The sequence below is a fragment of the Ruegeria sp. CDSA089 genome, assembly GCF_059612205.1.
In genome coordinates, this window is the sequence record NZ_JBXWQD010000001.1 from 1,000,595 (window position 1) to 1,105,523 (window position 104,929).

The 104,929-nt window shown below is 59.5% G+C and carries 103 protein-coding genes and 1 riboswitch (1 of these 104 only partly in view); of the genes, 46 read left to right on the forward strand and 57 right to left on the reverse strand.

Translation table 11 applies throughout. The annotated features are described in order from the left end of the window. From AC2FJ6_RS05105 to AC2FJ6_RS05120, 4 genes are all read right to left on the reverse strand, one after another. Positions 1-264, reverse strand: the 5' portion of a protein-coding gene (locus AC2FJ6_RS05105; RefSeq protein WP_496668551.1) for a nickel/cobalt transporter. Its footprint begins 657 nt before the window's first position; 264 of the gene's 921 nt are visible here — the first part of the coding sequence; the start codon lies at positions 262-264; the stop codon falls past the left edge of the window. Continuing rightward, a complete protein-coding gene (locus tag AC2FJ6_RS05110; RefSeq protein ID WP_170769940.1) occupies positions 249-896 on the reverse strand; it encodes a DUF1007 family protein in 648 nt (215 codons plus the stop codon). Before AC2FJ6_RS05110 ends, AC2FJ6_RS05105 begins: the two co-directional genes overlap by 16 nt. 72 nt (positions 897-968) lie before the next feature. Then, on the reverse strand, positions 969-1,787 hold the full coding sequence (locus AC2FJ6_RS05115; RefSeq protein ID WP_331252080.1) for a thioesterase family protein: 819 nt from the start codon (positions 1,785-1,787) through the stop codon (positions 969-971). After that, positions 1,784-3,019, reverse strand: a complete 1,236-nt coding sequence (locus AC2FJ6_RS05120) for an acyl-CoA dehydrogenase family protein (protein ID WP_170769939.1) — start codon at positions 3,017-3,019, stop codon at positions 1,784-1,786. The genes AC2FJ6_RS05115 and AC2FJ6_RS05120 overlap by 4 nt, the downstream gene beginning before the upstream one ends. A 124-nt stretch (positions 3,020-3,143) precedes the next feature. Between AC2FJ6_RS05120 and AC2FJ6_RS05125 the strand changes: the two genes are divergently transcribed. Further along, on the forward strand, positions 3,144-4,079 hold the full coding sequence (locus tag AC2FJ6_RS05125) for a 2-hydroxyacid dehydrogenase (protein ID WP_170769938.1): 936 nt from the start codon (positions 3,144-3,146) through the stop codon (positions 4,077-4,079). A gap of 7 nt (positions 4,080-4,086) precedes the next feature. Here the strand turns inward: AC2FJ6_RS05125 and AC2FJ6_RS05130 are convergent, their stop codons facing one another. Then, entirely contained in the window at positions 4,087-4,443 is a 357-nt protein-coding gene (locus AC2FJ6_RS05130) for a hypothetical protein (protein WP_237217229.1), read from the reverse strand. A 394-nt stretch (positions 4,444-4,837) separates the two neighbouring features. On the opposite strand from AC2FJ6_RS05130, the gene AC2FJ6_RS05135 reads away from it, so the two are divergent. The 4 genes from AC2FJ6_RS05135 to AC2FJ6_RS05150 all read left to right on the forward strand — a co-directional run bounded on the left by AC2FJ6_RS05135 (position 4,838) and on the right by AC2FJ6_RS05150 (position 12,400). After that, positions 4,838-5,161 carry a hypothetical protein gene (locus AC2FJ6_RS05135; protein WP_170769937.1) on the forward strand — a complete coding sequence of 108 codons (324 nt, stop codon included), beginning with the start codon at positions 4,838-4,840 and terminating at the stop codon, positions 5,159-5,161. Between the two features lie 54 nt (positions 5,162-5,215). Next, positions 5,216-6,202 (forward strand): type I glyceraldehyde-3-phosphate dehydrogenase, encoded by a 987-nt coding sequence (locus AC2FJ6_RS05140; protein WP_170769936.1) that lies wholly within the window; start codon positions 5,216-5,218, stop codon positions 6,200-6,202. Positions 6,203-6,527: 325 nt separating this feature from the next. After that, positions 6,528-8,330, forward strand: coding sequence for an autotransporter assembly complex protein TamA (locus tag AC2FJ6_RS05145; protein ID WP_170769935.1), 1,803 nt, complete (start codon positions 6,528-6,530; stop codon positions 8,328-8,330). Next, positions 8,327-12,400 (forward strand): translocation/assembly module TamB domain-containing protein, encoded by a 4,074-nt coding sequence (locus AC2FJ6_RS05150; RefSeq protein WP_496668554.1) that lies wholly within the window; start codon positions 8,327-8,329, stop codon positions 12,398-12,400. Before AC2FJ6_RS05145 ends, AC2FJ6_RS05150 begins: the two co-directional genes overlap by 4 nt. On the opposite strand, the gene AC2FJ6_RS05155 is transcribed toward AC2FJ6_RS05150, so the two are convergent. The 4 genes from AC2FJ6_RS05155 to AC2FJ6_RS05170 all read right to left on the reverse strand — a co-directional run bounded on the left by AC2FJ6_RS05155 (position 12,394) and on the right by AC2FJ6_RS05170 (position 18,466). Beyond that, positions 12,394-12,903, reverse strand: a complete 510-nt coding sequence (locus tag AC2FJ6_RS05155; RefSeq protein ID WP_237217226.1) for a thioesterase family protein — start codon at positions 12,901-12,903, stop codon at positions 12,394-12,396. The genes AC2FJ6_RS05150 and AC2FJ6_RS05155 overlap by 7 nt on opposite strands. Positions 12,904-12,997: 94 nt before the next feature. After that, positions 12,998-15,781, reverse strand: coding sequence for a formate dehydrogenase subunit alpha (gene fdhF / locus AC2FJ6_RS05160; protein ID WP_170769933.1), 2,784 nt, complete (start codon positions 15,779-15,781; stop codon positions 12,998-13,000). 14 nt (positions 15,782-15,795) lie between these two features. Next, positions 15,796-17,499: an NAD(P)H-dependent oxidoreductase subunit E gene (locus AC2FJ6_RS05165; protein ID WP_170769932.1), complete on the reverse strand. Its 1,704-nt coding sequence runs from the start codon at positions 17,497-17,499 to the stop codon at positions 15,796-15,798. 85 nt (positions 17,500-17,584) lie between these two features. After that, positions 17,585-18,466: a LysR family transcriptional regulator gene (locus AC2FJ6_RS05170; RefSeq protein WP_170769931.1), complete on the reverse strand. Its 882-nt coding sequence runs from the start codon at positions 18,464-18,466 to the stop codon at positions 17,585-17,587. Positions 18,467-18,622: 156 nt separating this feature from the next. On the opposite strand from AC2FJ6_RS05170, the gene AC2FJ6_RS05175 reads away from it, so the two are divergent. Continuing rightward, the gene (locus tag AC2FJ6_RS05175) at positions 18,623-18,979 is read left to right on the forward strand and encodes a YybH family protein (RefSeq protein WP_170769930.1); all 357 of its coding nucleotides are present in this window, start codon (positions 18,623-18,625) and stop codon (positions 18,977-18,979) included. 22 nt (positions 18,980-19,001) lie between these two features. Here the strand turns inward: AC2FJ6_RS05175 and ychF are convergent, their stop codons facing one another. Then, positions 19,002-20,099, reverse strand: a complete 1,098-nt coding sequence (ychF, locus tag AC2FJ6_RS05180; protein WP_170769929.1) for a redox-regulated ATPase YchF — start codon at positions 20,097-20,099, stop codon at positions 19,002-19,004. A 193-nt stretch (positions 20,100-20,292) separates the two neighbouring features. Here ychF and AC2FJ6_RS05185 point away from each other — a divergent pair, with 193 nt between their 5' ends. The 7 genes from AC2FJ6_RS05185 (at position 20,293) to AC2FJ6_RS05215 (ending at position 26,309) form a co-directional block, all read left to right on the forward strand. Beyond that, positions 20,293-20,778: an acyloxyacyl hydrolase gene (locus AC2FJ6_RS05185; RefSeq protein ID WP_170769928.1), complete on the forward strand. Its 486-nt coding sequence runs from the start codon at positions 20,293-20,295 to the stop codon at positions 20,776-20,778. Between the two features lie 78 nt (positions 20,779-20,856). Further along, positions 20,857-21,648 (forward strand): tryptophan synthase subunit alpha, encoded by a 792-nt coding sequence (gene trpA, locus AC2FJ6_RS05190; protein ID WP_170769927.1) that lies wholly within the window; start codon positions 20,857-20,859, stop codon positions 21,646-21,648. A gap of 153 nt (positions 21,649-21,801) precedes the next feature. Beyond that, entirely contained in the window at positions 21,802-22,968 is a 1,167-nt protein-coding gene (locus AC2FJ6_RS05195; RefSeq protein WP_170769926.1) for an alpha-hydroxy acid oxidase, read from the forward strand. A gap of 247 nt (positions 22,969-23,215) precedes the next feature. Beyond that, positions 23,216-23,869 (forward strand): 50S ribosomal protein L25/general stress protein Ctc, encoded by a 654-nt coding sequence (locus AC2FJ6_RS05200; protein ID WP_170769925.1) that lies wholly within the window; start codon positions 23,216-23,218, stop codon positions 23,867-23,869. 126 nt (positions 23,870-23,995) lie between these two features. Next, positions 23,996-24,676 (forward strand): aminoacyl-tRNA hydrolase, encoded by a 681-nt coding sequence (pth, locus tag AC2FJ6_RS05205; RefSeq protein WP_170769924.1) that lies wholly within the window; start codon positions 23,996-23,998, stop codon positions 24,674-24,676. A gap of 82 nt (positions 24,677-24,758) precedes the next feature. Next, positions 24,759-25,922, forward strand: coding sequence for a serine hydrolase domain-containing protein (locus AC2FJ6_RS05210; RefSeq protein ID WP_170769923.1), 1,164 nt, complete (start codon positions 24,759-24,761; stop codon positions 25,920-25,922). Between the two features lie 9 nt (positions 25,923-25,931). Further along, positions 25,932-26,309 (forward strand): DUF2237 family protein, encoded by a 378-nt coding sequence (locus AC2FJ6_RS05215; RefSeq protein WP_170769922.1) that lies wholly within the window; start codon positions 25,932-25,934, stop codon positions 26,307-26,309. Between the two features lie 120 nt (positions 26,310-26,429). On the opposite strand, the gene trpB is transcribed toward AC2FJ6_RS05215, so the two are convergent. From trpB to AC2FJ6_RS05255, 8 genes are all read right to left on the reverse strand, one after another. After that, the gene (trpB, locus tag AC2FJ6_RS05220) at positions 26,430-27,677 is read right to left on the reverse strand and encodes a tryptophan synthase subunit beta (RefSeq protein ID WP_170769921.1); all 1,248 of its coding nucleotides are present in this window, start codon (positions 27,675-27,677) and stop codon (positions 26,430-26,432) included. Positions 27,678-27,744: 67 nt separating this feature from the next. Further along, the gene (locus AC2FJ6_RS05225) at positions 27,745-28,386 is read right to left on the reverse strand and encodes a phosphoribosylanthranilate isomerase (RefSeq protein ID WP_496668556.1); all 642 of its coding nucleotides are present in this window, start codon (positions 28,384-28,386) and stop codon (positions 27,745-27,747) included. Between the two features lie 6 nt (positions 28,387-28,392). Then, positions 28,393-28,743: a LapA family protein gene (locus AC2FJ6_RS05230; RefSeq protein ID WP_170770593.1), complete on the reverse strand. Its 351-nt coding sequence runs from the start codon at positions 28,741-28,743 to the stop codon at positions 28,393-28,395. Positions 28,744-28,749: 6 nt separating this feature from the next. Then, positions 28,750-29,034, reverse strand: a complete 285-nt coding sequence (gene ihfB / locus AC2FJ6_RS05235; protein ID WP_050603110.1) for an integration host factor subunit beta — start codon at positions 29,032-29,034, stop codon at positions 28,750-28,752. A gap of 270 nt (positions 29,035-29,304) precedes the next feature. Beyond that, complete coding sequence (gene rpsA / locus AC2FJ6_RS05240; protein ID WP_170769919.1) at positions 29,305-30,981, reverse strand: 30S ribosomal protein S1; 1,677 nt, start codon at positions 30,979-30,981, stop codon at positions 29,305-29,307. Between the two features lie 225 nt (positions 30,982-31,206). Beyond that, positions 31,207-31,500: a DUF6525 family protein gene (locus AC2FJ6_RS05245; protein WP_269149768.1), complete on the reverse strand. Its 294-nt coding sequence runs from the start codon at positions 31,498-31,500 to the stop codon at positions 31,207-31,209. 141 nt (positions 31,501-31,641) lie between these two features. Beyond that, a complete protein-coding gene (locus AC2FJ6_RS05250; protein WP_170769917.1) occupies positions 31,642-33,321 on the reverse strand; it encodes a tryptophan halogenase family protein in 1,680 nt (559 codons plus the stop codon). A 121-nt stretch (positions 33,322-33,442) separates the two neighbouring features. Then, positions 33,443-33,976, reverse strand: a complete 534-nt coding sequence (locus AC2FJ6_RS05255; protein WP_170790351.1) for a hypothetical protein — start codon at positions 33,974-33,976, stop codon at positions 33,443-33,445. Between the two features lie 218 nt (positions 33,977-34,194). On the opposite strand from AC2FJ6_RS05255, the gene AC2FJ6_RS05260 reads away from it, so the two are divergent. After that, on the forward strand, positions 34,195-34,674 hold the full coding sequence (locus AC2FJ6_RS05260) for a YHS domain-containing (seleno)protein (protein ID WP_170769915.1): 480 nt from the start codon (positions 34,195-34,197) through the stop codon (positions 34,672-34,674). A gap of 31 nt (positions 34,675-34,705) precedes the next feature. Here the strand turns inward: AC2FJ6_RS05260 and AC2FJ6_RS05265 are convergent, their stop codons facing one another. The 10 genes from AC2FJ6_RS05265 to miaB form a co-directional block, all read right to left on the reverse strand. Further along, positions 34,706-35,323, reverse strand: coding sequence for a (d)CMP kinase (locus tag AC2FJ6_RS05265; protein WP_170769914.1), 618 nt, complete (start codon positions 35,321-35,323; stop codon positions 34,706-34,708). Continuing rightward, positions 35,320-36,666, reverse strand: coding sequence for a 3-phosphoshikimate 1-carboxyvinyltransferase (gene aroA / locus AC2FJ6_RS05270; RefSeq protein WP_496668558.1), 1,347 nt, complete (start codon positions 36,664-36,666; stop codon positions 35,320-35,322). The genes AC2FJ6_RS05265 and aroA overlap by 4 nt, the downstream gene beginning before the upstream one ends. Before the next feature lie 69 nt (positions 36,667-36,735). Then, complete coding sequence (trmB, locus tag AC2FJ6_RS05275; protein WP_170769912.1) at positions 36,736-37,446, reverse strand: tRNA (guanine(46)-N(7))-methyltransferase TrmB; 711 nt, start codon at positions 37,444-37,446, stop codon at positions 36,736-36,738. A gap of 127 nt (positions 37,447-37,573) precedes the next feature. Next, positions 37,574-38,755 carry a methionine adenosyltransferase gene (gene metK / locus AC2FJ6_RS05280; protein WP_170769911.1) on the reverse strand — a complete coding sequence of 394 codons (1,182 nt, stop codon included), beginning with the start codon at positions 38,753-38,755 and terminating at the stop codon, positions 37,574-37,576. A gap of 5 nt (positions 38,756-38,760) precedes the next feature. Then, positions 38,761-38,809: riboswitch (SAM-SAH riboswitch) on the reverse strand. Between the two features lie 42 nt (positions 38,810-38,851). Then, a complete protein-coding gene (gene lnt / locus AC2FJ6_RS05285; protein ID WP_170769910.1) occupies positions 38,852-40,348 on the reverse strand; it encodes an apolipoprotein N-acyltransferase in 1,497 nt (498 codons plus the stop codon). Next, positions 40,345-41,232, reverse strand: coding sequence for a hemolysin family protein (locus tag AC2FJ6_RS05290; RefSeq protein ID WP_170769909.1), 888 nt, complete (start codon positions 41,230-41,232; stop codon positions 40,345-40,347). Before AC2FJ6_RS05290 ends, lnt begins: the two co-directional genes overlap by 4 nt. Before the next feature lie 36 nt (positions 41,233-41,268). Beyond that, positions 41,269-41,763: an rRNA maturation RNase YbeY gene (gene ybeY, locus AC2FJ6_RS05295; RefSeq protein ID WP_170769908.1), complete on the reverse strand. Its 495-nt coding sequence runs from the start codon at positions 41,761-41,763 to the stop codon at positions 41,269-41,271. A gap of 38 nt (positions 41,764-41,801) precedes the next feature. After that, entirely contained in the window at positions 41,802-42,824 is a 1,023-nt protein-coding gene (locus AC2FJ6_RS05300) for a PhoH family protein (protein WP_170769907.1), read from the reverse strand. Positions 42,825-42,980: 156 nt separating this feature from the next. Next, positions 42,981-43,745 (reverse strand): outer membrane protein, encoded by a 765-nt coding sequence (locus tag AC2FJ6_RS05305; protein ID WP_336510117.1) that lies wholly within the window; start codon positions 43,743-43,745, stop codon positions 42,981-42,983. Positions 43,746-43,930: 185 nt separating this feature from the next. Further along, a complete protein-coding gene (gene miaB, locus AC2FJ6_RS05310) occupies positions 43,931-45,250 on the reverse strand; it encodes a tRNA (N6-isopentenyl adenosine(37)-C2)-methylthiotransferase MiaB (RefSeq protein ID WP_170769906.1) in 1,320 nt (439 codons plus the stop codon). 60 nt (positions 45,251-45,310) lie between these two features. On the opposite strand from miaB, the gene AC2FJ6_RS05315 reads away from it, so the two are divergent. Beyond that, positions 45,311-46,234, forward strand: a complete 924-nt coding sequence (locus tag AC2FJ6_RS05315) for a glycosyltransferase family protein (RefSeq protein WP_237217223.1) — start codon at positions 45,311-45,313, stop codon at positions 46,232-46,234. 68 nt (positions 46,235-46,302) lie between these two features. Here the strand turns inward: AC2FJ6_RS05315 and AC2FJ6_RS05320 are convergent, their stop codons facing one another. Next, positions 46,303-47,100 carry a phytanoyl-CoA dioxygenase family protein gene (locus tag AC2FJ6_RS05320; protein WP_170769905.1) on the reverse strand — a complete coding sequence of 266 codons (798 nt, stop codon included), beginning with the start codon at positions 47,098-47,100 and terminating at the stop codon, positions 46,303-46,305. Positions 47,101-47,186: 86 nt separating this feature from the next. Here AC2FJ6_RS05320 and AC2FJ6_RS05325 point away from each other — a divergent pair, with 86 nt between their 5' ends. Next, positions 47,187-48,077 carry a LysR family transcriptional regulator gene (locus AC2FJ6_RS05325; protein WP_170769904.1) on the forward strand — a complete coding sequence of 297 codons (891 nt, stop codon included), beginning with the start codon at positions 47,187-47,189 and terminating at the stop codon, positions 48,075-48,077. Positions 48,078-48,079: 2 nt separating this feature from the next. Here AC2FJ6_RS05325 and irrA read toward each other — a convergent pair whose 3' ends face one another. Beyond that, positions 48,080-48,496, reverse strand: coding sequence for an iron response transcriptional regulator IrrA (gene irrA, locus AC2FJ6_RS05330; RefSeq protein WP_170769903.1), 417 nt, complete (start codon positions 48,494-48,496; stop codon positions 48,080-48,082). A gap of 188 nt (positions 48,497-48,684) precedes the next feature. On the opposite strand from irrA, the gene fabA reads away from it, so the two are divergent. From fabA to AC2FJ6_RS05350, 4 genes are read left to right on the forward strand one after another with little or no spacing between them, the layout of a single operon-like run. Next, on the forward strand, positions 48,685-49,194 hold the full coding sequence (gene fabA, locus AC2FJ6_RS05335) for a bifunctional 3-hydroxydecanoyl-ACP dehydratase/trans-2-decenoyl-ACP isomerase (RefSeq protein ID WP_170769902.1): 510 nt from the start codon (positions 48,685-48,687) through the stop codon (positions 49,192-49,194). Positions 49,195-49,225: 31 nt separating this feature from the next. Further along, entirely contained in the window at positions 49,226-50,455 is a 1,230-nt protein-coding gene (gene fabB / locus AC2FJ6_RS05340; protein WP_170753627.1) for a beta-ketoacyl-ACP synthase I, read from the forward strand. Positions 50,456-50,460: 5 nt separating this feature from the next. After that, entirely contained in the window at positions 50,461-51,252 is a 792-nt protein-coding gene (locus AC2FJ6_RS05345; RefSeq protein WP_170769901.1) for an enoyl-ACP reductase FabI, read from the forward strand. A 59-nt stretch (positions 51,253-51,311) separates the two neighbouring features. Continuing rightward, on the forward strand, positions 51,312-51,503 hold the full coding sequence (locus AC2FJ6_RS05350; protein WP_170769900.1) for a hypothetical protein: 192 nt from the start codon (positions 51,312-51,314) through the stop codon (positions 51,501-51,503). Between the two features lie 17 nt (positions 51,504-51,520). Here the strand turns inward: AC2FJ6_RS05350 and AC2FJ6_RS05355 are convergent, their stop codons facing one another. Continuing rightward, complete coding sequence (locus AC2FJ6_RS05355) at positions 51,521-51,949, reverse strand: FKBP-type peptidyl-prolyl cis-trans isomerase (protein WP_170769899.1); 429 nt, start codon at positions 51,947-51,949, stop codon at positions 51,521-51,523. A 108-nt stretch (positions 51,950-52,057) separates the two neighbouring features. On the opposite strand from AC2FJ6_RS05355, the gene AC2FJ6_RS05360 reads away from it, so the two are divergent. From AC2FJ6_RS05360 to AC2FJ6_RS05400, 9 genes are all read left to right on the forward strand, one after another. Continuing rightward, entirely contained in the window at positions 52,058-52,747 is a 690-nt protein-coding gene (locus tag AC2FJ6_RS05360; RefSeq protein WP_170769898.1) for a haloacid dehalogenase type II, read from the forward strand. Next, positions 52,744-53,571, forward strand: coding sequence for an alpha/beta fold hydrolase (locus tag AC2FJ6_RS05365; RefSeq protein WP_170769897.1), 828 nt, complete (start codon positions 52,744-52,746; stop codon positions 53,569-53,571). The genes AC2FJ6_RS05360 and AC2FJ6_RS05365 overlap by 4 nt, the downstream gene beginning before the upstream one ends. Continuing rightward, a complete protein-coding gene (locus AC2FJ6_RS05370) occupies positions 53,568-54,542 on the forward strand; it encodes a threonine ammonia-lyase (RefSeq protein WP_170769896.1) in 975 nt (324 codons plus the stop codon). Before AC2FJ6_RS05365 ends, AC2FJ6_RS05370 begins: the two co-directional genes overlap by 4 nt. 59 nt (positions 54,543-54,601) lie before the next feature. Continuing rightward, complete coding sequence (pcaD, locus tag AC2FJ6_RS05375) at positions 54,602-55,390, forward strand: 3-oxoadipate enol-lactonase (protein WP_170769895.1); 789 nt, start codon at positions 54,602-54,604, stop codon at positions 55,388-55,390. 11 nt (positions 55,391-55,401) lie between these two features. Next, entirely contained in the window at positions 55,402-56,136 is a 735-nt protein-coding gene (locus AC2FJ6_RS05380) for an alpha/beta fold hydrolase (RefSeq protein WP_170769894.1), read from the forward strand. 61 nt (positions 56,137-56,197) lie between these two features. Continuing rightward, positions 56,198-57,397, forward strand: coding sequence for a TCR/Tet family MFS transporter (locus AC2FJ6_RS05385; protein ID WP_496668562.1), 1,200 nt, complete (start codon positions 56,198-56,200; stop codon positions 57,395-57,397). Between the two features lie 81 nt (positions 57,398-57,478). Further along, complete coding sequence (locus tag AC2FJ6_RS05390) at positions 57,479-58,573, forward strand: Zn-dependent alcohol dehydrogenase (RefSeq protein WP_170769892.1); 1,095 nt, start codon at positions 57,479-57,481, stop codon at positions 58,571-58,573. 6 nt (positions 58,574-58,579) lie between these two features. Next, a complete protein-coding gene (locus AC2FJ6_RS05395; RefSeq protein ID WP_170769891.1) occupies positions 58,580-59,812 on the forward strand; it encodes a mandelate racemase/muconate lactonizing enzyme family protein in 1,233 nt (410 codons plus the stop codon). Between the two features lie 109 nt (positions 59,813-59,921). Beyond that, positions 59,922-60,209, forward strand: coding sequence for an ArsR/SmtB family transcription factor (locus AC2FJ6_RS05400; RefSeq protein WP_170770588.1), 288 nt, complete (start codon positions 59,922-59,924; stop codon positions 60,207-60,209). Here AC2FJ6_RS05400 and AC2FJ6_RS05405 read toward each other — a convergent pair. Beyond that, positions 60,206-63,202, reverse strand: coding sequence for a cyclic nucleotide-binding domain-containing protein (locus AC2FJ6_RS05405; RefSeq protein WP_496668603.1), 2,997 nt, complete (start codon positions 63,200-63,202; stop codon positions 60,206-60,208). The two genes, AC2FJ6_RS05400 and AC2FJ6_RS05405, sit on opposite strands and share 4 nt — an antisense overlap. Before the next feature lie 244 nt (positions 63,203-63,446). On the opposite strand from AC2FJ6_RS05405, the gene AC2FJ6_RS05410 reads away from it, so the two are divergent. After that, positions 63,447-63,806: a DUF3307 domain-containing protein gene (locus AC2FJ6_RS05410; RefSeq protein ID WP_170783009.1), complete on the forward strand. Its 360-nt coding sequence runs from the start codon at positions 63,447-63,449 to the stop codon at positions 63,804-63,806. Here the strand turns inward: AC2FJ6_RS05410 and AC2FJ6_RS05415 are convergent. From AC2FJ6_RS05415 to AC2FJ6_RS05445, 7 genes are all read right to left on the reverse strand, one after another. Beyond that, on the reverse strand, positions 63,803-64,534 hold the full coding sequence (locus tag AC2FJ6_RS05415) for a hypothetical protein (RefSeq protein WP_496668564.1): 732 nt from the start codon (positions 64,532-64,534) through the stop codon (positions 63,803-63,805). The two genes, AC2FJ6_RS05410 and AC2FJ6_RS05415, sit on opposite strands and share 4 nt — an antisense overlap. Before the next feature lie 54 nt (positions 64,535-64,588). Further along, positions 64,589-65,893, reverse strand: coding sequence for an NAD(P)/FAD-dependent oxidoreductase (locus AC2FJ6_RS05420; protein WP_170769889.1), 1,305 nt, complete (start codon positions 65,891-65,893; stop codon positions 64,589-64,591). After that, positions 65,890-66,564: a TetR/AcrR family transcriptional regulator gene (locus AC2FJ6_RS05425; protein WP_170769888.1), complete on the reverse strand. Its 675-nt coding sequence runs from the start codon at positions 66,562-66,564 to the stop codon at positions 65,890-65,892. The genes AC2FJ6_RS05420 and AC2FJ6_RS05425 overlap by 4 nt, the downstream gene beginning before the upstream one ends. After that, a complete protein-coding gene (locus tag AC2FJ6_RS05430) occupies positions 66,565-68,115 on the reverse strand; it encodes a trimethylamine methyltransferase family protein (protein ID WP_170769887.1) in 1,551 nt (516 codons plus the stop codon). It lies immediately after the preceding gene. A 2-nt stretch (positions 68,116-68,117) separates the two neighbouring features. Next, positions 68,118-70,520, reverse strand: coding sequence for a GcvT family protein (locus AC2FJ6_RS05435; protein ID WP_496668567.1), 2,403 nt, complete (start codon positions 70,518-70,520; stop codon positions 68,118-68,120). A 111-nt stretch (positions 70,521-70,631) separates the two neighbouring features. Continuing rightward, positions 70,632-71,261 carry a glutathione S-transferase family protein gene (locus tag AC2FJ6_RS05440; protein ID WP_480897558.1) on the reverse strand — a complete coding sequence of 210 codons (630 nt, stop codon included), beginning with the start codon at positions 71,259-71,261 and terminating at the stop codon, positions 70,632-70,634. An 11-nt stretch (positions 71,262-71,272) separates the two neighbouring features. Further along, positions 71,273-71,770 carry a class I SAM-dependent methyltransferase gene (locus AC2FJ6_RS05445; RefSeq protein ID WP_331252079.1) on the reverse strand — a complete coding sequence of 166 codons (498 nt, stop codon included), beginning with the start codon at positions 71,768-71,770 and terminating at the stop codon, positions 71,273-71,275. Positions 71,771-72,003: 233 nt separating this feature from the next. Here AC2FJ6_RS05445 and AC2FJ6_RS05450 point away from each other — a divergent pair, with 233 nt between their 5' ends. The 5 genes from AC2FJ6_RS05450 to AC2FJ6_RS05470 are packed head-to-tail and all read left to right on the forward strand — an operon-like array spanning position 72,004 to position 79,224. Next, positions 72,004-73,776, forward strand: coding sequence for an ABC transporter ATP-binding protein (locus tag AC2FJ6_RS05450; protein ID WP_170769883.1), 1,773 nt, complete (start codon positions 72,004-72,006; stop codon positions 73,774-73,776). Next, the gene (locus tag AC2FJ6_RS05455; protein WP_170769882.1) at positions 73,769-75,679 is read left to right on the forward strand and encodes an ABC transporter substrate-binding protein; all 1,911 of its coding nucleotides are present in this window, start codon (positions 73,769-73,771) and stop codon (positions 75,677-75,679) included. The genes AC2FJ6_RS05450 and AC2FJ6_RS05455 overlap by 8 nt, the downstream gene beginning before the upstream one ends. A gap of 13 nt (positions 75,680-75,692) precedes the next feature. After that, positions 75,693-76,721, forward strand: a complete 1,029-nt coding sequence (locus AC2FJ6_RS05460; protein WP_170769881.1) for an ABC transporter permease — start codon at positions 75,693-75,695, stop codon at positions 76,719-76,721. Then, a complete protein-coding gene (locus AC2FJ6_RS05465) occupies positions 76,718-77,872 on the forward strand; it encodes an ABC transporter permease (RefSeq protein ID WP_170769880.1) in 1,155 nt (384 codons plus the stop codon). Before AC2FJ6_RS05460 ends, AC2FJ6_RS05465 begins: the two co-directional genes overlap by 4 nt. Further along, positions 77,869-79,224 (forward strand): CoA transferase, encoded by a 1,356-nt coding sequence (locus AC2FJ6_RS05470; protein ID WP_170769879.1) that lies wholly within the window; start codon positions 77,869-77,871, stop codon positions 79,222-79,224. The genes AC2FJ6_RS05465 and AC2FJ6_RS05470 overlap by 4 nt, the downstream gene beginning before the upstream one ends. Before the next feature lie 88 nt (positions 79,225-79,312). On the opposite strand, the gene AC2FJ6_RS05475 is transcribed toward AC2FJ6_RS05470, so the two are convergent. Further along, complete coding sequence (locus AC2FJ6_RS05475) at positions 79,313-81,685, reverse strand: mechanosensitive ion channel domain-containing protein (protein ID WP_496668569.1); 2,373 nt, start codon at positions 81,683-81,685, stop codon at positions 79,313-79,315. Positions 81,686-82,052: 367 nt separating this feature from the next. On the opposite strand from AC2FJ6_RS05475, the gene AC2FJ6_RS05480 reads away from it, so the two are divergent. The 7 genes from AC2FJ6_RS05480 to AC2FJ6_RS05510 are packed head-to-tail and all read left to right on the forward strand — an operon-like array spanning position 82,053 to position 88,544. Beyond that, on the forward strand, positions 82,053-83,267 hold the full coding sequence (locus tag AC2FJ6_RS05480) for a glycosyltransferase family protein (RefSeq protein WP_170769877.1): 1,215 nt from the start codon (positions 82,053-82,055) through the stop codon (positions 83,265-83,267). Further along, positions 83,264-84,511 (forward strand): glycosyltransferase, encoded by a 1,248-nt coding sequence (locus AC2FJ6_RS05485; protein ID WP_170769876.1) that lies wholly within the window; start codon positions 83,264-83,266, stop codon positions 84,509-84,511. The genes AC2FJ6_RS05480 and AC2FJ6_RS05485 overlap by 4 nt, the downstream gene beginning before the upstream one ends. After that, entirely contained in the window at positions 84,511-85,587 is a 1,077-nt protein-coding gene (locus AC2FJ6_RS05490; RefSeq protein WP_496668571.1) for a glycosyltransferase family 4 protein, read from the forward strand. The genes AC2FJ6_RS05485 and AC2FJ6_RS05490 overlap by 1 nt, the downstream gene beginning before the upstream one ends. Next, positions 85,584-86,168: a histidine phosphatase family protein gene (locus AC2FJ6_RS05495; RefSeq protein WP_170769874.1), complete on the forward strand. Its 585-nt coding sequence runs from the start codon at positions 85,584-85,586 to the stop codon at positions 86,166-86,168. Before AC2FJ6_RS05490 ends, AC2FJ6_RS05495 begins: the two co-directional genes overlap by 4 nt. Then, the gene (locus tag AC2FJ6_RS05500; RefSeq protein WP_496668573.1) at positions 86,165-87,307 is read left to right on the forward strand and encodes a glycosyltransferase family protein; all 1,143 of its coding nucleotides are present in this window, start codon (positions 86,165-86,167) and stop codon (positions 87,305-87,307) included. Before AC2FJ6_RS05495 ends, AC2FJ6_RS05500 begins: the two co-directional genes overlap by 4 nt. Then, the gene (locus AC2FJ6_RS05505; RefSeq protein WP_480877630.1) at positions 87,304-88,071 is read left to right on the forward strand and encodes a polysaccharide deacetylase family protein; all 768 of its coding nucleotides are present in this window, start codon (positions 87,304-87,306) and stop codon (positions 88,069-88,071) included. The genes AC2FJ6_RS05500 and AC2FJ6_RS05505 overlap by 4 nt, the downstream gene beginning before the upstream one ends. Then, on the forward strand, positions 88,068-88,544 hold the full coding sequence (locus tag AC2FJ6_RS05510; RefSeq protein ID WP_170782954.1) for a class I SAM-dependent methyltransferase: 477 nt from the start codon (positions 88,068-88,070) through the stop codon (positions 88,542-88,544). Before AC2FJ6_RS05505 ends, AC2FJ6_RS05510 begins: the two co-directional genes overlap by 4 nt. Before the next feature lie 22 nt (positions 88,545-88,566). Here AC2FJ6_RS05510 and AC2FJ6_RS05515 read toward each other — a convergent pair whose 3' ends face one another. Continuing rightward, a complete protein-coding gene (locus AC2FJ6_RS05515; RefSeq protein WP_170769870.1) occupies positions 88,567-89,706 on the reverse strand; it encodes an alpha-D-ribose 1-methylphosphonate 5-triphosphate diphosphatase in 1,140 nt (379 codons plus the stop codon). Between the two features lie 52 nt (positions 89,707-89,758). Between AC2FJ6_RS05515 and AC2FJ6_RS05520 the strand changes: the two genes are divergently transcribed. Next, positions 89,759-90,442, forward strand: a complete 684-nt coding sequence (locus AC2FJ6_RS05520) for a DUF1045 domain-containing protein (protein WP_170769869.1) — start codon at positions 89,759-89,761, stop codon at positions 90,440-90,442. Here AC2FJ6_RS05520 and phnN read toward each other — a convergent pair. The 9 genes from phnN to phnG are packed head-to-tail and all read right to left on the reverse strand — an operon-like array spanning position 90,424 to position 96,410. Further along, on the reverse strand, positions 90,424-90,972 hold the full coding sequence (gene phnN / locus AC2FJ6_RS05525) for a phosphonate metabolism protein/1,5-bisphosphokinase (PRPP-forming) PhnN (RefSeq protein ID WP_170769868.1): 549 nt from the start codon (positions 90,970-90,972) through the stop codon (positions 90,424-90,426). The genes AC2FJ6_RS05520 and phnN overlap by 19 nt on opposite strands. Beyond that, complete coding sequence (gene phnL, locus AC2FJ6_RS05530) at positions 90,969-91,652, reverse strand: phosphonate C-P lyase system protein PhnL (RefSeq protein WP_170769867.1); 684 nt, start codon at positions 91,650-91,652, stop codon at positions 90,969-90,971. Before phnL ends, phnN begins: the two co-directional genes overlap by 4 nt. Positions 91,653-91,655: 3 nt before the next feature. Continuing rightward, positions 91,656-92,426 (reverse strand): phosphonate C-P lyase system protein PhnK, encoded by a 771-nt coding sequence (gene phnK, locus AC2FJ6_RS05535; RefSeq protein ID WP_496668575.1) that lies wholly within the window; start codon positions 92,424-92,426, stop codon positions 91,656-91,658. A gap of 4 nt (positions 92,427-92,430) precedes the next feature. After that, positions 92,431-92,835 carry a VOC family protein gene (locus AC2FJ6_RS05540; protein ID WP_214646777.1) on the reverse strand — a complete coding sequence of 135 codons (405 nt, stop codon included), beginning with the start codon at positions 92,833-92,835 and terminating at the stop codon, positions 92,431-92,433. Continuing rightward, positions 92,832-93,692, reverse strand: a complete 861-nt coding sequence (locus AC2FJ6_RS05545; protein ID WP_496668577.1) for an alpha-D-ribose 1-methylphosphonate 5-phosphate C-P-lyase PhnJ — start codon at positions 93,690-93,692, stop codon at positions 92,832-92,834. The genes AC2FJ6_RS05540 and AC2FJ6_RS05545 overlap by 4 nt, the downstream gene beginning before the upstream one ends. Then, positions 93,689-94,285 carry an HAD family hydrolase gene (locus AC2FJ6_RS05550; RefSeq protein WP_170769864.1) on the reverse strand — a complete coding sequence of 199 codons (597 nt, stop codon included), beginning with the start codon at positions 94,283-94,285 and terminating at the stop codon, positions 93,689-93,691. Before AC2FJ6_RS05550 ends, AC2FJ6_RS05545 begins: the two co-directional genes overlap by 4 nt. Further along, a complete protein-coding gene (locus AC2FJ6_RS05555; RefSeq protein ID WP_170769863.1) occupies positions 94,282-95,373 on the reverse strand; it encodes a carbon-phosphorus lyase complex subunit in 1,092 nt (363 codons plus the stop codon). The genes AC2FJ6_RS05550 and AC2FJ6_RS05555 overlap by 4 nt, the downstream gene beginning before the upstream one ends. 3 nt (positions 95,374-95,376) lie before the next feature. After that, complete coding sequence (gene phnH, locus AC2FJ6_RS05560; RefSeq protein ID WP_170769862.1) at positions 95,377-95,952, reverse strand: phosphonate C-P lyase system protein PhnH; 576 nt, start codon at positions 95,950-95,952, stop codon at positions 95,377-95,379. Further along, positions 95,952-96,410, reverse strand: a complete 459-nt coding sequence (gene phnG / locus AC2FJ6_RS05565; RefSeq protein WP_170769861.1) for a phosphonate C-P lyase system protein PhnG — start codon at positions 96,408-96,410, stop codon at positions 95,952-95,954. Before phnG ends, phnH begins: the two co-directional genes overlap by 1 nt. A gap of 103 nt (positions 96,411-96,513) precedes the next feature. Here phnG and phnF point away from each other — a divergent pair, with 103 nt between their 5' ends. Beyond that, positions 96,514-97,224: a phosphonate metabolism transcriptional regulator PhnF gene (phnF, locus tag AC2FJ6_RS05570; protein ID WP_496668579.1), complete on the forward strand. Its 711-nt coding sequence runs from the start codon at positions 96,514-96,516 to the stop codon at positions 97,222-97,224. A 108-nt stretch (positions 97,225-97,332) separates the two neighbouring features. Here phnF and AC2FJ6_RS05575 read toward each other — a convergent pair whose 3' ends face one another. The 5 genes from AC2FJ6_RS05575 to phnC form a co-directional block, all read right to left on the reverse strand. Next, on the reverse strand, positions 97,333-97,947 hold the full coding sequence (locus AC2FJ6_RS05575) for an LbetaH domain-containing protein (protein WP_170769859.1): 615 nt from the start codon (positions 97,945-97,947) through the stop codon (positions 97,333-97,335). Between the two features lie 9 nt (positions 97,948-97,956). After that, complete coding sequence (gene phnE, locus AC2FJ6_RS05580) at positions 97,957-99,315, reverse strand: phosphonate ABC transporter, permease protein PhnE (protein ID WP_170769858.1); 1,359 nt, start codon at positions 99,313-99,315, stop codon at positions 97,957-97,959. Then, positions 99,312-100,193, reverse strand: a complete 882-nt coding sequence (gene phnE / locus AC2FJ6_RS05585) for a phosphonate ABC transporter, permease protein PhnE (RefSeq protein WP_170769857.1) — start codon at positions 100,191-100,193, stop codon at positions 99,312-99,314. Before phnE (AC2FJ6_RS05585) ends, phnE (AC2FJ6_RS05580) begins: the two co-directional genes overlap by 4 nt. A 69-nt stretch (positions 100,194-100,262) precedes the next feature. Then, entirely contained in the window at positions 100,263-101,165 is a 903-nt protein-coding gene (gene phnD / locus AC2FJ6_RS05590) for a phosphonate ABC transporter substrate-binding protein (protein ID WP_170769856.1), read from the reverse strand. Positions 101,166-101,228: 63 nt separating this feature from the next. Then, positions 101,229-102,050, reverse strand: coding sequence for a phosphonate ABC transporter ATP-binding protein (gene phnC / locus AC2FJ6_RS05595; protein ID WP_170769855.1), 822 nt, complete (start codon positions 102,048-102,050; stop codon positions 101,229-101,231). Between the two features lie 163 nt (positions 102,051-102,213). On the opposite strand from phnC, the gene rpe reads away from it, so the two are divergent. Further along, positions 102,214-102,900, forward strand: coding sequence for a ribulose-phosphate 3-epimerase (gene rpe / locus AC2FJ6_RS05600; protein ID WP_170782970.1), 687 nt, complete (start codon positions 102,214-102,216; stop codon positions 102,898-102,900). A gap of 114 nt (positions 102,901-103,014) precedes the next feature. After that, positions 103,015-103,233 carry a hypothetical protein gene (locus tag AC2FJ6_RS05605; protein ID WP_170769853.1) on the forward strand — a complete coding sequence of 73 codons (219 nt, stop codon included), beginning with the start codon at positions 103,015-103,017 and terminating at the stop codon, positions 103,231-103,233. 53 nt (positions 103,234-103,286) lie between these two features. Here AC2FJ6_RS05605 and AC2FJ6_RS05610 read toward each other — a convergent pair whose 3' ends face one another. After that, complete coding sequence (locus AC2FJ6_RS05610; RefSeq protein ID WP_170769852.1) at positions 103,287-104,033, reverse strand: FkbM family methyltransferase; 747 nt, start codon at positions 104,031-104,033, stop codon at positions 103,287-103,289. 170 nt (positions 104,034-104,203) lie between these two features. Beyond that, a partial coding sequence (locus tag AC2FJ6_RS05615) for an EF-Tu C-terminal domain-related protein (RefSeq protein WP_496668581.1) occupies positions 104,204-104,929 on the reverse strand: 726 nt, incomplete at its 5' end.

Here is a 104,929-nt window from a genome sequence, read left to right on the forward strand (position 1 = left end):
CAGCCCATAGCCTCCGATCAGCACCTTGCCGTGACCGGGACCGATGGCGTGAAAAAACCCATAGGCGAAACATACGGTCAACAGAGTGGCTACGGCCTGAGGCTGTTCTGCCCGCGCAGCACGCAGGGATCGGGCGATCTGGTTCTGAAATTCCCGCTGTTCCCCGGCGGCCCAAGCGGCGAGGTTGTCAAACCCTCCGCTGCCCCAGAACCACAGCAGCAGGCCCAAAGCCAAGGCGACAGGGACAATCAGGTACTTGGACATGAAACGCGGATCTCAGTCGCAAAGTCTTCGCCCACCAGCGGGATATCGTTTTCCTCAAGATCGTAGTCGGCATCCAATGTCAGAAGGAACGCCCGCATCTGCGCAAGCTGGCCGTCAATATCCGGCACGATCTTTTCGATATTGCACGATATATTGCCCGTGACCGTCACAGGGCGTGTCACTTCGTAGGCGGTGTAGTAGGTCTCGTCGAACGCTTTGGCAGAAAGCGCAGATGCCGCCACTGGTGCGCCCTCAACCGCCCTCAGGTGGGTCGAGACGATGCGGCCATTTTCGGTGGTGGCCGTGGGCTCTGCCGGACCCGACAAAGGTACGATGCGCCCCTCGGACCAAAGAACCAGATCACCGTTGTAGCCTTCCAGCCATTGGGCGTCGAACCCGGCCAAAAACGCCTGCTCGCTGTCGCTCAGCAGACCATCACCATCTTGATCCAGCTTTCTGTCTTCAAGCTCGAACAGGGAATACAGCTCATCATAGGCCCAAGTGACGCGCACATGGGTCAGGTTGCCCGCGTCATCCACGATAAACTCCAGCCCCGTGTCGATGAAAACATGAGGGTGGGCCAATGCCGGGATCGGCAGGCAACAGGTCAACAAGGAGATCAACAAACGCATGATCGGAAGATAGGGCCTTGTACCCGCCGCGACAATGCACATTCAAGCCAACGCGCAGAAACCGGCCCACCTTCAGGCCCGAGGAAACAGAACCAGTGTTTGCAGGGCCGTGCCCACGGGGCCTTGGGTGTCGAACAAAACCGACTGCGACATGCCGATACCCGATGGCTGCCAATGGCAGACCGACTCTGACGCCAGCCAGTCCGAGACCGGTTCGCGGTGGATTTGAACCGTCAGGTCAGTGTTCATGAAGCCCATCTCGGTTGTCGGCGCGTTCCACGAAATACCGTTGCCGCAATCGGCCAGCGGACAGAGCGCCTGGATAGGAGATTGCACTTCGTCCGCCAACAGCGGCGGCGTCCGCATCCATATGGTTTTGGGCCCCGGGCCCTGATTGCCGCCTTTGGGGTAGAGGATATCGGAGTGATTGGCGAAACCGGGCAGGTTGTGGCGGGTCTCTCCAATCGGAAACGGCCCGGTCACTGCGTCCTCCAGCTGCGGCGGCGGCATGGTCACATTCGCAACGGGGCCAAGGTCACGGCGCACCAGATGCATGGTCGTGGCCGTCGCGCAAAGCGTGTCGTCAAGATCATGCACCGTGACCCGCGTGGTCGCCAGTGTCTTGGTGTGGCGGGTCGTCTCGGCGGCGACACGCAGTCCGGCCAGCGGTAGCGGGCGCAACAAGTCTACTGACAGCCGGGTCAGCATCTTCTCGGGCCCGACCTCGGTTTCGGCTGCACGCACGATCAGTCCGCTGACGGGACCTGCATGGCAATGATCGGCGGACCAAGGTCCCCGAGCCGCGTCATTGCCCACAAATGCGCCATCCGGGCTGATGTGGAAATAGGCGGGTTGGCTCCCGTCGAGCTCTGCCTGCATACCGATGCTCACACCTTTTCCTGCGTGTGTTTCTTCAACTCGGCCCGCGCGACCTGACGGCGGTGCACTGCATCCGGCCCATCGGCCAGACGCAGCGTGCGCACGTGGGTCCAGGCCGTGGCCAACGGCGTATCCTGACTGATCCCTTGCGCACCAAACATCTGGACCGCCTCGTCAATCACCTTCAACGCGACCCGAGGGGCCACGACCTTGATCTGGCTAATCCAAGGCGCCGCCGCCCGCGCATCGCCCTGATCCATGTACCACGCGGCCTTAAGGCACAGCAGGCGGGCCATCTCGATCTCCATCCGGCATTCGGCGATGATATCGAAATTCGCCCCAAGCTGCGCCAGTTTCTTGCCAAATGCCTCGCGCTGAAGCGACCTTTTGCACATCTGTTCCAGCGCGCTTTCTGCCTGACCGATGGCGCGCATGCAGTGGTGGATACGTCCCGGCCCCAGACGGCCCTGCGCGATCTCGAATCCACGCCCTTTGCCCAGCAGGATGTTTTCTGCAGGAACGCGCACATTGGTGAACCGGATATGCATATGCCCATGGGGCGCATCGTCATGGCCATAAACTTCCATCGGGCGCAGAACCTCGATCCCCGGCGTGTCGGCTGGCACGACGATCATCGATTGACGCTGGTGCTTGGGCTGTTCCTCGCCTGCGGTCTTAACCATCACGATATAGACCTTGCAGCGCGGATCGCCCGCCCCCGACGACCACCACTTTTCGCCGTTCAGAACATAGTCGTCCCCGTCCCGCACACAGGACATCGACACATTCGTGGCATCCGACGAGGCCACATCTGGTTCCGTCATCAGATAAGCCGAGCGAATCTGGCCGTCCAGCAGAGGCTTCAGCCACTGCTCTTTCATCTTTTCCGAGCCGTAGCGTTCGAACACCTCCATGTTGCCGGTATCAGGCGCAGAGCAGTTGAACACCTCGGCCCCCAATGGAGTCTTGCCCATCTCTTCAGCGAAAAAGGCATATTCGACCGTGGTCAGCCCAATCCCCTTCTCGCTATCCGTCAGCCAGAAGTTCCACAGCCCCGCCGCCTTGGCCTTGGCTTTCAGACCTTCCAAAATCTCGGCCTGTCTTTTAGTATATTGCCAGCGGTCGCCCTTGGCGATTTCGCCCTGATATTCTGCCTCCAGAGGCATCACCTCGTCACGGATCATCTCGACCACCCGTTGCAGCAGAGCGCGGTTTTCCTCGCGCAGGGTGAATGACATGTTCATGGGCTTCCTCCTTGCACCCGGCAGACGGGCTTTACCTTCGGCCCGAGAATGACTTAGCTGCCGACATGATGTCCAGTTGGGTGACGAAACGTCAACTCAATCAAATTAGTAGGTGGAGACAAATATGGCGCTGTTGATCGAAACCGGGTTAACCGGCTGGATGAGTGATGCGGATATCGCCCGTGACATTCGAGCTGTGGACCCTGATCTGGATGTGCGGACGCCCGATACGATCGGCGATGCGGATCAGATTACCATGGTGGCTGTGGCTGGACTGCGAGACGCGCGCTTAAAAGAATTGCCCAACCTTAAACTGGTGCAAAAGCTTGGTGCAGGGGTTGAAACGATTGTGGGCAACCCAAATCTGCCAGACCACGTCCGCATCGCAAGGTTGAAACCGGATGCGCCCGCGCAAGGCATTGCCGAGTGGTTCGTGGCCTATGTTCTACGCCACCAGCGCCACATGCCTTTTTACGAAGCCGCCCAGACCCGAGCCGAATGGCTGCCAAAAGAGCCCGGCTATTCGCCCGATACCACGGTCGGCGTACTGGGGCTGGGGCATATCGGGTCACGCAGCGCCCTGATGCTGCGCGCAATCGGCTTTCAAGTTTTGGGGTGGAGCCGCTCGCCTAAAGAAATTGGCGGCGTAACCTGCCTTCACGGCGATGATGCTCTACCCGAACTGCTGGGGCAATGTGATCATGTCTGCGCGATCTTGCCCTCGACTCCTGAAACCAAGGGCCTGTTTGATGCCGACATGCTGGGGACTATGAAACCGGGTAGCCAGCTGTTGAATGCTGGACGCGGGGACCTGATCGACGAGGCGGCCCTGATTGACGCGCTGGATGTGGGCCGCCCGGCTCACGCGGTTCTGGACGTGACAAGCACCGAGCCGCTTCCGTCGAACAGCCCGCTCTGGTCCCATTCCGGTGTCACGATCACCCCGCATGTTTCGGGTTGGCATTTGGGCGACGCATTGGCTGATGTGGCCGAGAATTACCGGCGGCTGAATGCAGGATCGCCCCTGCTTCATGAGGTAGACCGCACACGCGGCTATTGATGGCGGTTCAAGGGGTCAAAATCCACTTGCCGTCCGCGCTGCGGCAACGCTGTGTGCCCACCTCACGCGTTTGATCGGTGCCGTCGGGCTGGATAAAGTGTTGCAGTTGCACGCAATTGTCGCGCACGCCTTGCACCCGAATTGTGCCTTTGGACCCACTTTCGGGATTGCTCCAGCTTTGTTCTGCCCCTACTTGCGGCCTGCCGGATTCAAGCATCGCGTCTGCCGTCGCATTGACGACTTTGAAATCGTCAGGGCTCAGCCCCATTTCTGCGATGATCCGCGACAATGGTTTCGCATAGCTCAACGTGCCGGCGGTCAACGCCACCGCCAAAACCGTAGCTGAAATAATCCGGGCCATCATAGCTGCCTCTTCTTTTTCGAAATGAATTTGCAATCAACACTATACAGGCTCTGACCATGCGTCCAAGCCCCCGCCGCGCCCATCAGTCAAACACAGCCGTCCCCGCCCCAAGGCATCGGAACCCTTCGCAATAAGTACGACCCAAGTTCCAAAGCCGCTGCTTGGCTCAGGTCCAGAATTGCGCGCTCATCACCCTCACATTCCCTGCCCGCAAGCCGCACATTCCAGCTTTTCAGGACGTTTTTGATACCCGACCTTCTGGGACAAGTAGCGTCGCATGCCCATAACCCTGTAAAAACAGTGTGTTTCCGAGCGGTTTCTTTGGCGCAGGGCTTCACAGGATGAGTTGAATCTGATGAAATACGCGTAGTTTTTTAGCACTGGAGATTGTTCAATGGTACTGCGTGGATCCCTGTTGGCGCTGGCCGCTGTCATCGGCTTGACGGCTTTTAACGCAACCCCTGTTGTCGCCAAGGAAGAGACCAAGTCCGTCTCGGTCTTCAGCCGTACCTGGGCGATCACGCAAGTCTCGGATGGTCCGATCGTATATCGTGCGACGCGGGACAACAATAACCTCAATCCATTTGGCCCGCCGCCGCGACTGCGCACGCTACAGGCCATTGCGGCGATCCAGCAGGCCACCGGGTGCAAACCCATCGTATCCAGCATGTATCAGAACATCTCGGGCCAGTTCTTTTCCCAAGTTAGCTGTAACTGAACCCGGCACAAAACGGGCATTGAGGTCAACGCAACGCGCTGCCATAGCTTGCGCATGAAACTTGCGATCAACGGATTCGGCCGCATTGGCCGCACGATCCTGCGGCAGCTGCTGGCCATGCCGCAGGACAATGGTATCGACCTGGTGCTGATCAACGATATCGCACCGCTGGAGACCTGTGCCTATCTGTTCAAATATGACAGCACCTTTGGCCCCTATGCGGGACAGGTAGATCAGGACGACGCCCATTTGGTCGTGGACGGGCGCAGGATTCCCGTGACGCACAGCCCCGACCTGTCACGCGTTGATCTGACAGGCGTGGATGTGCTGATGGATTGCACCGGCGTTGCCCGAACTTCGGATGTGGCTGGTCAAGGGTTGGTGGCAGGTGCAGGCAAGGTCTTGATCTCGGGCCCATCACCTGCGACCGAAGTTACGATTGTTCTTGGAGCAAACGAAGATCAGCTTGGGTCTGCGCGCATCGTTTCGAATGCCTCGTGCACGACCAACGGTTTGGCGCCTCTGGTCAAGGTGCTGGACGGGATCGGCGGCGTCGTTTCCGGGCACATGACCACCATTCACTGTTATACCAACAGCCAGCCCATGGTGGACGCGCCCCGCGGTGATCTGACCCGGTCGCGGGCGGGGGCGCTGTCGATGGTTCCGACAACCACCAGCGCCATGCATCTGATCGACGAGGTTTTGCCCCATCTTGCGGGCCGTATCTCGGGCGCGGCGGTACGGGTTCCCACGGCCAGCGTGTCAGCAGTCGATCTGATCGTGACGCTGGAACGCGGTATGCCGGCCGAAATTTTCGAAACAGCGCTGCGAGAGGTCGTGACACAATCGCCGGTTCTGGGCTGGACGGATGAACCTCTGGTCTCATCGGATTTGCGCACGCGCCCCGAGTCTCTGGTGATCGCTGGCCCCGAGACGCGTCAAATCGGAGAACACCAGATCCGCGTATTCGGCTGGTACGACAATGAATGGGGATTTTCCGCCCGGATGCTGGATGTCGCGCAGCTAATGGCTGCAAGCTAAAAATCGCGGACCAGCTACAGCACCCTCCGGGTCGCGGACCAACGTGACGCTGACGAGCACCCGCCCATTGAATTCATATGGCGCTTTTGCGCGACCTGCCGCGATGCGGCCCAATATCACCAATTTAACGCGCCACTACCATTCAATACGGTCCTCTAGCACCAATGCGTAGGGTCTTGGCCACCACACCCGACTGCAATTCCCAGTACATATTCGATAATTTCTTTCCCAACGCAGCGACTGATGATCTAACTGTTCAGAAAGAGCTGTCACCCTTCATTAGGCAGCAATATTGCGTTCGTTTTTGGGCAGTTGGAGCCAACAGATGCAGGGAAGCAGGCTGCGCTTTTCTAAAAACTTGTTACTGGGCATCGTGGCTGCCGCAATGCCGACCGGACTGTCCGCTCTGGAAACCTCGCTGGTCGCGCCAGGCGCTCCGCAAGAGTTGGTTGACCGGATCGAGAAGACATCTTCGGTTACCACCGCAGAATCCCGCGGGTTGGATACTCCTCTGGAAATCCTGTCCGCTGCCCTGTCGGATTACCGGACCATCGTCCAGATCATGTATGATGAGGGATATTTCAGCCCGGAAGTCAGCATCAAGCTGGATGGTCAGGAAGCAGCAGAGCTCAGCTCGCTCAGCGTCCCGGCCAAGATAGACCGCGCGGTGATTACCGTGGCAACGGGCCCCTCCTACCGTTTTGGCGAGGCGACCTTGCGACCGATTGCGCCGGAAACCGTCTTGCCCGAGGATTTTGCGATTGGCAAACCCGCCTCGACTGGGGCCATCCAGCGCGCGGCCTCGGCCGGTGTTCAGGGCTGGCGCAACGTGGGTCATGCCAAGGCCGATGTCGCCGGGCAAAAGGTGATCGCGCGCCACCCACAGGCCCGGCTGGACGCAGAGATCGACGTCGATCCCGGCCCGCGCCTGAGATTTGGCGAGATGTTCATTCTGGGTGATTCTGACGTCAAACACTCTTCGATCGAAAAGATAGCGGGTTTCCCCTCGGGTCAGGTCTATTCGCCCGAAGAAATCCAGAAGGTCGGCACCCGGTTGCGCAGGACCGGAACGTTCAATGTGGTCGCCATCGAAGAGCGTGAAAACCCGAACCCCGACGGCACGTTGGATTTCGACGTCTATTTCGAAGACCTGCCCAAGCGCCGCCTGACGCTGGGTTTCGAAATAGCCTCGCGCGATGGGATCGACCTGACCGCCACCTGGACACACCGCAACGTGTTCAAACGCGCCGAGCGTCTGCGTTTTGAAGCTGCATTGCGCAACATCGGCGGGTCCGAGGACTTGGATGGCCGGATCGGCTTGCGACTGGACCAGCCAGACCGGCTTGGCCCCGATGACAGCACCTTCTGGAATGCCCTGATCGACCGCCGCAATACGGACAACTACAGTGTGTCAATCACCTCGCTGGCATATGGTGCGCGCCGGACCTTCTCGGACCGGCTTTATGCCGAGGCTTCGGCAGGGTTTCAGTTGTCAAACGCGGACGATGCCTTCGGCGACGGACGCAAATTCAGGTATTTCATCCTTCCGTTCCGCGCCGAGTGGGATGAACGCGACAGTAAGGTCAGCGCCACGCGCGGGTTCTATCTGGATGCGCAGGCTATGCCATTTGTTGGACTGTCAGGCACGGAAACAGGTGCCCGCTTCTTCGCGGATGCGCGCAGCTATACCAGCCTTGGAACCGACGGGCGCATCGTTCTGGCGGGTCGGGTGCAAATCGGCTCAGTCATCGGCCCCTCGCTGGACGGTGTGACCCCGGACTTCCTGTTCTATTCTGGCGGTGCAGGCACTGTTCGCGGGCAGCCCTTTGAAAGCCTTGGTATCCCCGTCGGAGATGAGGTTGCAGGCGGCAAGTCGTTTTTGGGGCTTTCGGGCGAAGTTCGTGGTAAAATCACCGATACTATCTCGTTGGTCGGGTTTTATGACTACGGGGCGGTCGATACGACGGCTTTTGTGACCAGCACGGCGAATTCCCATTCGGGGGCTGGTCTGGGGGTCAGGTACGATTTGGGCGGCTTTGGCCCGTTGCGGCTTGATCTGGCTGTGCCGGTTCAGGGTGACACGGGCAATGGTCTGCAATTCTATATCGGGATCGGACAGGCATTTTGATACGACGCACTTCATATACGATTGTCAGTGCCACTCTGATCGCAACCGCACCACCGGTATTCGCGCAGGAAGACGGCGGCGGCAGTATGCTCGAGACCTTCTTGCAGGACACATTGTCGGGCGACAATCAGAACGTAACGGTCAAGGGCCTGCAAGGCGCGCTCAGCGCCCGTGCGACGATTGAGGAAATCACTGTCGCCGATGATGAAGGCGTCTGGCTGACCATCAAGGACGCCCAGCTTGATTGGAACCGACTGGCCCTGATCCGGGGACGGTTTTCGGTCAATGCACTGACAGCACAGGAAATCGACATCGCCCGCGCACCGGGGGCGACGACAACGGAGGAACCCGCCGCTTCGGCTGAGACGCAGCCATTTCAACTCCCTGAATTGCCGGTTTCCATCGAGATCGGCGAGATTCGGGTGGATGAGCTGGCCTTGGGCGAGCCTCTAATCGGTGTGGCGGCCGATCTGTCTGTCACTGGAAATCTGTCTCTGGCCGATGGAACGCTGGACACCAATCTGGACATCACCCGGCTGGATCGCGCCGGGGATGAGATCAAGCTGACCGCTGGATTCCAGAACGACTCGAGCCAGATCACACTGGATTTGCAGGTGATCGAGGCGTCGGGCGGGCTCATATCGACAGCGCTGAAAATCCCCGACAGCCCGCCGATTGGGTTGACGGCCAAGGGATCAGGCCCGCTGACGGATTTTACTGCCGATATCGGGCTGAGCAGCGATAACCAGCAGCGCGTTTCGGGGCAGGTACGCCTGCGCGCGGCTGAAGCCGATCAGGGTATCGCCTTCACCACCGACCTCAGCGGCGACCTGACCCCGTTTCTGACCGCCGAGATTGACCCGTTTTTTGGCACCGAGACCCGCCTGTTCGTCGACGGGCAGACCAAACCCGACGGCGCTCTGGAGGTCTCGGACCTTGAACTGACGACGCAGGCCCTGAGCCTGAAAGGGGAATTGCAACTGGGCGAAGGCAGCGCCTTGCAACTGGCGGCCCTGCAAGGGCGGATCACCCCGCCCGACGGGCAATCCGTGACCCTACCCGTCGCAGGTGGGGATACGTCGATCAAAGCGGCACAGATTTCGGCGCTGTTTGACCGGAAAAACGGCAATCTGTGGGATCTCAGCCTGACGGCCAACGGGCTGAACGCACCGCAAGCCAATCTGCAAAACGCGCGCATTACCGCTCAGGGCGTTCTGGATCAGGACGAGGGCTTTGCGGTCAGCGGCGATCTTCAGGCCAGTGTTTCCGGCATTGACCTGAACGATCCCGCCCTGAACGCCGCTTTGGGGCAGCGGATCATATTGGACGGACAGTTCGACTATGGCAGCGATCAGTCCTTGAACCTGTCCGGGTTCGAGCTGATCGGCTCGGACTATGATCTGGCGCTGGATGCGCTGGTCAACGGCCTGAACAGCGGGCTCAGCATCGATGGCTCGGCCGAGTTGAACGCAACCGACCTGTCGCGCTTTTCCGATCTGGCGCAGATGGAACTGGGCGGTCAGATCACGGCGCGGGTCGAGGGCAAAGGATCCCCGCTTGATGGCAGCTTTAACGGCAAACTGACCGTTGAGGGGGCCGACCTGTCGACTGGGCGCGAGGATATCGACCCGATTATCACCGGCAACACCACCGTCACGCTGGACGGTCAGCGGGGGGCGGACGGCATCACGGTGCGTACCTTCGCTCTGGACAGTTCCGCCGCGCAGGTCGAGGCCAGTGGCAACGTCACGACACCAGATGGAAATCTGACAATTGACGGGCAGGCAAAAGTCAACGCCCCGGATCTGTCGGTCTTTTCCGGGTTGGCCCAACATGATCTGGGCGGCTCTGTCCGGGCCGAGTTCGCGGGCCAGGGCACCGCGCAAACACAGGAATTCGACGGTACGCTCAACATCGTCGCGCGCGATCTACAGACCGGCTTGGCCGATTACGATCCGTTGCTGACCGGGCAAACCACGATTCTGTGGGATGGCGCGCGTTCGCTCGACAAGATTGAAATTCGCAAAGCAACCGTGAACGGCACAGCGCTGCGTGCGCAGGTACAGGCGACGGTCAACAACCCAACGGACGCGCCTTCGGGTGAAGGGACGGTGCAGTTGGTCGTGCCCGACCTGTCGCTTTTCTCGGGCATTGCGGATCGGGAACTGACCGGTGTGGTCAACGCCAATTTGACGGGCAGCGGCGACCTATCGAGCCGCGCTTTTGATGTGCAAGGTGATGTGGATGCCGACAATATCCAGATTGGAATGGACCTTGTGGACCGCCTAATTCAGGGCCGCACGACCCTGTCTGTGGACGCCCAAAACAGCGACGAAGGCTTGGATGTCAGAACCTTTCGCCTGAAGGGCACCGCAATCTCGGCCGATGCGTCGGGCAAGGTGGCGCGTCAGTCGGGCGGGCTGAATTATTCGGTTCAGCTGGATGACCTAGCGCGGATCACGAACATCCTGTCAGGGCCGCTAACATTGACCGGCAATGTCGCACCCACCGCGGATGGCGTCGAGGGTACGACAACCCTGAGTGGTCCCGACAGCTCCTACGCGTCATTGATCGGGTCGGTAGACGCGGACGGTTCGGCGGATTTTGACTTTGACGCCAAGTTCAACCGGATCGAGCGGTTCCTGCCAGAGTTCCCTGGCTCAGTCGCCACAAGCGGCACGGCAAAGCGGCAGAACGGGGTCTGGACCATCGATTCCAACACCGAAGGTCCGGCACAAATTAACAGCACTTTGTCCGGCACGTTTGATGAAACCTCGGGCGAAGCCGATCTAAAGGCCGTGGGCGGTGTCAATATCGGCATCGCGAACCTGTTCATCTCGCCCAACAAGATCGACGGCACGGCCCAGTTTGACGTGGCGCTCAAGGGCAAGCCCGCGCTGGATGCGCTGAGCGGGACAATCACCACCAACGGCACCTCGCTGGCGCTGCCAACCGCAGGACAGACCTTCACCGGGATCGACGGAACGGTAACATTAGCGCAAAGCCGGGCAACCATTGCGATAACCGGCGGCCCGCGCTCGGGTGGCAGTTTCAACGTGTCCGGACCGATTGACCTGACCCCGCCCTTCAACGCCAATGTGACGACGACGCTGAACAATCTGGTGCTGACAGATCAGCTCTTATTCGAAACATCGCTGAACGGTCAGATCGCGCTGACCGGCGCTCTGGCTGCCAACAGTGCCGTTTCAGGCCAGATCAATTTCGGCGAAACCAATATCAATCTTGCTGCGGCGTCCGGCGCCGTAGGTGCCGCGCCGATCCCGAATATCGAACATGTCGGGGAAAGCCCGGCCAGCTACCTGACGCGGGAACGCGCTGGTTTGATCGTGGACGAGGAGGCCACCCAAAGCGACTCGCGCATCGCGCTTGATGTTTCACTGCTGGCTCCGAAGGCTGTGTTCGTTCGCGGTCGCGGCGTAAATGCAGAGCTGGGTGGGCGTTTGTTCATTGGCGGGACAACCAGTTCCGTGGTCCCATCCGGTCAGATCGAGCTGATCCGAGGTAACTTGGACATCCTTGGCCGCCGTCTGGCCCTGACCAAGGGGGCCGTAACCCTGCAAGGCGACCTGACGCCCTATATCGAGTTCGCATCCTCGACCAGCACGTCAGAGGGCACCGCGACGATTGAGATCGCAGGCCCGCTGGATGCGCCCGAGGTCAATGTATTCTCAGACCCAGAGCGCCCTGCAGAAGAGGCGTTGGCGATCCTGCTGTTCGGCAACCGGTTCTCGGAATTGTCGCCCTTTGTCATCGCCCAGATGGCCGCGTCATTGGCGCAGCTCAGCGGGGCGGGCGGGGACGCGACCAAAGGCCTGCGCGACAGCACCGGAGTTGATACAGTTGATATCGGCGCCACCGAGGGCGGCGCTGGACGCCTGGGCGCAGGCGCGTATCTGAGCGACAACCTCTATACCGATTTCACCGTGAACACCGAAGGTGACACCGAGGTGAACCTGAACCTGGACGTGACGGATAACTTCACCGTGCGCGGCACTGTCGACGGACAGGGTGAGACAGGGATCGGCATGTTCTTTCAACGCGACTACTGACGGCGGATACCAATCGGCTGACCGACCTGCGGCGCAGGCGTAAGCCCCGCGTGGTCGCGCACCATTTGGGCCAACCGGGCGGCGGCCCACTCTGGATACGCCTCAGACCGACCGGTGGTGTGGCTGACATTCATGAACAACGCCTCTTGTGTGGCGCAAACTTCTCCCGTGTCTGACAGCATTTCGGCAAAATAATGCCCGCGCTTGTGATCGGCATCCAACATGCGGATACGAAATGTCAGAGGCTGCCCCTCGAGCACCTCTTGCAGGAAGGACATCTGCGATTGCAGCACATAGGGTCCCTGCCCCAGCGCGTTGACCTGCACCTCACCCAAGCCCAGATGATCCACCATTAGCCGCTCGAGCGCCATGTCGAACGCAACGCCGTAGTAGCCCACATTCATATGGCCGTTATAGTCGATCCATTCGGGCAGCACTTCAAAGCCCCGAATCTCGACCGGCGCATCATAGGGGCCGTCATGCCCGCTTAACGGTTCTGTCATCTGCATCATCCTCGCAACAGGGCGGCATGTTTGGACGCACGAACCCTGCTGTCAAGAAAAGTTAAAGGCGGCCATAAGGGCCGCCTTTGTTCGGTTATTCCGCCGCGATAGCGTCTTCGATCTTTTCTACCCTGATGGCCGAGAACTTGAACTCGGGGATTTTGCCATATGGGTCGATAGCCGAGTTGGTCAGGATGTTGGCCGCCGCCTCGACGTAGGCGAAGGGGATGAACACCATATCCTCGGCAATCGCACGGTCGGCGCGCACCATGATGTCGATGCTGCCGCGACGGGTCGTCAGTCGGATTGTCTCGCCCGGCTCGATCCCCATCAACTTAAGCGTTCGGGGGTTCATCGAACAGTTCGCCTCGGGCTCAACCGCGTCCAGAACGTTCGAGCGGCGCGTCATCGACCCGGTGTGCCAGTGTTCCAGCTGACGGCCCGTAGTGGCAATCATCGGGTATTCGTCATCCGGGGCTTCATCCGGCGGGATAACGCTTGCCGGGGTGAACTTGGCCTTGCCGTCCGTTCGCGGGAAGCCATCACCAAACACGATTGACTGACCAGGATCGGTTTCGGACAGAGACGGATAGGTGATCGTCTCGGACTTCAGTCGATCCCAAGTGATGTTATCGAGCGATGCCATTGTCAGCTTCATCTCATCAAACACCTGAGACACGTCCGTGTAGCCCCAGTTCAGCCCGATGCGCTGCGCTAGTTCAACAGTGATCGCCCAGTCCTCGCGCGCCTCACCCGGAGGCGGCACGGCGGGGCGCACCCGCTGCACCTGACGGTTGGTGTTCGACACGGTGCCATTCTTTTCATACAGCGCCGAGGCGGGCAGAATGATGTCGGCATAGTTTGCCGTTTCGGTCAGGAAGATATCCTGCACGATCATCAAGTCCAACTTGGCCAGCGCATCGCGGGCGTGGTTCACATCCGGGTCAGACATGGCCGGGTTTTCACCCATGATGTACATACCCTTGATGTTGCCCTGATAGGCTTGGTCGATGATCTCGGTCACCGTCAGACCCTTCTCGTTCGAGAAATCGTCCGAGTTCCAGACCTCGTTGAACTTGGCGCGAATGCCATCGTCAGTCACGGTCTGATAGTCGGGCAGGAACATCGGGATCAGACCCGCGTCCGAGGCACCTTGCACGTTGTTCTGACCGCGCAGCGGGTGCAGACCTGCGCCCGGTTTACCAACGTTGCCGGTCATCAGGGCCAGCGAGATCAGGCAGCGCGAATTATCCGTGCCGTGGATGTGCTGACTGACGCCCATCCCCCAGAAAATCAGACCGGCCTTGGCCTGCGCAAAAGTGCGCGCGACGCGGCGCAGCTGATCGGCTTCGATACCGCAGATCGGGGCCATTGCTTCGGGCGTAAACTGGCGCAGATGCTCTTTCTCGGCTTCCCAGTTCTCGGTCCAGCGTTGGATATACTGGCTGTCGTAAAGCTCTTCCTCGACGATCACGTTCATGATCGCGTTGAGCATCGAGACATCTGCCCCGGGGCGGAATTGCAGCATTTCATCCGCAAACTTGCGCATGCCGACGCCGCGCGGATCCATTACGATCAGCTTGCCGCCGCGTTTTGCGAATTGTTTGAAATACGTTGCCGCGACGGGATGGTTTTCAATCGGGTTCGACCCGATGATGATCGCCACGTCCGCGTCCTTGATGTCGTTGAACGCAGCTGTCACCGCACCTGATCCGACATTTTCAATCAGCGCTGCCACAGACGACGCGTGGCACAGACGGGTGCAGTGGTCGACATTGTTATGCTTGAACCCCTGACGGATGAACTTCTGGAATAGATAGGCTTCTTCGTTGGTGCATTTGGCCGAGCCGAAACCGGCCACGCTGCGCGGGTCTTCGTCGCGCAGGGCCACCAGTTTGGAGGCGGCCAGATCCATCGCCTCTTCCCATGTCGCTTCGCGGAAATGGGTCGACAGGTTCGCGGGATCGACATTCAGCCCCTTGGCAGGCGCGTCCTCGCGCCGGATCAGCGGCTTGGTCAAACGGTGGGGGTGGTGGATGTAATCAAAGCCAAAACGGCCTTTGACACACAGACGGCCTTCGTTGGCGGGGCCATTGATGCCCTCGACGTATTTGACCTTGCCGTCCTTAACCTTCAGCGAGACCTTACAGCCCACACCACAGAACGGGCAGACGCTTTCGGTTTCGCTGTCATAATCCTTGCTGTCGCCCTTCTGCTGATCGTCCAGAACGGTGGCAGGCATCAGCGCGCCGGTGGGGCAAGCCTGAACGCATTCACCACAGGCTACACAGGTCGAATCGCCCATCGGGTCGTTCTGGTCGAACACCACCTGCGCAGTATGGCCACGACCGGCCATGCCGATCACGTCATTCACCTGAACCTCGCGGCAGGCACGGACGCAGAGATTGCAGTTGATGCAGGCGTCCAGATTGACGCGCATCGCAACGTGGCTGTCATCCAGCAGCGGGATTTTCTCGGCCTCTTTCGCAGGGAAACGGCTGCCCGATACATCGTTCAGCTTGGCCATATCCCAGAAGTGGCTGGAGGTGTCATGCGCCTCTTCCGGCTGATCTGCGACCAGCAGTTCCATGACCATCGCGCGTGATTTCTCGGCGCGGTCACTGTCGGTCTTGACGACCATACCGTCCGCCGCAGGACGGATACACGAGGCGACCAGAGTGCGCTCGCCTTCCACCTCGACCATACAGGCGCGGCAGTTGCCGTCCGGGCGATAGCCGGGCTGCGGCTTGTGGCAAAGGTGCGGAATGGTGAACCCTTGGCCCTTGGCGGCTTCCCAGATGGTCCAGCCTTCGGGCACGGTGACATCTTCGCCGTTCAGGTTGAAGGTGACGGTCTTGTTTGGGCTTGCGTCTAGCATGGCACTGTCTCCCTTCAGATTTCGTCAGCGAAATGTTTGATGACAAGGCGGATCGGGTTCGGAGCCGCCTGCCCCAGACCGCAGATCGAGGCGTCGCCCATCACCTGACACAGATCCTCGAGCAGATCGGTGTCCCATTTGTCGGCCTGCATCAGCTTGACCGCCTTTTCACAGCCTGCGCGGCAGGGCGTACATTGGCCACAGCTTTCATCCTCGAAAAACCGCAGCATGTTCAGCGCAGCATCGCGGGCCGTGTCCTGATCGGACAGAACCACCACGGCAGCCGACCCGATGAACGTGCCCAGCGGCTGCAACGTGTCAAAGTCGAGCGGGACGTCGTCAATATGGGAGGGGAGAAGACCTGACGACGGCCCGCCCGGTTGATACGCCTTGAATACATGGCCGTCCGCCATGCCACCGGCGGCATCAATCACGTCAAGAATGGTCGAACCTGCGGGCAACAAGTAAACACCCGGCTTCGCGACACGGCCCGAGACCGAGTAGCTACGCAGGCCCTTACGGCCATTCTTTTCAACTGAATTCAGAACCTGCGGGCCCTCGCGGCAGATTTTCGACACCCAATACAGCGTCTCGACGTTGTGGACCAAGGTCGGGCGGTTGAACACGCCGACCTGGGCCACGAACGGAGGACGGTGACGCGGCAGGCCCTTTTTGCCCTCGATCGATTCGATCATCGCGGATTCTTCGCCGCAGATATAAGCTCCGCCCCCCCGGCGCAGGTCGATATAGCCGGGCGCGACAATTTCAGCCTGCTCCAGCGCGGCAATCTCACGGCGCAGTATTTCCAGCACCGCCGGGTATTCGTCGCGCATGTAGATAAAGCAGGTCTCGGCCTCGACCGCCCATGCGGCGATCAGCATGCCCTCAAGGAAGACATGCGGCGTGCGCTCAAGGTAGTAACGGTCTTTGAACGTGCCGGGCTCGCCCTCGTCCCCGTTCACGGCCAGATAGCGGGTGCCTTCGTTCATGCGAACAAAGCCCCATTTCTTGCCCGACGGGAAGCCCGCACCACCCAGACCACGCAGGCCCGAGGACAGGATGTCTTCCTGCACTTGTTCCCAATCGCCACCGTCGCGCAGCTCTTTCAGCTTGGCATAGCCGCCATTGGCCTCATAGGCCGCGAAGGCTTCGTAGTCAGGCAGATGCGCGTGGGTGTCATCAGCCGCAATCGCAGCCTGCACCTTTTCGGGGGTCGCGTGGTCGATATGGTTGTGACCGATCTCAAGAACAGGCGCAGTATCGCAGCGGCCCATGCAGGGCGCGCGCACGACGCGGACCTGCGAGGCATCCAGACCGTCCTCCAGCGCCTTTTGCAGCTGCTGGGCACCGGCCATTTCGCAGGACAGGGAATCACAGACACGGATCGTCAGCGCGGGCGGAGGCGTCTCGCCCTCTTTCACCACGTCGAAATGGGCATAAAAGGTAGCGGTCTCATAGACCTCGGCCTGACCGATGCGCATCTCGACTGCCAGAGCGGCGATGTGGTCGGCGCTGATATGGCCGTGTTCGTCCTGAATCAAATGCAGGAATTCGATCAGCAGATCACGGCGGCGCGGGCGATCGCCCAGCAGGCGCGCGATCTCGGCCTGTGCCTCATCCGTGAACTGACGGCCTTTGGGCGTGTGCCGCCCTTTGCCTTTGCCTGACTTCCAGACGCCCTTGGCTGCGCCTGATGGCTTGGTGTCTAATGGTGCCATGATGCCCTCCGATTAAGGCCCCGTGTCTCATCAGACTAGCATATCGTCAAATCTCTTATCGCAATCGCACGATAACGACAGCTTATCACCGCAATGAGGCGACAACGGCGCGCAAAGCCTCGACCGTGGGCAATTCGGGCTCGCGCGTCAGGGTGGCCAGACAAATCGGTTTGCTGACAACAGGATCGACCAGCGGCAGCACCTTGGTGCCCCGCAAATCGCCCAAAGCCCGCACCAGAACGCGCGGAACAACAGTGGCTGCCAGCCCCTCGCGCGCCATGACCATCGAGGCTGTAAAGCCGCTGGTTTCCGCCACCACGTGCGGATGCAGGCCCTGTTCGGCGAATATTCGATCCAGAATGCGGCGGTTCTGCATCTGCGGCTCAAGTAGGCTGATCGGAAATTCGGCCACCTGTGCCCAGGGGATCGGACCCGTCTGTTCGGTCATATGCGAAGGCACAAGCAGCACATAGGTTTCCTCGTACAGAGGCTGCACCTGCCGCAGATCGGTGCCAATGCTGTCGCCATAGGTGATGCCCGCGTCCAGACTTCCCTCATCCAGCCGGTGCTGAATGGCGCTGGCCGACATGGTCTCAATCCGCGACAGGATGCGTGGATGCGCCTGCTGCAAACGCTTGATCAGCCGCCCGGTGAAAGCGATCGCCGTCGGAATGACCCCAAGGATCAACGTGCCCGTAATCTCTCCCCGCGCGGCCAGCACTTGTTGCTCCAGCGCCTTGGAATCATCCAATATCCGCCGTGCCCGACGAACCATCATCTCGCCCTCTTCGGTGAGGCCCTGAAACCGGTTGGCACGACGGACGATCGAGACACCCAACCGGTCCTCAAGATTGCGGATGCGCATCGAGAACGCGGGCTGCGATATCCCGCATTCCTCAGCTGCCTTGGCGAAATGTTGGTGTCGCGCAAGGGCGCTAAGGAGTTGGAGGTCGCGGATTTCGATCATATTCGAGTTTTCCAATAACGGGCCGACGACCACTTTAGCCGTATTAACCTGCGGGAAAAGCACCGTCTGCAGGCGAGCATACCTTTGAACGCATTCTTGTCTTACTCAAGAAACTCGCCTGTAATACACGGCAAGGGCAACACGGAGAGGCTTCGGATGACCGCAGTAGAAGTTTTTCAGAAATTGTATGACAAGTATGTTGATTGCTATCGGTTAAAAGATGCAACTGGTTGTGCGTCATTCTTTATGGATGACGCACAACTATTTTCGCCCTACGGCCCTGCAGCCAAAGGCCGAAAGGCTATAGAAGCTACCCATTCTGAATGGGTTGAGGAAGGTGGCGAGGACAAAATCGTTACGGTTGTTCAGGCCGGCATCGACGGTCAAATCGGCTGGTGCCTTGTCCACTTTAGTGAAGGGACGACCGGTCACGGGACATCCCTTAACGTTTTGTACCGGCAACCTGACGGCGGGTGGCTGATCAGCCATTGCAGCCTGAACGAAAAGCTCTGATACAGACGTTTGCCAGACGGGCTCAGTTGTTAAACAAAAAGTGCATCACATCGCCGTCCTTGACGATGTAGCCCTTGCCCTCGGCGCGCATCTTGCCTGCCTCTTTGGCTCCTTGCTCGCCATTTGCGGCGATGTAGTCGTCATAGGCGATGGTCTCGGCGCGGATGAAGCCTTTTTCAAAATCACCGTGGATAACCCCAGCGGCCTGCGGTGCCGCAGTGCCGGTGCGAATGGTCCAGGCCCGGGCCTCTTTCGGGCCTACGGTGAAATAGGTTTCCAGCTTGAGCAGGTCGTAACCGGCGCGGATCAGACGGTCGAGGCCGGGTTCTTCCAAACCCATCTCGGTCAGGAACATCTCGGCTTCGTCTGCTTCCAGCAGGCTAATCTCTTCTTCGATCTTGGCGCTGATGATGACGTGAGAATTGCCCTGCGCGGCAGCCATTTCAGCGACCTTGGCGGAATATTCATTGCCCTCGGCGGCTTCTTCTTCGGACACGTTGCAGACATACAGAACCGGTTTGGTGGTCAGCAGTTGCAGCATCTTCCACGCCTTGGCGTCCTCGGCCGTAACCTCAACCAGCCGCGCGGGTTTACCGCTTTCCAGCATAGCCTGCGCTTCGGCCAGCAGGCGGTCTTGTTGCTGCGCCTCTTTGTCGTTGCCCTTCAGCTTGCGCACCAGATTGGCGCGGCGCTTTTCGATGCTTTCCAGATCGGCCAGCATCAGTTCGGTCTCGATCGTGTCAGCATCAGCCACCGGGTCGACACGGCCATCCACATGGGTCACATCGCCATCTTCGAAACAGCGCAACACATGGGCGATCGCGTCGGTTTCACGGATATTGGCCAGAAACTGATTGCCCAGCCCCTCGCCCTTTGACGCCCCCTTCACCAGACCAGCGATGTCCACGAAGGTCATACGCGTCGGGATGATTTGCTTCGAGAACGCAATTGCCGCCAGCTTGTCCAAACGCTCGTCCGGCACGGCCACGTCGCCCACATTCGGCTCGATGGTGCAGAACGGGAAATTCGCCGCTTGCGCCGCGGCAGTCTTGGTCAGCGCGTTGAACAAGGTCGACTTGCCCACATTCGGCAGACCCACGATTCCCATTTTAAAGCCCATTGCGGCCTCCTGAAGCGATGTGACGGCGTCTTCTAGGCGGGTTGTGGAAAATGCGCAACCCAAGCGGTGCAACCGGCAGATGGCCACCGCAGCTTCACTAAACCGTTACGGTATTTGTACTTGCGTGAGTTGAACCGCGCGGGTCATGGTCCCCAATTAGGAGTTCACACACAATTAATTGACGAAGAACCCAATGAAAGCGTTACTTACTTCTGTCGCCTTGCTCGTGGCTGCAACCTCGGTACAGGCCCAATCTGTCATCTTTGGCGCGGGTTTTGCGGATTTTTCTAACGGCAACGGCGACGATCAGGGCGTCTTTTCGCTAGAATACCAGCATCGCCCGTTTCACGAAGCAACGCGCTTCAGCGCTGGTCTGGGTGCAGCCCTGACTGTCGACACCGACGGTGACACGCATATCGGCGCAGGTCTGGTGGGCATCTATTCCTTCTCGGATCGCTGGTTCGCTGAGTTAAGTGTGATGCCAGGCTACTTTAACGCCTCTAACGGCGACAATGACTTGGGTGGTGGCTTTCAGATTCGCAGCCTTCTGGGTGTTGGCTATACTTTGGACAGCGGCAACGCCATTTCGCTGGCCGTCACTCACAAGTCGAACGCCAGCACAGAAAGCTTCAACCCCGGCGTCAACGCACTGTTCCTGCGGTATCACTACGGGTTCTAGGCCAATCTGAGCGGTCGGGATTGATTTCCGGCGAAAGTTTCTGCACATCAGGTTCAAACCTGAATGCAAGGACCGCAGATGACCCGTATCGACGCCAAGTTCGCCGCTCTCAAGGCCGAGAGTAAAAAGGCTTTCGTTGCCTATATCATGGCTGGTGATCCCGACTTTGACACCTCGCTTGAGATCGTCAAAGGATTGCCGGGGGCCGGTGTGGACGTGATCGAGCTTGGCCTGCCTTTCACCGATCCTATGGCGGATGGTCCGACCATCCAGGCCGCAGGTCAGCGTGCCCTGGACGGTGGGATGACCTTGCAGCGCACGTTGGACCTGGCCGGTGCATTCCGCGAAACGGATGACACGACGCCGATTGTTCTGATGGGATATTACAACCCGATCTACAGCCGTGGGGTAGATACCTTTCTGGCCGATGCCAAAGCAGCTGGCATCGACGGGCTGATCGTGGTGGACTTGCCACCCGAAGAAGACGACGAACTCTGCCTGCCTGCGCAGGATGCAGGTCTGAACTTCATCCGCCTTGCGACCCCGACGACCGACGACAAGCGCCTACCGCGCGTTTTGCAGAACACGTCCGGCTTTGTGTACTATGTCTCAATCACCGGTATCACCGGCGCGGCCGAGGCCCAGGCCACCAATGTCGGCCCCGAAGTGGCCCGCATCAAATCCGCCACAGACCTGCCCGTCATCGTCGGCTTCGGCATCAACACGCCCGAGAAATCGCAGGCCATTGCAAGCGTTGCTGACGGGGCCGTAGTGGGATCCGCCATTGTCAGCCAAATCGCGGATGGCAAACCGGTGGCCGAGGTTCTGGATTTCGTAAAATCCCTATCTGACGGCGCACACTCCGCCTGACCCTGCCCTGCTCGACATCAAGACCATGAACCGCGCCTGGAGGCCCCAGTCGCGGTTTTGTGTTAGCGCACTAAAATCCTGCTCAAACCTTACATTGCGACGCGGCATAAAGATTGGTAAATAAAGTGAACCAATCCTACGAAAGCCTGCTTCATGCCCGTCATCACCAACATAGAAGACCTCAAACGCATCTATGAGCGGCGTGTCCCGCGTATGTTCTATGACTATGCGGAAAGCGGCAGCTGGACCGAGCAGACCTTCCGCGACAACAGCTCGGATTTCGATGACATCCGCCTACGGCAAAGGGTTGCCGTCGATATGTCAGGGCGTTCAACCGCATCGCAGATGATTGGTCAGGACGTGTCAATGCCGGTCGCCTTGGCCCCGGTCGGTCTGACGGGCATGCAACACGCGGACGGAGAGATGAAGGCCGCCAAAGCCGCCGAGGAGTTCGGAGTGCCCTTCACCCTGTCCACCATGTCGATCAACTCGATCGAAGACGTGGCAGAGCACACGACCAAACCGTTCTGGTTTCAGCTCTATACGATGAAAGATCAGGACTATGTCAGCCGCCTCATTCAACGAGCCAAGGACGCCAAGTGTTCCGCGTTGGTCATTACACTGGATCTACAAATCCTGGGCCAACGGCACAAAGACCTCAAGAACGGCCTGTCTGCACCACCAAAGCTGACGCCCAAAACCATCGCAAACCTCATGACCAAATGGTCCTGGGGGATTGAGATGCTGGGCGCCAAGCGCCGCGAATTCGGCAACATCGTCGGCCATGTCGAAGGGATATCGGATGCTTCGTCCCTTGGCGCGTGGACGGCCGAGCAGTTCGACCCCAGCCTCGACTGGAACAAGGTCGAAAAGCTGATGGAGCAATGGGGCGGCAAGGTGATCCTCAAGGGCATATTGGACGCCGAAGACGCAAAGATGGCCGCTAAGCTGGGGGCGGATGCGATTGTTGTCTCAAACCACGGCGGTCGCCAACTGGACGGCGCGCTCAGTTCAATCCGGGTACTGCCCGAAATCATGGACGCCGTAGGCAGTGATGTTGAAGTCCATCTGGACAGCGGCATACGCTCGGGCCAGGACGTCTTGAAAGCCGTCGCCCTGGGTGCGCAAGGCACCTATATTGGCCGCGCCTTTGTCTATGGTCTGGGAGCGATGGGACAAAAAGGTGTCACCACCGCGCTGGAGGTGATCCACAAGGAACTCGACACAACAATGGCGCTGTGCGGTGAACGCAATCTCGGGGACGTCGGGCCGCACAACCTGTTGGTGCCCGAAGATTTCGGGGGCCGTTGGCAAAAGTGATCACTGGGTCAGGGGGCTCTGCCCCCGCCGCCCGTACCGGGCGCCTCCCCCGGGATATTTTCAGCCAGATGAAGTCTGGATCCGCTCTTTATCTGGCCCCAAATATCCCGGAGCGCGAGGCAGAGCCTCGCAAAAAAACGATGGCTCGAAAAAGCCCTTTCCAAATCCAATGAATCAAGCTAAGGACGCGGCTTCACGCGGGCATACAGCCTTGGAGGATGCCCGCCCTAACATTTGGAGATATATCATGGCTGGTGAGATTCCTGATCTCGTAGCTCTGGAACGGACGGGGACAGGCAAGGGCGCCGCTCGTCAGGCACGCCGCGACGGCATGGTTCCGGGCATTGTTTTTGGTGGCGACAAAGAGCCACTGCCGATCAACATCCCGTTCAACGTTCTGTTCAAGCGCCTGAAAGCAGGCCGATTCAAGTCGACCCTGTGGAACCTGAAGGTTGAAGGCCACGAAGACGTTCGCGTCATCTGCCGCGACGTTCAGCGTGACGTTGTCAAAGACCTGCCGACCCACCTGGACCTGATGCGTCTGCGTCGGACCACCAAGATCGCGCTGTTCATCCCCGTTGAGTTCGTCAACGAAGACGAAGCGCCCGGCATCAAGAAGGGCGGCGTTCTGACGGTTGTCCGTCCCGAGGTTGAGCTGGTCTGCACCGCTGGTGACATTCCTGAGAAGATCACCATTGATCTGACCGGTCTGAACATCAACGACGTTGTCACCATCTCGTCAGTTGACCTGCCCGCAGGCACCAAGCCGACCATTGACCGTGACTTCGTGATCGCCAACATCTCGGCCCCGACCGGCCTGTCGTCCAGCGACGATGAGGAAGGCGAAGAAGTGGCCGCGGATGAGGTTGAAGTCGTCGGCCAGGACGCAGCCGAAGAATAAACCCAGACCCGGTGTTTGGAGTTTGAAGCGGGGCCTGATCCAGGCCCCGTTTTCTTTTGCCCTGTGGGCTGGAAAGCAGGGGGCAAACCGTGGCATCAACCTGTAGCATCAGACAAGGGCGCGCTTATGAAACTGTTTGTCGGATTGGGGAACCCCGGATCGAAATATGCTCGCAACCGGCACAATATCGGCTTTATGGCCGTGGACCGGATTGCCGAAGATCACAATTTCGGCCCCTGGAAATCCAAGTTTCAGGCCGAGATCGCCGAAGGTCGTCTTGGCCGTGAAAAGGTTCTGCTGATCAAGCCGCAAACCTTCATGAACCGCTCAGGCCAGTCCGTGGGCGAGGCGATGCGGTTCTACAAACTGGACTCAACCGAGGTGACCGTTTTCCATGACGAGTTGGACCTTGCCCCTGGCAAAGTGCGCGTCAAGGCAGGCGGCGGGCATGCGGGGCACAATGGACTGCGGTCAATCCACGAACATATCAGCCCGGCCTATGACCGTGTGCGCCTTGGGATCGGGCATCCGGGGCGGAAAGAGATGGTCTCGCCCTATGTTCTGGGCGACTTCGCCAAGGCTGATACCGACTGGTTGGATGATGTGCTACGCGGTGTCTCGGATGGTGCAGGGCATCTGGCCGATGGTGACGGTGGCAAGTTCATGAACGCGGTTGCCATGCGCACCGCGCCGCCGCGATCGTCGAAAACTGCAGACAAAGCGCAAAAACCTGCGCCCCAACCAAAGCCGGAACCACAGGTTGATGACCGCTCGGCGATGCAGAAACTGCTGGATAAGTTCAAATAGCCCCTTAGCTCTTGCCGTAACGTCCTGATTGCAGATGGCTGCCGCACGCGGTCCAATGCGGCACGTCTATGGGAGGAGACATATGAGATCACTGCTGAAGTGGATGTTGCGCGTCGCCTTGATGCTGGCGCTAGCCGCAATCGTTGTCGGGGTCTGGAAGCGCGAAGAAATTCAGCGGCTCATGGCCGTGAACTCTTTGTTTGCAGAAGAAAAGATCGTCCACAATTTCTCTCATATGAATGAGGCGTTTCTAACGGTCGCTTTGCCCCGTGGCAACGGCCCGACCAGCGAATTAACCTATGGCACAGGCTTCGACCTGCCCGAGAGCACCGATCAATGGATCGAGGACCGGGCGGTGACGTCCCTGCTGGTGATGCAGGATGGCGAGATCCGGTTTGAGGAATATTACCTGGGCACCGGTCCCGACGATCACCGGATTTCGTGGTCGGTTGCGAAAAGCTATCTATCGGCCCTGTTCGGCATCCTGCTGGCCGAAGGCGCGATCGGGTCGCTGGACGATCCGGTGGTGCAATATGCGCCCAAGCTGGCGGGAACGGCCTATGATGGCGCAACTGTCCGCAACGTGCTGAACATGGCAAGCGGCGTCACCTTTAACGAAGACTATTTCGACCCGAACTCCGATATCAATCGGATGGGTCGCGTTGTGGCCTTAGGTGGTGAGTTGGACGATTTCGCGGCCTCGTTGCAGGACACTTTCGTAGAACCCGGCGCGCAATGGCAATACGTGTCCATCGACACACATGTCATTGGCATGGTGATCCGAGGGGCGACCGGGCGCAGCGTCTCGGATCTGTTGACCGAAAAGATCGTTCAGCCGCTAGGTCTGGAACAGGATGGTTACTATGTGGCGGACGGTGCCGGAGTGGCCTTTGTGTTGGGCGGGCTGAACTTTACCACCCGTGATTTCGCCCGCTTTGGGCAGATGATCCTACAAAATGGCACCTATGGGGGGCAGCAACTGGTCCCTGCCGACTGGATCGCCGAATCCGTTCTGCCCAGCGCCCCAACACAGGCGGGCAAGATCGGGTATGGCTATCAGTGGTGGATTCCCATCGGCGCGCATGAGGGTGAGTTTCTGGCCCGCGGCGTCTATGGCCAATATATCTATTTCGATCAGCCTCGGGGCGTTCTGATCGTAACAACCGGCGCGGACCGTAAATTCCGCGATGACGGGGTGAATGAGGCCAATGTAGAAATGTTCCGCAGCATCGCGCAAAGCCTGTAAAGTCGGATTATGCAGAAACAGGACAGCATAAATGTACTGGGCGGCGTGCTTGCGCCCTGTTCCCGCGATCCGCTGACCGGGTTCTTTCGCGACGGCGCTTGCAACACCTGCCCCGAGGATCAGGGCAGCCACACCGTCTGCGCTGTGATGACAGCCGAGTTTCTGGCTTTTTCCAAATATGTCGGCAACGACCTGAGCACCCCTCGACCAGAGTTCGACTTTCCCGGCCTCAAACCCGGGGATCGTTGGTGCCTGTGCGCCGGGCGGTTCCTGCAAGCGCATGACGAAGGCTGCGCGCCCATGGTACACCTTGAGGCCACACACCAACGCGCCTTAGAAGTGGTGCCGCTGGATATACTACGCGACCACGCGGCTGCAGGTGATTGAGACCTGGCTGAACCTCTGGTTTGCGACATCAATAGACCGCCGCGCGGGCCCTCTTGTGGGCGCGGTCAAAAAAACCGGCCCTGTTTTGGGGCCGGCTCCAAACGTTTAACGCTATGGCGCTTAGCCCGCCGTACGCCCTTCGGTATCTGACATATCGAAGTTCAGATACTTGGCCACGGTCTGCACATCCTTATCGCCCCGCCCGCACATGTTCATGCAGATCAGGTGATCCTTGGGCAGGTCGGGCGCAATTTTCATCACGTGGGCCAGCGCGTGGCTGGGTTCCAGCGCCGGGATAATTCCTTCGGTAGCGCAGCAGAGCTGGAACGCCTCGAGTGCTTCTTTGTCGGTGATCGAGACATAGTTTGCGCGGCCAATATCGTTCAGCCACGAATGTTCCGGCCCGATACCGGGATAGTCCAGACCGGCCGAAATCGAATAGCCTTCCAGAATCTGACCGTCATCATCCTGCAGCAGATAGGTGCGGTTGCCATGCAGCACGCCAGGACGACCGCCGGTCAGCGAGGCGCAATGCTCCATCTTCTCGTTTACACCTTTGCCACCGGCCTCGACCCCGATGATATTGACCGATTTGTCGTCAAGGAACGGGTAGAACAGGCCCATCGCGTTCGATCCGCCACCGATGGCGGCAATGATCGTGTCGGGCAGACGGCCTTCGGCCTTCAACATCTGTTCCTTGGCTTCCTTGCCGATAATCGACTGGAAATCGCGGACCATTGCAGGGTACGGGTGCGGCCCGGCTACGGTACCGATACAGTAGAACGTGTCACGCACATTGGTCACCCAATCGCGCAGCGCGTCGTTCATCGCATCTTTCAGCGTGCCGCGACCGGACGTGACCGGAATCACCTCGGCCCCCAGCAGGCGCATACGGAACACGTTGGGGGCCTGACGCTGCACGTCATGGGCACCCATATAGACGATGCACTTCAAGCCGAACTTGGCGCAGACCGTGGCGGTGGCCACGCCGTGCTGCCCTGCGCCGGTTTCGGCGATGATCCGGGTCTTGCCCATACGGCGCGCCAGAATGATTTGGCCCAGCACGTTGTTGATCTTGTGCGCGCCGGTGTGGTTCAGCTCGTCGCGCTTGAGGTAGATCTTCGCGCCGCCCAAGTGTTCGGTCAGGCGTTCCGCGTAATACAGCGGCGAGGGACGACCCACATAGTTCGCCCACAGATCATCCATCTCGGCCCAGAAGGTCGAATCGTCTTTGGCCTTCTCATATTCCTCTTCCAGCGACAGGATCAGCGGCATCAGCGTCTCGCTGACAAACCGACCTCCGAAAATGCCGAAACGTCCCTGTTCATCCGGGCCGGACATGAAGGAATTGAAAAGATCGTTGGCCATGGGTGTCTCCCTCGTCATTCCCGTTGTTCATAGGAGGTAGCGGCGGGATTTGCCATGGCAAAACGTATCAACATGCTGCGTCAACAAATGCGCGGATCAGACCGGCATCCTTGACCCCCGGCGCGCTTTCGACACCCGAGGATACATCGACCTGTTGTGCCCCGGTCATGCGGACAGCCTCGGCCACGTTGCCAGGGGTCAGGCCACCCGCCAACATCCACGGACGCCGCCAGTATTTGCGCCCAGCCAGCAGACGCCAGTCAAAGGCCAGACCGTTCCCGCCGGGCAATTCGGCATTACGAGGCGGCTTAGCGTCGATCAGCAACTGGTCGGCCACCTCGGAATAAAGATCAATCGCCGCCAGATCTTCGGGCTCGCCCACACCTATGGCCTTCATCACTGGCAGGCCGTAACGCTGCCGAATCTCGGCCACGCGGTCGGGGCTTTCCTTGCCATGCAATTGCAACATGTCCAGCGGTACATCCGCGACAAGCCTGTCCAGCTCTGCGTCCGTGGCATTGACGGTCAGCGCAACCTTGGCCACGCCAACAGGCACCAGATGGGCCATAGCGGCCGCGGCCTCAATTTCTAGGTGCCGGGGCGATTTTGGAAAAAAGACAAAGCCCACATACCGCGCGCCGGCCTCAGCTGCTGCGCGCACGTGATCCGGGGCGGTCAGGCCGCATATTTTGACCGAAATACCGGACATGGTGCCTTAGCTGGCCTCATCCAGAATGGCGAGGACCTCGTCCTTGCCTTCGTTCTGTTTCTTCTTGAGCTTCTTGACCTCACGCTCAAGCTTGCGGACTTCGCCGGTCTTGGCCGACGCATCCGCGCGGTGCTTGTGCTCGCGCAGCCATTCCCACAGGAAACCGATGACCAGACCGGCCACGATGCTACCCAGAACCACAATGAACAAGGGCAGAGCGATGCTGAAATTAACCCCAACCAGATCGGCAATCGCCTGCGGCATCAAGGTCAGTTCAACGGCTTCGCGGTTGGCCAGCGAAACCGAAATCAGGACGATCCCGAGGGTCGCCAGAAAAGCATATCGAATGTAGCGCATCATGCCTTAGGCTTTACCGTTCAAACGGTCCCTTAGCAACTTGCCTGTCTTGAAAAATGGAACACATTTTTCTTCCACCTGAACAGTCTCACCTGTCCGAGGGTTACGGCCAACCCGCGCGTCGCGCTTTTTGACTGAAAACGCGCCAAATCCGCGCAGTTCCACCCGGTCCCCGCGGGCCATGGCATCCGTCACTTCTTCGAACACAGTATTCACGATCCGCTCGACGTCGCGTTGGTAGAGATGCGGGTTCTCGTCGGCGATTTTCTGAATCAGTTCTGAACGGATCATGTGCGTTACCCTCCCAGGCGACCGGATTACCATGTCTATTATTCTGATCACTATAGAAAAAAACTTGGTTCGGGGGAACGTTGACTCTGTGTGTGCGACCTTGATTCTACGTCAAACTCACGCGAATTTTTGCACTTGTCGGGGAATTGGCCTGCAAATCGTGAACCACAGATGAATAAAGCCTGCAAATCGGAACGTGTTGATTCGCAACAAAAACGGCCCCGCACTCTCATGCGGGGCCGCAAATTCTGCTTGGACTGAGGTCCGGGCTTAGTCGCCCGACTTCAGCGCTGCACCCAGGATGTCGCCCAGCGACGCGCCCGAGTCCGACGAACCGTACTGTTCTACGGCCTCTTTCTCTTCGGCGATTTCGCGCGCCTTGATCGACAAACCCAGACGGCGGGTTTTGCTGTCAACGTTGGTGACGCGGACGTCGACCTTGTCACCGGTCGAGAAACGCTCGGGGCGCTGCTCGGCGCGGTCACGCGACAGGTCCGAACGGCGGATGAAGGATTTCATGCCTTCGTATTCCACCTCGATACCACCATCTTCGATCGCGGTGACCTCAACGGTGATGACCGAGCCACGCTTCACGCCGCCCACGGCTTCGGCGAACTTGTCACCGCCCAGGGCTTTGATCGACAGCGAGATACGCTCTTTTTCGACGTCCACTTCCGAGACAACGGCCGAAACCATGTCGCCTTTGCGGTAGTTCTGGATCGCATCCTCGCCACGCTCGTCCCAGGACAGGTCGGACAGGTGAACCATGCCGTCGATGTCGCCTTCGAGGCCAATGAACAGACCGAATTCGGTGATGTTCTTGACTTCGCCTTCGACCTCGGTGCCCTCGGGGTGCGTTTCTGCAAACACTTCCCATGGGTTGCGCTGAGTCTGCTTCAGGCCCAGAGACACGCGACGCTTGGCGCCGTCGATTTCCAGAACCATGACGTCGACTTCCTGGCTGGTCGAAACGATCTTGCCGGGGTGGACGTTTTTCTTGGTCCAGGACATCTCGGACACGTGCACCAGACCTTCGACACCGGCTTCCAACTCGACGAACGCGCCGTAGTCTGTGATGTTGGTGACACGACCCTGATGGACCGAGCCCAGCGGGTATTTCGCAGCAACCAGATCCCACGGATCTTCCTGCAGCTGCTTCATGCCCAGGCTGATGCGGTGGGTCTCTTTGTTGATCTTGATGACCTGAACCTTGATGGTTTCGCCGATCGTCAGGATCTCAGACGGATGGTTCACACGGCGCCATGCCATGTCGGTGACGTGCAGCAGGCCGTCAACGCCGCCCAGGTCAACAAATGCACCGTATTCGGTGATGTTCTTGACAACACCCTCGACGGTCTGACCTTCGGACAGGTTGCCGATAACTTCAGCACGCTGTTCGGCACGCGATTCTTCCAGGATTGCGCGGCGCGACACAACGATGTTGCCACGGCGACGGTCCATTTTCAGAATCTGGAACGGCTGTTTCAGACCCATCAGCGGGCCAGCGTCGCGCACGGGGCGAACGTCAACCTGCGAGCCGGGCAGGAACGCAACTGCGCCACCCAGATCGACGGTGAAGCCACCTTTGACGCGACCAAAGATTGCACCTTCGACGCGCTGGTCGTCGGCATATGCTTTTTCCAGACGGTCCCATGCCTCTTCACGGCGGGCCATCTCGCGCGAGATGACAGCTTCGCCACGGGCGTTTTCTGCGGCGCGCAGGTAAACTTCGACCTCGTCGCCTACAGCGATTTCAGGGGCTTCGCCGGGATTTGCGAATTCTTTCAGATCAACGCGGCCTTCCATTTTGTAGCCGACGTCGATGATGGCTTGGCCGGCTTCGATCGCCAGAACCTTGCCTTTGACAACAGAACCCTCTTCGGGCGTGTCCATTTCGAAGCTTTCGTTCAGGAGGGCTTCGAATTCCTCCATGGATGCGTTAGCCATGTGGCGTTGTTTTCCTTTACAGTACGATTTTGCTGGCCGAGCGGTTGTCTCCGCCGGTCTTGTTTCATGGTGTCCTCTGGCGTGACCCGGTGCGCATCCGATTACACAAACACAAAGGGCCGAGGTAACCCGGCCCTGCTCAGATACGTCATCCGGACGTTGACCGCCCTTGTTCAGACAGCGCGCGTATAGGCCGAATTCAGGTAATGTGCAAGAGCAAAGCCCTTAGTTACTGGCTGCTCCGCTATCTTTCATGTGCCAGATGCCTGCGTCCTTCTGCAACATCGACCGTTCGATGGCATCCAGTCGGGACAGCGCCCCGGCAATATCCGTCGATCCGCCAGACCGGTTCCAGATCTTCAGCGCCGAGGCTGGGCTCCACGGCAGGCATGCCGCTGCCAACCAGCCGCGCAATTCAGGCGGCAGGGAATCATAGGTTCGCATCGGAGACACCCCGCACCGCCGCTTTAGACCGCTGCAAAGATTACGACCGCCTCGCCCGGTCTTGTTTCGTCGCATGGCAAACCTCGTCACAAAATTTTTTGTAATGTTATTACATTCCAATGCTGGTTAGACAAGCACTCCAAATGCAAAAAGGGCGGGATCAATTCACCGCCCTTTCCATGCTAAAGACGCGGCGCCGCAAAGCGCCCAGACTTCTCAAAACAGTTGCAGATCCTTTGCACCACTTTGAATCTCGGCAAAGTTCGGCATGTTCTGGACCGCCACTGGGGCCGGTTTCGTGCCAGGCATCGCCACTGTCGGTTTGGCTGGCTTGCCGAAGGCCGGTTTCTCAAGCTCGCCACGAATATCGCGCAGCAGCGTTTTGTGGTCCGGCATGGATTTGAGTATCTGCGCAAGGTCTACCTTCGCACCCTTCCACCACTGGAACCAAATCGGTTTCTTCAGCGGTCGGATACGGTCACGGATACCTGTACCATAGCCCGTGTCGTAGACCTGCTTGCCCAACAGTACCGTCTGGAAAACGCGATGGTCGAACAGGGTGGCGAACTCCACATCATGCTCCATCGGCAGGCGGTGCTGCCAAAGCTCAAGATTCTCAGCCAGACGATCGGGGATTTTCATCTCGGTCCGCGCGTCGATCCAGTATTGGTCATCCGTGCGGTTGCCCAACCGGTAATGCAGACAGATGAATTCCAGCACCTCATTGTAGAGCTTGTCCATCTGCCGGTTATAGCGCGCGCGCAACGACGGCTCGATGTCACGCGTCGGCAGATGTTCCGCGAACCAACGGATGGCGTGGTCGATCATATGGATCGCGGTGCTTTCCAGCGGCTCAATAAAGCCGCCCGATAGGCCGATGGCCACACAGTTCTTGACCCAGGCATTGCGCACTCGCCCAACCCGCATCGGGATCACACGTGGCGTAAGACCCTTGCCGCTGTCACCCAGCCACTCAAGATATTCATCGGCTGCCTGATCATCCGTCCGATGCGCCGAAGAATATACATAGCCCGTGCCTACGCGATTGAACAATGGCACTCGCCACGTCCAACCCGCCCCCAACGCGGTCGAGCGCGTGGCGCTTTCGATCTTCTCCGGATTGGGATGTTCGACCTGCAACGCCATGGCCCGGTCATTGGGCAGATAGTCCGAATAATCCATGAACGGCTCACCCAGAGCCTGATTGATGATCAACCCCCGGAATCCGGTGCAATCCACGACCATCTCGATGTCATGACGGCCTTTGCGTTCAAGCATCAGGTGGCTGACATTGCCCTGTTCGTCCAGTTCAACCGCCTGAACCTCATCCTGAATGTGCTCGACGCCACGTTTGGTGCAAACCTTCGTCAGCATCCCGGCGAATTTCACCGCGTCCAGATGGTAGGCATAGCCGAACCGTTGTTCGAACTCCGGCGCGCCCAAAGGACGCGCACCTTTGCACAGCCGCGCAAGATCATCATGCGGGGCAATGGATTGAGTGAAATCCCGATCCCCGTTGCCGAAGCGCAGGAAATATTCCGAGGCCTCCAACCCTTCCAGCAACTGGCCATGCGCGAATGGGTTCATATAGTCGATACGATTGCCCTTGGCGTCCTTGTTCCAGTTGCAGAACTTCACACCCAATTTGAACGACGCGTTGGTTTCGCGGAAGAAATCGCGCTCGGATATGCCTGCCTGACGCAGTGTGACCGGCATACGCGGCACGGTTGCTTCGCCCACACCCACGGTCGAGATATTTGGGCTTTCGATCAGGCAGATGCGGGGGCGGTCCTTGGGGGCGGATGTGCGGGAAAACACCATCTCGAGGATCAACGCGGTCATCCACCCCGCTGTGCCACCACCCACGATGGTAATCTTGCTCAAACGCTTGCTCATTAGGCTCTGCTCCCCCTTGTTTTGGGGGACTATAACAGCTTTCCCTAACCTAGCCAGAGCCTATGACCGGTGCTTTGGAAATGTTGCCAGATAGCAGAAGTCTGCACCGCGACATCGGCGTTCAGATTTCCTCGCCCTTCTTCAAAAGCTCTTCGATGAGGGCGCGCTGCAAACCCTGACTGTCACCGCCCCCAAACTCGGCCGCACCTCCGGAATAGAGCGTGCCATATGTCTTGGCTATATTCACTGTCTGCGCCAGACCCGAGATCAGCTGATCCTTCTCAAGTGCCGACAACGGATGGATATAGGCCGCCCACAATGTACCATTGGCTATGGCATAGCGTGCATCCAAAGTACTGTCGAAATTCGCTTGCATCACGCGCTGCAGATCCGCTGGCGACAGATCGTCCGCACTGACAATCGCCACCATGGCCCGCATCCGGTCGGCGTTGATATCAGTAACAACAAAAACCGGGACGTCGCCCAATGTTAGTTGAAAACCCGGACCTTGCGGCAGTGCCTCGGGATCCAATGCAAACAGAATTTTACCCAGCCGTTCATAGGTCATGGGAGGTTCCAGTACCGGGGTCTCTTGCGCCTCTTGAGCAGCCAGACCTGTGGCCAGAAATATCATGAAAAAGGCTAGTCGGATCATGGCGAGGCTCCCGCTGGTTTCAGTGTCAGCATAAAAGGCAGCAGGTCACGTGACCAAACAAAGCTTAGTGAAGGCATCACCGAGAAGCGCCGCAATTTTGAACGATCTGCAAAACTGTAAGTCCTTTCTGTCATAGTTCGTTCGGTTGAGCGTTGTTAGATTTGTTTCAGCGACGGATACCCCGACCGCTCTGAGCCCAAAGCACGTAAGGAAACGCAATGAAATCTCTGATCCTGACCACCCTGATCGCCGCCCTGCCATTGGTTGCTGCACCGGCCTTTGCAGCAGACGAAATCAACGTCTCGAACGGCATTTCAGCAGCGGGCGCTCCACTGGCCGCTCATGGTGTCGACCTGGTGGCGCTGGTGACAAATGGCAATCCGGTGGAAGGCTTTGCCAACCACTCGGCGACTTATGATGGCGCATCGTACTATTTCACCTCGGCGGATAACCTCGCCGCGTTCGAGGCCAACCCGGCGGCGTATCTGCCCCAACATGGCGGTTTCTGCTCGTTCGGTGTGTCGGTCGGGAAGAAATTTGATGGCGACCCGGATCAGTACCTTATTGCAGATGGCAAGCTGTACCTGTTCCTGAATGCAGAAACCCGCGCCGCCTTCCTGAAAGACGTCCCCGGCACGGCAAAAACAGCCGATGGTCAGTGGTCGAAAATCAAAAGCATCGCAGTCGGCGAGTTGTAATCCCGACACCTCGCAGCGATCACCCGCGGCGCTACGGCGTCGCGGGCTTGCGTTCTGCGATCAGCGTAATGGCCTGTGCCAGGGCCTCTTCGACGCTGAGGTCCGAAGTATCCAGCAAAACGGCATCCTCAGCCGGTTTCATCGGGGCTGTACTCCGCTCGGCATCGCGGGCATCGCGCTCGCGCACATCAGCAAGGACCTGTTCACGGGTCACATCGTCGCCCTTGGCGCTCAGTTCCAGATACCGCCGTTCAGCACGCACCTCGGCGCTGGCGGTGACGAACAGCTTGGCCTCGGCCTCGGGGCAGATCACGGTTCCGATGTCACGCCCGTCCAGCACTGCGCCGCTATCCCGTCGGGCAAAGGCGCGCTGGAAATCGACCAAAGCCGCGCGAACCTCGGGGATCACCGCCACTTTCGACGCGGCCTGAGCGATCTCGGCCGTGCGCAGATCGCCCTGCTGCAACTCCTCGGCGGTCAGGGCCTCGGCCGCCGCGATGGGCTCCATCCCTTCCAGCGTCCGCCGCCCCACCGCGCGGTACAAAAGCCCGGTGTCCAGATGCGCAAAGCCGAAATGTGCCGCAACCCCTTTCGAGATCGTGCCCTTCCCAGCAGCTGCAGGGCCGTCTATGGCGACCGTAAAGCTCATGTGCGTACGACCTTGGCGCCCAGCGCAGCCATCAGCGGTTCAAAAATCGGGAACGAAGTCGCAATCGGGCCGCCATCATCAACCGAGACCGGCGATTTCGCTCCCATTCCCATCACCATGAACGACATGGCGATGCGGTGATCCAGAAAGCTCTCGCAGGTGCCGCTGCCGGGGACATTGCCGATGCCCAGACCGTCAATCGACCACCAATCCTCGCCCTCATCCACGGTCACGCCATTGGCACGCAACCCCCGGGCCATGGCGTCGATCCGGTCGCTTTCCTTGACGCGCAGCTCTTTCACCCCGCCCATCATCGTGGTGCCCGTGGCATTGGCCGCAACCACAGACAGCACCGGGTATTCGTCAATCATCGAGGCTGCGCGTTCCGGCGGCACGTTGATGCCCTTCATGTTGGGCGAGTATTTCGCGCGCAGGTCAGCGACCGGCTCGCCACCCTCTTCGCGCTCATTCTCATAAGTCAGGTCCGCACCCATCTCGCGCAGCGTGGTAAACAGCCCCGCGCGGGTCGGGTTCAGGCCAATGCCCGGCACCAGCACATCCGATCCCGGCGTGATCAGCGCCGCGCAAACCGGAAAGGCCGCGCTGGACGGGTCACGCGGCACGGCAATAACCTGCGGTTTCAACTCGGGGCGACCGGTCAGAGTGATAACCCGGCCCTCAGCGGTATCCTCAACGGTGATCTCTGCGCCGAACCCGGCCAGCATCCGTTCGGAATGGTCGCGGGTGGCCTCTTTTTCGATCACCACGGTTTTGCCCGGTGCGTTCAGACCGGCCAACAGCACAGCGGATTTCACCTGCGCCGACGGAACGGGAACCTCATAGCGCACCGGCACGGGTTCTGCCGCGCCCACGATGGTCATCGGTAAACGCCCGCCCGAGCGGCCAACCGATTGCGCCCCAAATAGCGCCAGCGGGTCCGTCACCCGCGCCATGGGGCGTTTGTTCAGGCTGGCATCGCCGGTAAACGTGGCTGAGATCGGGCAGGTCGCCATCGCGCCCATGATCAGCCGCACACCCGTGCCCGAATTGCCGCAATCAATCACCTGATCCGGCTCGGCAAAGCCGCCAACGCCCACGCCATGCACGGTCCATTCACCGCCACCATGATCCGTAACCTCAGCCCCAAAGGCGCGCATGGCCTTGGCGGTATCCAGAACATCCTCACCTTCCAGCAGGCCGGAAATCTTCGTCTCACCCACCGCCATCGCGCCCAAAATCAGCGACCGGTGCGAGATCGACTTGTCGCCGGGCACCTCTGCCGTTCCGGTCAGCGGACCGCAGGGATGCGAGGTCATCGGGATGGGCGTGCCGTGTCCGGACATGGGGGCTCCTGTTTTCGCTATCAGTGCCTTAGCCGATTAGCGAATTGGGGCCAGATGGTCCAGCGGCAATCAGCCCTTGCGGCGGAAGGTCAGGTAGTGCGGCGTGCGCCCTTCGCGCAGAGCTTTCTGTTCATAGCGGGTGGAAATCCAGTCGTCCCACGGTTCGCGCCAATCAGAGGGGCGCTCCGCCAGCCATTCGAACCCCGCGCGCGGCACTTCCTCGAGCGTTTGGCGGACATAGTCGGGAATGTCCGTCGCCACACGAAAGATCGAACCCGGTTTCAGCGCCCGCGCCAGCGGCTCCAGGTGCTCCGGGGTCACAAAGCGGCGGCGATGGTGCCGCGTCTTGGGCCACGGATCGGGATAGAGCAGGAACGCGCGGGAAATGCTGGCCTCGGGCAGCACATCGAACAGATCACGCGCATCGCCGGGATGGACGGCGAGGTTCTCAACCCCCGCCTGCCGGATTTTACCCAACAACATGGCGACGCCGTTAATGTAAGGTTCGGCCCCTATGATGCCGATGTCAGGATTGCGCGCAGCCTGATGCACCAGGTGCTCACCACCACCAAAGCCGACCTCAAGCCAGACGTCGCGACCGTCAAACAGCTCCTGCAAGTCCAGCGGCTTGCGTTCAGGGTTGCTCTCCCAATCGACCGCACCCGGGGACAGCGCATCAAGGTCTTCGCTTAGATAGGTCTTCTGGCTTTGCTTCAGGGTTTTGCCTTTGAAGCGGCCATAAAAGTTCCGGCGGGGGCGTTGGGGGGTCTGGGTGCTCATGTCGGTGCCCTCTAATGCGGGTTTCACCATGTGGCAAGAGGCGGAGGTGGGGGCCAAGCCCCACACCCCCGAGGTATTTTTGAACAGAAGAAGAGCGCGCCCGTCAGGGCGCACCTTTGGATCGCGGTCAGACTGCGGCCTTGAGGGCCTCGGCCAGATCAGTGCTTTCCCAGCTGAAGCCGCCATCGGCATCGGGTTCGCGGCCGAAGTGGCCGTAGGCTGCAGTGCGCTGGTAGATCGGCTTGTTCAGTTGCAGATGCTCGCGGATGCCGCGCGGGGTCAGGTCCATTACCTGGCCCACGGCTTTTTCGATCGCCGCATCTGCGATCTGGCCCGTGCCATGCGTATCCGCGTAGATCGATAGAGGCTTGGACACGCCAATCGCATAGCTGAGCTGGATCGTGCAACGCTCAGCCATACCGGCAGCCACTACATTCTTTGCCAGATAGCGTGCGGCATAGGCGGCCGAACGATCCACTTTGGTCGGGTCTTTACCCGAGAACGCGCCTCCACCGTGAGGTGCTGCACCCCCATAGGTGTCCACGATGATCTTGCGACCAGTCAGGCCAGCATCGCCGTCGGGGCCGCCGATCACAAATTTGCCGGTCGGGTTTACGTGCCATTCGGTCTCGGCCGACAGCCAACCTTCGGGAAGAGTCTCGCGGATATAAGGCTCGACTATGGCGCGGATGTCATCCGAGCTCAGCGCCGCGTCCAGATGCTGGGTCGACAGCACGATCGAGCTGACACCGACAGGTTTTCCGTCACGGTAGACAACCGAAAGCTGCGACTTGGCATCGGGGCCCAGCGCAGGCTCGGAGCCGTTTTTGCGCACTTCAGCCAGCCGACGCAGGATCGCGTGGGAATACTGGATCGGAGCCGGCATCAACGCAGGCGTTTCGGTCGTGGCATAGCCGAACATGATCCCCTGATCGCCTGCCCCTTCGTCCTTGTCATCGGCGGCATCGACACCCTGCGCGATATGGGCGGATTGTTCGTGCAGCAGGTTCGTCACTTCGACGGTTTCGTGGTGGAACTTGTCCTGCTCGTAGCCGATATCCTTGATACAGGCGCGCGCGATGTCGTCGATATGCGCCATGTAGTCGTGCAACTTGTCCTGATCCGACAGGCCAACTTCGCCACCGATGACAACCCGGTTGGTGGTGGCAAACGTCTCGCACGCTACGCGTGCTTCGGGTTCTTCGTTCAAAAAGGCATCAAGTACAGCATCGGAAATACGGTCGCAGACCTTATCCGGGTGCCCTTCGGACACGGATTCCGAAGTGAAAGTATAGTTCTGTCGGGACATGAATGTGCTCCATTAAGATTTCCCCATCACGCCAGGAAGCCGTTGTGACGGGCATGCGAGGGGATACGCCCGCACAAAGCCGGGGTCAATCGGTATTTATGCGTCTACCCGCCGGGCGTTGCGCCAAAGCAGCGCGGTCAGGCCGAATAGCACAAAAAAGACCGGATAGTCGCCGATCCGCGCATACAGTGTCCGAGCCAGCGGGGCAGGCAAAAGCGCGTCGATAAACCCCGCCTCTCCAAGTGGCAGTGCCTTGGTGATCCGCCCCAAAGGGTCGATCATCGCCGAGACACCAGTATTGGCGGCGCGCATCATTGGCAGGCCCTGTTCAACCGCGCGCATTTGGGCTTGGGCGAGGTGCTGATACGGCCCAGACCGAGTGCCAAACCAAGCATCATTGGTGATCTGCATCAGAAAATCCGCGCGCCCCGGTGCCGACAAGACATCTTGCGTGAACACCGCCTCATAGCAGATCAACGGCAGGGCCAGCCCCAGCTTTCCCGCCTCGATCAGCTCAGCGCCCGGACCGGCGCTGAAGCCGTTGCCCGTGGTCGTGGCCATGCCGTGAATGCCGAACCGGGCCATCACGTCCCCAAACGGAACGTATTCGCCAAACGGGGCCAGATGGTGCTTGTCATACAGGCCCTGCTGCTGCCCATCTTCATTCAGGTAGATCATCGAGTTGTAGATCCGGGGCCCATCCCCCCGTTGAATGCCCAGAAAAACCGGCGTTCCCTGCGCGGCTTCGGCAATCGCGTCCAGATGAGGCTGCGCGCTACCCAGCCAAGCGGGAACCGAGGTTTCCGGCCACACGATCAGGTCCGGGCGTGGCTGCAGCGCCGAAAATTCAATCTGGCGGGCAAAGAAAAGCGGAGCATAGTCCGGGTCCCATTTCTGGTGCTGCGGCGCGTTCGGCTGGATCAGACGGACGATGTGTTCGGTATTGGTAACTTCCGGGCGCATCACGGCGTATCCCAAGCTCAGACCCGCAAAAGCCACCGACAGGCACAAGGGTAGGAAAATCCCCTGACGTTGCGAAAGCGTCGCGCCCAGCGGCAGAGTTGCCAGCAAGGTCAACGCCCCCAACCCATAGGGCCCGGTCAACGCAAGAACCTGCGCTACGGGTGTGTCCACCCAGACCTGCGCCAACCCGGCCCACGGAAACCCGGTCAGCACATAGCCACGCGCCGCTTCTGCCAGCGCGATGATCAGTGCGAGCAAAACAGTTTGCCCCACCCCCGATGCGCCGGATTTTCGTGCCACCCAAAATGCCAGAGCCCAGAACAGGGCAAGCCCTCCGGCCATAAACACCAGCGCAAAAGGCGCCATCCATCCGTAGCGCGGCGCGTCGACCAGAAATGGCTCAACGATCCAGCTTAGGGCATGGACGAAATAGCCCGTCGCGAAGGCCCAACCGATCCAGGCTGCCTGCCCTCGGCTTTTGCTGGACAGGTAAACCGGGGCCAGCAGCGTCAGCGCGATAACTGTCGCCCACCAATACCCGAACGGAGCAAGGCCAAAGGCGGCCACGCCACCAAGCACTGCGGCAGACAGGAAGATCAGCCAGAATGGCCAGCCCCCCACAGGGGTCATGCAACAAGATCCGGCAACATTACGCGCAGGCGCTTGATACGGCGCGGGTCGGCGTCGATCACCTCAAACTCAGGGCCTTCGGGATGCAAAACAACCTCGCCGCGCGCAGGCACGCGGCCGGACAGCATAAAGACCAACCCGCCCAACGTGTCGATTTCTTCCTCGTCCACATCCTCGTGGCTGGTCAGAGACCTTCCAATCTCGGCCTCGAACTCCTCGACTGGGACGCGGGCTTGAACGACATAGCAGCCTGGCTTTTCCTGCACCCATAGCTGACTTTCGTCAGCGTCATGCTCATCTGCAATCTCACCCACAACCTGCTCAATCAGGTCTTCGATGGTCAGCAACCCGTCAACACCACCATATTCATCAATAACCAAGGCCATATGCCTACGTTCTGTCTGCATCTTGGTCAGCAGAACCCCAATTGGCATCGAGGGCGGAACAAACAGCAAAGTCCGTAACATCGAGACGAGATCGAATTCGGATGATGTTCCGTTGAACCCATGGGTCAGCGCGAAATCCTTAAGGTGCACGAAGCCCAAAGGCGTATCCAGTGTCCCTTCATAAACAGGGATCCGCGACAGGCCGCTTTCGCGAAACACCTGCGCAAGCTCGTCTTTGGAGATGGTCGAAGGAACTGACACGATTTCTGCTGTGGGGATGGCCACATCTTCAACCCGCATCCGCCGCAGGTTGATCATGCCGCGTGGCTGTGTCGCCTCGGTATCATGACCATTCATCGCAGTGGCCTCCCCCTCGGTCGGGGTTGAGAACGCATCTACTATTCGAGAGAAAAACCCTGTCTTCTCTTTGCTATTTTCGCCGCTGTTCTGCGGTTGCGCGCTTTGCGCCGCCATAGAACTGCCGTCTGTTTCGCCCATTATCCTAGTCCAAATGATCGGCCTGACTGGCCTGTATTAAACTATATATGGGTTATCAATACCCATTTTGCCAAGTATCTCGACCTCAAGCCCCTCCATCAAAGTGGCGTCGGGGTCACGAATGTGATCATAGCCCAACAGATGTAACAATCCGTGAACGATCAGATGCGTCACGTGATCGTCCATGGGTTTGCCTGCCTCGGCTGCCTCGCGGGTGCAAGTATCGAAGGAAATGGCGATATCACCAAGGGCGATTTCACCGGTAAAATCGGGCTGCGGATGGTCAGGGATGTCGCCTGCGGCCTCGGGCGACAGATCCTCGGCGGGCCAGCTCAGCACGTTGGTTGGGCTGGGTTTTTCCCGAAACTCGGCGTTCAGCGCGGCAATGTGGGCATCATCGCAGGCCAGAACACTGACTTCACACAGATCTGCGTCCAGATCAAAACGATGGAACACCGCCTGAGCGGCACGGTCTACCAATGCTTCCAGACCGCTCCAACGGGGGTCTTCGACCGTCAGTTCAATAGCCATGTCAATTCGCCCAATACCCGGTATCCGCGGCGCGGGCCTTATCCGGTTTCACGCCCCGCGTCGGCCTCATACGCCTCGATAATGGCGGCGACAAGCGGGTGGCGGACCACATCTTTGGAAGTGAAGTAGTTGAAGCTGATATTCGGGATCGTTTTCAACAAACGTTCCGCATCTGCCAGCCCCGATTGCACCCCGCGCGGCAGATCGACCTGCGAGCGGTCACCGGTGATCACCATCCGGCTACCTTCACCCAGACGGGTCAGGAACATCTTCATCTGCATGGTCGTGGCGTTTTGCGCCTCATCAAGCACCACGAAGGCATTCGCAAGGGTACGCCCCCGCATGAAGGCCAGCGGCGCGATTTCGATACGCTTTTCTTCGATCAGTTTGGCCAGTTGCTTGCCGGGCAAAAAGTCGTTCAACGCGTCATAGAGCGGCTGCATGTAGGGATCGACCTTGTCCTTCATATCGCCGGGCAGGTATCCAAGCTTCTCGCCCGCCTCGACCGCCGGACGGCTGAGGATGATGCGGTCCACATGCCCGCCGATGAACATCGACACACCAACAGCAACGGCAAGATAGGTTTTACCCGTGCCTGCCGGCCCGATTCCAAAGGCCAGTTCATTGTTGAACAGCGACTGCACATAGGCTTTCTGCGCGTCCGTGCGGGGCTCGACCAGTTTCTTGCGAGTCTTGATCTCGACCGTGCCGCCCTTGAACATCTCAAGCTGATCGCCGTCGCGGCTGCCGGTTCCGGTCTCGGACCCGCCCATGCGCAACTCACGATCCACATCTGCGGCTTCAACCTCGCGCCCGCCTTCCAGACGCGTGTAAAGCGCCTGGAGCACCTCAATCGCCTGTTTCTGAGCATCCTCGTCACCCATGACAACAAGCTGATTGCCACGGCGCACGATCTGAACCGATAGCTTGTTTTCAATATCGGTCAGATTGCGGTCATATTCGCCGCAAAGGTCAATCAACAACCGGTTGTCTGGAAATTCAACAAACGCCTCACGCTGGGGCATTTCATCTTGCGGTGGGGTCAGGGCACCGATGGCCAATCCGTTCTCCTGTCTTGGCGTTTCACCCTGAGCGTGACAACAATTGCCGGTAGGTGCAAGCCACAGATTCAAATTTTCCGGATCAGATGATAATTCCGCCGATTGTTTGTGATTTCAGCCAATCATCCCGGTATTCGACAGAGCACCCTCTGCAAATCAGAACGTATAAGTCAGACCAAACCGAAGACTGCGATACTCCGGCGTGGAACGGGTCGAGAATCCGTTGCCAAATTCGATATCCTCACCCTGAAACTGAACATATTCATATTCGCCGGTGATTGACCAATCGTCGTTCAGGTAATGCTCAGCCCCAATACTCAGCGAGAATCCATCCCGGCTGTCACTCTCCTGAAATGACTGTGTCGTTGCGCCGGTGGTAATGCTGTTTGTCGTTTCGATGTCGCCGCGCACATAACCAGCGGACACAAAATAAAGGATGGAGCCGCTTTTGTTTGTCAGGCCATTGCGGAATCGGATGGACAACACGTCCGACACTTCGGACCCGCCGGTGACTGTCGTTCCACTGATCAGCGCGGTTGTTTCATCGTCAATCGAGCCGAACTCATACCCGATTTCAAGGCCGTAAACATAGTCGCGCCCGCCTTTGGCCGGAAGAACACCGCGCCATCCAGCCCGAACGCCACCGAATGACCCGTTCAAGTCCAATTCGCCAATGGGAAACGTGCCGCCTGGTGTGGCCAAACCGAACTGATCCGTTCCGCCACTTGCGTATCCCGCCGTCAATCCCAGATAGAAAGCGCTAACGTCGCGATCAACCCGCTGCGGATCCAATACCGGAGGATCTGACAAGGCGGCATCGGTATTGCCCGCAATCGCTGCCCCTGAGAGCCCCAAAAGCGAAACCATCACCGCCAAAACAAACTGCAAACAAAGCTTTGTTTTATTTCTTTCGACTACCACTCGCACCCTCCAAGGCCCAGACACTTTGCCCGCGTCAGTACACAACCCGAAAATTCAGAGGCTACAAATGTCGTAGGTCCCTAAAAAATCTGGCTTTTCTCGGAGCATAGAACGAAGCGATAAATCAAGCGTTAATTTTCAGTTCAAATTGACCCTTGGCGTTTTCATCACAGATAGCGCGCGTGTCAGACAAGCTCACCCGCCAGCGAATTCGCGCCCGACGAGGTGATGCGTACGTCTCGCAACTCTCCGATGGCCAAATCCGCGTCTGCCACGTGAACCGAATGAAGATACTCGGATTTTCCGACCATCTGCCCCGGTAGACGACCTGGCTTTTCAAACAAAACACGCACGTTTCGGCCCACCATCGCATCCTGAATTTCGCGTTGATGCCGGGTGATCACGGCCTGCAGGCGCTGTAGGCGGTCATCCGCCACCTCAGGATCAACCTGAGACCGCTCGGCCGCCGGCGTTCCCGGACGGGTCGAATATTTGAACGAGTACGCGTATCCGTATCTGACTTGCTCAACCAAATCCAATGTCGCCTGAAAATCCGCATCGGTTTCCTCGGGGAAGCCCACGATGAAGTCGCCTGACATCATGATATCCGGCCGTGCCTCGCGAATACGTTCGATCAGACGCAAATAGCTGTCTGCCGTATGGCTGCGGTTCATCCGCTTCAGAATTCGATCCGAGCCCGACTGAACCGGCAGATGCAAATAGGGCATCAGCTTGTCGCAGGTTCCGTGCGCCTCGATCAGGTCATCGGCCATGTCGTTGGGGTGCGACGTGGTGAACCGGATACGCTCCAGCCCGTCAACCTTGTTCAACTCCCAGATCAGCCCGGCCAGCGTCATGTCACCGTTGGGTCCGGCCCCGTGATAGGCGTTGACGTTCTGACCCAGCAAAGTGATCTCACGCACGCCGCGTTCGACCAGATCCTGCGCCTCACGGATGATGCGATCCGCCGGGCGGCTAACCTCGGCCCCGCGGGTATAGGGCACAACGCAGAAGGCACAGAACTTGTCGCAGCCTTCCTGAACGGTCAAAAACGCCGTCGGGCCACGCTTGGCTTTGGGCCGGTTCTTGAGCTTTTCGAACTTGTCTTCCTCGGGGAAGTCGGTGTCCAGCGCCTTGGCGCCCTCGCGGGTCTTGGCCTCCATCTCGGGCAGACGGTGGTAGCTTTGCGGCCCCACCACCAGATCGACCAGAGGCTGACGACGCATGATCTCTTCACCCTCGGCCTGTGCAACACAACCGGCCACACCGATCTTCAAATCGGGCTTTTCCGCTTTCAGCCCTTTGAAGCGACCCAACTCGGAATAGACCTTCTCAGCCGCCTTTTCGCGGATATGGCAGGTATTCAGCAGAATCATATCCGCGTCATCGGGGCTTTGGGTTTCCACATATCCCTGACCGCCCAGCGTTTCGGCCATACGCTCGCTGTCATAGACGTTCATCTGACAACCATAGGTCTTGATGTACAGCTTTTTGGGTTCCGACATGGGTTAGGCCTTTGCGTTCGCGGGATCGGCGTCGTCTATACCTTACGAACGCCGCTTGCAATGCCCGCGCGATTACCCGATTTTGGCCCGAAACGCCAGCAAGACGAGCGCGAACAGGCCATGCAATACGACTCGGTGAATTCCTTTCTGCGATCTGGTATGCCCACGCTGTCAAAAGGCCCAATTGCTCTGATCTTTGCCGAGGATGAGGTCGAGGTCGAAAGCACGATCCGTCACCACCTGAACCTCGGCTTCGCTGCGCTGGTAGCCTTCATGCCCACCGAATTCACTTTGTCCGACGATCTGGCCGAGCGCATACACCGTGTCACTTTGACCTGCGCCCCGCGCACAGTCGTCTTCGACACGATCAATACTATGATCGCATCGGCCCCGACGCGTTGGATGTATTATTGCTACAACGCCGAATACCTGTTCTTCCCCTTCTGCGAGACCCGCACCATCGGCGAGATGCTGGCCTTTCACACCGAAGAACGCCGTGATGCAATGTTGACCCACGTGGTCGACCTCTATGCTGACGATCTGGCGGCTTTCCCCAACGGGGTTGCTCCGGATCGCGCGATGCTGGACCGAAGCGGGTACCACGCACACACCCGCCACAAGCCCGACGGCCACCCGGTTGAACGGCAGTTGGACATGTCAGGGGGGCTGCGCTGGCGGTTTGAAGATCACATTCCTTATGAACGCCGCCGCATCGACCGGATTGGTCTGTTCAAATCCCGCAAGGGCCTGACGCTCCGGTCAGATCACACGTTCAACACACAGGAATACAACACCTATTCCTGTCCCTGGCATCATAACCTGACGGCTGCGATCTGTTCCTTCCGTGCGGCAAAGGCTCTGAAATCAAACGCAGGATCGACCTTTGAAATCCCAAGTTTTCAATGGCGCAACTCGGTCGCGTTCGAATGGACCTCAAACCAGTTGCTGGACCTGGGCCTGATCGAACCGGGACAATGGTTCTGATCCGCCCTTCATCTGGCCAAAAATATCCCGGGGGAGGTGCGGCCCCGCCGCGCCGGGGGCAGAGCCCCCTATCGCGGCCACACCATCGGAAACCAATCCTCGCGCAGGCGCTGCCCCGGCACCATGTCATGGCCCGGAAACGGGGGTGAGGTGCGGCCGGGTCGCTCCACATAGCGCGCATCATCCCCCACCAACCGCAACGAAAACGCGCGGCGGCGACTGTCTGAGTGATTCCCGCGTGCGCCGTGCAATGTGCGATAGTTGAAAGCTACCGCGTCGCCCGGCTGCATTTCGAATTCGACCACATTCATCCCTTCGGTGTCCGGGTCAGGTACAGGGATGTACTGGCCCTCATCCGCAAAGAACCCCTCCTCAGACACCCAGCGGGTCGGCAATACCTCTTTCTCCCACCGATGCGATCCGGCCACGCAGCGCAAGGTTGCCTGTGTCACCGAGTCCAGCGGGGACCAAAAGCTGATCGTCTGCCGACCCTCGACAAAGTAATACGGCCCATCCTGATGCCAGGGCGTCGCCATCGAGGTCCCCGGCTCTTTCACCAGCACATGATCGTGAAACATTTGCACGGTCTGCGATTGCATAAGATCCGCCGCGACCTCGGCCGCCGGAGAGTTGTGGACTACGTCCTGAAACTGCTCGATTCGCGACCAGTTGCAGTAGTCGTCAAAGAACAGTCCCGTTTCGCCCTGTTTCTTGTTGTCCGAGGCATATGGACCGGGATCCGCCATATTCGCTGCTACTCCGTCGCGCAGGCGATCAACGTAGTCGGCAAACAGCCCCCTGATCAGCACGACGCCGTCACGCTGATAAGTGTCGATCATGTCTTGCGTCACAAGGGAGTGGGTCATGTTCGTCTCCGAGCCGGTTGTGCGATGATCTGCGCATGACATTTCCCTCTGTTCAAGTCATATCTTTTGAAGGTAGATATAAAATAATGTTATATCTTTCTCTACGACAGTACGAATATGTCTGCGCCATCGGTCGACATGGGGGCCTGTCGGCGGCAGCGCAGTACCTGAATGTGTCGCAACCCGCCCTGTCCAACGCCCTGACACGGGTCGAAGAACAAGTGGGCCACCCACTATTCACCCGCAAACGCGGCGCAGCCATGAGCCTGACCCCACAAGGGCGCAGGTTCATCGAACAGGCTGAGGCCCTGCTGGCCCGCGCAGCGCAACTGGAAAATTCATCTGCCGAGGGACCTGCAGCGGCGCGCCTGCGCTTGGGATGTTTCGAAGATCTTGCGCCGTTCTTGCTGGCGCGCGCTTTGCGCCTGTTGCGCAGGGAACTTCCAGATGTCGCTGTGACCTACCGCGTGGCGGACTTTCAGGGCCTAGTCTCGGGCCTGGTTCAGGGGGAAATCGACTTGGCATTCACCTACGGCCTGACTTTGGATGCTGGCTTCTCGACGACGCAGTTGTTTGCAAATTCCCCGAACGCGGTGATGTCTCCGGATCACCCGCTTGCGGGGCGGGAACACGTCTTGTTAAGTGACGTGGCCGCCTATCCCTTGATCCTGTCGGATGAAGGGCTTTCGGCACAACATTTTCTCAATCTCTTCCGCTCAGCCGGACAGACCCCAAAGGTTGCCCACCGGGCAGCATCGCTGGAAATTCAACGCAGCTTTGCGGCGCATGAAGAAGGCGTTGCGATGACTTATGCCAACATCCCAGCCCCGCTCAGCTACGACGGAACGCCGCTGGTCAGCCTGCCCGTCACTGACCAGATCGCGCGCGAGCCGGTTGTGCTGGCGCGGCACGGTACGGGACCGCTGGATGCGCTTACCGAACGGGCGCAACAGGTCCTGGCTGAATTATCGACGTAAGGTTATTTCTTCCGCAGACGGATCACCACGTCGACCGACGCGATTTCGACCCCCTCAGGCGCGTCAGGCAGGCGCTGAATCACCAACTGGTCCGACGGCGCATCGCTCAGGCGGCCTTCGTCTTCCCAGAAGAAATGCGGATGGTCATGGGTGTTGGTGTCGAAATAGCTTTTCGAACCGTCCACGGTGATTTCCTGCAACACCCCGGCCTCGCAGAACGCGCGCAGCGTGTTGTAGACCGTTGCCAAAGACACAGCATCGCCGTTCTTTTTGGCCGATTCAAACAGGCTTTCCGCGGTGACATGACGATGATTTCCGTCACCCACCAAAAGCTCCGCCAGGGCCACGCGCTGACGTGTCGGGCGCAATCCGGCGTGAACCAACCAATTAGTGGCTATGCTCTGGCTTTCTGGTGTCATGAATCCGATACCGATTTGTTGCTTGTGTATATATAAGTGCTGAGGCCTAGGAATTTCAAATGAAATTCATTCGCAAGAACAGACGGAACTGGTCATGATGTATGTCACCGCTCTTGCAGGACCTTGCATACGGGTGCTAGACGAGGCCAGATTAGATAAACGGACCCCTGGCAGGAGAGGCGGCAAGAATGGCCCAATTCCCGAGCAGCTTTGACAAGGATGATCTGCTGAAATGCGCCCGTGGCGAATTATTCGGCCCCGGTAACGCGCAGTTGCCCGCCCCGCCGATGCTGATGATGGACCGGATTACCGATATCTCAGCCGATGGTGGAGCCCATGGCAAAGGTCATGTTTTGGCGGAATTCGACATTACTCCGGACCTGTGGTTCTTTGACTGCCACTTCCCCGGCAACCCGATTATGCCCGGTTGTCTGGGGCTGGATGGCCTGTGGCAGCTGACCGGCTTTAACCTGGGCTGGCGCGGCTGGCAGGGGCGTGGCATGGCTGTTGGCGTGGGCGAGGTCAAGCTGACCGGCATGGTCCGCCCCGACCGCAAGATGCTGACTTACAAAATTGATTTCAAAAAAGCGATCCAGACGCGCCGCCTGACCATGGGTGTGGCGGATGGTATCGTCGAAGCGGACGGTGAAACGATTTACGACGTCAAGGACATGAAAGTCGTCCTGTCCGAAGCCTGAGCCTGATCGGCCCGAAATAAGGAGCACGCATATGCGTCGAGTAGTTGTCACCGGTTTGGGGATTGTCTCCTCCATCGGGAACAATGCCCAAGAGGTTCTGGCCTCACTCAAAGCTGGCAAATCCGGCATTGAGGCCAATGACCAGATGGTCGAACACGGTTTCCGCAGCCAGATTGCCGGCTCACTGAAGATCGACGTGACCGAGCATGTGGACAAGCGCACCTTGCGCTTCATGGGTCCCGGAGCGGCTTATGCCCATATCGCGATGAGTCAGGCGATTGCAGATTCCGGTCTGACCGAAGATCAGGTGGTGAACCCGCGCACAGGTCTGGTGGCCGGCTCGGGTGGCCCCTCGACCAGTGCGATGCTGACTGCGCATCAAACCGTGCTGAAAAACGGCGCAACCAAGCGGATCGGGCCGTTTGCGGTGCCGAAATGCATGTGCTCAACGATTTCGGCCAACCTTGCGACCGCGTTCAAGATCAAGGGCATCAACTATTCAATCACATCGGCCTGCTCGACCTCGCTGCATTGCATCGGCAACGCGGCGGAACAGATCATGCTGGGCAAGCAGGACGTGATGTTCGCAGGTGGCGGCGAAGAGCTGGACTGGACGCTGTCCTGCCTGTTCGACGCGATGGGCGCGATGTCGTCGAAATACAATGACACACCGGACAAAGCCTCGCGCGCGTTCGACCAGAACCGCGACGGCTTCGTGATCTCGGGCGGCGGCGGCATCGTCGTGCTGGAAGACCTTGATCACGCATTGGCGCGCGGCGCCAAGATCTATGCAGAAGTGACCGGCTATGCAGCCACCTCTGACGGGCATGATATGGTGGCCCCTTCGGGTGAAGGCGGCGAACGCGCGATGCGTCTGGCCCTGTCCACCCTGCCCGAAGGTCGTAAGGTCGGGTATATCAACGCCCACGGAACCTCGACCCCGGTCGGCGATGTGGGCGAGGTTGAAGCCGTGCGCCGCATCTTTGGCGAAGGCAACGTGCCGCCGATCTCCTCGACCAAGTCGATGACCGGCCACGCGCAAGGTGCTGCGGGCGCATTGGAGGCGATCTTCTGCCTGCTGATGCTGGACAATGATTTCATTACACCGTCGATCAATGTCGAAACGCTCGCCGAAGGCATCCAGCCCGGTGAAATCGCGACGCAAGTCGTTGAAAATGCGGGACTCGACTCGGTGATGACCAATAGCTTCGGCTTTGGCGGCACCAACGGATCCATGGTTCTTTCAAAGTATAACGGGTGAATGTGATGTCGGATCTTCTTAAAGGCAAACGCGGCCTGATCATGGGCGTGGCGAACGACCGCTCGATCGCGTGGGGTATCGCCAAAGCCATGCACGAGGCCGGTGCCGAACTGGCATTCACCTATCAGGGCGAGGCTTTCGGCAAACGGCTGGAGCCGCTGGCCCAGAGCCTGGGCAGCGACTTCATGGTCGACGCCGATGTCACCGATGACGACTCGCTGGATCGTGCGTTCGGCGAGTTGGGCGAACGCTGGCCGACCATTGATTTCGTGGTCCATGCGATTGCCTATTCGGACAAGTCGGAACTGACCGGCCGCTTCCTGAACACAACGCGGGCGAATTTCAAACACTCGATGGACGTGTCGGCCTATTCCTTCATCGAGGTCGCGCGCCGCGCTTATCCGCTGATGAAAGACAATGGCGGCACTCTGCTGACGCTGACCTATCAGGGCTCGAACCGCGTGGTTCCGAATTACAACGTGATGGGTGTGGCCAAAGCGGCGCTGGAATCGGCGACGCGCTATCTGGCCAATGATCTGGGTCCCGAAGGTATTCGCGTCAACGCCATCTCGCCCGGTCCGATGAAAACGCTGGCCGGTGCAGCCATCGGTGGCGCACGCAAGACCTACAAGTTCTGCGACCAGAACGCGCCCATGCGTTCGAACGCTACGCTTGAGGCCGTAGGCGGCACCGCTGTTTATTTGGCATCCGAGGCCGGGGCATGCACCTCGGGCGAGATCATCAAGGTAGATGGTGGCTTCCACGTTCTGGGCATGCCGCAGCCTGACTTTATGTGACCCCAATTTTCCCTGCCGGTGCCCAGATTTTACCATTTTTCACCGGCAGGGATACGGGTATGAGCAAAGCTGAACATATCGCGGCAAGCACCGCACGCACGTCCCGATCCCGTCGCAAGTCTGGATTTTTGGGTGCGCGAGGGCGCATAGCTCTGCTGGGCCTGACCACAATGCTGATGCTGTTTGTGTATTTTACCCAGCCGCAGGTCAGAACCGCAGTCGCATCCTGGACCAGCCTGCTGACAGGCTGATCCGCATCGGCGCAGGGTCAGTTGATCGACACCACCTCGATATCAAACACGAGGTCCTGACCGGCCAAGGGATGGTTGGCGTCCAGTGTCACTGTTGCCTCATCCGCATCAACCACCGTCACAGGCATGACCTGCCCGTCGGGTGCCTGCATTTGCAGGCGTGAACCGGGCTCCAACGGGATATCGTCGGGGATGCCTTCGCGCGGGATGCTTTGCCGCATCGCCGGGTTGATCGGCCCGTATGCGTCGACGCAAGCAATCTCGACCTTCTTCTTCTCACCCACCGTCAGGCCAGACATGGCGCTGTCGAGCCCCGGAATGATCTGCCCCGATCCCACCACAAATTCCAGCGGATCGCGCCCGTCCGAGCTGTCAAAGACATTCCCGTCCAACAACGTTCCCGTATAGTGAATGCGAACCGTGTCGCCCTGTTTTATAGCGGTCATTCTGGCCTCCGGCCGTTAGAGAGTTGAACGGCGAACCCTAGAGTGTGACACGCCATTGTAAACCCGTTCCTCTTTTGCCAACCTGCGCCCCAGGGATGGAGGGATCAGATGCCGATCAAAACATGTATCTTTGACGCTTATGGCACGCTGTTTGATGTAGCCGCCGCCGCGCGACAGGCCGCAGCCGAGCCGGGGTTTGAAGCACTGGGGCAGAAATGGCCCGAACTGGCTAATTACTGGCGCCTGAAACAGTTGCAATATACTTGGTTGCGCGCAGTCTCGGACGCACATGCGGATTTCTGGGATGTCACGCAGGACGGGTTAGATTGGGCTTTGGAGGCCACCGGTCTGGATGGCGATGCAAAACTGCGGCAACGTCTGCTCGACCTCTATTGGGAATTGCAGGCCTACCCCGAAGTGCCCCAGATGCTGCAAACACTCAAGGCCGGAGGATTGCAGACCGCGATTCTGTCGAACGGCTCGCCGCCGATGTTGGACGGTGCGGTGCAATCTGCGGGGATTGGCGATGTGCTGGACGATGTCCTGTCGGTCGAAAGCGTCGGGGTCTTCAAACCCCATGTACGCGTCTACGATCTGGTGCAGGAACGGTTCGGCGGCGAACGGGGCGAGATTTTGTTCGTGAGTTCAAACGGCTGGGACGCCGCAGGTGCCAGTGGCTATGGTTTTACCACCGCATGGGTCAACCGCGCAAAGGAACCAATGGACCGCTTGCCCTGGAGACCCGCGCATGTATTGTCCGACCTGACGACGATCCCTCAACTTGCTGGGCTGGAATGACATTTTTTACAACAACTGATGGAAAGAACCTGTATTTCGAAGAAAACGGATCAGGTTCGCCCGTCCTTTGCCTTGCAGGGCTGACACGTAATACCCAGGACTTCTCGTTTCTGACACCGCATATGGCAGATCATCGGATGATTGCGATGGACTACCGAGGGCGCGGCCAGTCGGAATATGACACCGACCACGGCAACTATAACGTTCTGCGCGAAGCCCATGACGCGATCGAATTGCTGGACCATCTTGGGCTTGAGCGGGTTTCGGTGATCGGCACTTCGCGCGGCGGGTTGATAGCCATGGCGCTCGCCGCCAGTCACCCCGAGCGTTTGGCCTCGGTCGTGCTGAACGATATCGGGCCGGTTATCGACACTTCAGGGATTGCCAAAATCATGGGCTATGTCGGTAAAAAGCCGGTTTCCAAAACCTATGATGAAGCAGCTCTTGCCCTGCAGCATATGATGGCCGAACAATTCCCCGGAGTTCCGCTGGAGCGATGGCGGCAAATGGCTGAATTCCAGAATCAGGAAACTGAACAGGGCCTAGCTTTGCGCTATGATCTGGGGTTGCGCACCGCCTTGCTGGAACAGGCCGCCGCCGGGGCGATCCCGGATATGTGGCTGTTTTTTGAGGCTTTGCGCGACATTCCAACCGGCGTCATTCGGGGTGCAATTTCCGATGTGCTGGGCAAGGACACTCTGGCCGAGATGCATAGACGTCATCCCGGCCTGGTCTCAGTCGAAGTCCCTGACCGGGGCCACGCGCCCTTTCTGGACGAACCGCAATCCCTGGAGCTGATCCGCAACATATTGGACGCCGTATGAGCACATTGCAAATGATTGAAGCGGCCGCAGAACGGTTGCGGGGCCACGTGCGGGAAACACCGATCCTGACCTCCCCGTTTCTGGACGAGATTGCGGGCCGCCGGGTGCTGGTCAAACCCGAATGCCTGCAACATACCGGCAGCTTCAAGTTTCGCGGAGCTTGGTCGGCGATTTCAGCGCTCAGCGAAGCCGAGCGCAGCCGCGGGGTGATCGCTTTTTCCTCGGGCAATCACGCGCAGGGCGTGGCCCACGCCGCCGCCCGTCACGGTATCGCGTCGGTGATCATCATGCCGTCAGACGCGCCCCAGTTGAAAATCAACAACACCCGCGCTCTGGGCGGTGAGGTGGTTCTGTACGACCGCGCCACGGAAAGCCGCGAAGAGATTGGCGAGGCTTTGGCCGCCGAGCGTGGTCTGACCCTGATCCGCCCCTATGACGAACCGCAGGTGATCGCCGGGCAAGGCACCACTGGACTGGAAATCGCCCGGCAAGCTGCGGATTTGGGCGTGGAACAAGCCGATGTGCTGGTGTGCTGCGGTGGCGGCGGGCTGACCTCGGGCATTGCGCTGGCGCTTGAAGAACACGCTCCCGGCCTGCGTCCCCGCCCCTGCGAGCCCGAGGGGTTTGACGACGTGAAACGCTCTTTAGCGACGGGGCAAATCCAAAGCAACGCGGCAACCAGCGGCAATATCTGCGACGCTATCCTGACTCCGCAACCGGGGGACATCACCTTCCCCATCCTCAACCGCCTGTGCGGCCCCGGCCTGTCTGTGTCCGAAGATGAAGCCATGCACGCCATGGCGCTGGCCTTCTTGCGCCTCAAGATTGTTCTGGAACCGGGCGGAGCCGTATCGCTGGCCTCGGCCCTGTTTCGGCGCGACGAGATCGAGGGTGATGCGGTGATCGTCGTCGCCTCGGGCGGCAACACAGACCCGGATGTCTTTGTCAAAGCGCTGGAGTTCCTGACCTGACAAACCCTACGCGATTTGGGTATTAGTCGGTTCCAGATGGGATGAACGGGGAAACAGTCATGCAAATCGCTGATCTTGGGGATGTCCAGATTCACTATCGGGTCGACGGAGACCCCGATGGGCCGACCGTGGTGTTCGCGAACTCGCTGGGCACCGATATGCGCCTGTGGGACGCCGTGCTGCACCATCTGCCCGCTGGTCTTCGGATCATTCGGTATGACAAACGCGGGCACGGCTTGTCTTCATGCCCGGCCGGTCCCTATTCGATGGGTGCGCTGGTTCGGGATACTGAATCGCTGCTGGATCTTCTGAATGTGCGCGATTGCGTGTTTGTGGGCCTATCAATCGGCGGGCTGATTGCGCAAGGGTTGGCGGTCAAACGCATGGATCAGGTGCGCGCACTGGTGCTGTCGAATACGGCGGCCAAGATCGGCACGCCTGCCATGTGGCAAGACCGGATCGACGCCATCCGCAAGGACGGGATCGAGGCGTTGGCCGACGCCACGATGGAGCGCTGGTTCTCGCGCGCGTTTCGCGCCACGCCTGATATGCTGCTGTGGCGAAACATGATGGAACGCCAGCCTGCCGAAGGATATATTGGGTGTTGTGCGGCCATTTCGGGAACGGATTTTTACACCCCCACAAGCGGCTTGCGCCTACTCACACTGGGCATTGCGGGCAGCGAGGATGGCTCGACCCCGCCCGATCTGGTACGCGAGACCATCGAGCTGATCCCCGGATCGAAGTTCGAGTTGATGCGCAGGGCCGGTCATCTGCCCTGCGTCGAGCAGCCCGAAGAATATGCAAACCTGCTGCACCGTTTCCTGGCCGATATCGGTCATATCTGAAGGAGGGCGACATGGCGGATTTTCTGTTGGTTCACGGCTCCTGCCACGGCGCGTGGTGCTGGCGCGACCTGATCCCGGCGCTTCAGGCTTTGGGCCACACGGCCCGCGCGATTGACATGCCCAGCCATGGCTCGGATCCGACGCCCATTGCGCAAGTCACGCTGGCCGGGTGCCGGGATGCGGTGTTGGCCGCTTCGACCCCCGAAACGATCATCGTCGGACATTCCTGGGGCGGCTACCCGATCAGCGCCGCGGCCGAGGCCGATCCTTCGGCCATGAAGGCGCTGGTCTACCTGTGCGCCTACGTGCCCAAAGATGGCATGTCGATGGTCGAGATGCGCCGCCGATCCCCGCGCCAGACCATCGCTGACGCGGTCGAGAAATCTGCCGACGGCCTGTCCTACATCGTCAAGCCGGATTGCGTGCAAGACCTGTTCTATCACGACTGCCCGCCCGGTGCCGTGCGCTGCGCGCTGGCACGCCTGTGCCCGCAACCCATCGCGCCGCAGGACACGCCCCTGCCTCTCACGGAAAATTGGGAGCAAGTCCCAAAAGCCTATATCCGCACGACCGATGATCGCACGATTCCGCCAGAATATCAGGCGCAGATGAGCCTGTCGGTGCCGCAGGACATGCGTTTCGACATCGACAGCTCGCACTCGCCGTTCTTTTCGCACCCTGACAAACTGGCCGGAATTCTGAACTCTATCGCAGATCAGCCCTTTCCGTCGGGTCGCCTGCGTTGACACTTTCAACCCTGTCACTCTGGGGCTAGGGTCCACCGGACCCCCTTTGTGATTGCTGACCATGCGCCTGCCCTTCCTCTTTGTCCTGCTGACTGTGATGATCGACGCGATGGGCATCGGCCTTGTTCTGCCGATCATGCCCGAGCTTATTGTCGAGGTTCAGGGCGGCACCCTTGCCAGCGCCGCGATCTGGGGCGGCGTGCTCAGCACAACATTCGCGGCCATGCAGTTTGTCTTCGGCCCGATCCTGGGCAACCTCTCGGACGCGTATGGGCGGCGGGTCGTGTTGCTGGTCTCGCTGTTCGTGATGGCGCTGGACTATGTCGTGATGGCACTGGCCGGCAGCATCTGGCTGTTGGTTCTGGGGCGCTTGGTCGGAGGCATCACCGCAGCCACCCATGCCACTGCTGCGGCCTTCATGGCCGATGTCTCGAAACCGAAGGACAAGGCCGCCAATTTCGGCCTGCTGGGCGCGGCTTTTGGCGTCGGTTTTGTCCTTGGCCCTGTTATCGGTGGATTGCTCAGCGAATACGGAACCCGCGCGCCCTTTTGGGCGGCAGCCGGGCTTTCAACCCTCGCCTTCGCCATCGGTGTCTTTGTAATGCCCGAGACTGTCACCGACAAAACCCGCCGCACGTTCAGCCTGCGTCGCGCCAACCCGGTCAACTCTTTGCGCGCCATAGCCAGCCTGCCCGGAATTCGCCCGATGTTGTGGGTTTATTTCCTCTATTCTGTGTCGATCTACGTCTATCCGGCGATCTGGGCCTATTTTACCACTGAACGCTTTGGCTGGTCGCCGCAGATGATTGGCCTGTCGCTGGGCGTCTACGGTATCGGAATGGCTGCGGTTCAGGGCGGGTTGATCCGACCGGCCACGCGGTATTTCGGCGAGCGCAGGACCATCATCTTCGGTATGGGGTTCGAGATCGTCAGCTTTATCATACTGGGGTTTCTGACCAACGGCTTCATCGCCCTGATGCTGATCCCGATCACCGCCATTGGTGCAATCGTCACCCCGGCGTTGCAAGCGATGACTTCCCGCGCCACCCCGGATTCCCAGCAAGGCGAATTACAGGGCGTCCTCACCTCACTGCATGCCTTGTCGATGGTCCTATCGCCTTTGGTGATGACCAGCGTCTTTGCGCAGTTTGCGCGCCCGGATGCCGTGCTCTATCTGCCGGGGGCACCGTTTCTGCTGGCCATGGTTTTGATGATCGTCGGCTTCGCTCTTTTCGTTAGGTCACGTCCGAATATGGCCTGACACCGACCCTTTGATGACGGTTTCCGCCTTGCACTGCGCCCCGGTCCACGGCACCGTGCCTCAAAAGGACGAGGGCAAACCATGCAAACCATCAAAGCCGCCGTATGCCGGGCGTTTAACGAACCTCTGGTCATCGAGGACGTGCAACTGGCACCACCGGGAACGGGCGAGGTCGAAGTGACCCTGGGTGCGGTGGCGATCTGCCACTCGGACATTTCCTACGCCAGTGGCGCGTGGGGCGGGTTCCTGCCTGCGGTCTATGGGCATGAGGCTGCGGGTGTGATCTCCGCCGTGGGCGCTGCAACCGACGGGTTTCAGGTCGGGGATCCAGTCGTTGTCACGCTGATCCGCGCCTGCGGGTCCTGTCCGTCCTGTGCGGGTGGGCAACCGACCATTTGCGAAACGCCCTACGACACAGTGAAAGGTCCACTGCGGACCTCGGACGGCGATCCGCTGGAACAGGCCATGGCCTGCGGTGCCTTTGCCGAAAAGGTCGTCGTCAGCCATAGGCAGATCGTGAAAATCCCCGAAACCATGCCCAAGGACGTTGCCAGCCTGCTGTCCTGCGGTGTGATCACCGGTGTAGGTGCTGCCGTCAACGCCGCTGGTTTGCGGGCCGGTCAGGACGTTGTCGTGATCGGCGCGGGTGGGGTGGGCCTGAACGCAATTCAAGGCGCTCGTATAGCCGGGGCCCGCCGTATCGTGGCTGTCGACATGACCGAAGAGAAGCTTGAGATCGCGAAAGAATTCGGTGCGACCCATGGCGTTCTGGCAACGGCCAAAGCCCCTTGGAAGGAATCCTACAAGGCTTTGGGCGGGCGCGGCGCGGATGCGGTACTGATTACCGTCGGCGCCATCCCGGCCTATGATCAAGCCCCGCGCTATCTGGGACGCGGCGGCAAGGCGATCATGATCGGAATGCCGCATTCCGGGGATATGTCGACCTATGAACCGGTTATGCTGGCCGCTTTGGGCCAAGGCGTGATCGGGTCGAAAATGGGCGATGTGGTCATTCAGCGGGATATCCCATGGATGATCGACCTCTATGAACAAGGGCGGCTGAAACTGGATGAGCTGATTTCGGGCCGCTGGTCGCTGGATCAAATCAACGAGGCCATTGCCGACACCAAGACCGGATCGGCCAAACGCAATGTGATCCTGTTTGACCGAGGCTAGCCACGCATGAAACTGCAAGATCTCGACATCATCGTCACCGCCCCGCCTGCGCCGGGTTGGGGAGGGCGTTATTGGATACTGGTGAAGCTAACGACCGATACCGGGATTACTGGCTGGGGGGAATGCTATGCATCCTCCGTCGGGCCCAAGGCGATGCGCCACGTCATCCGCGACGTGTTCGAGCGGCATATGCTGGGCGAGAACCCCGAGAACATCGAACTCATGTTCCGCCGCGCCTATTCCAGCGGCTTCACGCAGCGCCCCGACCTGACGGTGATGGGCGCGTTTTCGGGGCTCGAGATCGCTTGCTGGGACATTCTGGGCAAAGACCGCGACCGCCCGGTCTATGCCTTGTTGGGTGGGCTGATGAATGACCGCATTCGCGCCTATACGTACCTCTATCCCCTACCCCAGCATAACCTGACCGACTTCTGGACTTCGCCCGAACAGGCCGGGGAATGCGCGGCCGAGATGGTGCGGCGCGGCTTTACAGCCGTCAAATTCGACCCCGCCGGGCCTTACACGATCCGGGGCGGGCACATGCCCGCGATGTCCGATATCTCAATGTCCGTGGCCTTCTGCAAAGCGATCCGCGAGGCGGTTGGCGACAAAGCCGACCTGTTGTTCGGAACCCACGGCCAGTTCAACACCGCAGGCGCGATCCGTCTGGGACAAGCGCTGGAACCATATTCTCCGCTATGGTTCGAAGAACCGACGCCGCCCGACATGGTCGAGGACATGGCCCGCGTCGCCCGAAATGTCCGCATCCCGGTGGCAACCGGTGAACGAATGACGACCAAGGCCGAATTCGGCGCGGTCCTGCGCGCGGGTGCGGCTGAGATCCTGCAGCCCGCATTGGGACGTGCTGGCGGGATATGGGAGATGAAAAAGGTCGCCGCCATGGCCGAGGTTTTCAACGCCCAGATGGCACCGCATCTTTATGCCGGGCCGATCGAGTGGGCCGCGAATATCCATCTGGCGGCCTCAATCCCGAACCTACTTCTGCTTGAGACGATCGAAACCCCGTTCCATGACGCGCTGATCAAGGGCAGCCTTCGGGTTGAGGACGGGTTTGTCACCGCGCCCACCGCGCCGGGGTTGGGAATTGAAGTAGACGAGGAATTGGCCCGCGCGCATCCCTTTGACGGAACGGGTCTGCATTTACAGATGCAGGAAGAACCTTGCGACTATGTCAACGGAAATGCGTTTCAGGGCGGCGCGCCTGCAACCGAGGGGTGACAAACCGCAGGGTTTTGCGGCATATTGCATGAACCCCCTAGTTTCAGACAGGCCACCCATGACACTCATGGAAAACGACACGCAAACGGCAGATGGTGCCGTAACAGATATGAAGGAAAGCGCCGCGCAGGCGGCGGCTTTTCTCAAAGCTCTGGCCCATGAAGGCCGACTGATGATCCTATGCCATTTGGGAACGGGCGAAAAATCGGTGGGTGAGTTGGAAAGGCTGCTGGAAATCCGTCAGGCCGCCGTCAGCCAGATGCTGGCGCGTTTGCGGGCCGAGGGGCTGGTTTCAACCCGTCGCGATGGCAAGACGATCTATTACTCGTTGAAAGACGGCAATACCGAGCAGGTGATCGGCCTGCTTTACGATCTGTTCTGCAAGCCGCAGGATTAGTTCGACACGTAGCCCGCAATCACCTGCATCAGCTTAAACGCCGTCGCGGCGTCATTTTCCACAACGGCCAGGAATTCCTCTTCGCCCACGCGCAGACAGGACAGCTCTGTCTCGGCGATCATGCTCAGCGCGCGCGGTTCTTTGCGGATCAGTCCCAGTTCGCCCACCAACGCCCCTGCGCCTACAGTGGTGATCAACTGATCCGGTCCGTCGGGCTGCGGCAAGTACAGCCCAGCCTCCCCTTCCAGAACTACATAGGCCCCGTCGGTGGGCTGGTCATCTTTGAGGAAAACAATCTCGCCCGGTTTGGCGTCGAACCAGCGGGCACCAAATGCCAGCAGGCGAAGTTGGCGACGGTCGAGGCCAGAAAACAGCGGCGTCTGCTCCAACGCGCGCAGTTTGCGCGCGAGGTCGGCCGATGCAGCACTGTCTTCTTCCACGTCCGTAGGTCCTTCGTCTGAAACCACACGACCTTGCCGTATTTCGACAAACATGTCGAATACGCCGGGGTTGTCGTACTGGTCGTTCAGATAGATGACAGTCGTCTCGGGTAGCAGCGATCGCAGGTTCTTATAGACCGCAACCTGCGTGGACATGTCATAGCTGGCGAGCGCACTATCAAGGATCAGGATATCGGGTTTCTTGATCGTCGCACGGGTAAAGGAAAGCGGTTCGGCAAAAACCGCAGGCAGGTTCTGCCCGCCCAACGCCACCGGCACGTCATATATCAACTCGACCACTAAAGGCCGTGCGCCGTTCTGATCCAGCACATCCACGATCAGCTTGCGCACCTCGTCCGAGCGCGCGCCACCGATCTGGCTGACTTTTCCGAACAGCGCATTCTCCATCACCGTCAAACCCGGTGCAAAAGCATCTGCGTTCAGTGGCACAAACACATCGTGCAGCGTTTCCAGCAGCTTTTGCGAGTGACTGTGGCGCAGTTCCAGAATCCGATCCTTCAGCTCATCGGTGAACGCAGGCCCGATCTGCTCGGCCGAGATCACAACAGGCACGGCCAGAAGCGTGGCAAGCTGTTCATCATCCAGACCTGACACGCCTTCGTCCCGCGTGCGTTCCAAAAGTTCGATGGCCTTTTCATAGGTCTGCGCCTCAAGCCCAAGCTTTCGGAACAAAGGGTGATCGGTTCCGTCCAGACCGAAAATCTGGCGCAGCATTTCGATTACGTCGCGGGTCAGATGCACCAGCGTTTCATCCAGCCCCAATTCCCGAAGCTGGCCAAGGAAAACGGTCTGCTGTGCCAACAGGGCCTGCGTCACCGGAACGCGCGGGGTGGCAAACAGCAGGTTCTCGGCCACCGGCAGGGCCGCGTTGTAGCAGCAGCGATCAAAGACCAGCGCCTGTTGCTCCAGCCCGGCATCACGCACGGCCTGCTGCACCACCGGGCGCAGCTCAATCAGTTTTCCCGCCAGATTTTGGTGCGTGTCCGGATCAAACGCCTGTTCCGCCCCGCGCTGGAACAACGCCCCACCCGAGCCCATCCCGTCAATCAGGTGCAACCACCAGTCGCGTAGCGCCTCGGGGCTGTCCAGATCCGCACGCGACGGGTCCAGCCATTGGGCCTGCAACGGGTCATCGCTGTTGCCCGCCCGTCGAGTTTCGGCAAATCCGGGATCGTCTGTGGACGCGCTTAGCGGTTTGAACCGGATCGGCATCATTACGTTGTCGCCCAGCGTGCCCTGAAACATCACCGGGCGAGACGAAGCATAGCCGATACGCGCCGCGACGACCCCCTGATGCAGGCTCGCAATATCCTGTGTCCCTATCGACACTCGCCCGGCACTGGGCAGCATCTCGCGCGTCAGCAGCTCGGCAATGGCGCGGCGATCTTCCTCGCTGGGTGCCGCGATCCCGATAGTCTTACCCGCCGGAAAGCTGAGGTTCAGATCATCCAGCACCTGATTGCCGTCCATATCCCGGACCGAGACATGATCCAGCACGATATCGCCCCGCAGACGCGGTTGTTTTTCGGGCTCACCCTCAAACAGCTTTTCGTCCAGCATGCCCGGCGGGGCAAATCGCTCGACGACCACCTCCCATCTCAGCGACATGTCCTGAGTCTGGTTGTAGTAGGTCAGCAATTCCTTCCAGGGCGAGCTGAGGTCCTTATACGCCGCCAGCGCCGCCACCAGCGCCCCCAGCGAGACCGAACCCTGAAGTACCAGCAAACCACCGACCAGATAGAACATGAACGGGGTCAGTTGCGAGATGAAGTTGTTGATGAACTTCATAAAGAACTTTTTCTGGTAGATCTCGAACCGGATACCGAACAGACGCCCCAACTGATCCGAGACCATCGCCCGCCGATACCGCCATCCGCCATTGGTGCGCAGGGTCGAGGCACCAGCCGCGTTTTCACCGATCTGGGCGGCCAGAACGCGGACTTCCTGAATACGCTTCTTGTTCAGCAGGTTGATCTGGCGTTGAAGCTTGGGGATCAGCCACGCCTGCACCGGGATCAACGCAACAGCGGCCAGGCCGAACCAGACGCTTTGCAAAAACAGGAAGGACAGGATGGTAATCATCTGTCCTGCCTGCAACACCGGCTGACTGATCGCATCGCCCATCAGCCCGCCCATCGGCTCGCTTTCGGCGGTGATCATCGACACCATCTCACCCTGACTGACCCGTTCAAAATAGGGTTGAGGGAACCGAAGGGCACGGCTGATTAACTGATAACGAAAGCGGCGCAGCATCCGCTCGCTCAGCACACCTTTCATCGTGTTGATCCGCATTTTCATCAGGCCATGAGCCAAAACTGCGGCAAGGAAAGCAAAACACAGGATGATCAGAAATGTGGTTTGCGGCAGTTGGTAGCCAAGCACATTCACCACCGAGCTTCCGGCCCCGATGGCGTCATTGATGATCCGCTTAGGCAACTCCAGCGTGAGATACAGCAAGGGAAACAGCGTCGAAGTCACAGCCAGCAGGATTAACTGGTCGCGCTTCGAATATTTCCAAATAAAGCGGAAGATCGTGCGTTCTATGGAACCTGCCCCTGCTACGGTTCATGGACACGGCCTGAACAGCATCGCCGCACAACCGTTGCTTTGAATTTACCGCAATCGAGACCAGCGACGCAAACAGTTTCCAATTTGATCAGATTTTTGCCGAATGTGAACAAGTTCATTTGCGCAACCACAAGTTAGCGCCTAGACTTTGCATCAGGACGATGTCGGGAGGATTCATTTGCATGCCAGTTTAGGCGCAGTGTTTTTGATGCTCTGCTTATTGCAGATCAAACATATGTTTGCGGACTACTACCTCCAAACGCCAAAAATGCTGGCGGGACGCGGAGAATATTTTCACATGGGACGGGCACAACATGCAGCGGTGCATGTAGTGGGCTCTGTCCTTGTGTTTTTGCTGTTCGGCGCGCCCTGGGCCTTTATTCTGATCATCGCCGCGTTGGAATGGATCGTTCATTTCAACATTGATTTCGCCAAGGCCAGTTATTCCGACAAAAAGCAACTGGTACCGACGCAATCGGCCTTCTGGCGTGCTGCCGGTCTAGACCAATGCCTGCACAATCTGACGTATGTCGCTATGGTCTGGGCTTGGGTAAAATTTGCGGTTTAGGCCACGTTAACAAGGCCGGATCGACTGTAGATCGACAGCCACATGTCATCCAGCACATCCAGCTTCTCAACGTCAAAATTGTCTGCATGTTCCCAATACCGACCACTCGGAACATAATATCCCAGATCCCGTTCGCACCGCAAAACGTTGTCCATCCCATCCGTCGATGGCAACTGAGGTGACATCAAAGAGGTCGTGGAAACTGAGGGGTAGACCAACCTGCTGCGCCCTTGCGACAGCCGCACGACCCGGCAACCCTGCGCAGCCCCGAACAAGCCCAGACGCGCGGACTTGGCCTCGAGCGATCTGAGCGTGACATCATCACGCAAGGGATCGGCGGCCCCGCGACCGTAGAAATGCGTCTTGCCTACTTTCGGGTAAATCATGTCGCAGCCAAAGTAGGCTAGAACCGCCGGGCGCAGCGATGCCAAAGCCCAATACCCAGCCGTCAAGGCCATCGTCCCGCCCGCATAGACGAAACCGCCATAAGCATTTTGCAGCGGAACATACTCCGAGGCCTCGACAATGCGCTGACCCGGATCTGACGCGGCAGGTCTGTTATCGACCGGAAAATCCTCGGGATGAATCAACACATCCCAATCCGGTCGGACACGCCAGGCATTATTGATGGCGACTATATGGGTAAAGGGCGCGCGGGGCCACTGTCGGGCGGCCACTGCGCTTGGGGCGCTGCCCAGTATCAGAACTCGGTTCCTCGGTTCGGTCATTCTGGGCTCCGTCCCATTCTGCTCCCGGAATTCTAGAGCGATTCAGCCTGACGGCTAGCCCAGAACCGAAAAACTGCTTTCTTCGTTAATGGGGCGCTTGCGAGAATAGAACCCGACGTCGATCATTCGCTTGATATAGGGCAGTTCGAATTGCAGCGGTTGCGTGTCGTGATCTGCACCGCCCTCGCAATAGTTGATCAGCGCGGCCATCATCTTGCCGGCAATTGGCGCGTTCTTGTACTGGTTCCCGCTGGTCCCGCAGGCCATGTAGAACCCCGGCAGGCTGGATTTGTCGTAGATCGGAATCCAGTCGGTCGACGCATCATACAAGTCCACCACTCCGCGCGTTTTCGAGGGAATGCCGAGGCTGGGCACCCGTTGTGCATAGCGCATCGCCTGAGTGGTCCACTGATCGGTGAAGTCGCGGTTGTAGTGCACGTCATCCTCGCACCACTGATGCGGATCGCATTCGGGATCTTCCGAGCCAACAAGGATGTGGTTGCCATGTTCCGGCCGGCAGTAAAGCGCGATATCGCTGTCCGACACGATGGTGCCGTCATTTTCGAAATCAAACCCTTCGGGCGCGGGGACGTGCACCACCTCTTGCCGCAGGGGGCGGGTTTCGATGGTCATATCATCCAGCACACCTGCCATACCGTTGATGATCGCCGAGCCCGGTCCGGCCACATTCACCACCACCTTGGCACGGATTTCCTCGCCCGAGGCCAGCTTGACCCCGGCCACGCGCCCATCCTCGGTCAGAATCTTGACCACTTCGGCCCCGGTGCGTACTTCGGCCCCGTTCAATTTGGCCGCGTCCATCAGGTTCTGCGCCGACAGTGCCGGGTCGGTAACGTAGCCCGCTTGCGGCCAGAACACCCCGCCCTGCATCTTGCCCCCGTTGGGCTGGCCAAATTCCGGGTCATCCATGCGTTTGGGCGGCGTGAAACTGTCCAGCGAATAGACAGGCAAGCGCTCGGTGATCTTCTCAGGCGACCATTCCTCAAAAGGGCAATCCAGATCAGCACTGTTTTTCATATGCTTGACCAGCATCCCGTTGGCATCGGTCTTCATCACCAGACACCCCGTCTCGCGGAACTGCGCCAGATTGGCATCAGCGGGCAGGCCCAGATAGGCAGCCCAGTCGCGCCAATAGTGATACCCCTCCCACGCGAACGCAGTGCCGTCGAAGGTCGAATAGTGCATTCGAATGATGGCGCAGGACCCGGCCGTGGACCCGTGCCCGACCTGAGCGTTGCGGTCCAGTGACAGGGTTTTCCATCCTGCCTTGGCCATCTCGAATGCGACGGCAGCCCCGATCACTCCGGTGCCGATGATGATTGCGTCAGGTTGGCTCATGACGTGTTCTTCTCCCAGTAAAACCGCGAATAGGCGCTGAACTCCTCGATCTCTTCGTCGAGCGGTTCAACGCCAGTGAAAACAAACAGGTAGTGAGAGACCAACGACAGACGCAGCAACATCGGCTCATTTAGCTGCGCCAAATCGTACCCGATCTGCATGTAGTAGAGCACGCGCGCCCGCGTCTCGGCCTCGGTCTCATCATAGTCATAGCGGATGAACATTGCCCGCAGCGCCGCCAGCCGCCGTGCATCCGACTGATCCAGCATTCGCCGTACCTTGCCCGACCTGCGCGCCCAGTCGCGCACGGCAAAATCCAGCGCGGTATCGAAGAGTTCAGAGTTCACGACACAACGCTGCACATTGCAAACAGCGGCGGTGATCGTTGCGGCAGGGAGTTCGGATTGGGCGATCAGGGCCGCCGTATTGGTCGCCTGCCATTTGGCGAGCAACGCATCCAACAGCTCCTGCCGGGACTTGAAATACCAATAGAAAGACGACCGCGACACGGCCATACGCTCGGCCAGGTTCATCACCTTGACCTGCTCGACCCCGTCCGAGATCAGCACGTCCATCGCAACATTCAGCCAGTCGTCCCGCGTGACCTTGATATTGCCGACCAAAGGTTCGGCATCCGGATCATCACGGTGAAGAATGGGTTTGGTGTTCATTCAACTCTCCGGCGGCGCGCCGCCCTCGGCGGTCCTGCGCGCGATGAAATCCTGCAAGGCACCCAGCTGGTCGCTGTTGCTGCTGGGGGGCTTGAAATCATTAAGGATACCCTTCCAAACTTCGGTGGCGCGGTGATTGGCATCGACCGAGCCACGCTCGGTCCACGTCCCGAAATTGGCGTAGTCATGGACATGGGGCTGATAGAATTCGGTGTTGTACCGTTCCATAGTCTGGGTTGAGGCAAAGAAATGCCCGCTAGGGTCGACCTCGCTCAGCGCGGTGTCAAAACCGATCTCGGCAGCGCCGGCCTGAGCGCCTGCGCAAAGCTCGGCCACCATGTTCAGCACCTCGGCGTCACAGACAAGCTTTTCGAATGAAACGGACAGCCCGCCCTCCAACCATCCTGCCGCGTGTATGATCACGGTGGCCCCGGCCATTAGACAGCCCCACAGGCCAAACTGGTTCTCATTCGCCGCCTGCACATCGTTAATGTTTGAAGCCGATCCCGCAGCGGATCGCCATGGCAAGCCCAAATGCCGCGCGAGTTGCCCTGCAGCCAGTGACGCTTGAAAATGCGAGGGCGTCCCGAAAGCAGGGGCGCCCGATTTCATGTCCACGTTGCTGGTGAACGTGCCATAGCAAACTGGCGCGCCGGGTTTGGTCAGTTGGGTCAGGGTCAATGCCGCCAGAGCCTCGGCATGGGACAGTGTGATCGCGCCCGCCACGGTGATCGGGGCCATTGCTCCCATCAGGGTAAACGGCGTGATAATCGACATCTGCCCATGCCGCGCAAAATCGATCAGCCCCTGTGCCATGGGGATATCCAGCGTGCGCGGGCTGTTGGTATTGATGATCGTATAACAATACGGGTTTGTACGGAATTCGTCATCGTTTAGCCCCCGCGCGGTCGAGAGCATTTCGAAACAATCCATCACCTGCGGCGTTCCGCGCGAGAAGAAGAAGGGGAACTTGTCTGTCAGTTCCATTTGCGCCTGCGTGGTGAAATAGTGCCGCAAATTGGTCGGCACATCCTGCGGCTCTACCTGGGGTGAGATCATCTGGAACACATCGAAATGATGCGTCAGCTTCAGGAAATCAAGATAATCCTGCCCCGTCGCAGGGCGGCGACCCCTTTCCAGATCGGTGGCGTTTGGCGCCCCTGCCCCTGGCTGAAACACCAACGAACCCAGCTCCAGCGTGAAATCGCGAGCACGTGACCCGGCACGGCAGGCAATCGACTTGGGGGCCGAGGCGACGGCGGCCTCAACCATGTCGCGACCGATAAAAACCATTTCACTGCCTTCATCTACGCGCGCTCCAGCAGCGGCATAGATACGACGTGCCTCCGGCAGCAGGACCTTGACCCCAAGTTCTTGCAGGATGCGCAGCGCAGTGTCGTGCATGTCCGCGATCTGATCTGCAGGGAACACTTCCATCTGCGGAAAGGGATTTCTAAGCTGGCGGTAGTTGACGTCGCGACTGGGCGGTGGCGCGGTGTCCCCACCGCGTCCACGCCGTCTTCGGCCCCGTTCAGACGTTTGCGCGTTCATGTTCAGCCCCGCATCGCTTTGCCTTGCGGATCGTAGGGCGAAGCAGAAATGACCCGCGCGGGACGCTCGACGCCAACCACATGCACGGACAACTCGGTCCCCGGCTCGGCCTTGTCGCGGTCAACCAGGGCCATCGCCAAGGATTTGCCGGTGTAGTGCCCGTAGCCGCCCGAGGTCACAAAACCCACCCGCTCATCACTCGACCAGATCGGTTCATACCCGCTGGCATCCGCATCCAGCGCATCGACCTCTAGCGTGACCTGAACCTGCGCTGGTCCGTTGCCGTCGCGTTCGGCCATGGCGGCCTCTTTGCCCACAAAGGATTTGTCCCAGTCGATCCAACGATCCATCCCGGTCATGCCCGGCGTGTACGCCTGAGTAAATTCAGCCGACCAGATCCCAAAGCTTTTCTCAAGTCGCGTAGACAGCATCGCGTTAAAGCCACATTCGCGGATGCCTTCGTCAGCCCCGGCCTCAAGCAAAATTCGGCGCAGTTTGATGTGATCACCATAGCGGCAATTGATCTCATAGCCTTTCTCGCCCGTCACCGACATGCGGGCCACGCGCGCGCGGACCAGACCGATGTCGAAATCCCCACAGCCCATGAAAGGAAGGCTTGCGATATCCTGCTCGGCCAGTTTCTCGACCACCGCCTGCGACTTCGGTCCAACCACGGCGAATCCGCAATATTCCTCACCAAGATCGCGGACCGAGACACCGTCAATCATGTGGTCATCGAACCAGCGCATGTGCCAGGCCCGCAGGTAGTAGCTACCCATGATCCACCACGTTCCGTCGCCCCAGTTAAGGACAGTCAGATCGCCTTTGAGCCGCCCGTTCTCGCCCAGCATCGGGGCAAGCTTGGCACGCCCCGGCGCAGGCAGTTTCGAAGCCATGACCTTGTCCAGCCAAAGCTGCGCATTGGGGCCGCTGACCTCGAAACGCGAAAAGCCGGAAATATCCAAAAGACCCGCACCTTCGCGGATCACCTTGCATTCCTCGGACACAATGTCATGCGCGTTTGACCGTTTGAGCGTCGGCGTTTCCTCGAACCCTTTCGGCGCGAAATAGAGCGGCACCTCAAGATCCCAACTGACGCCCCACTTGCACCCGGCCTCGGTCATCGCGTCGTGCGCGGGGGCCATTTTCAGCGGGCGGCCTGCGGGCAGTTGCTCGTTCGGATAGGTCATCACGAAGCGGCGCGAATAGAACTGCCCCGTGGTTTCGCGGATATACCGCTTGTTCTGCGCAAAATCCCCGAAACGCGCCACATCCATCGGCCACGCATCCGCCTCGGGCTCGCCATGGATCATCCACTCGGCCAGTGTTTTGCCAACGCCGCCGCCCTGCAAGAACCCGGCCATCACCGCACAGGCCGACCAATAGCCGCGCTTGCCGGGCACCGGCCCGACCAGAGGGTTGCCATCCGGCGCAAAGGTAAACGCGCCGTTCACCCAGGTCTTGATGCCCACATTCTGGATCGACGGATACCGCTCAAAGCCCAGCGTCAGCTCATTCTCGATCCGATCCAGCTGTTCCTGAAACAGTTCCTCGCCATAGTTCCACGGCGCGCCATCCATCGCCCAGTGTTCATGCTCAACTTCATAAATACCGACCAGAACGCCTTTCTGGTCCTGCCGCATATAGGTGAACCCTTCTAGGTCCACGGTCATCGGCATCTCGAAATCCGCTTGCGCGACCTCGGGCACCGTATCGGTGATCAGGTAGTGGTGTTTCAGCGGCGAGACCGGCAGTTCGACTCCGGCCATGCGCCCGACCTGTTTGGCCCACAGACCCGCCGCGTTGACCACATGTTCGCAGGTGATCGTGCCTTTGTCGGTCACAACCTCCCACCCATCGGCCGTCTGCGTCAGGCTTTCGACCTTGGTTTCCTCATAGTATTCCGCACCGCGCTTTTTTGCCGCCGTGGCGTAGGCCTGCACAGTACCGGTTGTGTCGATATATCCCTCGCGATCAGCCCACATTGCGCCCAACACGCCCTCGGTCGACATGATCGGACAACGCCTCTGCGCCTCTTCCGGGGTCAGCAACTCGCAATCATCAATGCCGATGGACTGGAAGATGCGGTAATTGGCCTGCAACCACTCCCAACGCTCGGGTGTACCAGCCAAAGTCAGACCACCAGTCATGTGCAGGCCGATATTCTGGCCGGATTCTTTCTCGATCTCGCTCAGCAGGTCGATTGTATAGGCTTGCAACGCCGCCATGTTGGGATCGGCGTTCAACGCATGGATACCGCCCGCCGCATGCCAAGACGACCCCGAGGCCAATCGCCGCCGCTCCAGCATAACAACATCCGACCAGCCAAACTTGGCCAGATGATACAATACAGACGCCCCCACGACGCCGCCCCCAATGACCACTACGCGATACTGAGATTTCATCTTGCCCTCCCCTGCATGGCTCGCGGGGAACGCTAGACGCACTGTTCATATCTGTCTAGACATTTCTGTACAGTTCTGAACTTTAGAACGCGTCTCGGGGTTCAATGGGCCTTAAAGCTGGGCGCTGTGGCGGCCGGCGACCTTATCGAACCACGCAAGCGTCGCCGAATTTTCCTGCGGGATCCGCATCTTGATCACCCGAGCGAAATCCACAAACACAAAGGTCGAGATATCGGCCAGCGTAAACTCTGGCCCAGCCACATTGGCACTGTCTTTCAGCCGATTTTCAAGCATCGCAAAGAACCGTTCCACCCGCTCGACCCCGCGCTGCGCCAGCTCGGGAATTTGGGCATAGTTTGCAGGACCGGGAATCGCTCGTCCTTCGAAAGCTGGATGCGCGTTGCGCAGCGCCTCGGCCACAGGGGCACCGCCTTGCTGTTCGACGATGCTGTTCCACATCAAAACCAACCCTTTTTCATCCGGGGTACGCCCCATCAGCGGCGGTTCTGGGAACTGCGCCTCAAGATAGGCCGCGATTCCGAGGTTTTCGGTCAATACCGTCCCTTCATCTGTCACCAGCACGGGCAGCGTGGCATTGGGGTTGATCGCACGGAAGTCCTCAGCCAGCTGTTCCCCCTTTGCGATCGAGATATCGCGGGTCTCAATCTCCAGCCCTTTTTCAGCAATGAACATCCGCGCGCGGCGTGGGTTCGGGGCAGTCGAGCAATCGTAGAATAGCATTAGAGCCCCCTTCAGCGGCGATAAATGAAACAACGCCCTTCAACTGCTCCGTCTGGCAGGGGCAGTTCAGTCAGCCCATCGAAATACATCCGATCGCTGGAGACCATCAATCCGCCCTCGGCCAGAAGCGGCTCGATCAACGGGGACACGAACCGGGCAAAAGCGTCGTTCTTTTCGCGGTTATGCCCGCCCAGATCGGCATGGATCAAACTGGCCGTAGCGCCGAATCGATCCAGCGATGCGGGCAACGTCTCGCGCACATCGCCCAGAATCACCAGATCTTCCGGCGGGGTCGAATCCGGGTGCGAGGCCACGGCGCGTTCGAACACATATACCGGGCGGTTCCGCACATACTGCACCATGTGGTGATAAGTACGGCCATTACCCAGGCCCAGCTCGAATACCGGCCCGTCCATCCCCTGTGTTTGAGCGATGGCATAGTCCAGACAGGCCCGTTGCGAGACCATGCGGTCAATGAACAGATCGAGGCGGCTTTGGGGATCGGGCACGGGAAAATCTCTCCTTGATAGTTGCCGAAGCTTAATCAGGCATCGACGCCGTCTGTGATGACAAATCCTCAAGGGTTTGTGTAGGCAATTTCGCCTCAGTTTCATATTCCCGCGACATTTCAGCCCAAGAACGGGTTTGACTAATCAGGCCCAACCGCGCGAAACTGCGACAAAAAACACGGGGAGTTGATCAAGCCTATGCCGAGTGACGGCCGAACGGGTGGGAAACCCGCATGACTGCGTTGTTGTCTGTCAGGGACCTCAGCATCGGCTTCGGTGCGGGTGAGGCCGTGGTTCAGGGCGTCAGTTTCGACGTCGAGGCCGGGCAGACTTTGGCGTTGGTGGGCGAGTCCGGGTCTGGAAAAACCATCTCGTGCCGCGCGGCGCTTCGCATCCTGCCGCGCACGGCCCAGATACGCAGCGGCACCATTACTCTGAATGATTCCAAAGGATTGGAAGACCTGACGGCAATCAGTGAGCGCCAGATGCGTGACATTCGCGGCAATCGGGTTTCGATGATTTTTCAGGAACCGATGCGGTCGCTGTCGCCCTTGCACAAGATCGGCAATCAGGTCAGCGAGGTTCTGTGGCTGCATCGCGGCGCGTCCGAGGCGCAGGCCCGCAAAGAAGTTCTGACCCAGTTCGAACGCGTGGGCTTTCCTGACCCCCAGCGCGCCTATGATTCTTACCCGTTCGAGCTGTCCGGCGGCATGCGCCAACGTGCGATGATTGCCATGGCAATGGTTGCCAAGCCGGAACTGCTGATCGCGGATGAGCCAACCACCGCGCTGGATGTCACCACGCAGGCGCAGGTTTTGGGGTTGATCAAAGAGTTGCAGCGCGAGACGGGCATGGCGCTGATCCTTGTGACCCATGACCTGGGCGTCGTTGCCAATATGGCCGAACAAGTGGTCGTTATGCACAAGGGTAGGGTGATGGAATCCGGGGCGGCCGCGCCTATTTTGACCACACCTGCGCATCCCTACACCCAGCAATTGTTCAACGCCGCGCCCCAGATTCCCGACAAGGAAGCTGTTGGCATTCCGATGCCCGGCGAGGACCTAATCCTGCAAATGAACAGTGTCTCCAAAACCTATACCATGCGCTCCAGCAAAGGGTGGCAAGGTGACCGGCTGATCCATGCCTGTCGCGGTGTCGATCTGAATCTGGCACGTGGCAAGACACTGGCCATTGTCGGCGAAAGCGGATCAGGCAAAACCACGGCCGCCCGCATTGCGCTCGGGGCCGAGCCCCCCGATCCGGGCGGAGAGGTTCTGTTTCGCACCGCGCCCGACGCCGACCCGATCACGGTTCACCACATGACCCGCGCCCAGCGCACTGCGTTTCAGCGCAAGGCGCAAATGGTGTTTCAGGACCCCTACAGCTCGCTCAGCCCGCGGATGCGCATTCAGGACGCGATGACCGAGCCGTTGGAGATCCACAAGATCGGCTCGCCCGCTGAACAACGGGACAAAGCGGCCGAGATGCTGCAACGGGTCGGGCTGAACGCCGACATGCTGAAACGCTATCCTCACGCGTTTTCAGGCGGTCAGCGACAGCGCCTTTCTATCGCACGGGCGATGATGTTGGACCCACAGCTGATTGTCTGTGACGAGCCGACCTCGGCTTTGGATGTCTCGGTGCAGGAACAGATCCTGACGCTGCTGGAAAACCTGCAAGACAGCTTGAAACTGTCCTATTTCTTTATCTCGCACGACCTTGCGGTCGTGGCGCGCATCGCAGACGAAGTTGCAGTGATGCGCCGGGGCCTTGTGGTGGAACAAGCCCCGCCCGAGACACTGTTCTACAACCCGCACCACCCCTACACAAAGGCGCTGATCGCCGCACAACCGGAACCCGACATCAACCGGCCCATCGACCTGAATTTGGTTGCTTTGGGCGCCGGTTCGCCCGACAGTTGGGATGACGCCTTCCGATTTACCGACTCCGTGATACCTTCATTGGTGGAAATGGAGCCCGGCCATAAGGTACGATGCCATGTTTAAGACCACTCGCCCCCTGATCCTGGCAGCCGCAATGTCGGCGCTGTGGTTTCTGCCCGCCACTGCAGAGACCCCCACCCCTCAGGAAAGCGCGTTCTGGGAAGACGAAGTGGCCGCCGGAAACATGCCTCCCGTCGCAGAACGCCTACCGGCTGAGCCGCTGGTGGTCGATCTGGCCGCCAAGGGGCGTGAGTTCGGAACGCCGGGCGGCACGTTGCGCACCATGGTGACGCGATCCAAGGACATTCGGCAGATGGTGGTCTATGGCTATGCCCGCCTGGTCGGTTTTGACGAAGATTACGAAATTGTCCCTGATCTGCTGGAATCCTTCACCAATGAAGACAACCGCAAATTCACCCTGAACCTGCGCGAAGGCCACAAATGGTCCGATGGGTCGCCCTTTACGTCCGAAGATTTTCGATACTGGTGGGAGGACGTAGCCAATAACGAATTGCTCAGCCCGTCGGGGCCGCCGGATTTCCTGATTGTCGAAGGCAAGAGCCCGACCGTCACTTTCCCTGATGAAACGACCATCGTGTTCGAATGGGCCGACCCGAACCCTGATTTCCTGCAATCACTGGCACAGGCACGCCCGCCGTTCATCTACCGCCCATCCGCGTTTCTGAAACAATATCACGAGAGCTTCGCTGACGCCGATGAGCTGGCCTTTCAGGTCGAAGACGCCCGCGTCAAAAGCTGGGCGGCGCTACATAACAAGCTGGATAACCTCTATAAGTTCGACAATCACGAGTTGCCGACGCTGCAACCTTGGCTGAATGCCAGCTCGGGCAAAAAGATCCGGCACAACTTTGTCCGCAACCCCTATTACCACCGCATCGACAGCAAAGGTGTGCAACTACCCTATATCGACGTGGTCGAGATGGAGATCGTGGCACCCGGTCTGGTCGCCGCCAAGACCAATGCGGGCGAGACCGATTTGCAAGGGCGTGGGCTGGCGTTCCGGGACGCCTCGATCCTGAAAAAGGGTGAAGCCGGGGGGAATTACAAAACCCTGCTGTGGAAAACCGGTGTTGCCTCGCAGATTGCGATCTATCCCAACCTGAACTTTGCCGATGACGGATGGCGAGAAGTTCTGCGCGACGTGCGCGTGCGTCGCGCGCTGTCGCTGGCCATTGACCGCAAGACGATCAATCAGGCGCTGTACTTCAAACTGGCGCAACCGGGTGCGATGTCGGTTCTGCCTGCCTCGCCCTTCTATGACGAGGAAAACGCCAAGGCCTGGGCGCAATATGACATCGAAACCGCAAACGCTTTGCTGGACGAAGCTGGCCTGAACCAGCGCGACAAGGATGGTATTCGTTTGCTACCCGATGGCCGCCCGATGGAGCTTATCATTGAAACCGCCGGTGAGCGGCAAGAGGTCGAGAACGCCTTGCAGATCGTTACCGACACATGGCGCGAGATAGGCGTCGATCTGGTGATGCGCCCGCTGGACCGGGACATCCTGCGGAACCGGGTGTTTGCGGGTAACACCATGGCCTCGGTCTGGTTTGGCTGGGATGACGGTATCCCGCAGGCCCACACCTCACCCGCCTATCTGGCACCCACCGATCAGGTGTTTCTGGCCTGGCCTAAATGGGGGCAGTATTACCAGACCGGCGGCGATGTCGGCGAAGCGCCCGATATGCCCGAGGCCGAGCGCCTGATGGAACTTGCCCATGACTGGGAAATCGCCACATCAGATGACGAACGCAAGGCCGTCTGGTCCGAGATGCTGAAGATCCACGCCGATCAGCTTTATGCCATCGGCATTCTGAATGGCGCCCCGCAGCCCATCGTTGTGTCCAACCGCCTGCGCAACGTGCCCGAACAGGCCATGTGGGCATGGGAACCCGGCGCGCATTTCGGCATCCATCGCCCTGACGAGTTCTACTTCGCCGACTGACAGGAGCAGCTAAATGGTAATGCTGCGCTACGCGGTGTATCGCTTTTTCACGATGCTGCTGACACTGCTTGTTGTGTCGGTTCTAATCTTCGTGATCATCAACCTGCCGCCTGGCGATTACCTCAGCAACCAAATCGCCGAGCTTCAGGCCTCAGGGCAATCCGCCGGTGTGGCCAAGGCCGAATTCTTGCGGACCGAATACGCGCTGGACCGTCCGATGTGGGAGCAATACCTGATCTGGATGGGCTTCTGGCCCGGCCCCCATGGGTTTGAGGGGCTGATTCAAGGCAATTACGGCTGGTCCTTTGAATTTGACCGCCCGGTGGCCGAGATTGTGGGCGACACACTGTGGCTGACCGTTGTGGTGAACCTTGCCGCAATCCTGTTTGTCTATGCGGTCGCTTTGCCGCTTGGTGTCCTTGCGGCGGCGCGGTCGCGGACGTGGATCGACTATACCTCGGCCTTTGTGGGCTATCTGGGTCTGGCCACGCCGAACTTCCTGCTGGCCCTGATCCTGTTCTACTACGGCCACCAATATTTCAACCTGCCCATCGGCGGGCTCATGGACCCGATTTACGAGGGTGAGCCAATGAGCTGGGACAAGATGAAATCCATCCTTCTCCACCTGATTGTGCCGACCTTTGTAATCGGCACCTCGGGCGCCTCGGCGATGATGCAACGGCTGCGCGCGAATATGTTGGACGAGCTGGGTAAACCCTATGTGGAAACCGCCATCGCAAAAGGCATGGCCCCGTCGCGGATGCTGACCAAATATCCGCTGCGCGTGGCCTTCAACCCCTTTGTCGCCGATATCGGCAACCTGCTGCCCTCAATGGTGTCGGGGTCGGTTCTGGTCTCGGTGGTGCTAGGGCTGCAAACCATCGGCCCGACCTTGCTGACCGCGCTGAAGACGCAGGATCAGTTCCTGTCTGCCTTCATCCTGATGTTCGTCGCACTGCTGACGCTGATCGGGACAATGATTTCGGACATCTTGCTGGTCATGTTGGACCCGCGAATTCGGTATGAGGGGCGTGAAGCATGACCAAACGCTCTGACGGTCGCTATGTCGACGATGCCCCCTTCGATCCAGACGCCGCCCTGCAACAGCTCGAGCGAGCTGATCTGGACGCCCCCAACTGGCTGCTGGTCTGGCGCAAATTCCGCACCCACAAACTGGGCTTGATCTCGGGTATCTTCTTGCTGCTGTGCTACCTGATGCTGCCCTTTGCCGGGTTCATTGCCCCCTATGGTGCGAATGAACGCAATGACGAGCATCTTTATGCCCCACCCCAAAGCGTCAACTGGTTCCACGAAGGCGAATTCGTCGGTCCGTTTGTCTACCCGACGGTGATCGAGGCCGACCTTGAGACCTTCCAGTGGAAAGCCGTGACCGACACCAGCGATCCGCGCCCGCTCCAATTCTTCTGTGAAGGGGCCGAGTACAAGCTGGCGGGGCTGATCAAGTCGGACACGCATTTGTTCTGTGCGCCCGAAGGGGCAACGCTGTTCCTGTGGGGGTCCGACCGTCTGGGTCGGGATGTCTTCAGCCGCATTCTTTATGGCGCGCAACTGTCGCTGACCGTGGGCCTGATCGGCATCTCGGTGTCGTTCTTCCTAGGCATCCTGTTCGGGTCGATGGCGGGTTATTTCGGCGGCAAGATCGACTGGGTCATCAACCGCGTCATCGAGATTCTACGCTCACTGCCCGAACTGCCATTATGGCTGGCCTTGTCTGCAGCGGTGCCCTCGAACTGGAGCCCAGTGGCAGTGTTCTTCATAATCTCGATCATCCTCGGGATACTCGACTGGCCCGGCCTTGCCCGATCTGTGCGCGCCAAGTTCCTGTCGTTGCGCGAGGAAGAATATGTGCGCGCAGCCGAAATGATGGGTGCAAGCTCGGGCCGTGTGATCCGCAAGCACCTGCTGCCGAACTTCATGTCCCACCTTATTGCCTCTGCCACTCTGTCGATCCCGGCGATGATCCTGGGGGAAACGGCGCTGTCTTTCCTAGGCCTCGGCCTGCGGGCTCCAGCGGTTAGTTGGGGCGTGATGCTGAATGACGCGCAGAACCTCGCTTCGATCGAGATCTACCCGTGGACGGCGATCCCGATGCTGCCGATCATCGTGGTTGTGCTGGCTTTCAACTTCCTTGGCGACGGGCTGCGTGACAGTCTCGACCCCTATCAGCAATGACACTGGTTTCGGCGCTTCCTGACTCGGAAAGCTATCGAGTAATCGGAAGCGGAGCGCGGCCCAGCGCCTTTGCCGTATCTGAACTGGCCACCGCCAGCTTTGCCGCGGTGGGGCAAGAGCTGGCGCGCTTGATGGTGTCCCTGAACCTGACGTCCAGCGCGCCCGACGTCACGGTTGATCACCGGCTGGCTTCACTGTGGTACGGGTTTTCCTTCAAGCCCGAAGGGTGGGAGATGCCGAGCCTCTGGGACGCCATCGCCGGGGATTATCAAGCTTCTGACGGGTGGATCAGGCTACATACCAACCTAGCGCGCCACCGACTGGCCGCATTGAAAGTGCTCAAGGTCGATGCGAACCGCGATGCTGTCGCTCAGGCCCTCAAGACATGGGCTGTCGCCGATCTGGAAACCGCCATCGTGGCCGAGGGCGGCGCCACCGCCGCAATGCGCAGCAGGGCCGAATGGCTGGAGCATCCCCAAGGCCGGGCGATGTCGCGTGATCCGTTGATCGGCTGGCACAACCCCCGCCAGATCATGCTGCGCGACCGTCCAGAGGCCACGGCCGAACGGCCGCTTCAGGGCCTGCGCGTTCTGGACCTGACCCGCGTTCTGGCAGGCCCCATTGCCACCCGCACTCTAGCCGGGGTCGGGGCCGAGGTTTTGCGTATTGATCCGCCCGGCTGGGACGAACCCGGCGTGATCCCGGATGTCTCGCTGGGCAAACACTGTGCCTATCTGGATCTAAAGTCGCCCGCCGGAATGGAGACATTACAGGAATTGCTGTCTCAGGCGGATGTGTTCGTGCATGGCTATCGCCCAGGCGCGCTGGATGCGCTGGGGTTGACGCAAGCGAAACGGGACGCGATTGCGCCCAACCGGGTCGAAGTCACGTTGAACGCCTATGGCTGGCAGGGGCCATGGGCGAACCGGCGCGGATTTGACAGCCTTGTGCAGATGAGCGCAGGTATCGCCGATACTGGCCGCATCTGGGCCAAGGCAGACAAGCCGACGCCCCTGCCAGTGCAGGCGCTGGACCACGCAACCGGCTATCTGATGGCCGCCGCCGTGCTGTCTGCTCTGGCCGAGGCCGCCCAAGGTAACTCAATCATGCAGGCCCGCTTGTCCCTTGCCCGAACTGCTGAATTGCTGGCCATTCTCAGCAAGTCCGAAACGTCTGAGGATATCGAAAATGCCAACCCGACCGACTATGCCCGCACGCCCGAGGAATCCGGCTCGGGTGTCGGTCATCGTCTAAAACCGGCCCTGAGGTTGAGCACAACGGACATGCACTGGCCTCTGCCTGCATCGAAACTGGGCACGTCCCAACCCGTCTGGCCAACGCTGAAGCCCTAGCGCATCCGCCGCGCGGTACGCGCGGCCCGGCCCAACGCTTTGGGTGGCGTTTCGTCAGGAACGCGGCCCAAAGGGGCGGGAGCACGTCCTATCTGTCATCCCCTCCGCCGGGGCCGATATCGTCCAGATAATCTTCGTCAATCGCGGCCTGCACCGCACCTGTCACCGCCTCGCGCTGTTTCGGCGTCAGGTCTTCGGGCGCTTTCTCATCGGCCAGACGCACCGTTACCTCGCGGTGCGCAAACCGGATACCTTCGCGGGCGAACAATTCGCGGATTTCCTGATAGACCTTTTTGCGCACCAACCACTGATCACCCGGCTTGGTCATGAACTTGACGCGGATGATCATCGCGGAATCCTGCATCTCGATCACACCCTGCGACTTGAGCGGCTGGATGAAATTGTCGCCGATGACCGGGTCGCTCAGCAATTGCTGCCCCAGCTTCTTGATCAGTTTGCGCACCTTCTCGACATCAGTGTCATAAGTTACGCGCAAGGGTAACTTCATGATCACCCAGTCACGGGAATAATTGGTCAGCACCTTGATCTCACCAAAAGGAATGGTGTTCAGCGCACCCAGATGATGACGCAGCTGGAACGACCGGACCGATATTTTCTCGACAGTGCCTTTCACATCACCAATGTCGATATATTCCCCTTTGCGGAACGCATCATCCATCAGGAAAAACGCCCCCGAGAAAATATCCCGCACCAGCGTCTGCGATCCAAACCCAACGGCCAGACCCACAACACCCGCGCCCGCAAACAGGGGGCTGACATTGATGCCCATTTCCATCAGCGCGATCAGCGCAATGGTTACGACAACCACCGCCAAGATCGCCCCCCGGAACAGCGGCAGCAGAGTGGCTAGACGGCTTTGCCCGCCTTCGCCACCTTCATCGCCCAGCTCGGCCTCGGCCCCGCCATCGTCAATCTCTTCAGCAATCTTGCTGTCAATCCAGATGCGGAAGAAATGGAACAGGACATAGCCAATGAAGATGATCACCATCACGTCCAGGAAACGCTCGATAGGCAGTTCCTCGCTCCAGCTGGCATCCGGGTTCCAGATGACGACCAGCGCGTAAAGCCCAACCACAAAGGCCAGAATACCAGCCACACGGCGCGCTAGATCCTCGTACGTCACGATGGAATGCGCGCGTTTTTCGGCCAGAGGGGTCTCGATTAACTCCTCCTCGGGCGCATCCGCGTCTTCGGCGTTCATCTCCTCCATCTGGCGGTTGCGGTCGAAATACCGCTCAAGCAGATAGTTCATCGCACCGTAAGCGATCACCACCGACATAAAGATGGCATAGCTACTGGCCACGATCGGGATCGAGTTCTGGTTTTCAAGCACCAGATCGACAGCCAGTTTGAACCAGCTGAACACGATATAGACGATCAGCGCAGGTGCCCAAGCCAGCGAGATGAAACGCAGGATCCACGACACTTGTTCCTTGGTACGTCCGCCCCGGATGGCATGGGAAATGGCACGCCCATTGAACGCGATCATCAGCAAATTGCCCAACGCACCCAACATGGTCAGGCCGCCATAGACCATGGCATAAACGTTATAGTTCAGCCCGAAATCCGCGACCCAGGTCGAAAACATCACGACCGAGATGTCATAGGTCGCAATCGCCGAAGCCCAGATATAAAGCCGTTTGGCGTCCCGGTCCGAAAACGGCGGCAGGCGGTACTGGCTAAGATAGGGCGACAGCACCATACGCCACAGATCGGACACCGTGCGCGACAGGAAGAAGGCCGCGAATATCGCCGTGACCGTGAACTGGATCGAGATATCCTTAGCCTCGCCGAAAAACAGGAACCCGACGATCAGGGCCATCAGCATGGCAAAGATTGTACCCCCGATCCCCATAAGGAAACGGAACACCAGAAACGGCATTTTTTCGCGGTAGCCCTGCGGATTTTCCTTGGATCGCGCGACCACGATTCCCTTGGCGATGCGCTTGCCGTAGATCTCGGTCGACAGCCACCGCCCCAGCAGCAGGAACAGGATATTCCAGAACAGCACCTCGACATAGGTCTGTATTCGGCCATCGGGGCTGGTTTGGCGCAGGACGTATTTCACCTCGAAAATCGAATAAGGCAGCGCCTCAAGCCGCGACTGCATCGACTCGCGGAATTTCGAAAACCGCTCCTGCGCTTTCATCAATTGCGACCCATCGGCCATCGGGTCGCCTGCGGCGTCCTGATTGGCCTGTGCCGGTGCACCCGACGATACGATTTTCCCCGCACTGTCGATGACGATAACGCTGGCACCAGCCTCGGTTGCTGAGCGGATCGCAGCAGCCAGACCCCCACCTTCCGAGGCCTCGTCGGTGCTGTCCGCACCCGTTGTGTAGCCGGGAATGAGCGATGTTTGCGCTTCAGCTCCGCCTGCAAAAGTCAACGCGATTGCCCAGGCCAACAGCGCAAAAACGGCAAATAATCTTGTTGTCATCGGGTCTTTCATCCACGTCCGCATTTGCCCCGCAGCCTATAGAAGCACAATCCCGTGTTCAAATGCTCAACTGATGTCGACCCCAGTTCGTCTTTCCACGTGTTCCCACCGCAATAGCGGTGACCGAAGTATTTCCATCGCGATGGAAAGTGAATAAGACCGGGCCGGACAACAATTGAGGTTTTCGACCCGGAACCTGATGTAGAGCAAAGCGACGTTGGGCCATTTCATTGCAACATGTAGCCAAATCGCAATGTTTGTCGGTTTTGACCCGCCGGAACCGCGTTTTTTGCAAGCCGACCGAAAACAAATACGATAGAAGTGCACCCGCGCGGACATGCACCAAGACACGGACACAGGCAAAAGTATGAGCCTTAAAAGAAAACAGAAAATAGCCGGACGTGCGCCCCGTATTCTGTTCTACAGCCACGACACCTTTGGTTTGGGTCATCTGCGCCGCTCGCGTGCTCTGGCCGCTGCAATGACACAGGCGGACCCTTCGGCCTCGGCACTGATCCTGACCGGCTCGCCCGTTGCCGGGCGGTTTACCTTTCCGCGTCGGGTGGATCACGTTCGTCTACCCGGTGTTACCAAACGCGCTGACGGGTCCTATGCCTCACAGACCATGGGCATGGGTATCGAAGAAGTGACCGAACTACGCTCGGGTTTAATCCGAACGTCAGTGCAGCAATTCGACCCGGATGTGCTTATCGTCGACAAGGAACCTACCGGCTTCCGGGGCGAGCTGCTGCCGACCCTTGACTGTCTGATGCAAAGCAGAAGAACCAAAATGGTCCTTGGATTGCGCGACGTTCTGGATGAGCCCGAGGTTCTGGCCGCTGAATGGGATCGTAAAGAGGCGGTCGCTGCAACCGAGGCCTATTATGACGAGATCTGGGTCTATGGGCTACGCTCGATCTACGACCCGACACGTGGCCTACCGCTGAGCCCCGAGGTGCAATCGCGCATCCATTGGACCGGCTATCTTCGCCGTGATCTTGGCCCCGTGGGCGAACCGCCCGAGCAGCCGTATATCCTGATCACCCCCGGAGGGGGCGGCGATGGCAAGGCGATGGTGAACCTTGTTCTGTCGGCATACGAAAAAGACCCCACCCTGTCGCCCCGCGCCGTGCTGGTCTATGGTCCGTTCCTGTCGGGCGAGTTGCGGGACGATTTCGAAACGCGCGTTGCGGCGTTGAACGGTCGCGTGACTGCTGTCGGTTTTGAATCCCAGATTGAAACCCTGTTTGCCGGGGCCGCCGGTGTCGTCTGCATGGGCGGCTACAACACGTTCTGCGAAGTGCTGTCCTTTGACAAACGCGCCGTCATTGTTCCTCGCACGACCCCGCGTCTGGAACAGTGGATTCGCGCCTCGCGCGCAGAAGAGCTGGGGCTGGTGCGGATGCTGGACGAAAGCCGCGATGGCCTGACTCCCGAGGCAATGATTGCAGCCATTCGCGCCCTGCCCGATCAGCCCCTGCCGTCCCAAGCCATTGGCGACGGGCTGTTGGACGGGCTGGACTATGTCACGGACCGCGTTGACGCCCTGCTGAACGGAGAACAGGAACGGGCTATCGGATGACATCTGCGCCTCCTAATCTGGCGGTGCTGGTCAAAGGGTGGCCGCGCCTGTCGGAAACGTTCATCGCTCAGGAACTGGTTGCATTGCAGGATGCGGGCCATCGGTTCGACATCTGGTCACTACGCCATCCCACCGACGTCAAACGCCATCCGCTGCATGACCGGTTCAAGGGTCAGGTGCATTACCTGCCCGAGTATCTGTATCAGGAACCCCAACGCGTCTGGGCCGCGCGCCGTGCCGCGCAGGCCCTGCCCGGTTATGCCGAGGCCTACCGGATCTGGCGTGCAGATCTGCGCCGCGACCCGACTCACAACCGCATTCGCCGCTTTGGTCAGGCTTGCGTGCTTGCCGCTGAATTGCCGCAGGACACGCGGGTCATGTATGCGCATTTCATGCACACGCCGTCCTCGGTCGCGCGCTATGCCGCCATCATGCGCGGCCTGCCGTGGAGCTTCTCCGCCCACGCCAAGGATATCTGGACTTCTCCTGATTGGGAAAAAGCTGAAAAGCTTCAGGCCAGCACCCATGGTGCTGCCTTTGGTGCAACCTGCACAGCCATCGGCGCCGCACATCTGCGCGACCTGGCCGACGATCCCAAGCGGGTCGATCTGATCTATCACGGGCTGGACCTGAGTCGTTTTCCGGACCCGCCCGAGCGCACGCAGCGCGCGCCTGACGCGCCGTTTCACATGATCTCGGTCGGGCGGCTGGTCGAGAAAAAGGGCTTTGACCGCCTGATCGACGCCTTCGCGCTGTTGTCCGAGGCTCTTGACTGGCACTGGACGCATATCGGCGGCGGCACGCTGGCCGAAACGCTGGCCGGGCGTGCCGAAGATGCCGGGCTTGCAGCGCGGATCACCTGGAAAGGGGCCTGCGACCAGCCCGAAGTTATCGAAGCCATGCGCAAGGCCGATCTCTTCGTCCTGCCCAGCCGCATCGCCGCCGACGGCGACCGGGACGGCCTGCCCAATGTACTAATGGAGGCCGCCTCGCAAAAGCTGCCAATCCTATCCACACCGGTTTCGGCCATACCAGAATTTATCGACACCGGAATCCATGGCCTGTTATCCGAAGATGCGCCCGCCGCACTGGCCGCAGCGATCACCCGGATGGCGCAAGACCCTGCTGAGGCGATGCAGATGGCAAGAAACGCCTATGACCGCCTGATCGCCGAATTCCGTATGGATCCCGGCATTGCTTTGCTGTCCAAACGGCTAAGCACATTGGGGGCGGATCGGGGCTGATGGCACGCGTTGCGTTCTACACTCCGATGAAGTCCCCCGACAGTCCGGTGCCGTCCGGCGACCGGGAAATGGCGCGTAACCTTTTGGCAGCGATTGGTGCGCAGGGGGACGCGGTCAATCTGGTCTCGCATCTGCGCGTTTTCGACAAAACGGGCGACGCTCAGGTGCAGGATAAGCTGCGCACCGAGGCTGACGCCGAAGCCCAACGCCTGATCCATACGCTCGCCCCAGATACCGCCCTTTGGGTGACGTATCACAACTATTACAAGGCACCTGACTTGCTGGGCCCGCGAGTCAGCCGGGCGCGGAAAATCCCCTATGTGCAACTGGAAAGCACGCGCGCGACCAGCCGTCTAACCGGCCCCTGGGCCGGGTTCGCCCAAGCCGCCCATGAGGCCTGCGATGCGGCGCAGGTGATCTTCTACCACACGGCCAACGATCTGATCACACTGGAACGTGAAAGATACGGGTCACAGCAGCTGATCGAATTGCCGCCCTTCCTGCCTCGCGCGGACCTTCCGGGTGCGGCGGCTTGTGAAGGCCCCATGCTGGTCGTCGGGATGATGCGGCACGGGGACAAGCTAGCCTCGTACCAGATTCTGGCACAGGCTCTGGCGTTGCTGGACGGCGCGTGGTCTCTGAATATCGCGGGCGATGGCCCGGCGCGGGCCGAGGTTGAGGCTCTGATGGCACCTTTTGGGGCGAAGGTTCGTTTTTTAGGCCAGTTGGACCGCGCCGATGTGCAGGCGCACTATCAAAAGGTGTCGCTGCTCGTCTGGCCCGGCGTAAACGAAGCCTACGGCATGGTTTATCTTGAGGCGCAATCAAGCGGCCTGCCGGTCGTAGCGCAAGACCGTCCGGGCGTGCGCGACGTTCTGGCCCCGTCGGACTACCCAAAGGTCGAGGACGGCCCGGCCGGGTTGGCGCACCGGTTGCAAACCCTGTTGGCCAATCCCTCACTGCGCCGAGATATTGGCGCTGCGGCCCAAGCGCATGTTGCCGCGCGCCATCTTCAACCCGCCGCCACCAAACGCTTCTGGCAAGCGGTGCGACCCCTGATCGGGGGGCAGAAATGACCCGGCTTGCCTTGCTCCGCCATGGTCATACGGCATGGAACCGCGCCGGGCGTATCCAAGGGCGCAGCGATATTCCATTGGATGACGCGGCCCGGTCCGAGCTTGCGACTTACGCATTGCCCGAGCCGTGGGATCAGGCGGCGCTCTGGTCCAGCCCCCTGAAACGCGCGCAGGAAACGGCGCGTCTGGTGGCCGGGCGCGCGCCCCTGACGGCAGAAGCGCTGACCGAGATGAATTGGGGCGATTGGGAAGGGTTGCGCGGTGTTGACTTACTGGCTGAGCCCGACTGTGGCTATCGTCATATCGAGGATTGGGGGTGGGATTTCCGCCCCCCAAACGGAGAAAGTCCGGCCGAAGTTCGCGACCGTCTGCGCCCATGGTTGAGTGGCCTGACAGGCGACACGGTTGCTGTCTGCCATATCGGCATCATGCGGGTCATTCTGGCGCAAGCTTGGTCTTGGGAATTTGATGGACCCGCCCCTTTCAAAATCAAACGGAACCGGCTTTATATCATTGACATGAAGACCATGCGCGCCCAGACCGAACCTCTCCGCCTGATCAAAAGGGATGGCGCGGCATGAAGGTGATGATCGTCGTCACTCATCTGTTGGGCACGGGGCACCTGAGCCGCGCGCTGACATTGGGGCGCGCGTTTGTGCAAGACGGCCATCAGGTTCTGGTGGTAACGGGCGGAATGCCTGCGCCGCAGCTGAATGTGACGGGCATGACCTTGCTGGGTCTGCCGCCGCTGCGCTCGGACGGAACAGATTTCACCCGGCTGCTGACCCAGACCGACGAAGTTGCCGATGTAGCATATCTGGCCGGGCGGCAGGCAGCTCTGGTTGAGGCGGTGCGCAGTTTTGCCCCTGATGTGCTGATAACCGAACTATTTCCGTTTGGCCGACGGTCCCTGAGCGCTGAGTTCATCGCCTTGCTCAAGGCCGCCTCTGCACTGCCCAAACGACCGGTGATTTTGGGCTCGATCCGGGACATCCTTGCGCCGCCCTCAAAACCAAGCAAAGCCACGCGCGCAGAAGAGATCGTGCGGACCACATACGATGGGGTTCTGGTGCATTCTGACCCGCAGATGGTTTCGCTGGACGTAAGCTGGCCAGTGTCAGAGCGGTTGCGCCCAAGGCTGTACTACACCGGGTTTGTCGCCCCGGAGGCGGCCCCTCCACACCCCGACGCGTTGGGGCAAGGTGAGGTTCTGGTCAGCGCGGGCGGAGGCTCGGTCGGGCAGCCGATCTTTCGCGCGGCCATCGAGGCCGCCCAAAAGATGACCAACATGCGCTGGCGCCTGCTGGTTGGGGGGCAGGACGCTCAGGTGCGCATTGCTCAACTGTCGGATTTGGTGGGCATCGCCAATATCACCGTGGAACCTGTGCGACCCGATTTTCGCCAGATGCTGCGCCACGCCGCAGCCTCGGTCAGCATGTGCGGCTACAATACAGCACTTGATATTCTTCAGGCCGCGACACCTGCGGTCTTTGTCCCGTTCGATGACGGCAATGAGGTCGAACAGACCTTGCGCGCCCAAAGCCTATCGGATCAGCCGGGGGTCGCATTGGTTGCCAGCCACGATCTGAGCGGTGCATCCCTTGCACAGGCTGTAGACCGCGTTCTGAACGCACCCGCGCGGCCCGTTCCCGACCACGGATTTGACGGCGCGGCCAAATCTGTCGAGATCGCCAAGGCTCTGCTGGAGCGTCGGGGATGAAGGTCGATTGGCACTCTCTGGAAGCAGAACTGGCACTGTGGCGGCAAGAGGGATTGTCACTGCCGCTTTGGTGGCGGGATGACGATGCGATCACCACAACCCCGCAATTGGAGCGTCTGACTCAGCTGTCCGACGCGCTTGGGCTGCCTGTTCATCTCGCCGTGATCCCACGGAATGCCGATCACGCTTTGGCCGACTATGTACAGGCACATTCAGCGCTGGTCCCAGTCGTCCACGGCTGGGCGCATCAGAACCATGCTCCGGCGGCCGAAAAGAAAGCCGAATTCCGGCTGCACCGACCCTTGCCCGAGATCATGAAAGACGCCAAAGCCGGGCTGGATAGGTTGACCACCCTGTTTGGGCACCGGCTACGGCCGCTATTCGTGCCCCCGTGGAACCGTATCGCGCCCGAAGTAGTGCAGAACTTGCCGACGCTGGGTTTCACAACACTTTCGACCGCGACACCGCGCAAAATCGCGCAAACCGCACCGGGGCTGGATCAGGTGAACACCCATCTAGACCCGATTGACTGGCCCGGCACGCGCGGGCTGATCGCGCCGGATCAGCTTGTCGTCCAGACCGTCGATCTGCTTCGCGACAGGCGTTTGGGACGCGCGGACAACGCCGAACCCTTCGGCTACCTGACCCATCATCTGGTTCATGATGACGACATCTGGACCTTCACCCATGACTTCTTGCGGCGGCTTCTGGATGGGCCCACGACCCTCTGGACTGCCCCCGAGACCTTACGGAGACCTCAATGAGCCGATTGGATTCCATGCTGCGCCGCCTGACTGCCCAGCGCGACGGGCTGAACTGGGCGGTCGCGCAGATAGCGGACCACCCCGGAGACGTTCTGGACATGGGTCTTGGTAATGGCCGGACCTATGACCACCTGCGCGAAATCCTACCCGACCGGCGCATCTGGGTGATGGACCGGGTGCTGCAATGCCACCCCTCCAGCACCCCCCCTGCCGAGGATTTCCTGCAAGGCGAAGCTGAACCCATGCTGGAAAAACTGGCCCAAGGCGGGCCGAAGATCGCCATGGCACACTACGATTTCGGGCGCGGCATCAAGGCCGATGACGTGGCCGAAGCCGCCCGCCTCAGTCCCTTGATCGCGCAGGTCATGTTGCCCGGAGGGCTGCTGATCTCGGGGCAACCACTGGTAGGTTTTGACCAAATCACCGGGCCCGAAACCATCGCGCCAGACCGCTACCTGTTCTATCGCGCCTGATCAGACTGATCTGACGCACCAATCAGGCCACACGCCGTCCCCGCGACCAAACACCGTTCAACGCAGGAGCACCCTCGCGCAGACGGAACCGAATGACATCGGCGCGGGCACCTTCACGCAGCTCACCGCGATCCTGTAGACCCACAGCTTGTGCAGGTGTTTGCGTCACAGTGCGCAGACCACGCGCCATATTGCCCCACATATCGCCCAGGCGGGTTGCCGACAGCAGCAGCGCGGCGGGCACATAGTCTGACGACAAAATATCCAGATGGCCCAGATCAGCCAGTTCCTGCGCCGCGACATTGCCGGAATGAGACCCACCCCGGATCACATTGGGCGCCCCCATCATAACCTTGATTCCGTGATCGTGGCAGGCCCGGGCGGCCTCGACCGTGGTAGGGAATTCGGCCAGCGTGATGCCATGCCCCGCCGAAACGGCCACCTGATCCTGCGTCGTGTCATCGTGGCTGGCCAGCATCGCCCCGAACCGTTTGGCGGCCTTGACCGTCTCGACCTCGTGCTGATCGCCGAACCGATCGCGCAACGCCTTCAGTTGTGCCACGTGCTGCAGGAAGTCATCATCGTTCATGCCATGCTTGCCCTTCATGTAGGCCTCAAGCTGGGTCATATCGCGGAACTGCCTCTGGCCGGGCGTGTGATCCATCAGCGACACCAAACCGACGCGATCCTCGGGGCCGAACTCGTCCAGCTCGGCCACGAGGGTTTCCGAGCAGACCTCGGCCCGCAGGTGTAGAAAATGGCTGATCTTCAGCGCATCCTGTTCGCGCAGATCCCACAGTTCGCGCGACAGCTCGCGGGCGTATTTCTTGTAGCGGTTGCCCGATGGGATCGAACCGATGCGCATGGCGTCGAACACAGTGGTGATCCCGGTGCTGGCCAGTTCCGCATCGTGCGCCAAAATCGCCGCCGCATGGGGCCAATCGACTTTGGGGCGCGGCTGGATGTGGCGTTCCAGATTGTCCGTGTGCAGTTCGACCAGACCGGGGCAGACATAGTCGCCGCCGCAATCCACTGCGCCGGGCGGCACGGTGCTGCCCGTGGCGATCTCGGCGATGGTTTCACCGGTGACGCGGATGCTGCCTGTGACCGTCTCATCGGGCAGAACCAGCGTGGCATTGGCAAGGATCATTTCTTCTGTCATCTGAACTTCACACGGTCTGAGCTATTGGGTAGGACACGGATAGGAGGCCAATGTGACATTCACGCGATACGCGATCTATTTTGCGCCACCCGAGGGGGCCGAGTGGACCCGGTTTGGCACAAGTTGGCTGGGCTGGGACGTTGAGACCGGCGCGACGGTCGCGCACCCCGATATCCCAGATGTTGACGTGGCTGCCGTCACGCAGGTGCCGCGCAAATACGGGCTGCACGCGACGATGAAGCCGCCGTTCCGGCTGCGCGACGGGCAATCCGTTCAAGCGCTGCGCGAGGCTTGCGCGCAGATGGCTGCTGCGCAGGCTCCGGTCACGTTGGAGGGGCTTGAGATCGCACGACTGGGTCGGTTCCTGGCCCTGCGCCCCAAAGGTGACGGGGCCGCGCTGAACGCGCTGGCCGCCGCCTGCGTGCGTGATCTGGACAGCTTCCGCGCGCCCGCATCCGAGGCCGAATTGCAGCGTCGTCGCGGCACCGGGCTGTCGCCCGTGCATGAGGCCAATCTGGTGCAATGGGGATACCCTTACGTAATGGATTCGTTCCGCTTTCACATCACCCTCAGCGGCAAGTTGGACAAACCTACGCTGGCCACCGTTCAGGATGCGCTGGACACGCGGCTTGCACCCCTGCTGCCCACACCGTTCCACATCACGGATCTGGCGCTGATGGGCGAGGCCGAGGACGGGCGGTTTCACCTGATCCATCGCTATGCCCTTTCCGGCTGAAGCTGGGTCAGGATGGCACTGACCGTCTGGTCCAGCGGACCGGAATTGTCGATCTGCACCACCCGGCGCAATCCATCGGGCAGCGTGATCTGCGCGCGTTCAAGCCGACGAGCCTGATCCGTCGCACTTTCGCGCCCACGCGCCGACAGGCGCTGCGCCAGCACCTGCGGGTCGGCAGTCAGCGAGATCACGACCAGATCACCAAACACCTCTTGCGCGCGCAAAAGCACGGATCGGGACAGGTTCACCAAAACTGCATCCGCCTGCCCCCGCAGCTGCTGGATGCTTTGGGGCACCCCATACAGCAACCCATGGGCCGGCCAGTGCAGGGCAAAGGCATCCTCATCCACCATCTGCTGAAATGTGCCTTCGGAGACTCGGTCGAAATCTTCGCCGTCCTCGCCCTCGGGGCGGGTGATCACCCGGCGCATCCGGTGAATACGTGCGGAGCGCGCCTCCAGCGCCTCGATCACGCTGTCCTTGCCAACGCCCGAGGGTCCGACGACCGCAATGACCGGTGCAAGGGTCATGCGGCCATCCCCGGTGTGAATTCCGAGACGTTGATCTCACGGTCGCACACCCGTTCACGCGCGCCGACATCGTGGAAAATGCCGATGATCGCCGCACCGCGCGCCTTCGCTTCTTCGATCAGGCTCAGCACGGTTTCACGGTTCTGCACGTCAAGCGAGGCGGTGGGCTCATCCAGCAGCATCGCCGGATAGTCGTGCGCAAAGCCCCGCGCGATGTTCACGCGCTGCTGCTCACCGCCCGAAAAGGTCGTGGGGCTAAGCGTCCAGAGGCGTTCAGGAATATTCAGCCGGGCCAGTAGCCCTGCCGCCTTGTCGAGCGCCGCCTGACGGTCGCATCCGACGGCCAGCAGAGGCTCGGCCACCACCTCAAGCGTCGGCACGCGCGGCACCACCCGCAGGAACTGGCTGACATAGCCCAGAGTGTCCCGCCGCAGGGCCAGAATCTCGCGCGGTTCAGCCTGCGCCACATCCACGCCGCCCACCATGACTTGCCCCGAGGCGGCCAGATAGTTGCCGTAGATCACCCGCATCAGGGTGGATTTGCCCGCCCCGGACGCTCCGGTCAAAGCCACGCATTCCCCGGGGGCCACGCTGAGTGTCGCGCCCTCCATCACAGGGATCACCGCGCTGCCCTGATTGTGCAGGGTAAAGCTTTTGCTGACGTTGTTCAGTTCAATCATCTCTCACACCTGCAACACGCTTGAGACCAGCAACTGCGTGTACGCATGTTGCGGATCGTCCAGCACCTGATCGGTCAGGCCGGATTCGACCACGTGACCGTCTTTCATCACCATCAGCCGATCCGCCAGCAGGCGCACCACGGCCAGATCATGCGTGACGATGATGGCGCTCAACCCCATCTCGCGCACCAACCCGCGCAGCAAATCCAGCAGACGCGCCTGAACCGAAACATCCAGCCCGCCCGTCGGTTCATCCATGAAAACCAGCCGAGGCCCGGTCACCAGATTGCGCGCGATCTGCAACCGCTGCTGCATCCCACCGGAAAAGGCGGTGGGGCGGTCATCGACGCGGTTCGCTTCGATCTCGACCCGGCCCAGCCAGTCGATGGCCTTGTCGCGGATGTCACCATAGTGACGGTCGCCCACGGCCATCAGACGCTCACCAATATTGCCGCCCGCGCTTACCGACATGCGCAACCCGTCGCGGGCGTGCTGGTGGACAAAGGCCCAATCGGTGCGGCCCAGCATCCGGCGCTCGGGTTCCGACATCGTCACCGTATCCACCGGCCCGTCGGTTCGTGTATCGAAAACAACCCGCCCCTCGTCCGGTTCCAGATGACCGGCCAGACAATTCAGCAACGTCGACTTGCCCGAGCCGCTTTCGCCCACAATTCCCATCACCTCACCGGGATAGAGATCAAAGCTGACGTCGGTACAGCCGATCCGGGTGCCATAGGTTTTTCGGATGTTCTGAACGCTTAACAGCGGGGTCATGGCTCTACCTCGGGTCATAGGCAAATTCGATCCGATTGCCGCCAGGCTCTTGGATCATGAAATGGATTTTTGGCCCAGCACCCGAAGGTTCGGGGGCAAATTCCACCTGAACGCCGGGCCAGTCTTTCACAGCGGCAAACACCACATCCAAAGACTCGCGCGACGGGATTTTGAACGCCACATGGTGCAACCCGACATTGGCATGACGATCGAAGCCGTGCTGATCTTCGCCCTTTTGCTGCCACAGCGTCAGAACCGCCGAGCCGTTGCTGATAAAGGCCGAGGGGTATTCGGGCCGTCCACCGACCACATCCCAGCCCAGCGCCTCGACAAAGAACGCCTTGGTCGCCTCAAGGTCCGAAACCGTCAGGCCCAGATGATCAATTCCCAGTACGTGTTCACGCATCATGCTGCATCCTCCTTGGCCAAACGCCCTTCGTGCCCCGCAGCGCGGCGTGAGCGGCAGTAATCGGTGTCGGAGCAGACAAACATTCGGTTGCCCGCATCATCCATGATCAACTCGTCCAGATAGCTGTCTTCGGCCCCGCACAGGTCGCAGGGATGGTCTGCCTTGGTCGCCTCGAACGGATAGTCCTCGAAGTCGAGGCTGACGACCTTGGTGTGCGGCGGCACCGCATAGATGCGCTGCTCGCGCCCCGCGCCGAACAGCTGGATCGCGTCCATTTCCAGCTTGGGGTTGTCGAATTTAGGGATCGGAGACGGATCCATCACATAGCGCCCGGACACTTTTACCGGATAGGCGTATGAGGTCGAAATTGCCCCGTGCTGACTAATATCTTCATACAGCTTCACATGCATCAGTCCGTATTCTTCAAGCGCGTGCATCTTGCGCGTTTCCGTCTCACGCGGTTCCAGAAAGCGCAGAGGCTCGGGGATCGGCACCTGATAGACCAGTATCTGATCCTCGGTCAGCTTGGCCTCGGGGATCCGGTGGCGGGTCTGGATGACAGTGGCCTTTTCGGTTTCTTCGGTGGTCGCGACCCCGGCGGTGTTCTCAAAGAACTTACGGATCGAGACCGCGTTAGTCGTGTCATCCGCGCCCTGATCAATCACCTTGAACGTATCATCCGGCGTCAGCGTCGCGGCCGAGACCTGCACCCCGCCGGTGCCCCAGCCATAAGGCATCGGCATCTCGCGGCTGGCAAAGGGCACCTGATATCCAGGTATCGCCAGTCCTTTGAGGATCGCCCGCCGGATCATCCGCTTGGTTTGCTCGTCGAGATAGGCGAAATTGTACTCACTCATAGTATTCCCCTCTCGGACAATTCAGTTTCCAGTGCTTCGGCGCCGACAAAATGAATAGCGTCCATTCCTACAGCACGCGCGCCTTCGACATTGTGCAAACCATCGTCGATGAACACGCAGTTTTGGGGCTGAACAGCGGCCCGTTCGCACAGAAGTCTAAAAATACGCGGATCAGGCTTCATGACGCCTTCCTGACCCGACACCACCAACGTGCCGAACACCTCACCCAACCGGGGATGCACTTTCAGACCCTCTGGCCAGGTTTCGGCCGACCAATTGGTAATAGCGTGGACGGGGGTTCCATTCGCCTTGAGGCGATCGAGGATATCCCAAGTGCCGTTAACCGCGTTCTGAACAGTAAGGGTATATCGCTCCACGTAGGAGGCGAACAGGTTCTGATCCTCCGGGTCCGCCAACTCTTTGGCCATATCGGCGAACCGCTCGCCGTTGTCTCCCCGTGCGTTTTTGGCTTTGAACCCGGTTCGTTCGATGAAAGCATGGGCAGCTTCATCCGATCCTAGATCATCGACCCATGCAAGATGGGGGTGCCAATCAACCAATACACCGCCGATATCGAATACAACGACCTTCATTCCGCAGCCTCCTTTGGGGTGATCCGTTCCTCGGCCTCGCGGCGTAGTTTTCGGACCAATTCCAGTTCGGACTGGAAATCCACGTAATGCGGCAGTTTGATATGTTCGAGGAAACCGGTGGCCTGAATGTTGTCGGCATGGCTTAGGACAAATTCCTCATCCTGCGCGGGCGCGCCCAGATTGTCTTCGCCCAACTCCTCCCACCGCAAGGCCCGGTCGACCAGAGCCATGGCAATGGATTTACGCTCGGACTGACCAAAGACCAAACCATAACCGCGGGTGAACTGAGGTGGTTCGGTTTTTGAGCCCTTGAATTGGTTAACTGTCTCGCATTCGGTCAACTCGACTTCACCGATTTCTATGGCAAAGTCCAACTCGGGAATGTCCATCTCGACTGCAACTTTGCCAATCCGCAGTTCGCCCACGAAAGCATGGTTGCGGGCGTATCCGCGTTGGGTGGAATACGCCATGCCCAGTACAAACCCTTCATCCCCGCGGGTCAGGGATTGCAGACGCTGGGGACGGGTCGAGGGAAACTCCATCGGTTCACGTGTCAGGTCGCCCGGTGTCTCGTCGCTGGTAGGTTCATCCTGAATGATGTCCTCACCCTTGAGGAATTCGGTGATATGTGGCGTTGGCTCGGTGCGCGGCGCGGCTTCGGGCGCAATCGGGTCGCCGCCTTCTGCGGCCAGTTTGAAATTCAGCAAACGATGAGTGTAGTCGAAGGTCGGCCCCAGCACCTGCCCGCCAGGCGCATCCTTGAACGTGGCTGAAATGCGCCGGTCGCAGGCCATATTGCCTGTCGCAACCGGGTTGGTGTACCCAAAGCGCGGTAGCGTCGTGCGGTAGGCGCGGATCAGGAAAATCGCCTCGATCAGATCTCCGCGCGCCTGTTTGATCGCCAGTGCAGCAAGATCAGGGTCATACAGCGACCCTTCGGCCATCACCCGGTTCACCGCAAGGCTTAGCTGTTCGCGGATTTGGGCGATGCTCAGCTCGGCCACGTCCGGCGCGCCTCGGCGCTCTTCGGCCAGCCAGGCATGGGCGTTCTCGATCGCCTTCTCACCCCCTTTGACAGCGACATACATCGGTTACACCTCCGCGCTGATCTGGGTACTGCGCGGCAGGGCCGCCACGGTATCTCCAGATGTGAAAAAGAAATCGCAGCCCAGCGGATAAAGCGCCGCGTTGGCTTGCAGCGCCGGAATATCAGGCAGCGACAGTCGGGCCGTGCCCCGGATTCCCGGTCCTGACAACTGGGCCCCCTGCGCACCCAGACCATCACACTCCACAATCAGGGTGGCCGAGCGGTCGGGATATTCTGGCGTCCCTATGCGATACTGCCCGATCGGCAACAGCGCTTGCCAAGCACCGACCACAAAGTCGGCCTGCGCTGCATCCGTAAAGGGTGCGCCGGTGTGGAATGTCAGCCATTGCCGCACGGCATCCGTGTCTAACTCTCCGGCCAGACAAACCTTGGTGTCGGGGTCACACAATGTCAGCAGCAACGTGCCCGCCGCAACCGATAGCGGCGCAGGTGGCTGTGCCCCGGCCAGCGTTCTGATCTCACCCGGCCGCGCCATGACGGTCATCGCGGCGCGAAAGGCGTGAGACGACTGAACCGGAGCATTATCGAACCCACCCGAAAACTGAGCTTGTGCGGTCATCAATCCTCTCCTCGGACCAATGTGAAGAACTCAACCTTGGTGGCAGCAGCTTTGGCCGCGCGCCGGGTGTGGTCTGCCTGCACACGTTCTGACAAAGGGGCGATCACTTGGGCACGGACTTCATCCGCCGCAGCAGTTTGCATCAACGCGTCAATCAGCGCGGCAGCCTCAGATTTTGGCTTGGACCGGCCCTGGACATAGCCATGCCCGACCGTGCCATCCTCCAACACCACCGAACACCGGGTAACGGTCATTTCCCCCAAGTTGAATGGGGTGCCCGTAGCCCCCGCACGACCCCGCACCATAACGCCGCCGATTTCGGGGCGGCGCAGCCATTCAAAGCGCGGAGGCGTGGCATATTTCTGCCAAAGGGCCATCAATGCGTCTTCGGGCGCGCGGGCCAGAAGACCCATCCACGCCCGACGCGCTTCGGTGTTGATTTCTGACAATTCCGTCATCGGACCCTCTTGGATGGGTTGTCTATTTATACTATACAACTAGACAAATATTACACCTCAACGGTACCTTCCGCAATCCACCGGTGCATGAAGATTTGATGACATGAGTAAAACACCCATCTGGAAAAGCATCGCGTTGGCCCTGATCTCAGATATCGCCGAAGGCCGCTATGACACCGGCGACCGACTGCCGACCGAGGCGCAACTGGCCGCCAAGCATGGAGTGAACCGCCATACGGTGCGACGCGCTCTGGCAGACCTGACCGAGCAAGGGCTAGTTCACCCCCGGCGCGGAGCAGGCGTCTTTGTGGCAGCGCGACCCACCGACTATCCGATCGGAAAACGCGTCAGGTACCACCAAAGCATATCGGCCAGCGGAAAAATTCCGGGCAAGAAAATCCTGAGCCTGACAACGCGAACGTCCGATGCGGCCGAGGCCGAGGCTCTGGGCCTGACCCCCGGCGATCCGGTGCACGTCTATGACGGCTTGTCTTTAGCGGATGGTCAGCCGATCGCTCTGTTTCAAAGCGTCTTTCCGGCCAAGCGCCTGCCCAAAATACTGACAGCCTTGTCCGAGACGCAATCCGTGACCAAAGCATTGCAACGCTGTGGGATCGACGACTACACCCGCCACTCCACCCGCCTGACCGCACGCGCCGCGAGCGCAACCCAGGCTTTGCACCTGCGCTTGCCCGAGGGTGCCCCTGTCCTGCATTCGATCGGTATCAACATAGCGCCCGATGGCACACCCATCGAATATGGCCGCACCACATTTGCTGGCGAGCGCGTTACTCTGACACTTGGGGATGATTGAGCCCAAAATGCTCCCGCCCGTCTTCGACCTCCTGCCGGAGGCCTCATCCCGTTGGGCATAGCCGATGCGTGCGCGGGCGCGGGAGGACCATGCCTACACATGTCGCGGCTACTCGTATTTCTCGAGGAACGCTTCCGCCTGCAGCGACCGGAAATCCGGAAGCGCAGCCCGCAGGCGCGCATTGTCCCAATCCCACCAGGCCAAGGCCAGCATTCGTTCCGCGACGCCAGCGGGGTATCTCGGCCGGATCGGAGCAGCCGTCACACCTCCTACAATGGTGTATGGTGTGACATCCTTGGTCACGACCGCGCCTGAGGCCACAATCGCACCGTGACCAATTGTGACTTCGGGTTTGATGATCGCAGCATGGCCGACCCATGTGTCATGACCAATCACGGTCATCCGACTGGCGCGATGTTCGAACCAAGCTGCATCATCTTCTACGTCATCCCAATAATCCGCCGAACGATACAGGAAGTGATGCAACGAGGCTTTCTCCATCGGGTGATCCGTTGCACCGACCCGGGTAAAACTGGCGATGTTGGCAAACTTGCCGATCTGAGCGTTCGCGATATCGCAGGTCCGGTCACAATATGAATAGTCCCCGACTTCCACATTGGCCAATCGCGTCCCGGCACCGATTTCGACATACGCGCCGAATGTGCTGTTGGTGATCGCACAATCTGGGTGGATAAACGGTTGATCGGAACTCAGTCGTGCCATGTGGTTTCCTTAGCTCGCGGATAACGCGATCTTTGCCTTTTTCCGTTGCGGCTTCGTTTCGCCCTGGATCAATCGGCGACGCAGCCAGCCCGAGAACCAATCCATCAGCATTACCATCAGGATGATCAGAACGATGTAGTAGGCAACCTCTTCCCAGTCTTTCTGGGTGATGATGGCCTGCGTCAACAGCAAGCCGATCCCACCGCCCGTAATCGCACCAATCACAGTGGCGCTGCGCGTGTTGGATTCGAGGAAATAGAGCAACTGGCTGAGGAGCACCGGCGTCACCTGCGGGATCACCCCGAACCGATAGCGTTGCGGCGCGTTGGCTCCGGTCGATTGGACGCCCTCAATCTGTTTTTGATCCACATTCTCCAGCGCTTCCGAGAAAATCTTGCCGAACGTCCCCGTGTCTGTCACCAGAATGGCCAGCGCGCCCGTCAGTGGACCGGGTCCAAAAGCCCGCGCCAGAACGACGGTCCAGATCAGAGCGTCCACACCGCGCACAAAATCAAATACTCGACGCGTGAGGAACCGAACCGTTCCCAACGGGTTGAAATTGCGAGTCGCAAGGAAAGCCAGTGGCAGTGCCACCATGCCCGCCCCCAATGTCCCGAGGAAGGCCATTAGGATCGTCTCGAAAATGGCCCAGGCCACGTCCTGATGGCGCCACATCTTGTTAGTCCAGAAATCATTCAGGATCGCGCCCGCCTCACCATTTGCGGCCAGCCCGATGAGTTGCGGGACCGACTTGCCATAGTAGGGGCTATCGAGGGTGAAGAAGAACAGCCCCCACCCGTTGAAATAGCGGAACACCTCGGACCGGTTGCGCGTCACGGTCAGTCGACCCGCATCCGTGGTGATCGCCATCCGGTTCTTTGAGACATTGATCCAGTCGGGCACATCGCCTGCGGGCAGCTCGGCCTGAACGCCCGCCGAACGGGTCGGCGTAGCACGCACCGTGCCATAACCGGGGATGTCATATTCCACCGTCTCGGGGCCGAACCGCACGATATGGCCGTCTTCCAGATCAATCACCGTGGTCTCACCCAGAGCCACCCAATCCGGCGCTTGGCCTTCGGGATAAGCGCCCTTGCGCTCACCCTCGATTGCGGCCGAGACTTCACCTGTGCGATTGTCACGCTCGATGTGGGTTTTGTAACTGTAGCTGTCAGCCACCAGCGTCTTGCCGTTTTCCCAGTTGGCGCGTCCGGCCAATCCGGGCACGTCGAAAGCGAAAAACACATAGGTTAGATAGACCAGCACCAACGCAGGCAATCCGAAATTGATCAGGCGCTTGCGACTGAACAGACGATCAGCCTCGGCCTTCAGCTCATCAAGTGTAAGGTCAGTAGCGAAGGTGCTCATGCCCGCGCTCCTTTCTCGGATCCGTGGGTCAGGCGATCACGCAGATGGCCCGAGATTTGGTCGACCACAACGATGGTGACGAACAACAGCAAGAAAATCGCGGCAGCCTGATCGTACTTGCCCTGCCCCCAAGACATCGAGTTGCGCAGCTCATAGCCAAGACCACCTGCACCGACGAAACCCAGAATGGCCGAGGCGCGAATGTTGATCTCGAACCGCAGCAGCGCGTAGCTGACATAGTTCGGCCCAACCTGAGGGATCACGCCCAGGTACATGCGCTGCGACCAGTTCGCGCCGACCGAAGCCAAACCCTCGACCGGTTTCAATGAGGCGTTCTCGTTCACCTCAGAAAACAGCTTGCCCAGCGCGCCAGCCGTATGGATTGCAATGGCGATCATCGCCGGAACCGGGCCGCCACCCAGAATAAAGATCAGGACCAGAGCGATCACGATTTCAGGGATAGCGCGACAGATATCGGCGATACGCCTAAACAGGGGGATCAGCGCGGGCCAAAGCGCCATTCCACGTGTGGACATCAGCGCAAGGAACGTACCCGCAATGGTGCCGATCAGCGTAGATGCGGCGGCGATGTTGATCGTTTCAACCAGCGCAGGGAAGAACTTGACCAGATTGGCGGGCAACGCGTCGATCTTTTCCCAGGCTTCGGACAGCACCTCTGCCGGGTAGTCAAAGATACGGTGCCAACCATCTGCGAAACTGCCGGCATTGCGGTCATCCGCTGTGCGGAACCCGGCGGCCATCAAGGCCACGAAAACGATCAGAAGAATACCACCATAGACCCGCTTGCGTCGTGTCATCTCGGTATAGTCGGCCCGGATCTGGTCGACGGTCAGGGACCCTGCGGTCAGGTCTGTCATGGAATGCTCCTGAGTGGAAAACGGGGCCCGGCTTGGAACACCGGACCCCGGTCTTAGGGGTGTGCAGGCTTAGTTGGACTTCAGCTTGCGCGCTTCGATGATGATCTCATACGCGTCATGCGTGATCGGCTCGAACGCGCGGGCTTCACCGGCGGCAACGCCGTAGAAGCACTCACGGTCTTTCTCAGCCAGACCAGCCATCAGAGCGGTCATTTTCTCTTTTACATCTGAAGGCAGCGCGGTGCGCAGAACAACCGGGCCTTCGGGGATCGGCTTGGATTTCCAAATCTGGACCATGTCGTTCATGTCGACCAGACCGGCATCCACAGCGCGACGCAGCGCGCCCGACTGATACCCATCTTCCCAATCGCCCAGACCGTCAGCCCAGGTCACGCCACCATCGACGTCACCGTTGTTCACGGCAACGATGGTCTGCTCGTGGCCACCGGTGAATTTCACCTCACCGAAATAGTCGCCCGATTCCATGGTGGAACCCGTTGCCGCAGGGATTTCGATTGACGGGATCAGGTAGCCCGAGGTCGAATTCGGATCGCCAAAACCAAAGGTCTTGCCCTTCATGTCCTCCAGCGAGGTGATGCCGCTGTCTTTGCGGGCAAAACCGATCGAGAAATAGCCATAGCCGCCATCGGTGTTGACCTTGACCAGAACCGGCTCGACCGCTTCGGGATCGGACAGGTAGGTTTTCGCATAACCCGACGCACCCAGCCACGCCATGTCGATGGTGCCACCCAGCAGGCCCTGGATCACGCCGTCATAGTCAGCTGGTGCGAACAGCTTGGTTTCAACACCCAGTGTTTCCTCGGTGTATTCGCGCAGGCATTCGTTGTTGTTCAGACGGTCCTGAGCGTTTTCACCGCCCAGAATGCCGATGCGGAATTCGTTGATATCCGCGGCCAGGGCCGGCGCGGCCATTGCAGTTGTGGCCACCAAGGCTGCCATCAGTTTTTTCATCTGTCTCTCTCCGGTTTGATATGCCGGCCTTTCATCGGCCGGTCGATGAAAGGGGTGGTTGGCTTAGATGGTTGCTTCTGCTTCCATCAGGGCCTTCTGAGTCGCATCCAGCGTCTCAATCTCGGTCGATGTCGCCTCTTCCGAGAAGCTGGCATCCGCGCCATAGATCTCGCGGGCGACGCCGGTTGTCAGTTGCTCAGGCAGGCCGTCGAACACGATGCGACCGTCACGCATACCGACTACGCGGTCGCAATAGCGACGAGCCGTATCCAGCGTGTGTAGGTTGGCGATTACTGTGCGGCCGTCTTCTTCATGGATGCGGCGCAGTGCCTGCATGACGACCTGCGCATTCATCGGGTCCAGCGAGGCAATGGGTTCGTCCGCCAGAATGATGCTTGGATCCTGCATCAGCGCGCGCGCAATGGCGACCCGCTGTTGCTGCCCACCTGACAGCGCCTCGGCCCGTTTGGGTGCGTGCTCTGCAATGCCCAGACGGTCAAGAATGTCGATGGCGCGGTGAATTTCCTCCATCGGAAACAGGTTGAACATGGTCGCCAATGTCGAATGGCGGTTCAGCGTACCATGCAGCACGTTCGACACCACATCCATGCGCGGCACCAGATTGAACTGTTGGAAGATCATCGCGCAATCGGCCTGCCAGGCACGCTTGTCGCGGCCCTTCAGCTTGGTGACATCACGTCCTTGGAAAGTGATCTCGCCTTCGCTGGCGTCCGTCAGGCGGTTGATCATCCGCAGCAAGGTCGATTTCCCTGCACCGGAACGACCGATGATCCCGATCATGCAAGGTTTGTCCACGTCCAGCGTGGCCCGGTCCACGGCGATATTGTCGCCAAAGCGCTTGGTCAGTTTTTCGATACGCAGCACGTGCCACCCCCAATACATGTTGGCGGTCAGCTACAGATCCTGCTCAACGAATATGTGTCAGGGCAGTGAAAGTTTTGTAACGGCGCAAAATGCGCGGGGGCTACCCTTTGTAGGACGTCGGCGGTATATGCGACGACGACTCTACTGATGACATGAGGCCGCCATGAGCTTTGACCGCACCATCAAGATCGCACCGTCGATCCTCTCCGCCGATTTCGCCAATTTCGGGGCCGAGATTCAGGCCATCGAAGCCCAGGGCGCCGATTGGGTCCATGTGGATGTGATGGACGGTCATTTCGTACCTAACCTGACCTTCGGCCCTCCGGCGGTCAAAGCGTTCCGACCGCATGTGAAAACGGTGATGGATGTCCATCTGATGATCACTCCGGTCGATCCTTACATTCAGGCCTATGCCGATGCCGGTGCCGACATCCTGACCGCGCACATTGAGGCAGGGCCGCACACTCACCGAACCCTGCAAGCGATCCGCGCTGCCGGCATGAAGGCTGGTGTTGCCCTGAACCCCGGCACCCCGGCCGAGGCGGTCGAACACCTGTTGGACCTGACTGATCTGGTTTGTGTGATGACCGTGAACCCCGGTTTTGGCGGGCAGAAATTCATCGACATGACCGACAAGGTCCGCCGTCTGCGCCAGATGATCGGCGACCGCCCCATCCATATTGAGATCGACGGCGGCGTCGATCCAAACACCGCCCCACTGGTCGCGGCGGCCGGTGCAGACGTTCTGGTCGCAGGGTCGGCTGTGTTCAAAGGCGGATCAGTCTCGACCCCCGAAGTATATGGCGAGAACATCCGCACCGTGCGCGCCGCCGCAGAAACAGCACTTTAACGCCTTCGGGCCATGCACCTGCTGCACTGCGGCTATGTCTGATCTCAGCTACCTAATCGCATAAGCTGCGGTTAGGATTCGGACCATATGAATTCAAACCTATGGCGTGTTTCCATGTCCAAACCCTCCTCACCCCGCCCGTACAGCTTTAACCCCGTTGGCCTGACCGGGCGCTTGCCGCATAGACTGCGCACGGCACTGCTCAAGCTGTCCAAGGCCCGTTCTTCGGTTCGGCGCATCCGGGCCTATTGGGTCATGAGCGATCAGGACCTGCGCGCACGCAGCTTGAAACGCGAAGACATCATCCGACTGGTTCTGGCGGACGTGATCTAAACGCAGCCCCATTAAAGGTGGTTTGAGGCGCAGGGCTCAGGAGCATCCCTGCGCTATTTGGCTTTGCTTGTCATCCGGGACAGCTTTGCGTCCCGATAGTCAAATTTCGCGCTGCGATAGGGCGCAAAGATCGCGTCGCAATCCGTGGCATCTGGTGATGGAGGCCGAGTGAAATCGTGCAGTTCGAAGCCCTGCTCGGCCATCACCGCCACGAAGTCACTGAACCTATAACCACCCTGGTATCGCCGCCGAACCGAGACCTCGGCCAGAACAAAGGCGCAGTTTTCAAGCATTTCGCTCGCGCCCTTGATCACCTCAATCTCGAACCCTTCAGTATCGATCTTCAGGCCAAAAGGCCCATCGTAAGAACGCGCAATCTCATCCAAAGTGCGGACGGGCACCTGTCTTTCCTCTATGCCCGACGTATGCGCACTGGCGGCTTCGTCAAAGGCCATCATCGTGGCGCGCGTTCCCAACACTCGGCCAGCAACTGTCGGTATATGAAGGGTCGTCTGCCCGTTTTCCGCGCCAACGCCGCAGGCATGGAAGTCGAAATCAATTTTGTCGCCCCAATTCTTGCGCAGCTTAATTTCATAGTCCGCGATCGGCTCGACCAGAACAAATTTCGCCTTTGGAAAGGCCTCATACAGATGAGAGGTGCCCGACGCGACGCCAACATCGAAAATAGTGGCGGCCTCAAAGCCCAGGCTTGCGATATAGTCCCCGCTCTCTCTATTGACCGATACTTGATAGCCCCGACGTTTCAGACGCCGAGCCAATCGAATTTCGATGTCATCCATAGGTGAATTCTCCGTTGGCGCGCCTAACACAGTCGGCGAAGCAGTCGAGCTAAAGAAACATCGCTTTGCCACAAGCACAACGAAAAAGGCCGCCCCCTGTGGAACGGCCTTCTTTAATTCAACATTTAGGCCCGAGATTATTCGACGAATAATCTCAGCACCTTCACCGATTATTCAGTGATTTTCGACACAACGCCGGCGCCGACGGTGCGGCCGCCTTCGCGGATCGCGAAACGCAGGCCCTGCTCCATCGCGATCGGCGCGATCAGCTCAACGCCGAACGACACGTTGTCGCCAGGCATGACCATCTCGGTGCCTTCCGCCAGGGTCACGGTGCCGGTCACGTCAGTTGTACGGAAGTAGAACTGAGGACGGTAGTTCGCGAAGAACGGAGTGTGACGACCGCCTTCTTCCTTGGTCAGGATGTAGGCTTCGGCTTCGAACTTGGTATGCGGTGTAACCGAACCCGGCTTACACAGAACCTGGCCACGCTCAACGCCGTCACGGTCAACACCACGCAGCAGCGCGCCGATGTTGTCGCCCGCTTCGCCGCGGTCCAGCAGCTTGCGGAACATTTCAACGCCGGTGCAGGTGGTTTTCGAAGTGTCGCGGATGCCGACGATTTCAATCTCGTCGCCAACGTTGATCACGCCACGCTCAACACGACCGGTCACAACGGTACCACGGCCCGAGATCGAGAACACGTCTTCGATCGGCATCAGGAACGGCTGGTCAACAGCGCGCTCGGGGGTGTCGATATACTCATCAACGGCCGCCATCAGTTCCTTGATCTTCTCTTCGCCGATTTCAGGGTTGTTACCTTCCATCGCGGCCAGAGCCGAACCTGCAACGATCGGAATATCGTCGCCGGGGTATTCGTACGAAGACAGCAGCTC

Coding starts and splice junctions, on each gene's coding strand:
- AC2FJ6_RS05110 (WP_170769940.1), bottom strand. CDS start 896: ATGCGTTTGTTGATCTCCTTGTTGACCTGTTGCCTGCCGATCCCGGCA.
- AC2FJ6_RS05120 (WP_170769939.1), bottom strand. CDS start 3,019: ATGAACATGTCATTCACCCTGCGCGAGGAAAACCGCGCTCTGCTGCAA.
- AC2FJ6_RS05125 (WP_170769938.1), top strand. CDS start 3,144: ATGGCGCTGTTGATCGAAACCGGGTTAACCGGCTGGATGAGTGATGCG.
- AC2FJ6_RS05130 (WP_237217229.1), bottom strand. CDS start 4,443: ATGATGGCCCGGATTATTTCAGCTACGGTTTTGGCGGTGGCGTTGACC.
- AC2FJ6_RS05135 (WP_170769937.1), top strand. CDS start 4,838: ATGGTACTGCGTGGATCCCTGTTGGCGCTGGCCGCTGTCATCGGCTTG.
- AC2FJ6_RS05140 (WP_170769936.1), top strand. CDS start 5,216: ATGAAACTTGCGATCAACGGATTCGGCCGCATTGGCCGCACGATCCTG.
- AC2FJ6_RS05145 (WP_170769935.1), top strand. CDS start 6,528: ATGCAGGGAAGCAGGCTGCGCTTTTCTAAAAACTTGTTACTGGGCATC.
- AC2FJ6_RS05155 (WP_237217226.1), bottom strand. CDS start 12,903: ATGACAGAACCGTTAAGCGGGCATGACGGCCCCTATGATGCGCCGGTC.
- fdhF (WP_170769933.1), bottom strand. CDS start 15,781: ATGCTAGACGCAAGCCCAAACAAGACCGTCACCTTCAACCTGAACGGC.
- AC2FJ6_RS05165 (WP_170769932.1), bottom strand. CDS start 17,499: ATGGCACCATTAGACACCAAGCCATCAGGCGCAGCCAAGGGCGTCTGG.
- AC2FJ6_RS05170 (WP_170769931.1), bottom strand. CDS start 18,466: ATGATCGAAATCCGCGACCTCCAACTCCTTAGCGCCCTTGCGCGACAC.
- AC2FJ6_RS05175 (WP_170769930.1), top strand. CDS start 18,623: ATGACCGCAGTAGAAGTTTTTCAGAAATTGTATGACAAGTATGTTGAT.
- ychF (WP_170769929.1), bottom strand. CDS start 20,099: ATGGGCTTTAAAATGGGAATCGTGGGTCTGCCGAATGTGGGCAAGTCG.
- AC2FJ6_RS05185 (WP_170769928.1), top strand. CDS start 20,293: ATGAAAGCGTTACTTACTTCTGTCGCCTTGCTCGTGGCTGCAACCTCG.
- trpA (WP_170769927.1), top strand. CDS start 20,857: ATGACCCGTATCGACGCCAAGTTCGCCGCTCTCAAGGCCGAGAGTAAA.
- AC2FJ6_RS05195 (WP_170769926.1), top strand. CDS start 21,802: ATGCCCGTCATCACCAACATAGAAGACCTCAAACGCATCTATGAGCGG.
- AC2FJ6_RS05200 (WP_170769925.1), top strand. CDS start 23,216: ATGGCTGGTGAGATTCCTGATCTCGTAGCTCTGGAACGGACGGGGACA.
- pth (WP_170769924.1), top strand. CDS start 23,996: ATGAAACTGTTTGTCGGATTGGGGAACCCCGGATCGAAATATGCTCGC.
- AC2FJ6_RS05210 (WP_170769923.1), top strand. CDS start 24,759: ATGAGATCACTGCTGAAGTGGATGTTGCGCGTCGCCTTGATGCTGGCG.
- AC2FJ6_RS05215 (WP_170769922.1), top strand. CDS start 25,932: ATGCAGAAACAGGACAGCATAAATGTACTGGGCGGCGTGCTTGCGCCC.
- trpB (WP_170769921.1), bottom strand. CDS start 27,677: ATGGCCAACGATCTTTTCAATTCCTTCATGTCCGGCCCGGATGAACAG.
- AC2FJ6_RS05225 (WP_496668556.1), bottom strand. CDS start 28,386: ATGTCCGGTATTTCGGTCAAAATATGCGGCCTGACCGCCCCGGATCAC.
- AC2FJ6_RS05230 (WP_170770593.1), bottom strand. CDS start 28,743: ATGCGCTACATTCGATATGCTTTTCTGGCGACCCTCGGGATCGTCCTG.
- ihfB (WP_050603110.1), bottom strand. CDS start 29,034: ATGATCCGTTCAGAACTGATTCAGAAAATCGCCGACGAGAACCCGCAT.
- rpsA (WP_170769919.1), bottom strand. CDS start 30,981: ATGGCTAACGCATCCATGGAGGAATTCGAAGCCCTCCTGAACGAAAGC.
- AC2FJ6_RS05245 (WP_269149768.1), bottom strand. CDS start 31,500: ATGCGACGAAACAAGACCGGGCGAGGCGGTCGTAATCTTTGCAGCGGT.
- AC2FJ6_RS05250 (WP_170769917.1), bottom strand. CDS start 33,321: ATGAGCAAGCGTTTGAGCAAGATTACCATCGTGGGTGGTGGCACAGCG.
- AC2FJ6_RS05255 (WP_170790351.1), bottom strand. CDS start 33,976: ATGATCCGACTAGCCTTTTTCATGATATTTCTGGCCACAGGTCTGGCT.
- AC2FJ6_RS05260 (WP_170769915.1), top strand. CDS start 34,195: ATGAAATCTCTGATCCTGACCACCCTGATCGCCGCCCTGCCATTGGTT.
- AC2FJ6_RS05265 (WP_170769914.1), bottom strand. CDS start 35,323: ATGAGCTTTACGGTCGCCATAGACGGCCCTGCAGCTGCTGGGAAGGGC.
- aroA (WP_496668558.1), bottom strand. CDS start 36,666: ATGTCCGGACACGGCACGCCCATCCCGATGACCTCGCATCCCTGCGGT.
- trmB (WP_170769912.1), bottom strand. CDS start 37,446: ATGAGCACCCAGACCCCCCAACGCCCCCGCCGGAACTTTTATGGCCGC.
- metK (WP_170769911.1), bottom strand. CDS start 38,755: ATGTCCCGACAGAACTATACTTTCACTTCGGAATCCGTGTCCGAAGGG.
- lnt (WP_170769910.1), bottom strand. CDS start 40,348: ATGACCCCTGTGGGGGGCTGGCCATTCTGGCTGATCTTCCTGTCTGCC.
- AC2FJ6_RS05290 (WP_170769909.1), bottom strand. CDS start 41,232: ATGGGCGAAACAGACGGCAGTTCTATGGCGGCGCAAAGCGCGCAACCG.
- ybeY (WP_170769908.1), bottom strand. CDS start 41,763: ATGGCTATTGAACTGACGGTCGAAGACCCCCGTTGGAGCGGTCTGGAA.
- miaB (WP_170769906.1), bottom strand. CDS start 45,250: ATGTCGGAACCCAAAAAGCTGTACATCAAGACCTATGGTTGTCAGATG.
- AC2FJ6_RS05315 (WP_237217223.1), top strand. CDS start 45,311: ATGCCCGCGCGATTACCCGATTTTGGCCCGAAACGCCAGCAAGACGAG.
- AC2FJ6_RS05320 (WP_170769905.1), bottom strand. CDS start 47,100: ATGACCCACTCCCTTGTGACGCAAGACATGATCGACACTTATCAGCGT.
- AC2FJ6_RS05325 (WP_170769904.1), top strand. CDS start 47,187: ATGTTATATCTTTCTCTACGACAGTACGAATATGTCTGCGCCATCGGT.
- irrA (WP_170769903.1), bottom strand. CDS start 48,496: ATGACACCAGAAAGCCAGAGCATAGCCACTAATTGGTTGGTTCACGCC.
- fabA (WP_170769902.1), top strand. CDS start 48,685: ATGGCCCAATTCCCGAGCAGCTTTGACAAGGATGATCTGCTGAAATGC.
- fabB (WP_170753627.1), top strand. CDS start 49,226: ATGCGTCGAGTAGTTGTCACCGGTTTGGGGATTGTCTCCTCCATCGGG.
- AC2FJ6_RS05345 (WP_170769901.1), top strand. CDS start 50,461: ATGTCGGATCTTCTTAAAGGCAAACGCGGCCTGATCATGGGCGTGGCG.
- AC2FJ6_RS05350 (WP_170769900.1), top strand. CDS start 51,312: ATGAGCAAAGCTGAACATATCGCGGCAAGCACCGCACGCACGTCCCGA.
- AC2FJ6_RS05355 (WP_170769899.1), bottom strand. CDS start 51,949: ATGACCGCTATAAAACAGGGCGACACGGTTCGCATTCACTATACGGGA.
- AC2FJ6_RS05360 (WP_170769898.1), top strand. CDS start 52,058: ATGCCGATCAAAACATGTATCTTTGACGCTTATGGCACGCTGTTTGAT.
- AC2FJ6_RS05365 (WP_170769897.1), top strand. CDS start 52,744: ATGACATTTTTTACAACAACTGATGGAAAGAACCTGTATTTCGAAGAA.
- AC2FJ6_RS05370 (WP_170769896.1), top strand. CDS start 53,568: ATGAGCACATTGCAAATGATTGAAGCGGCCGCAGAACGGTTGCGGGGC.
- pcaD (WP_170769895.1), top strand. CDS start 54,602: ATGCAAATCGCTGATCTTGGGGATGTCCAGATTCACTATCGGGTCGAC.
- AC2FJ6_RS05380 (WP_170769894.1), top strand. CDS start 55,402: ATGGCGGATTTTCTGTTGGTTCACGGCTCCTGCCACGGCGCGTGGTGC.
- AC2FJ6_RS05385 (WP_496668562.1), top strand. CDS start 56,198: ATGCGCCTGCCCTTCCTCTTTGTCCTGCTGACTGTGATGATCGACGCG.
- AC2FJ6_RS05390 (WP_170769892.1), top strand. CDS start 57,479: ATGCAAACCATCAAAGCCGCCGTATGCCGGGCGTTTAACGAACCTCTG.
- AC2FJ6_RS05395 (WP_170769891.1), top strand. CDS start 58,580: ATGAAACTGCAAGATCTCGACATCATCGTCACCGCCCCGCCTGCGCCG.
- AC2FJ6_RS05400 (WP_170770588.1), top strand. CDS start 59,922: ATGAAGGAAAGCGCCGCGCAGGCGGCGGCTTTTCTCAAAGCTCTGGCC.
- AC2FJ6_RS05410 (WP_170783009.1), top strand. CDS start 63,447: ATGCTCTGCTTATTGCAGATCAAACATATGTTTGCGGACTACTACCTC.
- AC2FJ6_RS05415 (WP_496668564.1), bottom strand. CDS start 64,534: ATGACCGAACCGAGGAACCGAGTTCTGATACTGGGCAGCGCCCCAAGC.
- AC2FJ6_RS05420 (WP_170769889.1), bottom strand. CDS start 65,893: ATGAGCCAACCTGACGCAATCATCATCGGCACCGGAGTGATCGGGGCT.
- AC2FJ6_RS05425 (WP_170769888.1), bottom strand. CDS start 66,564: ATGAACACCAAACCCATTCTTCACCGTGATGATCCGGATGCCGAACCT.
- AC2FJ6_RS05430 (WP_170769887.1), bottom strand. CDS start 68,115: ATGAACGCGCAAACGTCTGAACGGGGCCGAAGACGGCGTGGACGCGGT.
- AC2FJ6_RS05435 (WP_496668567.1), bottom strand. CDS start 70,520: ATGAAATCTCAGTATCGCGTAGTGGTCATTGGGGGCGGCGTCGTGGGG.
- AC2FJ6_RS05440 (WP_480897558.1), bottom strand. CDS start 71,261: ATGCTATTCTACGATTGCTCGACTGCCCCGAACCCACGCCGCGCGCGG.
- AC2FJ6_RS05450 (WP_170769883.1), top strand. CDS start 72,004: ATGACTGCGTTGTTGTCTGTCAGGGACCTCAGCATCGGCTTCGGTGCG.
- AC2FJ6_RS05455 (WP_170769882.1), top strand. CDS start 73,769: ATGTTTAAGACCACTCGCCCCCTGATCCTGGCAGCCGCAATGTCGGCG.
- AC2FJ6_RS05460 (WP_170769881.1), top strand. CDS start 75,693: ATGGTAATGCTGCGCTACGCGGTGTATCGCTTTTTCACGATGCTGCTG.
- AC2FJ6_RS05465 (WP_170769880.1), top strand. CDS start 76,718: ATGACCAAACGCTCTGACGGTCGCTATGTCGACGATGCCCCCTTCGAT.
- AC2FJ6_RS05470 (WP_170769879.1), top strand. CDS start 77,869: ATGACACTGGTTTCGGCGCTTCCTGACTCGGAAAGCTATCGAGTAATC.
- AC2FJ6_RS05475 (WP_496668569.1), bottom strand. CDS start 81,685: ATGACAACAAGATTATTTGCCGTTTTTGCGCTGTTGGCCTGGGCAATC.
- AC2FJ6_RS05480 (WP_170769877.1), top strand. CDS start 82,053: ATGAGCCTTAAAAGAAAACAGAAAATAGCCGGACGTGCGCCCCGTATT.
- AC2FJ6_RS05485 (WP_170769876.1), top strand. CDS start 83,264: ATGACATCTGCGCCTCCTAATCTGGCGGTGCTGGTCAAAGGGTGGCCG.
- AC2FJ6_RS05490 (WP_496668571.1), top strand. CDS start 84,511: ATGGCACGCGTTGCGTTCTACACTCCGATGAAGTCCCCCGACAGTCCG.
- AC2FJ6_RS05495 (WP_170769874.1), top strand. CDS start 85,584: ATGACCCGGCTTGCCTTGCTCCGCCATGGTCATACGGCATGGAACCGC.
- AC2FJ6_RS05500 (WP_496668573.1), top strand. CDS start 86,165: ATGAAGGTGATGATCGTCGTCACTCATCTGTTGGGCACGGGGCACCTG.
- AC2FJ6_RS05505 (WP_480877630.1), top strand. CDS start 87,304: ATGAAGGTCGATTGGCACTCTCTGGAAGCAGAACTGGCACTGTGGCGG.
- AC2FJ6_RS05510 (WP_170782954.1), top strand. CDS start 88,068: ATGAGCCGATTGGATTCCATGCTGCGCCGCCTGACTGCCCAGCGCGAC.
- AC2FJ6_RS05515 (WP_170769870.1), bottom strand. CDS start 89,706: ATGACAGAAGAAATGATCCTTGCCAATGCCACGCTGGTTCTGCCCGAT.
- phnN (WP_170769868.1), bottom strand. CDS start 90,972: ATGACCCTTGCACCGGTCATTGCGGTCGTCGGACCCTCGGGCGTTGGC.
- phnL (WP_170769867.1), bottom strand. CDS start 91,652: ATGATTGAACTGAACAACGTCAGCAAAAGCTTTACCCTGCACAATCAG.
- phnK (WP_496668575.1), bottom strand. CDS start 92,426: ATGACCCCGCTGTTAAGCGTTCAGAACATCCGAAAAACCTATGGCACC.
- AC2FJ6_RS05540 (WP_214646777.1), bottom strand. CDS start 92,835: ATGATGCGTGAACACGTACTGGGAATTGATCATCTGGGCCTGACGGTT.
- AC2FJ6_RS05545 (WP_496668577.1), bottom strand. CDS start 93,692: ATGAGTGAGTACAATTTCGCCTATCTCGACGAGCAAACCAAGCGGATG.
- AC2FJ6_RS05550 (WP_170769864.1), bottom strand. CDS start 94,285: ATGAAGGTCGTTGTATTCGATATCGGCGGTGTATTGGTTGATTGGCAC.
- AC2FJ6_RS05555 (WP_170769863.1), bottom strand. CDS start 95,373: ATGTATGTCGCTGTCAAAGGGGGTGAGAAGGCGATCGAGAACGCCCAT.
- phnH (WP_170769862.1), bottom strand. CDS start 95,952: ATGACCGCACAAGCTCAGTTTTCGGGTGGGTTCGATAATGCTCCGGTT.
- phnG (WP_170769861.1), bottom strand. CDS start 96,410: ATGACGGAATTGTCAGAAATCAACACCGAAGCGCGTCGGGCGTGGATG.
- phnF (WP_496668579.1), top strand. CDS start 96,514: ATGAGTAAAACACCCATCTGGAAAAGCATCGCGTTGGCCCTGATCTCA.
- AC2FJ6_RS05575 (WP_170769859.1), bottom strand. CDS start 97,947: ATGGCACGACTGAGTTCCGATCAACCGTTTATCCACCCAGATTGTGCG.
- phnE (WP_170769858.1), bottom strand. CDS start 99,315: ATGAGCACCTTCGCTACTGACCTTACACTTGATGAGCTGAAGGCCGAG.
- phnE (WP_170769857.1), bottom strand. CDS start 100,193: ATGACAGACCTGACCGCAGGGTCCCTGACCGTCGACCAGATCCGGGCC.
- phnD (WP_170769856.1), bottom strand. CDS start 101,165: ATGAAAAAACTGATGGCAGCCTTGGTGGCCACAACTGCAATGGCCGCG.
- rpe (WP_170782970.1), top strand. CDS start 102,214: ATGAGCTTTGACCGCACCATCAAGATCGCACCGTCGATCCTCTCCGCC.
- AC2FJ6_RS05605 (WP_170769853.1), top strand. CDS start 103,015: ATGTCCAAACCCTCCTCACCCCGCCCGTACAGCTTTAACCCCGTTGGC.
- AC2FJ6_RS05610 (WP_170769852.1), bottom strand. CDS start 104,033: ATGGATGACATCGAAATTCGATTGGCTCGGCGTCTGAAACGTCGGGGC.